A 114,086-nucleotide genomic window follows, 5' to 3' on the forward strand; every position below is an offset into this window, starting at 1 on the left:
CCCCGCGGAGCGGGTCCCTTCGGGCTTCGCCCGAAGCAAGCGAACCACCGCGCTGCGCGCGGTGGTTGCGCTCCCGCTCCGCGTGAGCGCCAGCCGGGGCACTGCGTGCCCCGGCATCAACTCGCCTGCTTCGCACGCGAGTTGGGCCCGCGCCGCTGCGCGCCACGAGCCACGGCCGCGATGCGGCCGGCCCCCGTCCGTGCCCGGAACGGGCCTCCGCTGCGCTCCAGCCCCAACACTCCCGGTCCCGCTGGGGAACTGGCAGGAAAAGCGGCAACGAACGGGGGCGGGAATGGGGGCTCGGGACGGATCGGGGAATCCGGAGAGGGTGACGGAGAGTCAGGGTGGCATGGAAGTGCTGGGTTGCGGGTGGACTTGAAACCACGATCGCGTGACCTCCCGTCAGGGCTGCTTCCCGGCTCGATAGGGGCAGACTAACAGGATCGCGCCACGTTCGGGGGATTTTCTCTCTTGCCTCTGCTTCATTTTGAAGCACGAGATAGACTCTGGACTCAGAGCGCACCACTATTGGAACGCTCGGAGGCTTATGGAGATCCATTCAGGACCCTTGTGGGTGCTTCGGTAAGGCAGAGTAGCCAACCAGCCGAGCCACTCCCACCGTAGCTCTTGTGGCGCTTCTACGTGCAGATTTCCTGTTTCTCATCGCTCGAATCGACCGGACGTAACTCAGGAGAAAGCAGACAGGAATGTCGACCACGAACCGCGCAGATCAGCGCGAGGCAGCCCAGCGAGAAGCCATTGACGCTGTCCTTCGCGCCCTTGAACTGCCTGCAAGATCGCTGGTGCCGGAGCGGGGTCTGCGGACACAGGTGATCATGGCGACCGGGTCCGGGAAGACCCGGGTGGCGGTCCGCAGCGCGGAAGAGCTCCACGCGGGCCGTGTGCTGGTCCTCGTGCCCTCCCTGGATCTGCTCGCCCAGACCGAGGCCTCATGGCGCGAGGGCGGCCGCAGGGGCCCGATGATCGGGGTCTCCTCCCTGCGGGGTGAGGAGGTGTCCTTCCCCAACACCACGGACGTGGACGAGCTGGTGGAGTGGACGAGGGGCTTGGAGAAGGTCACCGTGTACGCCACGTACGCCAGCCTCGGTCTGGGCACGCTGGAGCGGGCGCACGCCGCCGGCCTTTCGGCGTGGGACTTGATCGTGGTCGATGAGGCGCACAGGACTTCGGGCCGGATCGGCAAGCCGTGGGCGGTCGTTCACGACAACCTGCGGATCCCGTCCCTGCGGCGGCTGTACATGACGGCCACGCCCCGGCTGTGGCAGCTGGACGAGGACCAGGAGCAGGGTGCGCCGGGTGAGCTGGTGGCGAGCATGGAAGACGACCCGGACGGGCCGTTCGGTGCGCGCTGCTACACGCTGACGCTGTCGGAGGCGATCGACCGGGGGATCTGTGCGCCATACCAGGTGGTGTGCGTGGACATCACCGACACGCAGTTCCAGGCCGCGCTGCTGCTGGGTGCCGAGGGCCGGTCGGACGAGATGCGCGGGGCCCGGCTCGCCGCGCTCCAGACCGCCCTGGTGAAGGCCTCAGCCGAGGAAGCCTTCAAGCGCACGCTCGTGTTCCACCACGTCATCAAGGAGGCCGAAGCGTTCTCGGCCGGGGTCCCGGATGTCGCGGCGCAGCTGCACGCCGCTGATCCGGAGTTGTATCCGGCGACGGTGTGGGCGGACTGGCTGTGTGGCGATCACAAGGCGATCCACCGCCGGCGGGTGCTCGGGGAGTTCTCCTCCCAGATCGCCACGGACGGCACGGTGGTGGAGAAGGCGTTCCTCAGCTCCGTGAAGGTGTTGGGTGAGGGCGTCGACACCCGCAACTGCGACTCCGTGTACTTCGCGGACGTGCGCGGCTCGATGCCGGATCTGGTCCAGGCGGTGGGCCGGGCGCTGCGGATGCAGCCTGGCGAGGGCAAGATGGCCTCCCTGGTGGTGCCGGTGCTGCTGGCGCCCGGGGAGACGGCGGACAACATGCTCACCAGCCGGGCGTTCGGTGGGCTGGCGAAGCTGCTGGAGGCGCTCAGGGCGCACGACACCCGCATCGTCGAACAACTGGCCCAACAGCAGGCCCCGAGCCGCTACAAGCCCGTCCAGAAGGATGCCAAGGGCAAGGAGAAGGGCGGCGGGGGCGGGGACGGTGGGCCGTCCGCGTCGGCGAAGGCGTTGTTGAAGTTCTCCACGCCGCGTGACCCGGCGCAGCTGGCTGCGTTCATCAACCTGCGGGTCCTCAACCCCGAGCACGAGCACTGGCGGCGTGGCGTCGAGGCTTCCGTGCTGTATGCGCGCGAGGTCGGCGATCTGAAGGTGCCTTTCACGTACCGGGTGCCGACGGGGCCCGAGGCGGTGGAGGCGGGGTGGCCGGCCTCGCTGGCCGACTTCCCGCTGGGGCAGTGGATCGCCGATGCCCGCCGCTTCTACGCCCGCGGCGACATGGACGAGGACCGCGTCCAGCAGCTGGAGAAGCTCGGCATGATCTGGTCGCACTTCGACGTCGCATGGGAGGAGGGCCTGGCCGCCGCCCGCGGTTGGGCTGCCGAGAACGGGCACCTCCTGGCGCCGCTGGACGCCACCTACCAGGGCGCGAAGGTGGGCATCTGGCTCAAGAACGCCCGGGCCGCAGCGCGGAAGGCGATGGACATCGAACAGCGGCGTGCCGAGGGCCTCCCCGTCGGGTCGTCGGCCGGCGCGCTGTCAGACGACCGGCGCGAGCAACTGGAGGAGATCGACCCCTCATGGTGCCCCACGTGGCCGGTGGAGTGGCAGCGGGCCTTCCACCTCACTCGGCTGCACCTGGACGGCGGCGAGCTGCCGACCGAGCTGGGCGGCGTCATGCGCCAGGGCGAGGACCTCGGGCGGTGGGTGCAGGCGCAGCGGCTGGGCTGGGAGAAGCTGACGACCGTACAGCAGTGGATGCTGGAGCAGGTCCTCGGAATCACACCCGCCACCGAGGACGAGAAGCCCAAGCCGCGCCGTACGCAGGCCGACAAGTGGGCCGCCAACCTGGCCGCCGCGAAGCAGTTCTACGAGCGCGAGGGGCACCTTCGAGTACCGAGGAAGCACGTCGAACGGATCATCGGCGAGGACCAGGAGGAGCGGGAGCTCCGGCTCGGGGCGTGGGTCGGCAACCAGCGCAGCCGGGCCGCGGCGCTCTCGCCAGAGCGGCTGGAGCAGCTGTCCGCGATCGGAATGCGGTGGACGTAGTCCAACACGTCCCGAGAAGGAGCGAGGTGAGTGCAGAGACGGCTGTAGCAGGCAGACTCGCGCTCCCTCTCCCGTACTACTGGTCTACGGCACTCTGGCTCTCGCGATCGGCGTGCCGCTTCCACGGGTAGCTGTCCCAGCCCGCATCCAAGATCGTATTGCATCCGAGGTTCCTGCCGATGAGAGCAGCGTTGAGGGAGTACGTCGATGCCAGAGGATCTTGCTGGCGTTCGCGGAGGAGTTGGCTTACGGACATGTCCCTCAGCGTTACAAGGTGCTCCAGTTCTGTGGCACTGCATACGGTCACGGGTATGTTCGTGGCCTGCTGCATCTCCTTCTGGAAGGGGGCGTTGGCGGTGTGGATGGGCTCCATGGTCACGACGAGACCGTGTATGGGCCGGTCTGCGGGGATGTGCGTGAAGCTCGGACTCCTGTCGGTGATCAGTGCTGCTGTGGTTTCCAGCTGCTTGTAGGCGTGCTTGATCTGGCGCAGGGCTGCGCTGGTGCGGTCCAGCGCGCCAAGACGTAGCTGTTGGGTAGGGCGGGTGGACTTCACTTCTACGAGCAGGACCAGGTCCTCGAAGATGACAATCCAGTCGGCGCTGCGTCGCTCGTCCCGGTAGATGACCTCGGGGTACACCTCGGCATCAGCGAGTTGGCCAAGTTGGCGTCCTACGTACTGCTCGAAGAGGTGCCCGAGTTCCTTGGCGAAGTCGTTCCCGAAGTGGTCGATGCCTGTGTAGTACAGACCGAGAGGGCTTTCTTTGGGGATGACCAAGTGGGATGAGGGGGCGAGGTAGCCCGCGCCGAAGCCGGACAAGAAGGGGCGGCCTCGTAGTGGGTTGTACTCAAAGCGGCGTAGGTGGGGGTCCCGGCTCAACCGACGCTGTTCGTTCTCGGCCTTGAATGTCTTGAGATCGATGACGAAGTGACGCTCAGTTACGTCTCGTATGGTGCGCGCAGGAATGATGGAGCAGATCTGCTCCATCTGGGGCTGGCTCAGCCACGCGGGATCAAAGCGCCCTGCGTTCCGCAGCGTGGCCACCTGCAGAAGCTGGGTGACGCCAACGTAGTCGGACAGGGAGCAGCCGAGAAGCTCTTCGTCCCACCCGTCGACGAGGCATGTGGGGGTGTGGGCAGGCGGCGTCTGACCAAACAAGGCGGCTGTCCGAGCGAGATCGTTGAAGCCGGACTCCTGGTAGGTGAACTGTTCGCCCGAGGTGCGCAGTAGCCAGCTGGGCGACGGATTCGGCACTGGCGTTGTCACGGACCATCGGATCGGTCAGTGACGCGTACGCGGCAAGCATGACCAGCAGGTCGTTCCCGGTGCAGTTGCCGTCCCCGCGGTACTCGTTCCCGTAGGCGAGGCTGGTGCGCGCGACATCGGCGAGAGCCCACGGCGTGTACTTGCGGTATGGGCTGTTCCACCATGTGTCGCTGTGCCAGCGGGCTGAGGCGGCGGCGATGACGGGCAGGAGGGCGCTGGGGCGCTGCTGCCTGACTCGTTGTACGTATTCGTGATCCGTGACCAGCCGGTCGTAGAGGGATGCCGCCATGGTTCAGGCATGGCTGGCTGGGTGGAGCGATGTCGCTGGAATTTTGCTCCTCCTTGCGGCTTGTCGAGGAAGAACCGATCACGTGCTCACCTCGGTGATGGCGTCCGCGATCAGGACGGGCAGGTGGTTGATCGCGCGTTCCAGGAGCCGCTCGATCGGGACCGCGTGCCGGCTGTTGTCGACGCTGATGAGCGTGCCCCAGACCGCAGGTTGGTAGCGAGCGAGCATGGACAGCGCGTACAGCACGGCCCACCAGGCCATCAGCGGGTGCAGTTCCTGCTTCATCGAGCCCAGGACCGGCAGGAAGTACCGGCCCCCGGCGTAGCTGCGGGTCATAGCCCGCAGGTGGGCCTGCCGTTCAGCCATGGTCGCCATTCCGTCGAATCCCGTGCCCACGCCCTCGGGCATCAGCCAGTTCATCGACAGTTGGCCCCCGCCGTGGTCGTAACGGACGTAGTTCGGAAGCGCCGCTGCCCCAGTCACGTAGCTCTCGTGCTGGGCGACAACCGGGTACGCGGTCAGAAAGTCGGCCAGTGCCTCACGAGTACCGGCCTTGACGACTCGGTCGGGAATGTTGCACACGAAGACGCTGAGCAGGGAGTGGTCGCCTTCGTCGACGCTGCCCTCGCTTGTGTACAGCGGGGTGAGCCGGTCCCTGGTAGTGAGCGGGTAGCGGAGGTTCGGCGGCAGCAGGTCCCAGACATCTTCCAGGCGCAGCGGATCCATCTCCCACACGGGTGAGTCGAGGACCTCGCTGACCTTCACGAAGCTGCCCTGGGTGCCGGGCGGGTCGGTGCGGATCTCGATCTCGGAGAAGGGCAGGTGGAACCCCGTGGTCTTGATCCCGTGGGTGTCGAGGCGCCAGTCCTCACCCTTGAGGGACCAGGCGGTGGCCGTGATGGCGCGCCCGGCCTGGCTGAGGCCGTAGAAGGCCAGGACCGGGCTCGTGGCGGGGCCCACGACGGAAGCGGCGTGGAACAGCTGTTGAGCCTGTTCCAGGGCTGCCGAGTACGTCTTGCGGCGGGAGCCGGTGTCGGCTCTGGCCGGTGGATCGGAGCGGCTGGCCCGCAGCCGCTCCCACGCCTCATCGGCGTTGAGATCGCTGGGCATGACCGGGACGCTACCCGCTGCCGAGTTGACTGCGCGGTTGAATTTTCCGCTCACGTCCGGGGCGCAGATCCAGGGGAAGGAGGAGACACTGCCGTCGTTCTCCTCTGGCCACCAGTCGGTGATGCGCGGCTTCGCCGGCGTCGCGCGCGGCGCGTCGGCGCGCGCGAGGAACGCCAGCGGCGCCCGATTCCCCTCGCCCGCCGCACGTGGCCTGTCCCACCCACTTCTCTTTTCTTCCTGCTGTGGGGCGTGGACTCGGGGGCGTAGAGGGGATGTGGGCTTCCCGACCACGGCCGAACCCGTATGGTGACCTGCGGATTCACGGACGGGTGCGACAGCGCGTGCGGACGGTTATCGGCCGGGTTGTCGGCGGGGATGTGGGCCTGGTCCACGGAGGTGTTGTCGCTCCGTGGCCGTGGTCGGGCCTTCGTGGTCGGGGTTCTGGTCGGGGCCGGCTGCTGCTGTGCCCGATACGCGCGGCGCCGGGCAGGACGGCGTCGCACCGTACGGGAAGCGAGCAGATCCGTGATGATCGGCGTGGACGCGGGCAGCGGGGACCGGCTGGCGTTGGGTGTGCTGGCGCAGTACCGGATGGCGACCGCTAGGCAGATGCACCGGGTGATCGCGCCCGGAGTGCGCATCGAGCAGACCCGGCGGCGGCTGGCCCGGCTGCGCGTGGAGGGGCTGGTCGGCCGCATCACCCTGCCGCAGGCTGGTCGGACCCGGGCCGGGTTCCCGACCTCGTACGGCGTGCGGCTCGCCTCGGAGTGGCCCGAGCTGTGCGGGCGCCGGCCCTCCCGGACCATCTCCGATCCGACCGCTGTGCGGTTGAAGGCCGGCCACACGCTGACCGTGACCGAGACCGCGCTCGTCTTCCTCGAGGACGCCCGCCGCCGCGGCGATGTGTGCCAGCCGCTGGACTGGATCCCCGAGGTCCACCATGCGATCGGGGGCGGCGAGGCCGTCATCCCCGACGCCCTCCTGTACTACCGGCGCAGCCCCGCCGACGATGGCAACGGGTCGATGCTGCGGGCGTTCGTGGAAGTCGACCGGGCCACCATGGGTCCCGAACGCCTCGCCGCCAAACTGGCCGCGTACGAGCGCCTCTACCGCTACGTGCCCGTGGTTCCGGGGCGCCGGCCGACCTTCCAGGAACCGGCGGTTGATGAGGTTCCCCCGTCATGCGGGAGGTGCTGATCAGCTGGTCAGCAGGGGTTGATGGGTGTTCAGATTCGTTGGTTCGGCCGTCGCCTGCTCGGCGTAGTGCTTCTCCTCGAACTCGATCGGGCTGAGGAAGCCGAGCCGTCCCTGGGTGCGGCGGGAGTTATAGAAGCCGTCGATGTATTCGAAGAGCGCGAGGTTGGCCTCGGCCCTCGTGGTGAAGGTGCGGCCGCGGATGCATTCGGTTTTGACGAGCATCCAGAGGTTCTCCGCGAGGGCGTTGCCGTACGAGTCCCCGACGGACCCCATGGACGCCTCAACTCCCGCTCGCATCAGCCGAGTTGTGAGCTTGATGGATGTGTACTGACAGCCGTGGTCGGCGTGATGGATGAGCTGGCCGGGCTCGACCTCACGGGACGCGAGCGCGTACTCCAGCGCGGTCAGGACCAGATCGGCGTCCGCGCGGGCAGAGGTCTCCCACGCGACCACCCGGCGGGAGAAGGCGTCCCGGATCGCCGAGAGCCACAACGGTCCCTCGCCGGTGGAGACCATCGTCAGGTCGGTGACCCACAGCCGGTTCGGCGCCGGTGCGGTGAAGTCCCGGTTCACCAGGTCCGGGGCGAGGCTGGCCTTGGGATCGCGGCGCGTGAAGCCCTTCCGACGCGGGCTGATCCCCGCGATGTCGGCCTCGCGCATCAGCCGCTCGACCCGCTTGCGGCCCACGTGTGTGCCCTCGCGCTTGAGGACGGCGTGCACGCGCGGCGAGCCGTAATTGCCGCCGGACTCCGCGTGGATCTCCTTGATCCTCTCGGTCAGCTCGACGTCGCGGCGCCGTCGTTCGCACGGCTCCTTCTCCGCGCGGCGCCAGCGGTAGTAGGTGGAGGAGGCGATGTGCAGTTCCCGCAGGACGCACTCGACTCCCAGGCGGGGATGCTCGTCAACGAGCGCCGTCACCTGGGCCGGGTCGGGTCGAGCTGCGCCGCGAAAAAAGCAGACGCCGTCCGCAGCACGTCGTTGGCTCGCTTGAGCTGGGCGTTCTCCTTGCGCAGCGCCACCAGCTCGGCCCGTTCGTCGGTGGTGAGCCGGTCGTCGCGCTCGCCGGCATCGGCCTCGGCCTGCCGGATCCAGCCGCGCAGGGCCTCGGGGTGCACACCGAGGTCGACGGCCAGCTTCTTGATCTGTGGCTTCGGGTCGGCGGTCCGGTACATCCGCACCGCACGCTCACGCAACTCCAGCGAGTACTTTCTGGGGGCGGCCATGGTCGATGTTCCTCTCATGAGAACCATCTGCCCCTCTGTCAACACACTCCGCATCTCGGGGGAACCTCATGAGGAGTGGCGGCGGCGCCACCCGCTCTTCCCGCGTCTCCTGTTCGTCCTGGACGGCACCGGGCCCGCCGGTGCTGAGAACAGGATCAGTGCCCTGCGCGCCGGGGCCCGGCTGCTGGCGCCCTTCCGCTTCCCGTACGACGTCCCGGTGCTCGCCGCGCCGCTGGCCGACCTGCTTCACCATGGCCCCTCCGCATCCGTATGGGCGGGCCGTCCACGACCCCGACAAGCGAGTTCCCTGGACCTGGCGTGCGGATCGCAGGCATAAGCCGCCGATCAGCCGTGGTCGGGGTGAACGCGCCCCGGCCGCACCCGTGGTCGGGAGCGCGGACTGGGCGTGACTGATGACGCCGAATGAGCGCAGTTTCTGTCGCGACGGGGCTCAGTCAGCGGTCCACGGCGGGCTGGTGGGCCAGGCCGGTGTCGCGCATGATGCGGTCGAGGGTCTCGTGCAGTGTGCTGTCGGCGCCGATGACGGTCTCGGCGCCGCCGGGCAGGAGATCGCGTGACCGGTACCAGTCGCGCAGCTGCGTCTCGCTGACGGCGTCGGCGATCGGCTTGGTGGCGTGCCGGGTGAGGGTTTCTCCGAACGGGACGTCCAGGTAGTAGCCATGGGCCGGGCCGCGGTGGCCGGCGCGCAGCTGGTTAAGCATGTCGCCGTAGTGGTCGGTGTAGAGGATGCCTTCGACGACGACGTGGAATCCGGCGTCCAGGACGTAGCGTGCGGTCAGGTCGATCAGGCCGATGTTCGCGGCGCCGGGCCGGTCGCGTTCGCGGAGCACGATGCAGCGGAGGTTGTCCTGAGCGATCACGGCCAGGCCGCGGCCGAACCGCTCGCGCAGGCCGGCCGCGACGGACGACTTGCCCGAGGCGCTGTTGCCGCGCAGGACGGCCAGCCGGGTTTCTTCGGTGCCCACCATCACGGCGGTCACGTAATCGACGGCCTGTGACAGCGCCGGCGGTGTTCCGGGGCGGCGTCGGCGCAGACGCCCGGACGGGTGACTCTCTCCCTCGCGTACGTGGGCGCGGATCTAAGCTTAAAAGTCCAACTTGCCTAGATTTGAAGAACTCTTGACAGCTTTTCAGGTGTTCTGTCACGGTCACGCTCGCCCGCTCCGGGTGGACCACGAAAAAGGAAGATCCCCATGACCCGACGCACCGAGTGCAGCGAGAGCCAGGCGACAGGACGTCTCCGGGTGCCGATCACGGCCTTCATCGCGGATCCCCATCAGCCGCAATCCACAGTGCGTCGTCACGGGCATGGCGGTGAATAGTGCAGCGTGCCCACGTATTGCCGCCACTGCTTCCGTGTCAGACTCGGCGCGGCGGCGGTGCAGATCCGCTGGATGGCTCTGTCGGCGTCGGTCTCCCAGAAGAGGGTTGCGCTCTGACCGCCGGTGACCAAGGTGTGGCCGTCGGGACTGAACGCCAGCACATGAACGCCATTGGTAGCGACTCGCACGGGGTTGGTCAGAGGCCTGAGGCGGTGGCCGGTGATGTCCCATAGCCGCCAGGTGTCGTCATCGGCAGCTGTGGCCAGCACGTGGCTGTCAGGGCTGAACGCCGCGGTCACAGCGGTGGTCCCGAGAGCGGCTCCGACGTCCCGGGGGTGCGCGGGGTCGCGTAGGTCCCACAATCTGACGTGACTGCCGTCCTCGGCATTGCCCATGGCGAGAAGGCGGCCGTCAGGGCTGAAGACCGGGCTGTCCCCCTCGAAGGAGCGGCCGATCCGCCGCGGGTGCGCGGGGTCACCCAGGTCCCACAGGCTCGCCCTGCCGGTGTCGCTGGCCACCGCCAGCATGTGCCCGTGAGGGCTGAACGCAAGGTGGTCGATGATGCCGTCCGAAGGGGTGGAGGGAAAGCCGGGGAGGCGCCGCGGGTGCGCCAGGTCATGCAGATCCCACAGGTGCACCGGGTAACCTGCGCCGTCATCGAGGTTGCCGGTGACAGCAGCCAGTGTGTGACCGTCAGAGCTGAATGCGAGCGTGGCGATGCCTGTGGGGGCGAGCAGCGATGCGGTCAGGGGGGCGGGGGTCAGGGGGGCGGTGACGTCCCAGAGACGTAGCGTGCCGTCCTCGGTCGCCGTTGCCAGTACCGGGCCGGCTGGGCTGAAGGCCAGCGCCTCGCTGTGGCCCTGCGAGACCATGGCAGCGTTGTTGGCCCGTCGGGGATCGTGGGATCGCGCATGTCCCACAGCCGGGGGTTGTAGTCCTCACCTTGTGTGATCAGCACTTGTCCGTCGGGGCTGAAGACCACGTCGGAACTGCCGGAATAGTCAGTCAGCTTGGTGAACGGCAGAGTCCAGATCTGAAGCTTGTCGCCGTTGCCCACGACCAGATGCCGTCCGTCGGGGTCGAGTGCCATCGAGAACGCCTTTTGCCTCGAGTGGCCGAGGGGGCGAACCAACAGGACAGGGTCCGCAGGGTCGGTGATGTTCCACAGGCGGACGGCGTCCTCCTGGGCGAGAGCGAGGATCTTGCCGTCGGGGCTGAACATCGCGTCCGTGCTGGTGGCGTCGTCTGACAGGGGGGTATCGATTCGGTGGGCGTTCGACGGGTTGCGCACGTTCCAGAGGGCAACTTTGTCGGTATCGCTCACGGTGGCCAGGGTGCCTCCATCAGGACTGAACGCGATCGACACGGCGTCGCTGCTGAACCGATGGCCTACGCGCCGGGGGCGGTCCGGATGGCGGGTGTCCCACAGCCGCAGGGTGAAGTCGTCGTCCGCGGCTGCCAGGAGGTGCCCACGGGGGCTGAACGCCACGATGGTCCCCGGCAGGGGACGGCCCATCATCCGCGGGCGTGCAGGGTCGCGGATGTCCCACAATCGGACCATGTCGTCATCGGTTGCGGTGGCCAGGGCATGCCCGTCGGGGCTGAACGTCAGGGCCACGGTCCCGACACCGCGGGCGGTGTCGAAGGGGGAGCCCAGCAGCCGGGGCCGAGCGGGATCAGTGACGTCCCACAACCAAGCGGCGTTCGTATCGCCCTGGGCGGCAGTGGCTAGGAGGTGCCCGCGGAGGCTGAACGCCATGGTCGTACCCGGCAGGGCGCGGCCCACGCGTTGCAGGTGGGCGGGGTCGCGAGCATCCCATAACCGGATCCTGTCATCGGATCCCACCGAGCCCAGGACCTGGCCGTCAGGGCTGTAGCCCACCTCGTAGACGGCGGCGCCGGCACCATGAACGGTACTGGACAAGGGAGTGGTGGCGGCGCTGATCAATCGCGTGTACGTCTGCGGTGATCGGCGCAGGCGGTAGGCGGTGATGTCGAGCTGTGCGGCCAGCGACACATCCTGGCTTTCCGGGGGCACCTCCGTACCGCGTAGTTGGTCGGCTTCGACGGTGATCTGACGGGATACGGCGGTGTCGCGTTGCTTGTGGGCCGTGGTGCGCTGCTGGAACGCGGTGACGGCAGCGCCTACGGCGATCAGGGCCAGGACCGACAGGGCTGCGATGAGCGACTGCAGCCGCCGCGTAGTACGGGCGGCTGCGCGCTGGTCACGCAGGCGTGCGTCGACGCTGGCGGCCAGGAAGGCATGCTCCAGCTCGGTGAGGTAGCGGCTGTGATCGGCGGCGGGGAAAGCTTCCTCGGCTGCGGCAAGGCGGGTGCCGCGGTACAGGGCACCGGAGTCGCGGCCCACATCGTCCCAGCCGGTGGCCGCGGCCGTGAGCTGCCGGTGCAGGCGCAGGCGGTCGCGTCCGGCGTCGATCCAGCCACGCAGGCGGGGCCAGGCGGTGATGAGGGCTTCGTGGGCGAGGTCCACGACGCCGTCGTCGAGGGTGAGCAGCCTTGCGCGGGTGAGGCGCTCCAGGACGGTGATGGCATCGTTCGGGTCGCCCAGTTCGAGTTCGGCGCGCGGGGTGGGGCGTCGGGTGTCGGCAGTACCGTCGCCGGGCGTGATCAGGCGGAGCATGATGCGCCGGGCAAGGTCGGCCTGAGCAGCGGTAAGGGCAGTGTAGAGGTCTTCTGCGGTGCGGGCGATGGCGCCGTGCAAGCCGCCGGCCGCCTCGTAGGTTTCGACGGTGAGAGCGCGGCCCTTGCGGCGGCGCCAGGTCTCCCGCAGGGCGTGGGACATCATCGGCAGCGCGCCGGGTTCGCCGTCGACCTCGTCAAGAATCCGTGTTGTCAGGGCGCGCTCCACGATCGTCCCCCGGCTCTGAGCGGGTTTGACGATGGCCTCACGCAGCTCGTCGCGGCTCATCGGCCCGGCCAGCACGGTGCCGTCCTGCAACGCAGCCGTCAGTCCAGGATGTTCCGCGCAGCGGCCGAGGAAGTCAGCGCGTACGGCGATGACGACGCGCAGCCTGCTGGTGGGGTCACCGGCTGTGAGGAGGCAGTCGATGAACTCGTTGCGTTCGCCCTGGTCGGCACAGAGAGTGTAGAGCTCTTCGAACTGGTCGACGATCAGCCAGGTCTCGCCGTCGGCGTCCTTCGGTATCAGGCGTTGCTCGTGGGTGCGCAGGGGATGTTCGCCCGGGGTGAGGACGCGCAGCGCGACCGGCTGCGGACCGGTCGGGTCCGGGGTACGCAGACGGGGGATGAGGCCGGCGCGCAGCAGAGAGGATTTGCCGCTGCCCGAGGAGCCGAAGACGGCGGTGAAGCGGCGGGCGCGGGTCAGTTCGAGAAGACGGTCAGCGAGCTCGTCGCGGCCGAAGAACAGTTCGGCGTCGCCGGGTTCGAAACGGGCCAGGCCTCGGTAGGGGGGCTCATTGTTCTCGTCGTCGGTACGTGGCTCGGCCGCCACTTCCGCGGCCGCTTGACGCCACCGCGCCTCCCACTCATCCGGGTCGCCGCCGCAGGCCTGGACGTAGGCCAGCACCACCGGCAGCGTCGGCAGCCGCTCCCCTGCGGCCGCCTGCGACAGCGTGCTCGCCCCCTGACCGGTGCGTTGCGCCATCGCCCGATACGTCGGACTGCCGGCCCGCGCGCGGAGCCTGCGTAATTCGGCAGCGAACCGTGTCACCGGCCCGTCACTCGGATCCAGCGGGCTCTCCCGACGTCCAGGCATCAATCGACCTCCACCCCCAGCCCGCCTCCCCCGTGGACGCGGCGCAATGGTCCCGCACGCTACAAACGCCCGCGGCACAAGGGCAAACCAGAGGGCCCTGTTTCGCCAGCGGGCGACCGCTGCGCCTGTGACCTGCGATGCGGTCATTGATCAGAGTGGCGTCTCCGGCTGCCCATTCAATCTCCCGACGGGAAAAGTCGCAGTCGCACGGCAACGGGCCGGCCACCTGCGGCCTGCCCGGCCGAGGAGAAAGGAAGCGGAGTATGAACGTGCACAAGCGGCTCGCGCTCGCGGCAGCAACTGCAGCGCTGGGGGCCGGGCTGATGGGAACCGCGTCGGCGCAGGCGGTTCAGGCCCACAGCCCAGCGGTTCAGGCGGCGTCCGGATTCCAGAACTGGTCGTGCGGCTACAACCACGGCAAGGGCCTGGAGCCCCGTCCTCTCTCGCATGCCACCACTGACCACAAGCTCACCGTGGGACCGACGCTGGTCGAGCTGCGGAACGCCAAGTCGCATGGCATCTGGTTCGCCTGGGCCCGTGTGAACGCCGGTATCGACGCCGCAACCGAGCCCGGCACCCAGGTCTGGTTCGACTGGTCCGACGACCACGGCCGCACCTACCACGCGTGCGGCAGCCCGTACCACAAGGTGATGCTGGACGCCGGCGTGGTCCAGCGCGAGAACGGCCCCAACTTCCAGGCACACACCCAGGCGGTCAACTGGATCCGGGGACGCTGGGTGAGGGCCTGCGGCGCCTATTGGCGCATGCACTCCAACGGCGTCCCGTACGTGGCGAAGAGCGCCTGCTCCAAGTGGTACGCCAGCTAGCACGCAAGTAGGCGAGGCGGCGCAGCGGACGCAGGGATCCTCGCGCCCGCACCACCACACCAGGTGCCTCAGCCACGTCGAGTCCGGCCCCGCGGGCTTCCTGCACGGAATTCGCACGCCTCCCAGCGGAGGTCACGGTCCGCCCGCGTCACGCGGCTGGCCCATCAGCACCCACATGACGCCACACAAGTCACCTGCACCGGCACGCACCAGTAACTCATCAGAAAAGAGACTGCTCGAATGCGTATGTATCGCATCGGCAAGGCAGCGGGAATCACCGCCGCGACCGCGCTTCTGACGATCGGCACCATCAGCCAGGCTGCGGCGTCCCAGACCGCGCGGAACATCGGCGACGGATACCGCAACAACAAGCACGCAGTGTGGTGCGTGCAGCACTTGGTCAACGACGTCGCGAAGCGCTACGGACACGGCCGCCCCGTGGCCGAGGACGGCCTGTGGGGGCCGAAGACCAAGAAGCGGGTCAAGTGGTACCAGGGCTTTGACGGCTTCCGCCGGGACGGCATCGTCGGCAAGGAGACCGGCGGCTGGCTCCTGTTTGACGGCGACTCGTACTACGGCGACCGCAACTACTGCTACAAGTACGTCCCCTCCCGGTTTTGACCCTTATGGGCTCACACCCGTCCGCTGTCCCGCCGTAGTGGGGGGACGCAAAGGGCGCAGCGGTCTTCGCGGCGCGCTGGTAACGGCAACGATCGCCATGCCCTGGCGACACCACAAACTGCGCCCGCAGGTCAGCAGGTGCGGGACCGGTGCCGCGAGGGCTGGCCGGCAGTTCCCCAGCGCCGCGGCCCAGGCGGCCGGGTTGCCTCTGCGGCACCACCGCCACGCCTGCGAGACATCACCGAAACGACGACATTGATTTGGAGTTCCCCATGACATTCGCTGTACGGCCTCGCCATCGCAAAGGCACCGCGGCGCTGGGCGTCCTGACCGCCGCGGTCGCGGCGACCGGCATGCTGATCACCACGCCGAGCCCGGCCGTGGCAACGACCACCTCCGACGTGAGGCTGGCGCAGACCGACCTCAACGGCCTGGCCTACAGCGCCGGGGCGGCCGACGGCATCCCCGGCGCCCGGACCAAGGCGGCCACCGAGTCCTTCCAGAGCGACCGCTGCCTGTCCGTGGACGGCATGATCGGCCCGCAGACCCTCGGCGGCCTGAAGAGCGTGGTGAAGCAAGTCCAGGCCAAGGCCGAGGTCGCGGCGGACGGAGCGTACGGCTCCGGCACCGCAGGTGCGGTGCAGCGGTACCAACGTGCCCACCACCTCAGCGCGGACGGCATCGCCGGACCGGACACCATGAAGTCGATGGGCATCACCCGCGTGGTGCCCGGATGCCACACAACCAGCGCGCTCCGCACCAAGGTTGTACGGATCGCCAAGAGCCAGATCGGGGTGACCGAGAGCGGGGGCAAGTGTGTCCCGGGCAAGCCGTACAGCATCTGCGCCGACTGGTGCGCGGCCTTCGCCACCTGGGTGTGGCGCGACGCCGGCATACGTATTCCATTCATGAAGTCCGTGCCCAGCGTCTACGACTGGGCGGTCGCCCACGGCAAGTGGGTGGGCACCAGCCGACTGTCCACCGCACGGCCGGGTGACCTGATCATCTTCGGCCGTGCCGGCTACCGCTACCACATCGGCGTTGTCGACCATGTCAGCGGCCACACCGTCCGGGTGATCTCCGGCAACACCGCCAACCCCAACGGCTCCGGCCGGATCGGTGTCTACGACAAGACCTACACACTGTCCAGCTCGGTCTTCTACGGCCTGGTCCGTCCCTAGTCCAGGGCCCCGTGGTGACGGGCGGCCCTCACGGCCGCCCGCCACCTCCGATCCCGCAGTGACTGAGGTCTTTCAGCGGGGCCACTGATCGGGTGACGGAACAGCCTTTCAGATGTTCCGTCACGGTCTTGTCCGCCCGGTCCGGGCGGGCCGCCAGAGAGGAAGATCCTCATGACACGACGCACCGAGTGCAGCGAGAGCCAGGCCGCCGGACGTCTCCGGGTGCCGATCACGGCCCTCCGGTGGGCGCGGCACACCGGCCTCGTCCCGGCCCCCGATGTCTCCTCCTCCCAGTGGTCGCAGACCGCCATGGAGGCGATGGACGCGGACGCGATCCGGGCCGCGCTCCCCCGCGAGCCGATCGCGGGCAGCGTCGCCGCGGACCGGCCCGCGCCGAAGCACTGAGTACGCCGAACCCGACCGCCACCGGCGAGCGGGCGAACGTGACCACGTTCGTGGTCCGCCGGCTCATCGCTGGGAGCAGCGTCGGGAAAGGCCGGCGCTCCCCTCTCGCCGCCCTGGTGAAGGCCAAGCAGCAGGAGAAGGAGGCGGCCGCGGTGTGAGCGGGCGCCACCCGTGTGGGTAATGACAGACGGGCGGTCCGGCGAGACGCTCAGCAGAAAGTCGAGAACACCACAGCCCAGTTCAGGGCCCGGTCGCGTAGCGCGGCCGGGCTCGCGCCGTGCGGCGGCGCGGCTGTACCGCAGCAGCTGTGCCGCCCGGGCCGCCTGCTAGCTGTGCGGGAGTGCGTCAGCAGGCGGCCGAGGCCTGTCGCCCTATCGGGCGGGCACGCTGTCTGCGCAGATGCGGTCGATGAGCGCTTCCATGCCATTCAGCCCTGCGTCCAGGCCGAGTTGCTGCACCCAGTTGTCGACCTGCTCGCGGCGTTCGGATCCATCCGCAGGTCCAAGGCGGGGTTCGCGATGAAGAACCCACCATGCGATCCGCCTGAGCCTTCCGGTACTGGAACCAGTCCTTCGGGACGGAGGAGGCTGACTACGGCGTCGCCGGTGACGAGGTGCAGCTGCCGGGGCTGGGAGACGAGCACCTCTTCGACATCGGTGAGGTCGGCCAGGGCGCCAACGACGGCGGGGTCGACAATCGTGCCCAGGATGCCTTCCAGGAGGACACACAAGTCCGGCACAGGGTAGAGGCAGTCGAACTTGTGAGTCTCAAGGGCTGCGCGAACCCGCGCATGCGGGAGATCACGTCGATCTGCACCTGCGCGACGCCACGACTGGCGGCATGGGCGTCGGGAAGCATGACAGTCACCACGGCCTCCACCGGAAATCCCGCCGGTTCCTTGCTGCCGGCGTGCCAGGCAAGTCGGGCCCCGCGGGACCGGTTGAACCCGGCTCGCCGGAAGGGATGGAAGCCGTCGAACGCACCATGGCAGATGCCCGGCAGGGCGCGCGGAAGGGGGGAGTTGTTCAGTGCCTGCGTGAGCGTGGCGAGGGCGCGTTCTGACAGGGGGCGCCACGCCGCTGCCTCGCCGATCGGCACGTTGATGCCGGTGCGAAAGATGAAGTCAGCGGTCCGGGAGCCGTCGTTGTCCTGCGGGATCTGCGAGGACGTGACGTGCTGCCCCACGGGCACGGCGTCAGCCAGGCGGTCCTCGCGTGCGAGGGCCAGGAGGCAGTCGCGGTCGGCCGAGGCGTTGCGGCCGCTCAGCCGGATCGGCGCTTTCATGTCCATCAGGAGCGGGCGAGGGGCAGCGCTGGGATCGACCTTGATGACGATCACGCTCCGGCCAGAGCCGTCGTCCAGCGGAACCAGGATGAACTTAGGCTCCCATGGCGGGTCGAACTTCTCGTAGCAGCCGCTGACGATCTGATCGAGCACGCTCAGCGCGTCGACGCCGGGCCCCGACCCGGAATCTCGGACACGGGCCATGCGGCTTGGGCCAGGGTAGTTGGTGTTGTGTCGAGTGCCGTCTCGTAGGCGATGGGACTGCGTTGTCCGAGGTAGGAGTGCCGACATCGGGTGTCGTAGCGGTTGAGCCAGCCGAACGCGTCCAGGCGGGCCTCGCGTTCACCGGGCCAGGTCTCGCGGCCCTGGAGCCTCTCGCGTTTGAAGGTTGCGTTGAAGGACTCGGCGAGTGCGCTGTCCGCGCTGGAACCGATCGCGCTCATGGACTGGCGGATACCGGCCTTGCGGCAGGCATCGGCGAAGGCCCGGCTGGTGTACTGGGCTCCGTGGTCGGTGTGCATGATCACTCCAGTGAGGCTGCCACGGATCCGTTCGGCGGCGGCCAGGACGTCGGTGACGAGATCGGTGCGCAGGGGGTCCGCGATCGCCCAGCCGGCCAGGCGGCGTGAGGCGAGGTCGATGACAATGGCCAAATACAGGAACTTCCCGCCGTCCAGCGGGAGATAGGTGATGTCGCCAACGTACTTCGTGTTCGGCTCGCTCGCCGTGAAGTCGCGGCCGATCAGGTCCGGGGCCATCGCCGAGGCCGGGTCCGCGACAGTGGTGCGGTGCCTGCGACGCAGCCACACGCCCGCCAGGCCGATGCTCCGCATCACCCGCGCGATCCGCTTGTGGTTGACGCGCTCACCCTCGTCACGGAATTCGGCGGTGATCCGGGAGACGCCGTAGGTACCGCCTGATTCGTGGTGACACGCCCGTATCCGGGTGGCAAGGCGGACGTCGGCCGCCGCCGGGCGGCCCGGTCCGCGGCTGTCCGACGCCAGTAGTAGAAACTGCAGCGGGCGATGCCCAGAATGGTGCACAGCCGCTTCACGCCGTAGCGGCGGCGGTCGGCAACGAACTGGAAGCGGTTCACCAGCGCGTCTCCCCGGCGAAACACTACGCTGCCTTACGCAGGATCTCGCATTCCTCCTCCAGCTCCCGGACCCTCCTACGCACAGCAGCGTTCTCCGCCTCCAGTAGCGTCGCCGGCTCGGCGGATACCACTGCCCGACAACCCTGCGGCCGGCTCACGCCGGCCGCCCTGACCCAGTTCCGCAAAGTCTCGGGGTTGATTCCCAGATCGGCAGCGACCTGACAGATCGTCGCCCCGGGCCGCGACTGGTACAGCGCGACCGCGTCCGCCTTGAACTGCCGCGGATAGTTCTTCATGACCACAAGATATCCGTTCTCAGATCCTCAGGACCCAGCGTCTCGCGTGTCCAGGATCAGAGGTCAAGGCCCGCCTACGATCGGCGAGGCCGAGGCGTTTGCCCGGGTCGGCATGGATGACCTGTTCATCGCTTACCCCGTGTGGCTCGATGCCGACAAGACACAGCGGCTGCGCCGGTTGGCGGATGATGTTGCCCTGAGGGTCGGCGTTGAGTCGGTCGACGGAGCGCGGCGGCTGGGCGAGGCCCTTCGTGGCAGCGTCCGGCGGGTCGAGGTGCTCGTTGAGGTCGACAGCGGGAGCCACCGGACGGGAGTGCGGCCTCACGCTGCCGGTGAGGTCGGGAAGGTTGCCGCCGACGCGGGACTGGATGTTGTGGGCGTGTTCACGTTCCCGGGACACGGCTATGGGCACGACGCGCAGGCGCGCGAGCGCGCCGCACGCGATGAGGAGCGCACGCTGGGCGAGGCTGCGCAGGTGCTGCGGGACCTGGGTCTCGACGTCCGTGTGGTCAGCGGCGGATCGACTCCGACGGTGGGACAGTGGCAGCCGGGCGCGGTGAACGAGTTGCGGCCCGGCGTCTATGTCTTCAACGACGCCACTCAGTTAGCCATCGGCACCTGTGGTGTGGAGGATCTGGCACTGGTCGCCGCGGCGACGGTGATCAGCGTTCCCGCCCCTGACCGCTTTGTACTGGACGTCGAGGGCAAGGTCCTCGGTTCCGATCGGTTGTCCTGGGTGACAGGCCACGGCTATCTGCCCCGGTTCCCGCAGGGGACCATCACCGGGTTGTGGGAGCACCATGCGGTGGTCCGGCTTCAGGACGGGGTGCGGGGACCGCGACTTGGGTCGGTGGTCGCCGTCGTCCCCAACCACGTCTGCACGCCGGTGAATCTCGCCGATGAGCTGCTGGTCGACCAAGACCGTGAGGTGGTCGACCGCTGGCCAGTAACGGCACGAGGCGCCAATACGTGAGGATCGCTTCAGGCCGAGAGCCGGCGATAGCAGATCAGCGTTGCGGCTATCCCGGCGAAGGCGAGGAAGTGTTCGGCAAGATGATCCTGCTCCAGTGACACTCTGAGACGCCCCAAGATCTCTGGCGTGTGGACAGGTGCCCAGCCGTGGCAGGATGGCCTCATGTTGATCCGAAAGGGCGATGCCGCGTAGGCGTCCCAAGGCCGTCCGCACAGAGCGGTGGCGGCCACGATGGCAGTATCCGGTCCTGAGAGTCCACGGTGTCTCCGCGCGGACTCGTGCAGCGATCCGCCAGGTCGAAGACCAGGAGATGTGGCCCAACGCGGTCGCGCATGCGCTCTCTCGCTTCGAGCGGGCTTTCAAGCAGCCTGGACGATACCTGAACGCCTCCGAGGCCTATTCGCCCGGGATAGAGGTGGAAGACGCCCGTGATGACCTGGAACGGGCGATGCTGCACCTTCCTCCCGGAGCCAGACGGGACTTGGGGCGACTGATCATGCGCATCGATGAGGAGTTCGAGCGTCGTACCTTGCCAGAACCCAACAACATCGAGTTGGCGATGTTCGGCTGGTGGTGGACCAGAATGCGGGAACGCTGACGGGCCCGGGCTCGTACCCCCTGCAATCGAACGACACCGTCACCCTCCGCGACCGCTCCCCAAGATCTGTGCCAGAGCCCCGTTCTCGTGAACAAAGCCAGACGACCCGATCGGGGCAGCGGGGCCGCCGTAAAAGCACTGCTTCTGCGCCGTCGGCTCCGCGTACCGCGGTGGAACCCCTGCGGGCCCTGCAGGACCTGCCTGCCGCCGTACGAGGGTTCAGGCTCGGGCGGCGTCGACGTCACCGGAGTTGACCAGCGCCTCCCTCAACGCCCGGAGTGCTGCGGAGTGTTCGTCTGCGGGCCGGAGTGCGGCGGCGTTCAGGAGGGCGCGGGCGGACCGTCGTACGGCGGCGTCCCGCCATGTCCCGGCGGGGTGGGTGACCAGCTGCGCTGCCAGCAGGAGCGCGTCCTCGCTGCCGGGGTGGCGGGCGGCGCGGTCGGCGACGAGGTCCGCGTCGGTCAGGGCCGGGGTGTGCTCGGCGCTCGCCCGCGTCAGCGACAGCCACAGGTCCTCGTCGAGGCCGGCGTCCGCGAAGCCGCCCGCGCCGGCGAGCGCCCCGGGCGGCAGGCCGGCGGTGAGCGCGGCGCGCCACAGCCCGGCCGCCGCGGCCAGCCGTGCGCCGATGTCGGGTGGGACGGGACCGTTGGCGCGCGGGGTGAGCGAGGCGATCGCGGCCAGCAGCCGGCCCACCGCGTCAGCTCCCCCGGCGCTGGCGGCCAACTCGGCCCAGAAGACGGCTGGATCGCCCAGGACGGCGGGGTCGGCCAGGAGCGCGGCCGCCGTGTGGCGAGCGGCATCGGGCGCGAGCCTGGCAGTGTCTCCTAGGGCGCCGAGGAGCTCGGCGCGGTCCAGGGCTGCGAGGATCTCGCGGTCGTACGGTCCCCACCGTAGCCAGGCGGCGGCCGGCGACGGCCGGCCGGGGACGAGACCGTACAGCGCGGCCCGGTGCTCGGCGGCGAAGGCGGAGGCGTAGCGGTGCAGGACGGGCAGGCGTACCCCGATCGCGGTGGCCACCGCGTCCTGGTCTCCGCGCGCGGCGAGTACGCCGGACACCGCCTTCAGTACGCCGTCGGGCATCTCCCCTCGTGTGCGGGCCTGGTGTCCGGCGTACTCGAGCAGGCACCCCAGCGCCCGCACGGACGGATCCGAGCCGAGCCACAGCGCGGGTGCTCCCGGCCCGCCGTCCGTCGGGCCGGAAGCACCGGCGGGGGTGTCCTGGGCGGCAGCGGGGCGGGCCAGAGAGGCGGCCAGGGTGCGCAGGTGGGCCAGGACGGCCGTCTCCTGGTCGGCGGGAAGGGCGGTGTCGGTGCGCCACACGAGGGTGAGCAGGTCGAACAGCGCCTGGTCGGCGAAGGACACCGCGTCGGACCGACCGCCGGCGTCGTCGGTGCCGGGTGCGGGGTCGGTTTCGTCGAGGCGGCGGCGCAGGCCGAGCGCCGCGGTGACGGCGGCCGTGAGCGCGCTGGAGGGGAGGGCGCCGGGGCGGTCGGCGAGGACGGCGGCCGCGGCGAGGTAGAACGCGCCGAGGTCCGGCCGCTGGAGGGCGGCCAGGATCGCGGGTACGTCGGGGTCCAGGCGGCCGGGTCGGCGGCGACGAGACGGTGCAGGACCATCGCGTAGCCGCCGTCGCCGGCATGCGGCGCCGCGGCCAGCGCGGCGGCAGCCGCCGCCGGCCCCTCCTCGGCAAGGTCCTCGGCGTCCAGCACCGTGGTGGTCCTGACCGGTGCCAGGGCCGGGGCAGTGCGCGGGTCGGGCGGGCCGTCAGGGCGCAGGCGCCTGACCGCCTCCAGTACCGGTTCCCAGCCGGCCAGCAGTTGTGCGGGCAGGACCGGCGACCAGTCCCACACCCGCAGCCAGGAGGCGAGCGGCTCGACGGTCCCGTCGACCCGCTCCGTGCCGGCGGGCAGGACCTCGGCCAGCAGGGCGGCCGACGGCGGAGTGCCCAGCGCGGTACGGACGTCCGCGTCCAGCTGCGCGACGCGCTCGCGCGGGCAGGCGTCGAACACGAAGGCGGCGAGGCGGGCGGGTTCCGGGGCGGGCTCGGCGGTCGGGCCGGACCGCGTGCGGTGTTACGGTTCCGACCTGACGGAGGCGGAGTGGCAGGTCATCCGGCCGCTGCTGCCGGTCCCCGCGTGGTTGCAGGGGCGGGGCGGGCGGCCGGAGGGTTATTGCCACCGCATGAGCAGCGCAACGTCGAGCTGACCGCGGACCTTGAGGAGTGCCAGGCGGACCTACGGGCAGCCCGGGAGGCCAACCGGGAGTTGACCCGAGCGCTCAACCAGCGGGGACATCCCACCGCCGGAGCGTCAGCCCCGCCTTCGCCCCCGCTACGACGTCGAGGAGCACATCTGCATCAAAATGCCGCGCCGTCAGGATCGCAGACCGTACCCTCGTGAGCGGGGGGCGGGAACATGGACAAATCACTCCTGGACCGGCTGTGGGCCCGGATTCGCACATTCCAAGAAGAGGGCCGCACCCGGTCGGTGCTGAGCCGGTCGGCAACACGCGATCTCGGCCAGGCGATTCGCCTACTTGAAGGCAACAACGACCCCGGATGGGCGGCCGTCGCCTGGCTCTACTGGGTTCGCTACCTCGCGGCCTGGCCGGACGGCGACTCTGCTGAACTGGACAACGCGGTCAGCCGCTTTCTGGCGATCCGGGACCGACCCGGCACCGAGCTCCCCGAGCTGCTCGTCGAGATTCTGGACCAGATCGACGCCCCGGTGGAGGGCTGTTTCGATGACAACGGGTCGGCCGAAATCCTCTTCACGCTGTCCGGCGTGGCTTATGGACGCTTTCTCGATGAAGGAAAGCAGGCCGACCTGGAGTGGGCGGTGGCGACGGCCAGGGCCACTGCCATCTCCCTGTCCCCCGGACAGCCTCGCCGCTTGGCCGCCCTCAACACCTGGGGAGGGTGGCTGCTGGAGCTCGCTGCCCTTCCCGACGGCGCCATGGGCCAGTGTCGCGAAGCGCGTGATGCCCTGGCCGCCGGGCTAGCCGAGTGTCCGCTCGGCCTCGCTGAACGGCCGCTGCTCCTGCGACCGTACATTGGCGCGCTGCTACGCATTGCGGAGGCCGACAACGACGATGCCGACGTCATCGCGCTCGCGCACGCCCTGCGCGACGCCGCCGCTGAGCTTGCCGTAGCCGTATCCGATGAATCGCCGCCGGACGCTTTCGGCCAGGCACAGGCTGAGGCGTTGTGGTACGACCTGGTGGAACTGTCCATCGCGGTTCACGACCGGTTCGCGCCCGCCGAGCCCATATGGCCCGCGAACCCGGCGAACGGCTCCTTTGAATCCGTCGGAGCCACCGGAGCGGAACCCGCCGAGCGCTCGCTCGTCCTCGATTCGATGCTGGCCTGTGTCCTACCGCCTGGCGACCCCCGCAGACCCCTTGCCCTCCTGCAGCTGGCCGGTGCACAGGCGCTGCGCGCCGACCTCGACGGCGACACTGACGGCCTCGACCAGGCCGCCGCGCTGTTCCGCGAGGTGGCGGACGCCGCTGCCGAACCGGATGCCCTCGCCGGACAGCGGATACGCCCACTCGCGCTGTCCCAACTCGGCACGCTCCATCTGCGCCGCTGGGGCGTGCACCGGCAGCGCGCCGACCTCGACCAGGCAGTGGCGTTGAGCCGGCAGGCACTGGAGCTCGCCGCCTCGGACGATGCGTCCATCCCGCTGTACCGGACCAGTCTCGCCGCCGCCCTCCTCGACCGCCACGACGCCCACGGCGATGCCGACGACCTCGCGGCCGCGGCGGCCGTACTCCGGTCAGGCTTCGAGCTCGGACAGTTCCCCGATCCCGCCGTGGCCCAAGGCGGCACATCCGTTCCTGACCACGATGCCCCCACCGTCAACAGCCCCCGCGCGCACAGCTTGCTCGGCAACGTACACGGCAGGACCTACGACGCCACCGGTGATGTCGCCGATCTGAACCAGGCCGTCGCCTGCCACCGCCGTGCGGTCGTACTCGCGGGCAACGGACCGATGTCCCACCTGGACGGCTCCCACGCCTTCTGGTCCGGCCTCGCCACCGCGCTGCGGCTCCGATTCGAGCGGCTCGCTCGTCTTGAGGACGTCGACGAGGCAATTGACGCCGCGCGGACGGCTTTGGCTCGCACCCCGGCCGACTCATTCGACCGCGCTGCCCATCTCAGCACGTACGCGGCTGCCCTCACCCGGCGTGCGGAGTGGACCGGAAACGTCACCGAACTCGACCAGGCCATCGCCGTCGCCCGCGAGGCCGTGGCGTCCGCGCACAGTACTGATGCGAGCACCCATCTCAACGTCGTCCTCAGTACCGCGTTCGAGCTGTCCGGTGACACAGCGCTGATCGACGAGGCCGTCGCCGCCGCCCGCGAGGCCGTCGCCGCCGCCGCATCCCGGCCCATGGACACCACCGACCTGGGCAATCTGGGGGCCACGCTCACCATGCGCTACCAGCGCCTGGGGGCCAAGGCTGATCTCGACGAAGCCATCAAGGTGTTGCGGCGCGCCGCCGAATCCGAGCCGTACACCGGAAGCGACCTGACCAATCACCGGGCGAACCTCGGACACGCCCTCGTCCTGCACGCCGAGCTCACCGCGCCCAGCACTTCCTCCGAACGTGTCCGCGCGCTCGGCGAGCTCGACGAGGCCGTGGCACTGCTGCGCCTGGCCTGCGACGCGCCTGCCACCCCCCGGACGGCCCGCCCCTCCGTCCTGTCCAATCTCGCGGTCGCCCTCCATACTCGTTTCGAACTCCGCAACGCGTTCACCACCCCGGCGGACCCGGACGGCGACGAGCCCGTGCGCGCCGACCTTGACGCTGCCGTCGACGCCTGGCGCACCGCGCTCGACCTCACCGGTCCCGCCCATCTGGGCCGTCGACGCCACCAGTCGAACCTGGCGGGCGCGCTGCTACAGCGGCATGGTCTCTCCGGTGAACGCGCCGACCTCGACGAGGCCGTCGACTGGGCCCGCGCCGCGACCTCCGATGTCCCCGGCGACCAGACGGACGCCATCGCGCTTCACACCCTGGCCCAGGTCCTTGCCGAACGGCACGCGCTGGACACTGACCCTGCGGACCTGGCCGCCGCACGCACCGCCGCACGCACCGCAGCCGAGTCCGCCGCCTCGGCGGTCACCGTCCGGCTTCAGGGCTCGATACTCGCGGCCGAGCTGGCCCGGACAGCGGGCGACACCGCGGCGGCACTCGATGCCCTCGCCACCGGCGTCGAACTGCTGCCGCTGCTCGCCTGGCGCGGGCTGGAGCGTACCGACCAGGAACGTCGTCTTGCCGACCTGGCCCACCTGGCCACCGACGCAGCTGCGACGGCCGTGGACCTCGGCGATGCCGACCGCGCCCTCGCCCTACTCGAACAGGGTCGGACCGTGCTGTGGGCGCAGCTGCTGGACCTGCGAACCGATGTGACCCTGCTAGGCGAACGCCACCCGGTGCTGGCGGCCCGCCTGGACAGCGTCCGTACCGCCTTGGATCACTCCGACAGCAGTGGAACCACCCCCACCGTGGGCCGTATGGAGCTGGCCAGAGCCTGGGACCAGCTCGTCGCGGAGGTCCGCAGCCTGGACGGATTCACAGAGTTTCTACGGCCAGCATCCCCGCGCGCCGAAGAAGCCGCCGCCGCTGGGCCGATCGTCGTGATCAACGTCAGCCGATTGCGCTGTGACGCGCTCATCCTCACCACCCGCGGAACCGAGCTACTGTCGCTCTGCGCGCTGACGGCCGATGAGGTGTCCGCCCGCACGGAAGCGTTCCTGGCCGCCGTACGCGACCGTGCCCCCGGTCTGGTCGGAACCATCACCGCGAACGCAGTCCTCACCGACACCCTCGCCTGGCTCTGGCACACCGTCGCTCGGCCGGTCCTGGACCGTCTCGGCACGGTCGACCGCATCTGGTGGTGCCCCACCGGCCCGCTCGCTCTGCTGCCCCTCCACGCTGCGGGTGAACTGGGCGGGCCCGGCGTTCCCGACCTGGCCGTCTCCTCCTACACCCCGACGATCAACGGTCTGCAGCGCGCGCGTACGGCGGGACACCCCGACGCGTCGGCGGAACCTGCCGACTCTCGAATGCTGGTCGTGGCCCCGGCCGGAATCCCGGGCGTGCCCGACCTGCAGGTCGCGGGCGAGATCGAAACGCTCACCGCCCTCCTGCCCGGTCACTGCACGGTCCGCGAGGGCCCAGCCGCCACCCGCGACCGCGTCCGGGCCGACCTGCCCCATCACCGCTGGGCGCACTTCGCCTGCCACGGCATCGCCCGCCCCACCGACCCTTCCGCTTCGGCATTGCTGCTCACCGACGAGCCACTGACCGTTGCGGACATCGCCGGCCTCCACCTCAGCGGAAACGAACTGGCCTACCTCTCCGCATGTGACACCGCAAGCGGCGGCACGGCCTTGCCGGACGAGGCGGTCCACCCGGCGGCGGCCCTCCATCTCGCCGGATATCGGCACGTGCTGGCCACGCTCTGGACAGTCAGCGACGCATTGGCGGCTCCACTCGCCGCCGCCGTTTACGGTGCCCTCGCGCCGTCCGTCTGTCGGCCGCCCGCTCCTCCCGCGCTCTCCACCGAGAATTCGGCCCGGGCGCTGCATGCCGCCGTGCGCGCCCTCCGCGAAGACGGCAACGCGCATCTGCCCATCCTGTGGGCCCCTTACCTTCATGTCGGCCCGTGACACCTATCCAGCGACCCTGCAAAGGAGCCGGTCATCATCGCGCCATCGCCATACGAACATCTGCTCGACCGAAGAGCCCGACATGAGACTGCAGGTATGACCGGCGACGACATCCTCTACCTGATGCCGGACACGACCGTGACCGACGCGGCCCAGATCTTGGAGACTGCCTACCGCGCCGAACCCACCCTGGACTGCCTGGACATCGTCCTCGGCGACACGACACTCGGGGTCACCACCCGAGACCATCTCAACCGCCTGGGACTGACACCCGTGCGTGCCCTTGGCGACGGCGACGCAGCCACGCTGCCGGGTGAGTCCACCCGGTACGTCGTCCTCCGCTTCCGGTGCACCACCTGTTCAACGACCGTACGCCGCCTCCACCTTGATCCGAGAGAGCTGCCAGCCTGCCCACGCGGACACGGCGAGCTGGAACGCCTGGGATGAGCATCAACCAGCTCGCCCAGCCACAGGTCACCGCCACTTCGGCCAGGTTCCTGCTTGTCGGATATCTGCCGACCTACGGTGCCGCGCTGTACCTGCTCACCCTTGTCTGGGCCAATACGCCCGAGGGTCGTCCGCACTGGGCAGCGGCTTGGAAGACTGCAGAGCGGCTCACTGCAGGCGAACTCGTCCTGCTCGCAGTGGCCATCACCATCGTCGCTGTGATGCTCCAGCCCCTGCAGCTCGCCCTGGTTCGGCTACTGGAAGGGCAGTGGCCGCAAACCCTGAGTGCAGTCGCCGATGCGGGCCGTGCCCGGCAGACCAGGGCACGCGCCAAGCTCCGCCTCATCGAACAGCGGGTGGAAGACACCGCAGCCGACCCCAGCCCGCAGGACATCCAAGCCGCAGGTGCCGCAGGTACCCTTCTGCGGCGCCACTTCCCGGCCTCAGGCCCGGTACGCGCCACAGCCCTCGGTAACGCCCTGGCTGCCGCCGAGGAGCGAGCAGGCGCGGCACACGGCTGGGACGCCGTAGTCGCTTGGCCCCGACTGCACCCGCTGCTCAGTGATCAGGTCCGGGCCGTCATCAATGACCGCCGTGACCTGCTCGATGCCACCGCGCGACTCTCTGTCACATCCGCCGCCACCGCGCTGGTGTCGATCGCCCTGCTGGCCCATTCAGGGCCGTGGCTGCTGCTGGTTCTGGCCCCGCTCGTGGTCTCCCGCATCGCCTACCACGGCGCAGTTCACGCCGCCCAGGCCTTCGGAGACAGCCTTGACACGGCCTTCGACCTGCACCGCTTCGATCTGCTCGAAGCACTTCACCTCCCGCTGCCTGACACCCCGGACAGCGAACGTGCTCTCGCGGCCGAACTGTCCTTGATGTGGCGGCAGGGCGTGCCGTCAAACCGACCGTACCGCCATGGCGGCGCATGAAAGGACCCGAGTTCATTGCGGATAGGCAGCGTTCACGACAACCGTTCACCCCGCGAGCGGATCCTGCACGTCTTCGCGCAGGTGGAATCACAGGCCGGCGCCCCCGAGTTCCGCGGCTGCCGCTACCTGGCCGTGCAGATCGAACTCAAGGATCAGAGTCACCCGGCGAGCCGCGTGGCCCATCAGGTCAAGGCGAATCTGACGGCCTTCTTCCGTGCCGAGCTCGAGCAAGGCGGGGCGGGCGATCCGGATCTGCTGGCCCGGCAGCTCAGCCTGGTCCTCGACGGCGCGAGCGCCCGCGCGGGGATTCAGGCCGACAACCTGACCGGGCTCGTCGCCCCCACCGTGACGACCCTGCTCGACGCGGCAGGCGTGCGCTGACGCGTCGCCCGTCCAGAAGCCTCCCTCACCTCCCGGCACCCACAGGAAGCCCGATGGCCGTAAGTGTGTTGCCGAGCATGCCGCACGCGAAGAAGCTTGCGGTCTCGTCGGCATCAGCGCCCAGCGACAGGTGCACGGTGTCCCAGATCCTCATCCAGCCGGCCCGGACTACCTCACCGATCAGGTCATCGCCCTGCGCCACGGCGGCATATCCCTGCATCTGCATCAGGAGCGTTTCGGGGCGCGTCGAGATCAGCCGCGCGTAAGCGGTCGTCATGGCCTGAAGAGCCCGCTCGCCGCCCTCCACCCCGTCGGCCGCCCTCTCGAAAGCCAGGCGGGTGTCCTCCATGCTCCGCACCAGAGCGGCGACGAAGATCGCCTTCTTGTCCGGGAAGAGCCGGAAGAGATAGGGCTGCGCCGCCTCGCACCCGCCGGGGTCTTCGACAAGCAGATCCGCAAGATGAACCAGCTGGCCGACTGACGCGCAGGCGCCGCCTGCGCACCAGGCTGCTCCCGATGGGGACCAGAGTCAGCATCACCGCCGAGGCTCTTTGTGATCTTCAGGACTCGGGCGCGGAAGGGGCCAGCCATCCATGTGCACACGCAACGGCTCCGCGCAGTCGGCCCTGGCACGGACCGACCCCGTGCAGAAAGCGGCCACTTCAGCGCGGCACCCGCCCGTCCTGGAGCGCCGTGCCCATAGCGTGCCCTTCAGAGCGGACAACCACGGTCAACAACGGGGCCATCAAGCCCCCACACCAGCGGCGGCCGAACGGATCTGTGCAGGTCAGACGGCGTAAGGCTCCCCAAGCGCCGTCGCTTCCCAAGCTGAGAGCGCGAGTTCGATTCTCGTCACCCGCCCCAATATGAACCCCCAGGTCATTGACCCGGGGGTTGTTCTGGCGGGCGGGGAGCGCACCACATGCGCACCATAAGCGCGCTGCTAGGTGACGGTGGGTTTCCGCTTGTGGTGCGCGCGGCTGTCGCTGTGGTGCTTCGCACGCTCCGCACGGACCATGCCGTCGAGCCCGGCCGCCACATCGCGCTGGCACTCCTCGTCGGAGTGCTGATAGATCAGCGGCTTTCTCGGAAGACCGGCCGGCCCGGATCATCGTTCGCGACGACGAGGACGCTCAGCACCGGAACGCCGTCCGGGGCGTCGAGAAGTGGAGCGAGGCGGACGTACTTCGGTACCTCCACTTCATACGCCATGAACGCCGCCGCCTGGCAAGATTGGCCAAGTCAACTGGTCAACCAGACCAGTGACGAATCAGCCGGTGCAGTACCGGGGGCGCCCGTACACGGCGCCTCACCGTCACTCATGACAGCGCCGTCAGACAGTCGACTCCGGCGCCGCGGGTGCGCTGATCTGCCGCTTGAGGATCTTGCCGCTCGGCCCCATCGGCAACGTGTCCATGAGCCACACGATCCGGGGGTACTTGTACGCCGCTATCCGGTCCTTGACGTACTGCCGCAGTTCCTCGGCCCTGGCCCGGGCCCCCGGACGCAGGACCACCGCGGCCGCGATCTCCTCGCCGAGCTCCGGATGCGGTACACCCACCACCGCGGCGAGGGCGACGGCCGGGTGCTCGTGCAGGATCTCCTCGACCTCGCGCGGGTAGACGTTGTAGCCGCCGCGGATGATCATGTCCTTCTTCCGGTCGACTATGTAGAGGTAGCCGTCCTCGTCTCGCCGGGCCAGGTCTCCGGTGCGCAGCCAGCCGTCCGGGACGGCGATCGCCGTCTCCTCGGGGCGGTTCCAGTAGCCCTTCATCAGGTTGGGGCCGCGTACGGCCAGCTCGCCGATCGCTCCGGGGGCGATGTCCTGGCCCTTGTCGTCCAGCAGCCGGACCTCCACGTCCTGGATCGGGGTACCGATCGAGCCAGCCTTGCGGGGCCGGCCGAGGTGGTTGAACGTCACCACCGGACTCGTCTCGGACATGCCGAAGCCCTCCAGCACCGCGCAGCCGAAGCGCTCCTCGAAGCCACGCAGCACCTCCACCGGCAGGGAGGCGCCGCCGGAGACGCACATCCGCAGCGTCGACACGTCCGCGTCCGTCGGGTGCTGCAGCAGGGCCGCGTACATGGTCGGTACGCCACCGAAGACCGTGGCCCGGTCGCGGGCGATGGCATCCAGCACGGTCTGCGGGTCGAAGCGCGGGATGAGCGTGAGCGAGGCGCCGCTGCAGACGGCCACGCTCATCGTGCAGATCTGGCCGAAGATGTGGAACAGCGGCAGACAGCCCACCACCACGTCGTCCGCCGTCATCCGCTGGACGTGGACCTCATTGGCCTCGGTGTTGTGCCGCAGTCCGCCGTGGGTGAGCGCGGCGCCCTTGGGCTTGCCGGTGGTGCCGGACGTGTACAGCAGGACAGCCACGTCGTCGTCCGCCGTCCGCGCCACCTCGCTCAGCGGCTCGTGCCCGGCCAGCAGCACAGCGAAGGACGAAGGCTCCACTGCCATACGCCGTACCCCGGCTGCAGCCGCTCCCTGCACGCCCTCTCCCGGCGCCTGGTGCCATTCGAAGAGCAGTACGGCGCCTGAGTCGCTGAGGTGGTACGCGGTCTCCCGCTCCTTCAGCAGCGGGTTCAGCGGCACCACGATCGCCCCGGCCCGGAGCGCGCCGTAGTAGAGCACGACGAACTCGGGGACGTTCGGCAGCATCAGGGCGACCCGGTCTCCGGGCCGTACGCCTTCGGCCCGCAGCAGCGCGGCCGCACGGGCGCTGCGTTCGTCCAGCTCCGTGTAGGAGGTGATGTGCGACCCCAGCCTCAGTGCGGGCCGTTCCGGCTGCCGGGCCGCCGTCCGCACCAGAAATTCCGCCAGATTCGCCATGACCGTCCTCCACGAACTCACCGTTGAAATCCGCTGTTCACGTGGGCGCCATCGTGCTTCGAACCACCGCCGACGCCAATGGACCGCGCGACACCATCACCCGCCCACAACTGTTCTCGCGAACAAGACAGGCACATTAAGCTGCGATGATGGACCTTTCAGACGCGATCGCGGCGATCCACGAGCAGCTTCCCGAGCTGGGAGAGCGGATCGCGGAACGCATTCGCGCGGACGTCCCCGCGTACGGGGATGAGTCACTCATCCCGTTCGACTCGCTGCGCCGGTCCTGCACCGCCAACGCTGACCTGGTCCTGAGGCATCTGCGCCGTTCCGGCGCCCCGGATCCCGGGCCCGCCCGGGAGACCGGCAGGATCCGCGCCGAGCAGGGCATGCCGCTGGCGGACATCCTGCACGCGTACCGGATCGGCTTCGAGTTCCTGTGGTCGGAAATCCTCACCCAGGCACGCACCCCCCACAACACGGTCCCCGACGCGCAGCTCGTGGACCGCTCAGCGGAGATCTGGCACCTGTTCGGCCTGTATGCCGAGGCGGTGGCGGCCGCACACCGGGAGACCACCGCCGAGCTGGCCGTGCAGCGCGGCGCCCGTCGCTCAGCACTGGTCGAGGCACTGTTCTCCGGTGTGATCACCGACCGCATCACACTGTGGGACGCGGCCCGCGAACTCGGTCTCCCGGAACGCGGCCCCTACTCTGTCGTCGCGGCGGCAGCAGACTCCCCCGGCGAGGAGCCTCTGCTGGGCGTGGAAGCCTCGCTGCGTCAGGCACACCTGTCCTCCGCCTGGCGACTGCTGCCGGATCAGCAGATCGGCCTCATCGCCGTCGCCACACCGGAGGCGGAGGTCACCGGCCTGCGCATCCTGCGCCGCGCCGGCGCCCGCGTGGGCGTCAGTCCCCGCTTTTCCTCGCTGCGGGACACACCCCAGGCCCTGCGCTTTGCCCGGCTGGCCCTGGCGGGACTACCGGACGACAGCCCAGGCGTCGCCCGCTTCGACGACAATCCCCTCGCCATGCTCGTCGCCGCCGCCCCCGTGGAGGCCGCTCACCTGATGAACGTGGTCCTGAAGCCCGTACTCGACCTACCGGGCCTCGAACGCACGCGTCTCCTGGGCACTTTGGAGCACTGGTTCGACGCCGGCGGCTCCGCCGCGACCACGGCGGAACGCCTCTACGTCCACCCCAACACTGTCCGCTACCGCCTGCGCCGCGTCGAGGAACTGACCGGCCGTTCCCTCTCGGATCCCCATACAGTGGCAGACCTCCGCGCCGCGCTGCTGGCCACGCGAAGCCCCGCGACGACGCGAAGCCCGGACACCGACCAGGCGACATCGACTGAATGACCTGTCCCAAACCCCGCAACAGCCCTGGTATTGCCAAGCTGTTCGAGCCATGCGTACACGCCACGCTCACCGTCCGCTGTGACGTCGTAGTCGACGTTGAGCGTCGGCCGACCCTCAACGACGGAGTGCGCGACCTTCCGGGCACGTCAGCGTCCAATACGGTGCCCGGAACGCACGTCGAGAGGGGCCGCGGGCGGGAACGAAACAGCACCTCCCGGGCGGGCAGGCATCCGTCCAGCCGACCGTTGCAGACGGCACAGAGAGATCGTGATTCTCGCGCCCAGGCACACCACGATCATGCTCGCGAGCACCCCGGCGCCCGCACCCAGCCAGCCACCCAGCCGAAGCCCGGCATACCCCCCGGCCGATCCCGCGCACATGATCAACAGCGTCAACGCCGCGAACAGACGGGTGCGGAGCGGGACTCTCATGCCCACGGGTATGCCGACCCAGGGGATACCACGGTCCGTCGGTGCCGCACAGCGGCAGACCCAAGGGACGGCCCGTCGGCATAAATCCCTGCCGGCGCCGCGCGGATGCCGTACGGTAAAGACACCGACGCGGGGTGGAGCAGCTCGGTAGCTCGCTGGGCTCATAACCCAGAGGTCGCAGGTTCAAATCCCGCCCCCGCTACGACCACCCGGCCCCTCCGCAATCCTGCGGAGGGGCCGGAGCCGTTGCGCAGCAATCACCAGCGCGCACTCCCCCATGTCCGCCTCTGACGCCCGTCCTCGCTGGTCGACGAGAAGGCCTGAGCCCTCTGGGTCGCGGCACCTGCTGGCCTTGGGCCCGGAGGACGTCATGGGCACTGTCCCCCGTGCGGTGATCGGGTCCATGTACCGCACTACGCCCCGGTGCTCAGGTATGTTCCGCTCGTGCGGTGTCTTCACCCGTCCGAGTGTTCCGGGGCTCCCTTCACACGTTCTGCCCGCGCTCTGGTTGCTCGCACTGGCTCGGTGTGCGACTGACGAGCTTCAGCCATGCCCGCGAGGTGTGAGACCAGGCGGGAGCGGCGGGGCGGCCGGGGGCTCCGTGTCGGTGGCCCTGTACCAGCCGTGCGCGTTCAGGGTCTCTTCTTCCCACGCCTCGAACAGTTCCTGCACAGCGGTGCGGTCGCGGTCGGGGTCCTGGTGCCAGCGGATGAACGCGGCGGCCGCCGGACGGCCGGCGTCGCAGACCGGGCACAGCTCCATCATCACGCCCGTCTGCAACGGTGCGTTCCAGTAGAGCGCGAGGCCGCCACCGCAACGAGAGCAGGGAGGCAGCTGACGGGATCGGTCGCGATGGTTACGGCGCGAGCAGGGGCAGAACTGGGCGAGCTCGTCATCGGTGTAGCCGTCGAAGCAGCCGTCCGAGTTGCCGAGACGGGCGAACGAGCCGTCGCGATGCACGTGATAGCGCCAGTTGAAAGACATGAGGCGCCCTTTCCGTGTGGAGCCTTGAAACGGACCATCACGATCTGCCCGCCCGGAGACCAGCGTCAAGAGTGATGCAACGGCATTGTGCAGGTCAGGGTGTGTCACCGCTGTAGTAGAGACGGCACGCGACGCCGGGCCCCGGCTTTCGGAATTCGCCGGGGCGCAGGTCGTACAGGGCACGGCCTCCGGGCCACCGCGACAGCTCGATGGCCAGAGCTGCGCCGTCGTCGACCTCGTCGGTGCGCCATCCGTCGATGTCCAGCAGCAGGCCGTCCAGCGGGCCGCCGACCAGTTCGGCGTAGGTCCGGTCCGGGAGCGGGCCGGGGTTGGGGGCGTCGTGGTCCGCGCCTTCTCTGAACTAGGGAGAGTCGAGGGGGGAGGAACCGGCAGCGGCGGCGTCTGGCGGGGCACGATGTGATCAATTTGTTGCGTGCGAACTGAGCCCGATAGCATGCGATTTGGCTTGCATCCGTGGTGCTCTCAGCACCCCTGGCGCGGCGGCCTTAAAAAAAGTCCGCCGACTGTGATGGTTGTCACTCAAACGCGCATCGGGCGGACCTGACCTCGCAGATCGCGAATTAAGGCTGGCTGTTCGTTGAGTTCCGTAGCGTTGAAGCACGTGCTGGTGGTGCTGAAGATCCTCCCCGTGCTCCTTGTCGTTGTCCTTTCCGCACCAGCATGGCTGACCTGGCCTTTCTTGTCGGGACGGCGTCAACAGGTCGTGCTCGACATGGTCAAAGCACTGGCCGACTGGACTCTGAGCACCAATTAACACCCTGGGGCCTGCTTTTGATGTCCTGCAGGCCGGCTTCGGCCCGCAGGACATCAAAACTGCAAGCCCACACGTCCCCGATCCTCGGGTGCGGCAGCGCCCGTCGGCCCGCGACGCGTATGGGGAACGGGGGCACCTTCGCTAACGTGTCCTTAGAGGCAGGGCCGTACACGACGGGGGGATGGGTGTACCAGGCCATCAGAGACATCGTCACCGCACTGATCAACCTCGCCCCGGCCTTCCAAAGCCGACGAAACGCCACCAGAATGAACAAACTGGGCGCAGCTCTTTTCGACGTTCCCGTGCGCGGTTATGCGATCGTGCAACGCGGCGAGGAGATCGTCACCATGCTGGAGGCGATTCGCGAGGTGTACGCCGAGCGCGAGGCGTGGTGGCAGCGCCACCGGGAGCTGCGGGCCCAAGGCTCCACCCAGCCCTATCCCGACTCGGGGCGCTGGCCCATCCTGTTCCAGAATCTGGAGGGCCAGCGAACCGATCTCGAACGGCTCTTAGCGGATGTGCAGGATGTTTGGCGGCACCTGACGCTGATCGACCCGACCACCTATCCTCGCGCCGTGTTCGTCGCCAGGGGGAAGTTTCAGAACCTGGCGGTTCTGGGAGAGATCATAAACAGCCTTGACTCCGGCGCTTTGGATGTGGAGCATGGGCCGCTGCCAGCCATACCTGAACAGGAGCCGGGCTGCCGTCTCCTGGAGGCGCTCGGATACCGACCCACCGGCTATCCTCGGACGCCTCTGACGCCTGTGGCGTTACCTCGTGCCTGGGACCCTGCAGCTCACACGGGCCTCTCGCGGGAGGCGGTCGAGCGGTTCTTCGGGCAAATCGACACCTATCTGTCCCATGCACAGCCGCGGCAAGTGCTCGTTTCCCTGAGGGAGTGCCTTGATCACCTACACGCGCGGCTGGGCGAGACTTTCGATGTTAAGGACGTCCTCCTCCACTTGGAGCAGCTCAATCGCCGCCGCGGACTTGAGCTGTAGATCATCGCTGTTGCGGCCGAATGCTCAAGTCGAAATCGGCAGGTCAGGCGGCCTCTGGCCCGATCAGGACCGCGGGCCGGCAGTCGACACCAGCGGGGAGCGCGAGGTGCCCGATCATCGTGAGGCCGTTGGCCGGGTACTCGACCGTACGCATGGTAATCGTCACCATGAGACTGGACTGTAGTGACCGTCGAGTCCGGTCGGGCGGGCGTTCTGCCGCTGGCGGGACAGCCCGGGTGCGCTTCTGGAATGCGGCGATGGCTGGGGACGGAGGTGGGATCCGCAGGCGATGGTCCTTCGGATCCCAACAGGCTCCGGTCAGTGGCGATGCTCGAACCAGATGACAATCAAGCTGACCGCGCCGCTTCCGAGACTGTAGGCGGCGCCACTCAGCATTTGATCGTGGACTGTTCGTCTGTTGATGGTCAGCCAGCGCTGAATCTGCACACCGATTCGGCGTACGAGACTGTCTGAAGGATCGGGTTCCTTGTTATCTTGCTTCACGGTGTTCTTTTCATGCCTTTCTGCTGAGACTGATTGGACATCGCGCAGCGAGCCCTCCCGACACTGGGCGTAGGAACTCGCGTCGGGATGGGCTCCTGCTGCGTTTCGCACTCTACTGAGGAGTGCGTCGGTAGTGGTCAGTCGGCGTGGCACAACTTCTCTATGCAGTGGAATGGTGACGAGCCGTCATGGAACCCGGCGCCACTCGCACGCTGGACGAATGAACGGTAGGCCGGAGCAACGGTCATTGCACGTGGCGTCCGACAGGCTCAGCCAATGCGGTTGTCTCAGCAGGTCAGAGCGCATGAACTGCGGGGAAATCAGAGGATGTCGAGGTATGGATTTCTACTTTCGCCGGGGAAAGTAGAAGCTGCTCGACCCGGCGTTCCACGGTTTGGCTGATTACCGTGCCCGGCCCCCCGGTCAAGCTGGTTCCCTTTCCGGCGCGGGCGGCGTTCGACCGCTCGCTGCACCGGAACATGCCACAGGTGGAAGGCCGTCTCGGGGACACCGAGAGCGCGCAGAAGGGCGTCAAGCTGGCGCACGAGTTCGCCTCTCGCCTGCCGGGATCGCACCATCGACCACTGCCAACAGATCGACCTAGTGCTCTGACCACGTAGGTTCGCCGGGGTGGGTGTCCGAGCGGTTGGATGAGCGGTGGCGTCCGATCTGACCGCTGGGGGTGTGGTGGCTGAGCCTGTCCGTGTGCGCAGGTTGACTGACCAGGGGGGCAGAAACTGCAGCAGATCGTGCGCCGGGGCAGCGCCAGTTCGGTGCGTTACCGGCGCGCGATGATGTTGCTGGCCTCGGCTGGCGGGAACCGGGTGCCGGTGATCGCGAAGTTGGTGCAGGCCGACGAGGACACGGTCCGGGACGTGATCCACCGGTTCAACGAGATCGGTCTGGCCTGCTTGGACCCTCGGTGGGCGGGAGGCCGTCCCCGCCTTCTCAGTCCTGACGACGAGGACTTCGTCGTCCAGACGGCCACCACCCGACCGACCAAGCTCGGGCAGCCCTTCACCCGCTGGTCCATCCGCAAACTCGCCGCCTACCTGCGCCGCGTACACGGCCGTGTAATCCGGGATCGGCCGCGAAGCGTTACGGTGCCTGCTTGCCCGCCGCGGCGTCACCTTCCAGCGCACCAAGACCTGGAAGGAATCCCCCGATCCCGAGCGCGACGCCAAGCTCGACCGGATCGAGCACGTGCTGGAGCACTTCCCGGACCGCGTTTTCGCGTTCGACGAGTTCGGCCCGCTCGGCATCAGGCCCACCGCCGGGTCGTGCTGGGCCGAACAGGGTCGGCCCGAGCGGCATCCCGCGACCTATCACCGTACTCACGGGGTGCGCTACTTTCACGGTTGCTACTCGGTCGGCGATGACACGCTCTGGGGCGTCAACCGGCGCAAGAAGGGGGCCGCGAACACCCTGACTGCGCTGAGGTCAATCCGGGCGGTCCGCCCGGACGGCGCCCCGATCTACGTCATCCTGGATAATCTGTTCGCCCACAAGGGCGAGACCATCCGGCGCTGGGCAAAGAAGAACCGGGTCGAACTGTGCTTCACCCCGACCTACGCCTCCTGGGCCAACCCGATCGAGGCCCACTTCGGACCGCTGCGGCAGTTCACCATCGCCAACTCCAACCACCGCAACCACACCGCGCAGACCCGAGCCCTCCACGCCTACCTCCGCTGGCGCAACACGAATACCCGCCACCCCGACGTGCTGGCCGCCCAACGCCGCGAACGCGCCCGTATCCGCAGCGAGAAGGGCATCCGCTGGGGCGGCCGAAGCCAGGCAGCCGCTGCCTGAACTGCCCGCATTCCCCGGCGGCCACGCACTACGGTGGGATACATGTCCGAGCTCTCCGTGCGGGATTTCTACGACGATTTGGCCCACGACTACCACCTGATGTTCCGGGACTGGGACGCAAGCATGGCCTACCAGGCCGAGGTATTGGGCGGGCTCGTCCGCCAATCTCTCGGCGCGGGACCACACACCGTCCTGGACTGCTCGTGCGGGATCGGCACCCAGGCCATCGGGCTGGCCCGGGCCGGGCACCAAGTCGTCGGCAGCGACCTGAGCCCGGTCGCCGCCGCGCGCGCCGCCGCCGAAGCGGCGGCCCGTGGCAGCCGGCTTTCGGCCGCTGCGGCTGACATGCGCCAACTGCCTTTCAGAGAGACATCATTCGACGTCGTCCTCTGCGCGGACAACTCGCTCACGCACCTACTCTCCGGGCAAGATCTCCGGACGGCACTCCTCGGCATGAGACGGGTACTCCGAGACGACGGACTGCTGGTGATCACCGTCCGGTCTTATAACGAGACGCGCCAGACCAGACCCACGTCGACATCTCCCCAGGTCTCGCAAACACGCGACGGCCAAGCGATCACCTTCCAGCTGTGGCACTGGCACGAAGACGGCGAACGCTACGACCTGGAGCACTTCCAGCTCATCCCCGCAAAGAACACCTGGCAGGTCCGAGTTCGCCGGACCACCCACTGGGCGCTGACGCCCCCGCAGCTGACAGAGTTCGTGACTGAAGCTGGCTTCACCAACATCACCTGGCACAGTCCGGCCTCCAGCGGGTACTACCAGCCCGTGCTCACCGCACAGCGCGCTCCCTCAGCGCAGTAGCCCAGGCATCGGCTCCGCCCTGCCTAACTTTCGGTTCATCCATGGCAAACCGGTGAACGTTGCCGGTCACAGCACTAGACGCCTGGCACACCGAGAAGTTGGCTACCTGGCGGCCAGCCCAGACGTTCCTGCGCTGGTGCATGAAGACGGCACAGGAGCCGGTACCGAACGTCTCGGCGTTTGCAGGCTCTTCGCAGTTGAGGGTGTAGCGCCGAGAATGTAGAGCTGTTGGACGGTTGGATGTGAGTCGTCAGGGGGTGCGAGAGTCGTAGTTCTCGCGGTTTGCGAGGACCTCGGCCATGTGCGTCTGCGCCCAGTTTCTGAGCCCGCGCGTCATGTGGTGGAGCGAGAGGCCGAGGTCGGTCAGCTCGTAGGCGACGGTGACAGGGACGGTTGGCGTCACGGTACGGGTGAGCAGACCATCGTGCTCCAGCGATCGCAGCGTCTGGGTCAGCATCTTCTGACTGACCCCGGCCAGAAGACGAGAGATCTCGGAGTACCGCATCGCCTTCGGAGCGTCTGCGTGTGCTGCACCTGGCTGGCCAGCACTGTTGTCGCCGCCCAGCGCACACAGGATCAGGACCACCCACTTGTCCGAGATTCGGTCGAGCAGTTGCCGGCTGGGGCACCCTGCCAGGAACGCGTTGTACTCCACCTTGGCCTGAGCCCTCTTCTGGGCCGCCTTCATCGTCGTCACTGATCGCACCTCTCACCAATGGGTGGGTTACGCACTTCCAAGTGCCTACTTCCCGACAGGAAGTTTCTCTCCAATGCTGATGCAGGGAGGCAGCAGGCAACCACCCCCCAAGTGCACGACGAAAGGCAACAAAATGAGCACACCCTCCCTCTCTCTTCCCGGCGGCACCTGGACTCTGGGTGACCTGACCGTCACCCGGTTCGGCTACGGCGCCATGCAACTGGCCGGCCCATGGGTCATGGGACCGCCCGCCGATCGCGAGGGTGCCCTGGCCGTTCTGCGTGAAGCGGTCGACGTCGGTATCACCCACATCGACACCAGCGACGCCTACGGGCCGCGCGTCACCAACGAGTTGATCCGCGAGGCACTGCACCCCTATCCCGAGTCGCTGCACATCGTGACCAAGGTGGGCGCGACCCGCGACGAACAGGGTGGCTGGCCTACGGCCCGGCGACCCGAAGATCTGCGCCGCCAGGTCCACGACAACCTCAAGTCCCTCCAGCTCGACGTACTCGACCTGGTCAACCTCCGACTCGGCAACGCCGAAGGTCCCCAGCCCGGCTCGCTCGCCGAGGCGTTCGAGACGCTCGTCGAACTCCAGCAGCAGGGCCTCATCCGCCACCTCGGGGTCAGCAACGCCACCGAGGAGCAGGTCACCGAGGCACAGAGCATCGCGCCGATCGTGTGCGTGCAGAACATGTACAACCTCGCCCACCGCCACGACGACAAGCTCATCGACCGGCTCGCCCCCGACGGCGTCGCGTACGTGCCCTTCTTCCCCCTCGGGGGCTTTACCCCGCTTCAGTCCTCAGCGCTCTCGGCGGTCGCTGCTCGATTGGAAGCGACACAGATGTCCGTCGCACTGGCCTGGCTGCTGCAGCGATCACCGAACATCCTGCTCATCCCCGGCACGTCATCGATGGCACACCTGCGCGAGAACATCGCCGGCGCGGGACTCTCCCTCTCTCACGAGGACCTGATCGATCTGGACGACATCGGCCGCTGAATGCCCCAGAGCTGAACGGCTCACAAGCCACGAGCGTCGGGCATTGTGCCGGGCATGGGGAGAAAGCGGGATCATTGGTCCTCGGCGACGAACTCGTAGAAGTCCATGTTGGCGATCTCCAGGTTGCACGCCATCGATCCGATATCGCGGCATGGAAGGACGGCCTGCCGCCCTGGGCAGTCGTACAGGTCGACGACGGTCAGCGGTCGTCCAGGCTCGGCAAAGGTCCGGGCGTCGGCGAGCGCGACCAGCGTGGTGTGCTCCTCGGGCGGGACGAGCGCCGGGACCTGGCCCGGCTGGAGGCCTTCGAAGGCAGGGTTGCCGACGACCAGCGCTGTCAACGGGTAGTGCTCCACGTCGATCTCGTCCGGGTCCAGGTCCGCGCCGACCCAGCCGTCTGCGTCGGTCCCGCCCAGCTCGTCCAGCAGGGCTTGCCAACGCGCCTCGTCGTCGAAACGGGTGCGGACCAGCAGGGCCGCGGCGGTGGAGGGAAGTGAGGGGAAGGACAGGCGCGGCAGCGTCGGCGTGGGGAAGGCCGGGCGGCCGCCATCGCCCTGGTACATCCCGCACCGGTCCATGTCGCGCACCAGGTCGTCGAAGGCGAGTGCGCCGCCCAGCAGGTCGGCGAGGATCTCGCCGAGGCGGGCCGACGGGATCCGGACGCCACGCCCGGGTATCGCCGCCAGGTCCACCAGCAGCGGCCCGCCCCCGCCGTACACCACGGGGATGTCCGCCAGGACGACGGCCGGCGGCACGGGACTGCTGTCGGCAACGAGCGCCGGGATGTTTCCCCCGTGCAGGTAGTCCCATCCGCTGTCCTCGACCATACGCAGCCGCACCCCCCCTGTCCCCGAGGACGAGCCCGTCGTCTTCCCGGCGGGCCCCGATCTCGTCGAGGAGCCCGCCCCACAAAGCCCTGCCGTCCTCGTAGCACGTGCAGACCAACAGCACCTCACCGGGCGCCGGCTGAGGAAGCTCGGGAAGGTACATGTCTCTCCTGTGTCGGGGTCAGGTGAGGTAGTCGTCGACGAGGGCGGCGAACTCGTCAGGTGTGGCGAGTCGGATGCCGAGGTGTTCGGCCTTGGCGCGCTTGGACCCGGCGTTGTCACCCGCGACCACCAGCGTGGTCTACGGGCTGCCCCACCTCGGATGACCAATTGGGACGGACGCGAAGTCTGGGAAGTCGTTCCGCAGATACCGAGAGTCGGACGGCTTCAGCCGGATCTGCTGACGGCTGTCCGCCCACCAGATCTCGAAGTCCGCAACCGTGCCTTCCGCTGGCCAGTCATCGCGCTGTTCCGGAAGCAACAGAACGTCGACGAAGCCTCCGACGCTTAGAAGCCGTTGCTCTATCGATCTTGGTGTGTGTGAGTTCGAGGTCGTCGACTCGGTCGGGTGATCTCGCGGCCGGCGGTGCATGCAAGCGGGGCCTCCCGTACAACTCGTGGGTGTCGAATCCAGCCGAGCAACAGGAGGCCCCTGGTGCTGCAGTTTTCCGTGCCGTCGCCGATGGCGTCCAACTCGGTGCCTCTGACATGTGATTGCCTCGCTCACCGGTTCGGGAATGCCGGGGATCATCCGCACAGGCGGCCGAGGTATCCGTCCGACATGAGCGACGCGGAATGGGCGGTCGTACGCGATGCGATACCGGTGCCTGGCTGGAGGGCCGCGGCGGGCAGCCGGAGAGTTATTGCCACCGTCAGATGGTCGACGCGGTGCGCTATCTGGTCGCGGGCGGTATCACCTGGCGCGCGATGCCTGCGGACTTCCCCGCCTGGGACCGCGTCTACGCCTTCTTCCGGCGCTGGCGGGACAAGGGTCTGGCGGCCGAGTTCCACGACCGGCTGCGTGACCGGGTCCGCACGGTCGCGGGCCGGGACCCGGAGCCGACGGCAGGCATCATCGACGCGCAGTCGGTGAAGGCAGCCGCATCGGTACCGGCTGCGACCAGGGGTTTCGACGGCGGGAAGAAGGTCAACGGCCGCAAGCGGCACATCGTGGTGGACACTCTCGGACTGCTGCTGCATGTGATGGTGACCGCGGCCTCGGTCACCGACCGGGAGGCGGGACAGACGCTGCTGGCCCGGCTGCACGAGCGGAACTGGCGTGTCACTCGGGTGTGGGCCGACGGAGGCTACACCGGGCGCCTGGTCGACTTCGCCCGCGACGTCCTGAGCGTCGCGCTGACCGTGGTCAGACGCAGCGACGACACCAGCGGGTTCACCGTGCTGCCGAAGAGGTGGCTGGTGGAGCGCACGTTCCCGTGGCTGATGCACTCACGCCGGCTGGCCCGCGACTACGAGAGGCGCACCGACACCTCGGAGGCGGTGATCCGGTCGTCGATGACCATGGTCATGAGCCGCCGACTCGCCCGGCGACCGGGCTGATTCCACCGCGTTCAATTCAGGACAGGGGTTCGTAGAATGGACGGTCAGGCGCGAAGTTGCGAGAACACACCGTCACGTCCTCACCCCTGAGATAAGCCAGCAACCAGTCGCTGAATGTCATCTCATGGAGAGCCCAGGCCGGACTGTCAAGCTCCTGAACCAGGAGGCTCCAGGGCGACGAGGACCCGTCTGGAACGCGAAGGAAAACCCATTCCCCCGTCGTGGCCGACGCCACCGGCATCAACTCACCGGGCTTCAACCCAACCGGACTGGGCAGAAACTCTGCCATGTCCTCCTCCCGCCACATCTCGAGATCCCCCCTGATGGTCTCTCTCAAGCTGTGCAGAAGATGGCCGGCGGGGTGCTCCAGGTACAACTGACCATTGATCTGGATCGAACCGTAGGCGTTCACGATCTCACGGAAGTCCGCAGGGAATTCGATACCGAACTCCCGCTCTATTTCGACCCATGGCACCGCATCCGACCAATAAAATCGGGGTTCGCCCAACAGGGAGCGGATCTCTGAAAGCGTTGCCACCGCTGGGCCTCTTCCACCAGGTTTCGGACGTCCTGGCCGGTACACCCGCCCCAGCAGCCTACGGGGCGCTGACTCGCCTGGCGACCGCGCTGAACATCCCCGGACGTTCCTCGGCCAGCCAGCCCCGCGCGACCAGGCGCTTCGCCTTCGACCGCACCCCCTCGACCTTTGCCGGAACCGCCTCCAGGCCGAGCGCCATGGCGAGTTGCCGACAGTCCATCGCCTCCCCGCCCGGCTCGCTCCCGCCGGCAAGGACATCCACGAGTCGGCGGTAGTCCGGCGCCAACGCACTGTCCTCGAGGCCGTCCCTCCACGCCGGCACCACTGAACCAGGTTCAGCGATCCCGACCTGGCCGGCGCCCACCTGGGGCGTCTCCTCGACGAGCGTCCCCGCACTCTGCTCATCCTCGATGACGTGTGGGAAGAGGAACAGCTCGCGCCCTTTCTGCACGGCGGCCGGCGCTGATCCCATCGTCTGTGCTGAGAGCTGCCTTCGCCGACTGAGCGGGCAAGGGCCGGCGGCGGTGGACGATCCGGCCGCCGCGTGGAACCTCGATGATCCCCGTTTGCGCAGCCAGGCCGTCACAGCCTCGATCGAGGCCGCAACTACAGACGCAACACTGCCACCCGGTGGCGCCGACCGCTTCACCGAGCTCGGCATCTTCGCCGAAGACGAGGCCGTCCCGGTATCCGTAGTCGCCCTGCTGTGGCAGGCCACCGTTGGGCTGACCGAGGATCAGACACGCGCCCTGTGCCGAGACCTGGAACACCTGTCCCTGCTCACCATCGACCGAGGCCACGGTGGCAGGATCAGCCTGCACGACGTCATCCGTGGCTGTCTCCGCCACGTCCTCGGCCCGTCCTGCCTGGTCCGCCTCAACGGCCTCCTGGTCGACACGGTTGCCGCCACCCTGCCACTGGCCCAGCCCCTCGCCCCCGACGCCCCTGACCCCGGGCGTGCCTGGTGGCAGCTCCCGCACGGCTACCTCCTCGACCACCTCATCAGTCACCTCCTCGACGCCGACCGCGCCGCCTCCGCCGAGGCGGTAGCGGGCGACCTGCGCTGGGTCGAAGGCCGCCTTACCCAGCGCGGCCCCAGCGCACCCTGGAACGACCTCACCCGCATCGACACCCCCCACACCCGCCCCCTAGCCCGCCACATCGTCCAAGTCGCCCACCTCCTCGCCCCCACCGACCCGCCTCACTCCCTCACCGGCATCCTGCACAGCCGCCTCGATGCATACCCGCACTGGCACACCCAAGTCAGCGCCCACCAGCAGGACCCCGCCCTGCGCCCGCTTCTCGTCAATCAGTGGCCAGTGCCCGACACCCCCCACACCACACTGCACCGCACCTTCACCGCCCACGCCGGCCGGGTGAGGGCGGTGGCGATCGCTCCGGACGGCACCTGGCTTGCCACCATCGGCGACGACAGGACGGTTCGGATCTGGTCCACCGCGGGACTGCGTGCCGTGGCCGTCGCGCGAACCGATGGGGACCTATTTTCGTGTGTCTGGGGGGAGGCTCACGAGCTGGTGGTGGAAGGACGGCAAGGCGTGTACCTCTTCGCCTTCCTCACCTGATCTCGAAGCGGGGCATCGCCAAGACGCGTATCTGACGTACCGGGAACCTCGACAATCCAGGGCGGGATCTCCGCCTGGCACAAAACGTGTTTAAGCAGATCGACGTATTTCGTCGGTTCCTCAACTCACGCGGCGTGGGCGCGCGACAGCGGGATGGGCGTTTAGAGATTTTTAACGGCTGGGATTACGAAGGAGCACATCCCCTTGGAGGGGCTGTGGATGCCGCGCGGAGCCATCGCTCTGGGAAAGTCGACCGCCAAGATCGGCGGCAGGCTGCTGATCGCTGCGACCGTCGCCTTGCACGTCTACGATGTGGTGGCCGCACCGAGCGGATCTAGGCGGCCTCCACGACGGTGTCAGCACGGCGGGCGGCCTCGCGGGCGCGGGTTTCGGTTCCGTGTTCGGGGCAGACCTCCGGACTGTCGGACCCGCGGTCGGCGGGATCTTGGGAGGTGTCGTCGGTGGCGTGGTCGGTATCGGCATTGTGGACGGGATCGAGGATCTGTCGTAGATGAGGACTTGGCTGGACAGGCTGTTCAGGAAGGAGCGGCCCCGCATCGTGAATGAGGATGCGGCGGCGGTCTCGTCGCCGGGCCCGGTATGGAGCGATCCGGAGATCCCGGACGAAGAGCGCGCGGTTCTGCTCGTACGCCTCATCGAAGACCCCACGGCGCGCGAGGACGATCAAGACGACGCGGCGTCGGATCTGGAGTTCCTCTCCGGTCCGTTCGTCGAGGCGGCCCTGATCCGGGCCATCCGGGCGGGGGACTTCCGCAGCGACTTGGCCCAGCGCTGCGCCGAGTCCCTCGCCGGAATCTGGGCCAGGGAGGGCCACGTGGACCCCGCCTTCCTGGCGGAACTGCGCAGCCTGGCGAAGGATGAGGTCTTCGGCATCCTCGGCATCCGCGCCCCACACCTGCTGCCGCCTGGCTCCCTCTAGAAGATCTTTAACGGCTGAGGCTGCGGTGGTTGGAGGTCGAGTCCGGTTTTGGCGATGAGTCCCTCGATGAGGCGGGGTCGGTACTGCATCCGTTTCAACCGCGTCTTCACCAGTGTGGTGAGCTGATCGAGGCTGTGCTTGGTGAGGTTGGCCAGCGACCTCTTCAGGTGCGACCACACGGCCTCGACCGGGTTGAACTCCAGAGCGTACGGCGGCAACTGGTAGACGGTCAGCCATAACCGGGCGGCGGTCAGCCGTCGCATCATGCGGCTGACGTGCGTGTTCAAATTGTCCCAGACCAAGACAATGGGACCGCCGAGCTGCTGGTGTGCGGCATCGAGCAAGCGGGCGTAATCGATCTCGGTGAAGCCCTTGCGCCGGCCTTTGGCGGGGCCGCGGTCCAGGTGGATGCGGTAGATGAGCCGTGGCCTGCGGCCGGCCTTCGTGCAGATCAGCGCCGCCATGGAGACCCGTTTGGTGCCCGCGGCGGTGACCTTCACGACCGGGGTGCAGCCCCGGCGGCCCCAGGTGCGGCCCTTGGGCGGCCTCAGGCCCTGACCTGCCTCGTCCTCAAAGCAGAGCGATCACGGGGCTCAGTACGGGTCGAAGGCGTTCGCCGACGCCTGCCACCAGGCGGGAATCCCCCGATCCATGGGAGCGGTCGGCGCATCCGCGGACAACGCCGCCGCGGAGTCGTTCTTCGCCTCGCTCAAGCGGGAGATCCTTCCCGACCGGCGTGGCTGGCCGACCGCACGAGTTGCCCGGCTCGCGGTCTTCCGCTGGATCGGCTTCTACAACCACCGGCGCAGGCACTCCACGATCGGCTACCTCGCGCCGGTCGCCTTCGAACAGAGATCAACTACGCTGGCCATCGCTGCATGACAACCGGTGTCCACGATCAAGGTGGAAGCCCCGTCAGTAACGGCTCCCCAACCGCCGTCACCACTGGTCCAGGGCCCTTCACGTCGGAGGGCCCTGAGCCATGCCCGCAGTGGACAACGGACAGAACGAAACCCCATCCATAACTTCGGTTATGCGCTGTTGAGCTGTCCACGAGATGAAATCCAGCGTCATGTCGATCACGGATGGCGAGTGCACTTCATTCGCCGGGATCTGGCGTCACCCTCTCTTCGCTCCATGGAGCCGGCGGGGTGAATACCGGTTGGGCATCAGCCTGGAGGCCAGACGCCGAGATACTGACGAGCCTGCGCGCGGGACAAGTACAGCCTGCAGCTGGGCAGTTGGCGCCCGGGAATGCGACCTTACGGGTGGGGCCGACGTGCTGTCATTGTGCAAGCCGCTGGACTACGGTGAGGTCTGGATCGCGCGTGGGCATGAAGGGGAGCCGAGTGGATAAGCAGCTTCCCGAAGCGTGGACGCGAGGAGGCCCCCGTGATGGTGCACGATGGCTCCGTTCAGAACAGGCAGAGGACGTCTGCCCATATCCTGGCCTGGCCTCCTTCGGCCCCGATCAGGCACAGTGGTTCTTCGGCCGGGAAGAACCGCTTGCACGGCTGATTGCTTGTCTCAGCGGGCGCCTGCGCTCCGGTGGCGCGGTGGCGGTCGTCGGTCCGACAGGTGTGGGCAAGTCGTCGTTGCTCGCAGCTGGCCTACTCCCCGCGCTCGCCGCCGGCGCCATCCCCGGCACGGATCGCATGCCGCAGTTGTACTTGACCCCCACCGAACACCCGATGAAGTCCCTGGCCGCTCGCCTTGGATCCCTCGTCGGCGTGCCGCCTGACAGCATGGCCGAGGCGCTGTCGGAGAATCCGGAGGGCCAGGCGGAAGCACTCCGGGAAGCAGTCCGTGCACGGACCAGCAGCGGGGTCGCTGATGCCTGCCTGCTCCTGGTGGTCGACCAGCTCGAAGAGGTCTTCACGCTGTTCCCGGACGAGCAGGAGCGCCGCGACTTTCTCTGTTCGCTGTCCGCTCTGGCGAAACCAGGCCCCGAGGGTACACCACCCGTTGCACTGGTGGTGTACGCACTGTCATCCAACTACCTCGACAATTACCTCGCCCTCAGTGCCACGTACTCCGAGCTGGAGGTGGCATTGCGTGAACCGGTGTGGGTTGGGCCGCTATCAGTCCCCCAGCTGCGAGAAGCCATCGTGTTGCCGGCTCAGACGGCGGGCCTGCAGATCGAGTCGGGTCTGACCGAGCTGGTGCTGCGGGATCTTGAGCACGTATCCGAAACCGCACGGCTGCCGTTGCTAGCGCACGCGCTGCGTGAGGTATGGCTCCGACGACAAGGCCGCCTCCTGACGATCGCGGGTTACGAGGCCACTGGCGGCATCCGACATGCTGTGGCGACCATGGCCGAACGGGTATTTGCCGGGCTGGATCCAGAAGACCAGCCGACAGCCAGAAGGATCTTCCTTCAGCTGGTCAGAGTGGCAGAGGACATTCAGCCGACCCGCCGGCGCGTGACCTGGACCGACCTTCTCGGCAATGACCGCGACAATTCCTCTGCTGGAAAGGTCCTGGACGCCTTCGCCCGGAGCCGCGTCCTCTTTCTAGACCGGGAGACCGTGGAGATTACACAGGAGGCGCTGCTGTGGGCCTGGCCGCGCCTACGGACGTGGCTCTCCGACGAACGTGCCGGCCTCCTGGTTCGCCAGCGAATCGAGGATGCCGCAGTCGTCTGGCGGCGCCTCGGCCGCGACCCTAGTGCCCTGTATCGAGGCTACGAGCTAGCGGTGGCTCGCAGTTCGTTTGAAGGCGGTCGGGATCTCAGCGCGGTCGCAACCGAGTTCCTCGACGCGTCGGTTCGGCGCCAGCGCCGTGCCGCTCGCTTCCTGGCCTTTCCCATCCTGGTCCTGTTCGTGATTGCCCTGCCCACGGCTGGTCTGTTCCTGCTGCTGCGGGCTCTTCCTGCCGAACACGGCGGGTGGTCGCTGGGGAGCTTCCTCGTGGTGTGGGCCATGTTGGCTGGAGGAGGGCTTCTTCTCACGCGCCGCAACCGCCATCGCGGAGGCGCTCCGCAGCCGGAATCTCAAGATCGCACCTTCGCCGCCCGAGAGAACGGCTTCCTGGGTGGGCTGCGGGATCTGTGGCCCTACCGATCCGGCCCGGGAGCAGCTGCTCCCGGCCATCGAGTCCCGGTTCGCCCGGCCGTTGACAAACCCTCCCGCGAGCAGAGCCGACGCAATGTCGATGAGGCCCTGCGGGAGAAGTACGGTCAGCTCGGCGCACCGCCCGAAGCGTTGATCCAGTGGCCGGGCTCTGCTCACGGCCGTCAGCCGGGAGAAGTCGAAAGGGGCGAGCGGTGACCACGACACCGCCCGAGGAGCCAGGTGCTGCTGCCGCGATCGACGACGGCGCGCAGCCGGACCAGGTGTCGACACCGTACTCGGCTCTGCCGGCCGCCAGCCAAGCAGAGGTATGGGAGCGTGTAGTCCCAGGCGCCGGCGAACGCATCCTGCGGCTCGTGGAGCAGGACTTCGAGCGCCAAGCTGAAAAGCACCGGCAATGGTGCCTTGACCGTGCCCATGAGCGCCGCTTGGACCTGGTCAATCTGGCGCTGCGCGCAACCGGCTTGATCGTTGGCAGTGGTGGTGTAGCAGGTTACCTCTGGGTCGCCAAATACTTCGTCGACCACGGCGCCGCGGTGCCTGCGGCGGGCATGCTCGGCGGTGGTGTCGCTGCGCTCGCCGCAGCGTTTCTCGGCAGTTCAAAGCGAAACCCTCCTTCCTGAGCACACCTACGCCGAGCACCGAGCGCCGCCACCGTGCACCAATTCGCGGTCCACATCCGCGGACCAGGAACAAGACCAAAACCCTGTCCATAATTTCATCTCGTACCGCCAGCCCGTCCCGACCGGCAAGGTCGGGACCAGCTCGGCGAGCGCGACGTCGACGGGGAAGTCCACAGCCTCAGACTCCGGCCACGGCGATCCGCATGCACGTGGAGGAGCCCTATCGAAGCAGTCGCATCACCGTCTTCACGGTCAGCGTCAACGGCGTGTCCTGGGCGGCCAACGCGGTGCCGTAGGCGACGCGACGTGCTCGATCGCCTTCATCGCGGCACACAGAACGCGGGCCTGGTGCTCGGTGAGTTCGTCACCGGCGTCGACGGCGAGCGAGGTGAGGGCGATCGCCGCGAGAACGACGAGCGCCGCGAGCAGCGCGAGGTGCTGGAACGGGTGTGGCATGACTGCCTTTCCGGGCCGGACAGTCGCCGGCCTCACCCCTTCCGCGGGAACCCGGCCGCCATACAGGATCGGATCGCAAACTGAGACGCATGTCACATTGACGCGTCTCGGCCTGTGAATCAGGGCCGTCTGGCTCCTTGCGGTCTGCGTACGGTGCGGGACACCACCACGAGAGCTATTCGCACGCTTGTGCGATTTCGAGTTATGGTGGATACCTGGAGAGGACACAGGTCAGGGAGGGGCGCGACAGGCAGGAGGTGCAGGCCGTGGATTTACTCATCTGCGCGTCGCCTCCGGCTACAGCGCCCGCTACGGTGCCTCGCTCCCTGGGGTCCTTGTGCAGCGGGCTGCCAAGCGCGGGATGACGACGCTCGCGCTGACCGATCGGGACACCGTCGCGGGCACGGTCCCCTTCGCCAAGGCCGCCGCGACCGCCGGGATCCGCCCCGTCTTCGGAGTCGACGTCGCCGTCGCTCCGCTCACCCGCCGGACCCGGCGGCTGGCCGGCCCCGTACGCCCGTGCGCGGCGGTGCGCACGTGGTGGAACCGCCGCTGCGGATCACCCTGCTTGCGCAGAGCCCGGCCGGGTGGTCGCGGCTGTGCCTGCTGGTGTCCGTCGCGCACGCCGAGGCCGGCGGTGCGGCGCCGGTCGTGTCCTGGCCTGCCCTGCGCGCCTACGCCGGCGAGGACCTGGTGGTTCTTCTCGGTCCCTCCTCGGAGCCGCTGCGTGCCTTGTCCGCCGGCCGCCCCGACGTTGCCGAGCAGCTGCTTAGCCGTGGCGGGAGCTGGCCGGGGACCGGCTGCGCCTGGACGCCGTGTATCTGGGGCGGCAGGGCACCGGGCCGGGATCGCTGCGGCTGGCCGCCCGCACGGTGGGCCTGGGCGACCAGGCCGGGGTGCGTACGGTGCTGACCAACGCGGTCCGCTACGCCGATCCCGGCCAGCACCGGGTGGCCGACGTCCTGGACGCGGCCCGCCTTCTGCGGCCCGTCGACCGCCAGCACCTGGACGGCGGCGAGCGGTGGCTGAAGGGCCCGGCCGCCATGGCCGCGGCCGCCGAGCGGATCGCCCAGGCCGTCGGCGACGATCGGGGCCGGGCTGGGCGTCTGCTGGCGGAGACCGAGACCACGGGCCAGTCCTGCACGCTCACCCCCGCCGATCTGGGGCTCGGACGGCCGCACTTCCCCGAACCCGCCGTCGTGGGCGCCGGCGAGGAGACCGGCCTCGCTCTCGGGATTCCGCCGCAGGTCGTCGGCGACATCGCCAAGAGCTTCCCGCACCTGCGGGCCCGGGACATCCGCGGCGCCCTGGCCGAACTGCCAGAGCTGCGGCAACTCGCTGCTCAGGCGGAGAAGTTCGGACCATTGTGGGAGCTCGCTGAAGGCCTGGACGCGCTGCCCCGCGGCTATGCCATGCACCCGTGTGGAGTGATCCTTTCGAACGTGTCGCTGCTGGACCGGCTTCCGGTCCAGCCGACCCCGGCCGGCTACCCGATGGTGCAGGCCGACAAGGAGGACGTCGAAGATCTTGGTCTGCTGAAGCTCGACGTACTGGGCGTGCGGTGCAGTCCGCGATGGCGTACGCGGTCGCCGAGATCCGCCGTACGACCGGGCGGGCCCTCGATCTCGACAACCCCGACCACGTCCCCCTGGACGACGAGAAGGCACTTCGAACTCATCCGGCGCAGCGCCGTCGGCCTCTTCCAGCTGGAAAGTCCTGGTCAGCAGGACCTGGTGGGCCGTCTGCAGCCGCGGCCCATGCAGGACGTCGTCGCCGACATCAGCCTCTTCCGCCCCGGCCCCGTGTCAGGCGGGATGCCTGCCCTGTTCATCGCGGACCGGCACGGCACCGCCCCCAGGTACCCGCACCCGGACTTGGAGCCGGTACTCAACGACACCTACGGCGTGGTGTCTGGCACGAGCAGATCATCGCCATCCTGTCCCGGATGACCGGCTGCGACCGTGCCGCCGGCGACGTCGCCCGCCGCGCCCTGGCCGACCCCGATCGGCTTCCGGGAGTCGAAGCCTGGTTCCGTCGTACGGCCGGTCAGCGCGGTTACGCCAAGGACGTCCTCGACGAGGTGTGGGAGACCGTCGCCTCGTTCGGCGCGTACGGCATCTGCCGCGCGCGGTCGCCTTCGCCGTCCCCGCTCTGCAGTCCGCGTATCTGGAGGCGCACCTCCCCGCGTACCTGTACGAGGGGCTGCTGGAGCACGATCCGGGGATGTGGCCGCGCCGGGTCCTGGTCGCCGACGCCCGCCGCCACGGCGTACCGGTGCTGCCCGTCGACGTCAACTGCTCCCGCGGGCAGAACAGCGTGGAGCCGGCCGGCCAGGGCTGGGGGGTGCGCCTGGCGTTCTCCACGGTCAAGGGCATCAGCGAAGCGGAGACCGAGCGCCTGGAGGCCGGCCAGCCCTACACCGGCCTTCAGGATCTGTGGCTGCGCGCCCGCCCGTCCCTGCCGCTCGCCCAGCGACTGATCCGCATCGGCGCCCTCGATGTCCTCTCCCCCGGCCTGACCCGCCGCGACCTCCTCCTGCAGGCCACCGAACTGCACCGGCAGTCCCGCGACCTCACCACAACCGACGGACAGCTGCCACTGAACGGCGAACTGGTGACCGCCGAACCGAGCGGGCTGCCGGAGATGACCAGCCGGGAGACGCTCGGCGCCGAACTGCTGGATTCCCTGTGGACGCCGACCGCTCTTGGCGGCATACCTCTGCCGCACCGCCTGGTCATGGCCCCCATGACCCGTGACCGCTCCACACCTGAAGGCGTACCGACCGAGCTGAACGCCGAGTACTACGCCCAGCGGGCCTCGCACGCGCTGATCATCACCGAGGGAACCCAGCCCTCCGCCGACGGCCAGGGCTACCTCCTGACCCCCGGCATCCACAACGACGAGCAGATCGCCGGGTGGCGCAAGGTCACCGACGCCGTGCATGCGGCCGACGGCCGGATCGTCATCCAGCTGATGCACACCGGACGTATCGCCCACCCCGACAACACCCACCACGGGCGCGAGCCGGTCGCCCCTTCGGCGGTCCGGCCGGAGGGCGTGATGTTCACCGCGTCCGGGCCCCAGGAGATGCCGACCCCCCGCGCTCTGTCGACGCAGGAGGTCGCAGCGACCGTCGACGACTTCCGCCGCGCCGCAGCGGCCGCCGTCGCGGCAGGCGCCGACGGCGTGGAGATCCACGGCGCCAACGGCTACCTGGTGCACCAGTTCCTGTCCGACAACACCAATCAGCGCACCGATGGCTACGGCGGCTCGGTCAAGGGCCGCATCCGCTTCGCCGTCGAGGTCGCCGCCGCGGTGGCCGACGAGATCGGTGCCGAGCGCACCGGTATCCGTATCTCCCCCGCAAACCCCTACAACGACATCGCCGAGTCCGACACCGCCGAGCTGTATCCGGCGCTCCTGGACGCCCTGCGTCCCCTGGACCTGGCCTACCTCCACGTGATGCACGGCGGCGACGAGGAGCTGCTGGGCACCCTGCGCGCGCTGTGGCCGACCACCCTGATTCTCAACCGGGTCGGCACTGACCTGCCCGCCCGGGCCAAGGACATCGACAACGGCACCGCAGACCTCGTCTCCGTCGGCGCCCTCGCGCTCGCCAACCCGGACCTGGTCGAGAGGCTCCGCGCCGGCGCGCCATTGAACACCCCCGACCCGGCGACCTTCTACGGCGGCGGAGTGGCCGGCTACACCGACTACCCCACCCACACCGGCTGAGGAACCGAACCATGCCCACCCCCGAACCCCGCATCCCCACGACGGCCGGCGCAGGGTCGATGAGCTATGCGATCTTCCAACTCGCCCGCACCCACCGCGCCTACGCCGCCGCCCTGCTGCGCGAGATGGACCTGCATCCCGGGCAGGAACTGCTGCTGATGCACCTTCTTGACCGGGACGGCCAGTCCCAGTCCGAACTGCTCGAATGCCTTGGCGTGGACCACTCCACCATCTCCAAGGCACTACGCCGCATGCAGGACGCCGGCCTGGTCATCCGCGAGCCGGCCGCCCATGACCGGCGCGTCATGATGGTCCACCTCACCGACAAGGGCCGCGCGATGCGCGAGCCCATCGCGGCCCTGTGGCAGGCCCTGGAAGAGACCTCCGCCCGGAATCTGTCGCAGCAGCAGGCGGAGGCCTTCGTGGAAACCGCGTACGCCATCACCGAGGCGATCAGCAGCCGCGCGCTGCCGGAAGAAAAGTCCGCCTGACTCCCCGGTGTGCCCCTGGCCCCCGTACCCCGCAGGCCACGCCACCACCTCTAGGCCGGCCATTCGCCCATCCCGTTCCGGCTGCTTTCGGACGCGGCACGTGGCGGCGGCGAGGCGCACTGCGGATCCTCCCCCACGGCCCGCCTCCACTCGCCCGCCCACAGACGCCCACGTCTGCAGCCACCCCCGCCCCCCGGCCACCAAACCCCCCGCTGACGATCTGACGGAAAGGAAACCCCCATGCCTGCCACCGACTCAACCACCCTCCCGGTCCTCGTCGTCGGGGCGACCGGCTCCCTGGGGAGCAAGGTCGTCGACGAGCTATTGGCACGCGGCAAGAACGTCCGCGCCCTGGTGCGGCCAACCAGCAACGCCAGCCGACTCGAAAGCCGGGGCGTTCAGATCGCCCGCGGCGACATGCTCGACGTCGACTCGCTCGTGGCCGCCATGAACGGCACCGACGCCGTCATCACCACCGCCGCCGGCTACACCCGCGGCGGCAAGAACGCCCACGACATCGACACCATCGGCAACGCCAACCTCGCCGAAGCCGCCCACCGCACCGGCATCCGGCGCTTCGTCCTGACCAGCATCCTCACCAGCGACCAGACGCCCCACGTCCCGCACTTCTGGCACAAGAAGCTCGCCGAGGACAAACTCGAACAGCTCGGCGTCCCGTTCGTCGCCCTGCGTCCGGGGGCCTTCCTCGACCAGGTCGCGACATGACGGGCAACCCGCTCGACAAGGGCCGCCTGATCTGGATGTCCAAGGCCACCGTTCCGCTGACCTTCGTCCGCACCTCCGATCTCGCGGCATATCTGGCGGCCTCGGTCGACGCCCCGGCCGCCAACAGTGAACGCATCGACATCGGCTGGGACCGTCCGGTCAGCATGCTCGAGGTGGCCGATGCGATGGGCCACCGGGCCGGCAAGAAGATCAAGGTGTGGGCCGTCCCCTCCGTCGTCGTCCGCGCCGCAGGAGCCGTCGCCGGCCGCTTCAATCCGGTGGTCAAGGACATGGCCACGATGTTCGGCTGGTTCGACACCGGACGCTACGTCGCCGACCCCCGCCGCCAGGAGCAGCTGTTCGGCCCCGTCCCCACGGCCGAGGACGCCCTCGCCCGGTTCACCGACGAGCTGCGCACCGCACAGCACCGGTGACAGGCCCGCGTCCCGCCCCTCGCCGCCCGGCGGCCTGACCAGGACGCCTCGGGCCTACCGCTCCTGCACCCGAGGAAGGAAACCCTCATGAACGGATCGACCCTGCAGACGTTCGCCGCCGAGTGCGCAGAGGAACTTCCCGGAGCCCAGCTGGAGCATCCCTTCGGCCCGGACTGGGAGGTCTTCAAGGTACGCGGCAAGGTGTTCATGCTGATGACCGAGGTCCCCGGGAGCCCCGTCGTGATCCTCAAGGCGGACCCCGGCGAGGCCCAGGCTCTCCGGGAACACAACAGCCACATCACCCCCGGCTACCACATGAACAAGAAGCACTGGATCACGCTGGAGGGCGGGACAGGCGTCGACAACAAGCTCGTCACGGAGCTCGTCACCGGCTCCTACCTGCTCGTCGTCTCCCACCTGCCCAAGGCCGAGCAGCCCGTCGACCCGCACACCTACGGCACCGGCACGCGGGCAGGCTGCAGAGCGCGGCCTGGAACCGCCTTCAGGTCACCGCCCGCAAGGCGGCCCTCGCTCTCCCCGACGTCAGCCACGGCTACCCCTTCCCTCCGGGACTCGACGTGTACAACGTCGCGGACAAGGTGATCCGGGTCGTCACCGACGACCTGGACGAACAGATCATCACGGTCAAGTGCGAGCCCAAGCACGCGCGGGCACTGGAGCGCGGCTGCGCCTCGATCACCACGGGCCGCTATCTCGACAAGAGGCACTGGATAAAGCTTTCCCCCCGAAGCGTGAGTGAGGCCCGACGTGTCATCTCCCGCGACGGAGCGGTCAGACGCGGCCCGAAACCGGATCCGGCTTCTGCACGCGGCCACTCGACTGATTGCTGAACGAGGGGCCCAGCATGTGACCATGCAGGCCATCGCACAAGGGGCCGGTGTCGGGAAGGCCACCCTCTTCAGGCGGTTCGGCGACCGCAACGGTCTGCTCCTGGTCCTCCTGGGGGAGGCAGAGGCCCAGTTCAGACAGTCCTACACCACGGGCCCGCCTCCGTTGGGACCAGGCGCTCCCGCCGCTTCCAGGCTGACAGCCTTCGGCTGCGCCCTGATCGACCGTACAGCAGCCGACTCCGACCTGGGCATCGCCTTGGGGCGCGAACTCACGCTCGAGTGCCGCTATGCATCCGGTACTTGGCAGGCGTTCCACCGCCATGTCGCCTCACTGCTGCACCAGGCAGGAGTAGACGGGGACTGCGACATGCTCGCTCACGCCCTGCTCGGCTTCCTGAACATCGAGCTGTCGGATTACCTGCGTCGCGCTTGTTCCGTATCGGCTGCCCGCCTGCAGAGCGCCTGGGTGGACCTTGTGCAGCGCGTAGTCGGGGGTGAGTCACAGTGAACGCGCCACGGCCCGGACGCGCAGACCGGGTGATACGTACGGGCTGGCCGGTGAACAGCACCGGTGCTGACGCGGTCCTGAGCTGCACACGAAACGGGACGGGTGCGGAAAACCTCTGGAGGAGCCGCCTCGATGCCGCTGTTCCGGGCTCTGCGCGCCCAGCTGCACGGGCACAGAGGAGGCCGACGTTCTGACGTGACCCGCCTTTCCCGTCTCTCGAATCCGCTCACCCTGGCGGGCGAGAGGCAGTGGGACGACGACGCCGGAGCGGTTGGTGACTTGTCCGCGGAGGGCGGCGTTCTCGGCTAGTACTCCAGTCCAATTTCGTGATGTAGATCGTTTGTCGGTGGTGCAGCGCGACTCCGCCGCTGGCGGCGGGGATGGCACGCTGGAAGAAGGTCAGTCCCCCGGCGATTCCCCGTAAGGTGCCGTACCAGTGATCGGGTCCAGGGGTTCAAACGGCGGCGTCCGGGCCACGAGCACCGCTCCAGAAGCCCGGGTCTGCGGCCCGATCTGCCGGGGATCTAGGCTCGACTCTGCGGCGACCGTCGGTGCGTCGCAGTCGCCCCAAGTAGCCGCCCAACTGCTGGCTCGGTCGTCTTCTGGATCAAGATCTTCGGGCTTGCCGGGGATGCCGAAGGCGTCCAGGAGGTGCCGTTCGACGCCGAATGGCTCGCCGAGGGCCAGCTCGGGATATTCGGCGACCCACCGCCTGATGACGTCTCCGTCTTCGGCGATCAGCCAGGCTTCGCCGTCGTTCTGCTCGCTGTGGAAGTAGGCCTGGGCTCTTCCGTACTTCGAGCTGAGCTGCTGGCACAGGTTCGTAACGAGAGCGGTGCGCGTCAGGTAGGGCAGTCCGCACCACGCTCCGATGACCAACGTCCATCCGTCGATCGCCGGGGTGATCACGACTGTTGAGAACCGCTCTTCGCCTGCATGTGCAACCTCGTCGATGAGGTCCACACCGCGCGCCCAGGTGGTCTTCCGCACGTTGGTGAAGCCAAGTTGTGCGACAAGTTCCGCTTGGTCGGCGCTGTGTACCGCGATCCATGAGAGCCAGCATGCGCGTATCGCCAACGGCGAATCGGAGGTCTGCACGACCGCCACCATAGCCGCGGGCGAATCGTGGCCCGGGACGGTGAACACTGCGACGGCTGACCTGTGCGGCCAACGCGAGATCATCAAGGGTTGTGTGGACTCCTGAAGAGCGTGCGGTGGCCGCGGGCCATAGCGTAGACCCCGCCCGTTGGCGGGCGATGTCCAACCAGGTCATGGCCCGGATTGCGGGTCGCTTCCAAAGGGTTGAGCCCCGGGCTGCGGCCCGCGCCTCTCTCCTCGGACTGCTCTCCAGCGTCGAGCGCAAGAACTGCTGGCGCCTTGCCGAACACGTCGGCCACGCCCGCCCCGGACCGATGCAACGACTGCTGCGAAGCGCCCGCTGGGACAGCGACGCACTCCGCGACGACGTTCGCGCCTACGTCATGGAACACCTCGGCGCCGACGATGGCGTCTTGATTGTCGACGAGACGGGGTTCCTGAAGAAGGGCCGATCCTCTGCCGGGGTGCAGCGGCAGTACACCGGCACGGCGGGCAGGATAGAAAACAGCCAGGTCGGGGTCTTCCTCGCCTATGCCTCCAGGCGCGGACGTGCCCTGATCGACCGTCGTCTCTACCTGCCTGAGCACACCTGGTGCCACGACCAAGAGCGCCGGGCCCGGGACGGAGTCCCCCACGAGCTGGAGTTCGCCACGAAGCCCCGCCTGGCCGAGCGCATGATCGCCGCGGCACTGGACGCCGGGGTCGTCGCGTCCTGGGTCACCGGCGACGAAGCCTGCGGCCAGGACCCGCATCTGCGCACCGGCCTGGAGGCGCGCCGGATCGGGTACGTTCTCGCGGTCGCCTGCACCACGAGGGTGCGGATCAACCACGGCCGCACCCCGGTCCCGGCGCAGGTCGTTGCGGACCAGTTGCCCGCCTCGGCCTGGCACCGGCAAAGCGCCGGAGCAGGCGCGAAGGGCCCGCGCTACTACGACTGGGCCTGGGTTTACATCGGTGATGACGATCACCGCCACCTGCTCGTCCGCCGCAATCCCAGCACCCGTGAGCTGGCCTTCTACCTGTGCTGGTCACCCGCACCGGTGGCCCTGTCCGAGCTGGTTCGTATCGCCGGCGTCCGCTGGAGCATCGAGGAGTGCTTCCAGGCCGCCAAAGGCCAGACCGGCCTGGACCACTACCAGGTCAGGCAATGGACCTCCTGGCACCAGCACATCACCCTGGCCATGCTCGCTCTCGCGTTCCTGGCCGTCGTCGCGGCCAGCGCGACTCCTGACCGCCCAGCCGAGACCAATAACCATGCCCGCAGCGGCGATCCGATCGCACTGACAGTCCCGGAGATCCGCCACCTGCTCGGAACGATCTTCAAGCCCTCGACCGTGTCGCCAGCGAGGCTGCTGCACTGGTCAGCCTGGCGCAGACAGCATCAAGCAACCGCCCGCCGCAGCCACTACCGACGACGCCTCGCCACAACACCCTTCAGCACATAGATCACGAAGTCGCACTGGAGTACTAGGGCGGCGTCATTTGGGACCACGGAGGCGGCCCGAATCGGCCCCACTTTGTGAAGATCGCTACTCGTGAAGGTGGCCTGCAAGTCTACCGGTCTCACGTGCCTTGGTAACAAGATCAGCTCATCATGCCGTAGCACTTCTCTTGGCAAGAATGTTCCCATTGACGCAGGTAGTGCGGGTGGGATGGGGACGCGCTCGGTGCAGTAGTTCGCCACCAGCGGATGGAGCTGGAAGTTTCAGATCAGCACACGGGAGGTGGCAGCCCTCGTGGTTGGCGGCCCTGAGCTGTGGTGATGAGATGAGTCCAGCAGCACCGCTGCCTGTTTCAGGTGTGCCAGCAGTGCTTTGCGACTTGGATGAAGCCGCGTACCAGTGGGCTGCATGCTGCCCTTGGCCAGGCCACGGCGAGATCACTGGACGGGCGGTCACTGAGCGGGACGACGACCAGACCGGCGGGCAACGGCTGATCGATGGGAGCGAGAGCCGATGTGCCGTTCCACAGGACCGCTTGCAGGCACTCCTGGATCGTTCGCATGACCGGCGACGCGTCGTTGTCGTTGTCTCCGCTGCCGGTCCAGTACGCCGTCCACACCGGATCGGCGCCCTCCGGCAGCCGGACCCACCGGCGGCCGGCGAGGTCGGTCGACGAGACCGAGGCGTGACCGGCGAACGGGTCATCGTTACGCATGACTACGCCGACGGGTACCGAGCGCAGGACGTGCATGCTGATGCCGGTGTCGTCGAACGGAGTTCGGGTGATTGCCACGTCGACCAGCCCGGCGCGGAGTCCGGCTGTCGGGTCGCCGAGGTCGGATTCGTGGATGATGACGTGGACGTGCGGATAGCGGGCCCGGAAGAGCGAGACCAGTCGGCCGCCGACCTGTTCGGCCGCGTCCGCCAAAGTCCCGACGGCGAGGGGTGCCGTACCCGCCGCGGCGGCCACTCGCCTGCGGATCCGGTCGGCTCGCCCCAGCAACGCCCCCGTTTCGTCGTACAGAACCTTTCCAGCGGGCGTGAGGGTGACGCCCCTGGGAGTGCGTTGGAACAGCAGAACGCCGAGTTCGTCCTCGAGCTGCCGGATCGCGCGGCTCAGTGGTGGCTGCGTCATGTGAAGGCGGTTCGCCGCCCGGCCGATGTGGCACTCCTCGGCGACGGCGATGAAATACCGGAGCGAGCGAAGGTCCACCTCAAGCACCATACCCGTGCGGTATCGGACGTTCCCAACGGGTCTTGGACTGCGGACAGAGCGACGGCCAACGATGGAAGCAGCAGATCCGACGAAGAGGAGTTTTCATGGCCGGCCCTGCCCTCACGGTCGGGTGTTTCCCGTACGACACGACGCGGGCACTGTTCGATGGGACCGTAAGCACCGACGGTATCGACGTCACGATGAAAACCGGAGCGACCCTGCCGGAGCTCTTCGAACGGCTGATCCACGGAAACGAGTTCGACGTAGCCGAGCTCGGTCTCACGTTCTACCTTCGGCTGCTGGAGACCGGACTGCCGTACGTAGCGTTGCCGGTCTTCCCGAACCGCGTGTTCCGCCACTCGTGCATCTTCGTCAACGTCCACAGCGGGATCACGGAACCGGGCGATCTTGCGGGCAGGACCATCGGCGAGTTCGGCGTCTACGGGCAGGACTCCGGTGTGTGGGCCAAGGGGATCCTGATGGACGAGTACGGATTCAAACCCGAGGAAAGCCGCTGGGTGATCGGCGGCCTCGAACACCCCGCGCCCCCCTTCGACTTCATCCCCCATCCGCACCCGGCCGAAGTCGACGTGCGCGTCGCACCCGGGGGAAAGACGCTGAGCACGATGCTCGACGCCGGTGAGATCGACGCACTGTTCTCGGCGAACGTCCCCCAGTGCGTACTCGACGGATCCCCGAACGTCACCCGGCTGTTCCCCGACTTCGAGCCGCTCGAACGCGACTACTACCGGCGAACCGGCATCTTCCCGATCATGCACACCATCGTCATCCGGCGAGAACTGCTGCGGGACCATCCCGGACTCGCGCAGAACGTCTACCGCACCTTCGCCCGGGCGAAGGACGCCGCTGCCGAACGCTATCGCCAAAACCGCAGGCTCTACCAGGTCCAGACCATGATTCCGTGGATGAACGCCCTGGTGGATCGCAACGGTGAAGAGTTCCTCGAGGACTGGTGGCCCTACGGCATCGCAGCCAACCGCGCCGCCCTCGACACCTGCCTGCGCTATCACCACCAGCAGGGCCTGACCAGCCGGCTATGGAAGACCGAAGACGTCTTCGCTGCGGAATCGCTCGACACATAACCGCCCTCCTTCACGAGCAGCGATCTTCACAAAGCGGGGCCGATTTGAGCCGCCTCGGTGGTCCCAAATGACGCCGCCATAGCCAACCAGGGCGTGGCCTTCCCCTACGGGACACCTCCGCGGGCGCCGAGCGGACGTCTGGGCGATCTACCGGACCCAGAACCCCGGCGGGACACCTTCGCGGGCACGGAGCGGACTCGGCGACGGCCACGACGCTGTACACGGACTCCGGGACACCTCCGCGGGCGCGGAGCGGACCGCCAGACCTGATACGTGCGGTAACCCTGGGGCGGGGCGCCTCCGCGGGAGCGGAGGTGCCCCGACGGCTCATATCCGGTGACCGTTGACGGCACCGTCGGCTCCGCGCGAGCGGAGGTTTCCCAGCGGAATGCAGGGTCAGGAAGGCGCCGTGATCGACCCGGGCGGGGACTCACCGGGAACCGGGGTTCGGAAAGGTACTTCCACCGGGCTACGAGCCCGACGGCGAGACCCTGGTGCGGGAGATCGACGAGGAACTGCAGGCGGCGATCGATCCCGGTTCCATGGTGCACTTCGTCACCTTCGAGTCGGCGAGGGCCATCTGGATCACGGCCCCTTCAGGATGCTCTGTCACACCGCCGGTCACCGCGGTGAACTGACCCCGTCGAGGGAGACCGCCGAGCAGGCGTGGTTCCGCTACGCCGATCGGGACCGAGTCTCGGCCGTCGACGAGAGGGCCTTCGACGCGTTTCACGAGGCCGGGCGGCTTCCTTGATTGCGTGACCGCGGCCTTCACGGTCGCTTCTACGGTCCTCTTCTCCGCCGCCTACGGCCCACCGTCGAAGAAGCCGGACTTCAGGTCCCGGATGATGGCGTCGAGTGGGTGCCCGCTGACGACGAACGGTCCGTTCCAGGGCGCGCTGAGTGCGAAGAGCAACGCCAGGCTCAGCCCGACCACGCTCGCAACCCCGACGATGAGCAGCGAGGTTCGCAGACTGCTGCGGAAGACCAGTGCGCCGGAGTTCACGATCAAGGCCACCCCGCTGACCACGAGCGTGACGACGTAGAGCGCGGGAACGTCGCGCGAGGCGGCCGCGACGCGGGCGCGACGGCTACTGGTGACACCGTCCAGGGAAACCACCAGCTCCGTACCCGTCGCCGTTCCCACACCGGGCCTGGCCGCCTCGGCGCGGACCCTGCGCTCCAGCCGTGCGATCGATCGAGCGGTGGCCGGGTCGTCACCGGACGCCGCTGCCGTGCCCTCCCACTCCCTGGCACGCGTGGTCCGCAAGTAGTCCAGCAGTGCCGCGTGGATCGGCTCCGACTGGACCTGCGGACTGGTCGCCGCCCATGCCAGGCGGGAGGCCGCGGCCGCCTCATCGCTCACCAACCCCTCGGCCGCGCGCAGGTAGCCGGCCTCGCTGGCCAGTGAGAGTGCCGCAAAGATCGCGAAGGCAGCGCCGAGCGTCGGCATCAGGGGTGTGGCGATCTGCGGCACCCGGTCCCGTTCACCGACCGGTACGAGCGCCCGGACGCCGACCCGCGCCACCGCCGCAACCAGGAGGGCGAGCAGGAGTCCGCCCGCAACCAGCACCACCGCCGGCAGCGAGGTCAACCAGTCCACCACATCACCTCCAGCGCGTTCCCGCGAGCGCTCCACGGCGACGCGACATCGGGCCTCGCGACCTGGAGCTCCTGGTCGATCACTTTCAATGAGCGATCACATGATCACAGGTCGAGGACCCCAGAAGCTCGCGACGCCCGGCAGGGCATCTCTTTCGGCCCAAGGCACCACTCACACCATGGGTGTGGATCCGGTGGGCCTTGCGGCCAGCGGGCGGCAGACCGATACGTTCACGGTCGCCGCGTACGGCGAACTTCACGATGACGGCCTGGTCCCGGCGCGCGAGGATCTCGACGAGCAGGAGGCAGGGCCGGACGGCGGCCGGGGCGGTGGATGCAGTGAGGTGGTACGCGCCGGCGCCGATCTGGCGGGGGTCGATGGCCGAGACGGGGAGCGTGCCGAGCAGCCCGATCGCGTGCACGGTGGCGAGCGGCAGGTGGTCGAGGTCCTCGTCGGTGACCGGGATGATGCTGCCCGTCGGGGTCTCCCGGCCGCGGCCGGTCTCTTGCCCGTCGACCCGGCGGTCCTCGACCTCGCAGTACCGGCGGTACCGGACGCGGCCGTTGCAGCCGTCGGCGGTGTGGATCAGGTGCAGGTGGTGCCGCCGTCCTCGGCGGCGCTGCTCAGCGTGAGGGGGATGATGAGCATCCGGAACACGATGTGTCCGCTCCAGATAGGCGTCGTCCTGTCGCCCTTCGCCACCCTCACCCTTCGTGACCTGCGCATTCATGCTAGATCTGTCGTTGGAGGGCGTCTGGCTGGGAGCCGGCGGCGGTCCGCGGTCCGGCTGGGCGGGGCGTCGCGGCCGGGCCGGCTCAAGTCGGCGATGCCCAACGCGGTGTCCGGGCGGCAGATCGGGCAGGCCGGCCGCGCTCTTCCTCGGCCTGCCGCTGCCGCAGGCCGGCCGCGTGGCGATCGATGCGGTCCACCCCGCATGGCATGCCAGACACGGATTCTGTGGAATCAAGATTGTCAAGGTTGCCTGGTGTCGGTCGGCTGAAGGCGCTACGGCAGCGGACGCCGTGTTCGTGGTGGCCTTCGGCGGGGACGCGGCACCACGGGCGGCCTGAGCTCCGGTCTCGTCGTCGCCGCGGCCCGGCTCCCGGCGCCGTCCTGGCCCTCGCGGTCCTGCCGGTGGCAGCCCTCACCGCGTACCACCGGTGGGCCTATAGCACATCCAGGTGTGAGGTGGTTGTGTGCGTGTTCGGTGGTTCCTTAATTCTCTGAGAAATTTTCTACAACCATCCGGCTCAGATGTCCGTCTGGTTAACACAAGGGTGTGTAGAGGTTGATGTAGAGGAGCTCAGAACGTGACCGTGCGTTCCTTTGCCCGGCGGATGCGACCGCGAGTCGAGCGGAAGGCCGCCGAGAAGGTCTGGCAACTGCGCACCATGCGGCGGCGCCGCATGGCGGCGGTCACGGACCCGGTGCTCCGCCCGGTGGCGGTGCGCGGCCAGCAGCTCTACGGACGGGTCGTGACCCGGTTCAGCGCCGCCGAGGCGGCCGCCGCCAACCTCGGACTGGTCCTCGCCGCGCTGGAGCAGGACGGCATCCCCTACTTCCTGGTGCCGGCCTCGCGCACGCGCCACACGGTCGGTGTGAATGCCGTGGACCGGGAGCGTCTCCTCACCGCCCTGGAGGCGCAGAACGCGGGGAAGGCGGTGTTCATCGGCAGACCGCTGCCCGGCGGAAAGCTCAGGCACCCCGCCCTGTTCATGGACGGTGTCCTGCCGGCCGCGCTGCGTACGGCCCCGGTCCTGCGGATCGGGGAGAACCACCTGGGCCCCGCGGGCCAGCTGCTCGCCGGCCCGGAACTCGCCTGCGACGTCGAGTTCTGGGAGGACGGGGCACAGCTCCTCGCCTCCGCCGCAGGGCCCCGGCGCCTGGCCTCGGTCCAGCCGCAGGCCTGCGAGGACGTCTTCGCCGAGTCCCTCGTCGCACCCCGGAACAACGGCATCACGGACGTACTGCCGGCGTCCGAGCAGACGCCGGCCGTGGTCCGGATCGGCGACCGGGAGCTGCCGACCTTCGCCGCGCTCACCCTGCCGACCGTGAACGACGTGACCTTCCCCGTCGACGTCGTCTACACCTGGGTGGACGGCGAGGAGCCGGAGATGCGGGCCAAGCGCGCCCGCTACCAGGAGCACGGCACCGCCGAGATCCTGGACAAGGAGACCAACGCCTCCCGCTACACCAGCCACGACGAGCTGAAGTACTCACTGCGCTCGCTCGCCATGTACGCCGACTTCGTCCGCCACATCTACCTCGTGACCGACGGCCAGAAGCCGCACTGGCTCGACGACACGGCCCCGGGGATCACGGTCGTCGACCACCGCGACATCTTCCCGGCGGACGTCCTGCCGGTGTTCAACTCGCACGCGATCGAGACCCGGCTGCACCACATCCCCGGCCTGTCGGACCACTACCTCTACTTCAACGACGACGTGTTCGTCGGCCGCCGGGTCACCGCGGAGCACTTCTTCCACGGCAGCGGTCTGATGAAGATCCCGGTGTCCCCGCTCAAGATCGGGATCGGCAAGCCGCACGCCGAGGAGACCGCCACCAACTCCGCGAGCAAGAACGTCCGCCGGCTGCTGCTGGAGAAGTTCGGGCGGATGACCACGAACAACTTCATGCACACCCCGCTGCCGCAGCAGCGCGAGACACTGCGGGACCTGGAGGACCTCTTCCCGCAGGACATCGGCCGCACCACGGCGTCCCGCTTCCGCTCGCCGCAGGACATCGCTGTGACGGCCCCGCTGCTCTACCAGTACGCGCTGATGACCGGCCGCGGTGTGCCGGGCCGGTTCGGCTTCCGGTACGTCAACATCAGCCGTCCGGACGCCGAGGCCCGCCTGGCCGACCTGCGCCGCACCCGCCGCTTCGACTTCTTCTGCCTCAACGACGTCGACGTGCCGCCGGAGGAGCGGGAGCGGGTCGGCCTGCGGATGCACGAGTTCCTGGAGGACTACTTCCCCTTCGCGAGCCCCTTCGAGAAGCAGAACTGACGGGGGCTGGGGGGCATGGACATCCGTCACCGCTTCACGTTCACGGCGCCCGCCGGCCTGCGCGCCGCCCGGGACCTGCTGGCGCACCTGTGCGCCTGGCTGTCGGCCAGGCTCTGGGCGCTGCGCGCGACCCGGGCCCGACGACGCCTGCGCGCCGCCGTCCCCGGGCGTGGGATCACCTTCGGACCGACGCGGCTGTACGGCCGTACGGTCGACGCCTACACGGCCGCGGACGCCGCCGAAGCCGATCTCGAACGGGTCTGCACCCTCCTGGAAGGGCTGCACGTCCCGTACTTCCTGGTCCCCTCCGACCACGGACACGGCGCGCCGCGGCAGGCCGTCGGCGTCGAGGAGACCTACCGCGACGCGATCCTCGCCCGGGCCGCCCAGCGCTTCGCCGGCACCGCCGGGTACGTCGGCGCCGTCGGACCGGGCAGCGCCGTGACGAGCGCGGTGCTGTGGGCCGACGGCAGGCTGCCCCGGGCGCTGCGGCGGGCCGCCGTACTCCGCACCGGCGTGGTGCGCCTCGGCCCGGCAGGGCAGGTGCTCAGCGGCCTGGAGACGGGGTGCGACATCGAGTTCTGGCGGCACGGCCGGGACCTCGGCGCCCCCTCGGATTCAGCCGGGGGCAGCGCCGGCGGCACCGATCCCGCCTGGCTCACCGTGCCCGGCAGCCGGCTGCCGGACGTCTTCGGGCCGGCGCTCGTCGCCCCGCGCCGCAACCCCGTGGCGGAAGTGCTCCCGGTGACGGCGCGGCAACCGGCGGCAGTGGCGGTTCGCCGCCGCACCGTCCCGACGTTCGCCCCGTTCGCCGAGCCCGGCATCGACGAGGTGCTGTTCCCCGTCGACGCCGTGTACACCTGGGTGGACGGGGACGACCCGGCGATGGCCGCGAAGCGCCGGGCCCACCAGGAACTCTCCGACAACGTCATCGCTCCGCGCGAGACCGGCGCCTCCCGCTACACCAGCCATGACGAACTGAAGTACGCGCTGCGCTCGCTGGAGATGTACGCCGGGTTCGTCCGGCACGTCTACCTGGTCACCGACTCCCAGATCCCGTCCTGGCTGGACCCGCAGGCGGAAGGCCTGACGGTGATCGACCACCGGGAGATCCTCCCGCCCGACGCGCTCCCGGTCTTCAACTCGCACGCGATTGAGAGCCGCCTGCACCACATCCCGGGCCTGCCGGAGCACTACCTCTACTTCAACGACGACGTCTTGATCAACCGCCCGGTACACCCCGAGCACTTCTTCCACGGCAACGGCATCGCCCGCATCCCCCTGTCTCCCCTGAAACTCGGCGTAGGCGCCCCGCACCCACTCGAACCCGCCCCGAACTCCGCCGGCAAGAACGCCCGCGAGGTGATCAGGCGCTTCCACGGCAGACACATCACGCACAAGTCGCTGCACACCCCGCACCCCCAACTGCTGTCCGTGATGCGCGAGATGGAGAGCCTGGGAATCGAGGAACTCGAACGGACCCCCTATTCCCGTTTCCGCTCCACCTCCGACGTCGCTCCGGCATCCACGCTCCACCACCACTGGGCGATGGCAACGGGCCGGGCCGTCCCCGCCGACTACCGCTTCCGCTACGTCCAGCTGGGCACACCGGACATGCACCGCCGTCTGGCCCGCCTCGCGGCCGGCGAGGACATCGACTTCTTCTGCCTCAACGACGTGGACACGCCCCCGGAAGCCAGACCGGCAGCCCAGGCCGCCATCCGCAGGTTCCTGGACCGCAAATACCCCTTCCCGAGCCGCTACGAAAAAGCCCCCCGCACCAGCACCCGCCCCATCACACCGCTCACGACGAGAATCCCGTCCCAGCCCACACGGGAGGAAGCACAGCGCCGCGAGACGTAGACGGCCCAAGCCGGACCGGGCAGCGAAACAGCACCGTGAGTGCGTGCGTACACCCCGGTGGCCGGTGCCGGCCCGGCTCGTCTACGGCGTCGACGGCCCGCAATCCATCACCGCGTCCACTGCGGCCGGCCGCCGACGCCGCGCATGGGTGCCGGCCGCCGTCGCCGCCGGCCGGTACCAGGTCCTTGCCGGGCAGGCCCGCAGCCTCGACCTGCCCCGGCCCACCGGTCACTTCGCCCACGTCAGCAAAGCCGACGGCACGCGCGGGCCGTGGCGGTCGCAGCTGACGGACCGGGAACTGGCCGGAGAACTACGCACCCTGCAAGGCGCCGTGTACTGCTTCGTCGCCGCGCTGAGCATGATGCGCGACTCCGAGATCCAGGAGATCGGCCCCGGCGCGGTGACCGTGCACTACGGCTCGCCCGCGGTGCGCTCCCACAAGCGCAAGAACGAGCCGGCCCCGATCGAGGAGAAGTGGCGGATCACCGACCCCGTCGCCCGCGCCCTGACCGTCCTGGAACGCCTCTCCCCACACCCCACCCACCTGTTCACCACCCCCGCCCACCCCGGCATGGCCGATGGCAGCGTTCCCGGCCGACGCGGTGTCCGGGCAGCGGCCCTCATCGACACCTTCATCGCCCACGTCAACGCCCACCACACCCACACCGGACGCCAGCCGATCCCCGAAGCCCGGGTGCGCCCCCACCAGATCCGCAAGACCATGCCGGTGGTCTGCGCCCAGGAACCCGACGGCGAGATCGCCCTGGGCATCCAGCTCAAACACGCCGCCCGTCGCATCCTGGCCAACCCCACACACCCCAAACCACCCACTCCTACGCCGCTCCCGACGGCGCCTGGATGCGGGAGTTCGACGACCGGCTCGCCACCGCCGCAGCCGCCCGGCTCACCCGCCTGCTCGCCGTCCGCGGCAACGGCCAGCGGCCCGTGGCCGTCGGACCCGCGGCAGGGCGCCTGCACGACGGACTCGGCCGCGCCGCCGCCCAACTCCCCTACACCGGCCCCGAACAGCCCGGCCTGCTCCAGGCACTCGTCGCCGATGCCCGCAGCGCAGCCGACCTGCTCCGCACCCACTTGCCGGAGCTGCACCTCAGCACCCTCAACCACTGCCTCTTCCAGCCCGACCCCGCCGAATGCACCCGCCACCTGCCCGAAACCGACCGCGACCAGCCGCTGATCGGCGCCTGCCAGCCCGCCCGCTGCCGCAACTCCGCCGTCACCCCCGACCACGCACCGATCTGGCTGGCCGCCAGCACCAGCACGACCGAGGAGTCCGCATGAGAATCTCCGCAGCCCAGCGAACCGAGAACGAGAACCGCATCCGGGCCGCCATAGACCGCCTCCTGCGCGGTGAGCCCCCGCCAGGCGGAAAGTGCGACATCAAGACCCTCGCCAGCGAGGCGGCGGTCGACCGCACCGCCTTCTACGGCACCCGCCCCTCCTCTCACCTCCGCGTCGAGTTCGAGCGACGCTTTCAAGCCCTGCAGCAGGCCGCCGCCACCCCACTCAGCTCACTGCGCAGCACGAACAGCAAGCTCAGCCCACGTATCCACCGGCACCGGACACTCGGCTTCGCGTAGACCTCACCCACGGAACAGAGCCGCCGCTCAATACAGCTGAGCAACAGCAGGTCACAATCAAGATCAATAAGCAGGCGCGTCAGCTACGCCACACCTGATGCCCCGTCAGCGGCGTTGGCCCGAGGCCCTCCACATCGCCCTCAGCCTGTGCGCACTGGGAACCTCGTACTGGTACATGTCCATCTCCCGCGCCACCCTCCCTGTGGTGGCACCGTGGATCGCACTGGCCGCCCGCAGCCTGCGCACCCCACGGTGCCACTCCCTCTATCTCGCCCTCGACACCCCGCCGACCACGGTCTTCGCCCTGACCTTCCTCACCGGACGCTGGGCGGGCTGAGGACGGCCCGGCTCCCGTCGGCAGGTGCCCCCAGTTCCTCGCCCTCACCAGGCGAGACCACCGCAGGTCAGTCGTGACGGAACCCGCCGAATCCGCCACCGTGGTCACCCGGCCCACCGTGATCGTGGTCACCCGGCCCACCGTGATCGTGACCGTCGCCGTGGTCGTGGTCGTGGTCGCCGCCCGGGCCGCCCGGCCTCGGCGGGAGTTCGACGGTGTCGCAGTAGATCACCGGCCCCGGCGTCGTGAGCGAAATGGGGACGTCGGGGCGGATTCCCTCGGTTTCGAGGACCAGCACCCGCAGCGGCCCACGCCGTCCGGGCGGTAGCGGGATCTGGCCCGTGTAGAAGGGCGTGTGAGAGGACTCTGCGTCCACCGAGGTGAGTTGGATGGTGGTGTCGTCGAGGGTCACCCAGCCAAGGTCGTCGTCGTCGACCAGACGGTTGCGGCGTTGCAGCGTGGCGGTGATGCGTGGCGACAGGGAGCCGGTGGGGTCCCAGGAAGGTCCGCTGACGCTGACCGTCAACGGATCGCCGAGCGTGACCCGCAACTCGCGGTCGGGCAGGGTGCGCACCAGGTCGGCGAGGACGGTCTTGGAGATCTCGGCGCCGGGAACGGATTCCGGCTGGTAGCGGACGAGGGCGAGCCGCACGAAGGGAAGACACGTGTCCCCGGTGTCCAGATCCAGGTCACAGAACCAGCGGCCGGCCTTGTCCGGGTCATCGCCGGGCTTCGGAACGGCCTTCTCGAACCGTGGGGCGAAGCCGACGACCAGTACGGGGAGTTCGATCGAGGGAGGATCGAGAGGGAGCGGCTTCGGGGTCTGCTGCACCGCGTTGGTGAACATCTCCGGGGTCGGGGACACGACCGGTGCGGAACGGTGAATGGGGTCGCGACCCATCAGGGTGACCCAGGCATCCCGTACGGACGTGGGGTCGCCTCCCGGCGGTTCGCCGAGAACCACGCCGAGCAGTTCGCCGTCTCCGGAGGAGTACCAGGGGCGGTCCAGGTAGACCCGGATCCCGCGACCGTGCCGACGGTGGACGATGACGCCGGGCGGTCCTTGGACCTCCTCCAGGGTGAGGGTGGGCACGCAGTACTGCAGTCGCGGCGCCGTGGGGCGTGCACTGCTCGGTACGGAGTGTTCCTGCGGCCGCCCCGCCACGGTCAGCACGTTCTTGCCCGGCGCGGCGAACTCCGCCGGAAAGTAGTCGGCGAACTTGCTGCTGGCCATCGGGTGGTAGCGCACCGCCCGGTGTTTGGTGTCGCCGAACTCGTGCTTACCGGGGTTGGGTGGGCCGGGGTGCTTGTCCGGGTCCGCCACCGCATCCGCGGCGTCAGCCTTCGCCTTCTTCTCCGCCGCCTCGGTATTGAAGGTCAGGACGTCGGCCCGGAGGAGGGCGGGTTCGGCGCCCGGGTCGCCCGTCTGGCTCGCCGCCCACGCCGTCAACAGGTCAAAGACCGGGGCGGTCATCTCGCGGGTGTCGCGGCCCTCGCGGCCGGCGTCCCGCACCTCGGTCCACTCGGCTATCAGGTCGACCCGGTCCGTACTGGCCTCGTCCAGTGCGATGGCCCCGGAGAGGTGTTCCGCGGTCGCTCCGAGGGGACGCAGGGTCGTCGGCGGCACCGGCTGCACGAGGCTCAGCACCGGTGTCTTCAAGGGCAGTTGGACCGCGTGGACCAGTGTCAGTTCCTGCCAGGGGGTGAACATCCAGTGCCGACTGGCGGCGGCCAGTGCCAGCACGTCGTCGGTGCGCCGCGCTGCCGCCGCCCTCCTCGCCGCACCTTCCCCCTCACCCTCCCTCGCGAGCCTCGGTGCCGATTCCTGCCGCTTCCGGCACCAGCCGGCCACGCCCATGATGTGCTCGTCGAAGTCGATCCTGGAACACACCCGGACGGTCGCCACGGCGCCCTTCGGCAGCGAGACGGTCAGCACCCGGGACGCCTCGTCGAAGCGCGGCGGCGCGGTGCCCTCGGCCAGTCGCAGCCTGAGGGAGCGCGGGCGGTGCCAGACGTCGCCGTCCCAGGGGACCGGGAAGGGCTGCCCCTCGGGCATGCCCGGCAGGTCCAGGAAGACCGCGCCCGTGGACAACGGATCGGGGAGGTAGGGGAGTTCGACCTGCTGGCCCGTGTGCAGCACGGTGTTCGCCGGATTCTCGGGGTCCGCCGCCGGCGACTTGATCGTCTTCACTTCGACGTCCGGCTGGGACGGGTCGCTCAGCGAGCCGCTCTCCCGAACGGCCAGGTCGTAGACCGCGTTCTGTACGTTCGCGTCCGTGGATCCGATGGCCTCGTCCAGCAGCCCGTGCCACTCGATGCAGCGCAGCGACGCCTTCGGTGCCACCACATGGCGTTCGTCGGTTCCCCGGTAGGGGTCGTGGGCTCCCGACGTGACCGGCGACGACCGGTTGAAGTCCGCGGCGTACTGCTCCGCCGTCATACCCGCTCCGGTGCCGGCCGCAGTACCGGTTCCCGTGCCGGTGCTGGTGCCGGTGCTGGTGCCGTCGCTGCCGCAGTCGACGACGGCGAAGCCGCTCTTGCGGCCGAGTGCGATGAGAGTCGTACAGCCGGGTTTGCCGTCGGCGCCGCTGCCCGTGAAGCCCTGGGCACGTTGCTCGGCGGCATAGGCGGCCCTGGTCTGGTCGCCGAAGAATCCGGTCGGGCCGGCCGGGAGGGGATGTCCCTGGTCGATGAGGGCCCGCTGGACGATGCGTACCTCGTCATTGGTCATGCCGGGCTGGACATTGGCCCGGTGGACGGTGACAACCGGCGTCGTCCCCGAAGTGGCCGGCGGCGGGCCGGATCCCGGGCTGCTGCGGATCACCAGCCGGAAGTCCGAGGCGCCTTCCCCGAACCGGAACCTGGCCACCACGGTGGGCGCCAGAACGGGCTCGAACCTCTGGAAGGTCAGCAGCCCCGCGTCGTCGGGGAGCAACAGGGCCTTCCGGTCCTCCAGCCTTTCGACGGCCGCCCCGTCCCCGTCCGTTCCGTTGTCCGCCAGGTCGACCAGAGCGTCGGCCTCCGACTTGTCGAGCCCGTTGCCCGCCAGGTCGACGGTGCGTATGCGTACCCGGTACTCGTTGCCGAACCGCAGCCTGGGCAGCGTGCCGGCTCGCACATTCGGCGTGATTTCCAACGGCAGTTTCGTCTGCGCCTCGTTGTCGAGTGGCACCGGCTCGTTGGGGTGGCGGTCCTCGTCGAGCGAGCCCGCATCGGTGTCCAGCACCAGGCCCGGCCGGGGCGCGGACAGTGACCAGCCGTCCCAGGTGACCAGTTGCTCGGGCACATAGAGGTGGTCGGGGTGCATCGCCTCAGGGGGCGGTCTCAGCAGGTGGGCCTGGAAGAAGCCCTCGTCGGAGGCCGTGAGCAGGAGCGGGCCGCCGCGCGGCTTCCGGTATTCCACCTCGCGCTCGTGCAGCGAGAACCACTGACCCCGGGTCTTGTCCCAGATGTCCAGCCGGTGGCCGCGCACCAGGTTCTCGGCGAAGAGTTCGGGGGCGGGCACTTGGTCGGCTGAGGTGTGGGGGACAGCCCCCGGATTCTGCGGGTCGGGTGTCGCACCTTGCGCCTTCTGCTGCTCGACCACCCGGGTGAACGCCGCGTCGTGCTCGGCTGCCCGGGCGAACTCCTGTCGGAGGCTTTCCATGCGCTCGTCCCTGACCAGCGCGATCCCATGGGTCCGCACCGTGGCGAGCCCGGTGGCGCCCTCGGCGGGCCCGATCATTTTGCCTGCGGCGGCGTCGATGTCGGCCGGTTCGAGAGTGAAGTTCCCCTTCAGTTCCACCAGGCCGCGGGCGGGTGGCGTCAGCGGGCCGTCGGTCGGTACCCCGGCCCGGGGGGCGAAGGCGCGGTGGTCCGGAAGGAAGACATATCGCGTGCGAGGCGACACGTCGTGCGACGCCTCCTCTCCCAGTTCGGACTTCCAGTGGGGGATGACCTTCAGGAACAACTGCCCTGACGAGACGGGGAGCAGGTCGGCCGGAAGGCGGAAGTCCAGAACGAGTCCGAGGTGCCGCAGCAGGGTGGGGTGATCGCCGAGCCAGGTGAGCATCTGGTGGAAGTCGGGGTCGTGCTTCGCGGGTCGCGGTGGTGGCGGCGGTTCTTCGCCGCCGAGGGTGGGTGGCTGCGGCGGCATGGCGATCGTGTGGAAGCTGTGCAGGCGCTGGAGCTCCGCAGGCATCGGTGGATCCTCGTCCGCGGTGATGTCGCCGACCGCCGTGGGCACGTCTGTGGGGCCCACGTCGCCGGGACCCGCGGCGCCCCCGGACCCGTCGCTCGGGGAACCGCCATCCGTTGAACCGCCGTCGATGGAGCTGCCGTTGGTTGCCCCGCCGTCCGTAGGGCCGTCGCTCGGTGGCATCACCAGGTCTCTGGTGGGAGGTGGCACCTCGGGCGAGGTCATGGCCGCTTCGGCGTATTTGTCCTTGGTGAAGGTGCTGACCTCCTTGGTGGAGTAGGTCTGGCAGATCTGGTCCGTATGCCTATCGAAGGTGTAGGGATCGAGCGGCGTGCCGGCACCGAAGAGGGCCTGCCACAAGTGCACGTCGGGCAGCGGGCTCTGCGGCTTCAGCCCGGTGACGAAGGGCGTCGAGGGAGCGGGCGTGGTGTCGGGTTCCTCGTCCGCCTCGGTGGATGTGGAGGGCTCGACGGTGCCCTCGCCGGCGGCAAAATCAAAAGTGGCGAGTGCGATCTTTTCCGGCCAGCGGAGGAAATCGGGGAAGTGCGAGTCCAGCGTGAGGCGTTTCGTCGGGTCGGGCGGCTCGGGCGGGGCAGGCCCCAGCAGCCGCGGCGCGATGAATACCGACACCTTGACCTGCGTACCGTCGGCCGTCAGTCCGGCGGGCAGAACGGTCCAGTTGATCTGCTGTTCGAAGTCCATGGTGGTCTCCACGCGGCTCGCTCACGCGGCGAACGCCGCGCAGTACTTCGGCCAGTCATGCTCCTTCGAGAAGCACTGCGCGAAGGTCGGGTCGACCGGCGCGCCGGCGAAGGTCCGCTCCAGTTCGAGCGAAACGGACTTGCTGAAGAAGGCGATCCGTACGCTGACCGTGAGAGTGCCCCTGCCACGGACCATCGACTGCTTGCCCTTCTTCTCGTACGTGAGCTCCAGATAGAATTCGACGGACACCGTGACGATGCCCAGCACCGTCAGGAAGCCGTTGCACCGCAGGTAGCCGGTCAGTTTGACGTCGTCCTTGCCGTCGACCTTGGCGAGCATGAAGCGGATGCCCGCCATGATGGAGACCCCGCCGCTCGCGACCCCGAGGTCCAGCGCCGCGGCGCCGCCGAACTCGATGGCACCCTCGACCTCCTGCACGCCACTGGCGTCGACCAGCAAGGAGAAGTAGCCCCCTCCGCCGAACAGGGAGACCGTGAGGTTGAAGGGATGCTTCTGCTCGCAGACCGAGAAGCGGAAAGAGACCGGCTTGCCATCGAAGGGGATCGCCAGTTCGGCCGACAGGGCGAGATTGGCCAGGTTGAAGACGCCGAGGGGGAGGGTGGGAAGGGCGAGTGTGTATCCGGCACGAATGCCGGTGGTCTGGACGTCGATGAACGCGCCGGCGCCGAAGACATCGGCGGGCAGGGCGCTGCGGAGGGTGTTGACGAACTCCATGGCACCCCGGAATTTCAGCTCCACACCGGAGGCCGTCACGTCGGGCTTCTGCCCCGGGCCGGTCTTGAACTTCAGCTCCTCGAACTCCACTCGGGCCATGCCCAGGAAGTCCAGCGCGAAGTGGCTCAGGCTGCCCTGCACCGTTGACTTGTCGACGGCGTCCACCGAACGGACGGTCCGGGCGTCCAGGATCAGCGACGCCTTGGACACGTCGATCAGGGCGGCCGGGGGCGGGGCCAACGGCGGCTTCCACACGTACCGCAGTTCCTTGCCCTGTCCGTCGGCCAACTCGCGCATACGCAGCACGGGCGCGGGCAGCAGACCGTTCGCGTCCGCGAGTATGTTCTCGATCTGCTTGTCGCTCAGCTGCCGCAGTGCGCCGAGTTGCTCCTTGGCAAGGCCCTTCAGGTACTTACTGAGGTCGATGCCGAGCAGCTGTGCCCCGCCGAAAGCTTTCCTGATGGCCTCGATGTCGTTCGCGTCAGCCACCGCTCCGGTGGTGGGGTCCGTCTTGAAGATGTCGGGGATGACGCCCGCCTGGCTGGTGATCGTCTTCACCGCGGCATTGGGGCTGGAGAGTCCGCCCGCCTGCTCCGCGCCGAAGACGAGCTTGAGCGAGTCCGTCAGATCCAGGTACGCCCCTGCCGGATGCCCGTCCATGGTCTGCCGCAGATACGTGTCGTTGAACTCGACCTTGAGGTTGCCGGCGTTCGGGGTGAACTGCTCCACGGCGGGGACGCGGACCTCAGCGGCCGCAACACAGGGTTGGCCCACTACCGGTGCGCCGTTCGGCCCGAGCCGGAAGGTCAGGGAGCCGACCGCGTGACTGGTGCTGCCGGGAGCGCCGGGCGGGGGCTGCGCCATCGCCATTACCTGGCCATGCAGCTCCCGCTTCTGGCGCTGCTCCATCTTGCCGGGCTCGGCCGGTGTGTTTTCCTTCTCCGGATCGTAGAGGTCCTTCAACTGCTGCTGTTCATTGGTCAGTCCGTCGGGAACGAACACCATCGGCATGGTGAAGCTCACCTTGCGGGCCTCGGAATCCGTGCCGATCAGGGTGAATTCATGGTCCTTGCCGGATTCTTTGAGACGCACCCAGAAGGCCGTGAGGTCCGGCTCGTCCTGTTCGGGGGGCAGTGGGGGGTCATGAGGAGGCTTGGGCGGAATGATCAGCGGAGTGACGCGGTCGGTGATGCGCAGCACCTGGAACGGCATCTCGCGTCCCTGGTGCTGGAAGCCCTTGTCTGCTCCGTACGTCATCTCCGGCTGCTTGACGATGATGCGGTCCTCCCGCTGTAGGTAGGCGACGATTCCGTCGTCCGGACGCGCGATGAAGAGTCGCTTGTACTCCTGCATGTGCAGGGCCTCATGGCCCGTGGACAAGTGGCCGTGGTGGACGATGCGGACGTACTGGTCACGCCCCAGCCCTGTGATGTGGTCGTAGGCCACCAGAGCCGGGGCACGCCGATCGACCTCCTTGTAGCGGTCGAGGGCAGGATCTGACAACGGCTGCCAGGCACCGTGCAGATGGGCCGAGGTGCCCATGGGCGTGATGAGGAACTGCTCCGCGCGCAGGGGATCACTGTGGACTTCGAGCGGCCCACCTATTCCTGGCAACGGGATGCGACTGGTGAGGGTCACGAGGTCCTGCAGGACAGGCGCTACGTACGGAGCACCGGGTGGCAGCGTCCCGCCGTTCGTGACCATCGCGAAGGCCCGCAACTTCACGCTGCCGTCAGATGAACCGAGCCCGGCGCCGTCCGGTGCAGGGTGCAGCCGGACATGCCACAACGCGGTGCGGCCGTCGGCTTGTTGGGGTTGCGGTCCGCCCAACCAGTCCACGGGCTCGTCGTAGCTGATCAACAGCCGGGTGGGGAACTCGATGACGCTTCTGGGGATGCCCTGGAAGACCGTCGTCCCCGGCGTGTCCGGGATTTGTTGGCCATCGGGCACCCTGAGCGGCACCAGGCGCTCCCAGTCGAGCAACCCGTCCAGCGACAGCTCCAGCTCCTTGATGTCGGACGGCACCGAGAAGGCCAGCCGGGTGGAGCCGGCGGTGACTGCCTGCATGGGAGCAGTGACCTTGCTCAGATCGTCGGGGACCTCTTCCACCACATGCTGCGGCGGCAGACCGACGAGGATGAAGGCGTTCAGTGCGTCGGGGGCTCGCACGAGACGGTGGCGGGCGCCGTCGAAGTGCAGGCCCATCAGTGCGATGTCGACGACAAGCATGTCCGCCGGCCGCACCACCCGGAACGGCCCCTCCGCGACGTCCACCTCGTGCGGCGGCGGGGGTTCCGGGGGCCCACCCCCAGGATGCGGACCAGGACCGGGGCCGGGATGCGGACCAGGACCAGGGTGCGGGCCAGGACCAGGGTGCGGGCCGGGACCGTGCGGGGGGCCAGGGTGCGGGCCGTGCGGCGGACCGAACCCGCCGCCTGGGCCACCACCACCCCCACCGAACCCGCCGCCCCCGAAGCCACCCCCGAACCCTCCGCCGCCGGCGCGGTCGCCGCGCTCGCCGCCGTGGTCGTCGTGCTGTTTTCTCTCCTCATCGGGATGGTTGCGCAGCTCCTCCCCGAGCCTGAGGGACACAGGACGGCGGGTACGGAATGACATGAGGAACGCCTCACCCGGGCTCATGTGAAGAAGAAGAAGTCGTGCGTGCGGTGAGGCGCGACGAAGGCACCTTCACCTCTCTTCCACGCTCTCTTCCATGCTCACTCCGGTGGCGGACGCCCGCCACCGGGGAGCGACAGCCGCCGCCGCATCGGCGAGGGCGGCCGGGTACACGTCCCCGATCAGCGGCGAGGTCTCGCCCGGGACCTCGTCGGCCGCCAGGATGGGGTGCGACAGGCGCCGTTGAGACCGTAGGGCAGGTGCCGGCTTCCGGACGACCGTGAAGAGCCCGAAGAGGTGCCCCGCGACCACGGTGGGACCTTCTCGCGAGGTGGCATCGGCTCCCTTGGTGCCCGTGGGTTCCCGGTACCGGCGGACGCCCGACGGCGTCCGGGCCCGACTGCGGCCTCTCCAACCACGGTGACGCCCCGTCGAGTTGCCGGCGAGCGCGGCCGGCGGCGATCGGGTGCGGGCCCGCACCCAGGGGTCTAGCGTGGAAAGGGAGCCGCCGTGCCGCCCCTGACCCGCACGACGTCCCGGCCCCCACCCTGCCCCTCTCCCCCAGGCGGATCGCTATGTCCTCCACCGTTCGCATCGCCGGCGCGCTGCCCACGCCGGACGCCGACCCGAGCCTGAGCATCGTCTTCGCCGGCGGCTGGTCGGTGGGTTACGACTGGGCGGCGGACCACGTGGTCACCGCGGGTGCGCCGACCCATCCGCTCTTCCCCGCGCCGTTCGACCGTGATCTGGACGGCGCGCTGCTCGGCCAACAGGCCTTCAGTGACTTCGAGTACGTCTTCCAGGGCGGCAACTACCAGCGGATCAAGCTGGTCGGGCTGCAGCCGGACGGCGACCCCGCCTCGACGGCGGACAACTGGTTCCTGCCGTCCGACTGGACCACGCTCGACGCCGTCTTCCCCGGCGGTGGCGTGAAGAGCGGCTTCGCCTACTTCTTCCACGGCCCGGACTACATGCGCTTCGACTGGCCGGCCAACGCCGCCTCGGCCGGCTACCCGAAGCCGATCGGCCCGAACTGGCACACCAGCGGCGACTTCACGCACGACCTGGACGGCGAGATCACCGGCCTGCGGGCCTTCGGCACCAAGGCGTACCTGTTCCGGACCGTCACCACCATGGTGAACCAGGACGGCCGACGGACCTCGAGCGGTGGCTTCGTCGTGAATGCGCCGGTCTACTGCCGTTACGACTTCAACCGCGAGGTCGTCGACAACACCGTCACCGATCCGGCCGACGTCGTCGGGCAGTGGAACGGCCTCTTTCCGCTGCTCGACGCCGGACCCGCCATCGAGCTCGCGCTGGACTGGATCGGCCGGGCCGAAACGGCGGCCGCCGCGACACCGCTCGCTCCCGCCACCCTGACGGCGTTCGCGCATCACTTCATGACCAGGTCCCCGGACGCGACCGTGGTCAACACGGTCCGCGATCGGCTCCGGCAAATCCGCGAACGGCTCACCGCACTTCCGGACCAGTTCAAGTGGACGGCGGACCTGGGGTTCCCGGCAACGACCACGCCGGGCACACTGACCGAGATCGGGAACGAGTTCTCGACCTTCCACGGGCCCAACGGCCGGGCGGCGGCGCTGATCCACGAGGCGAGCCACTTCCGCTTCGACGCCGGCGTCGACGTACCGGAGTGGTCGGGCGAGGTGGTCGCCGGAGTGCAGCAGAGCCCGGCCGTGATCAACGGCGTCACCATGCCCCGCTACAGCACCATCCCGACCGCAGACGCCCTGGTCAACCCGAGTTCGTACGCCGCGTTCGCCCAGGAGACCGCGCTGGGCGAGGACACCCGGTTCGGTGCCGCCCGGCCCCAGCTCTGAACGTGGCGCTCATGGAGCACCCATGCGGTACTCATCCAGCGCCCGCCGCCTCACCTGCTGCCTCCCCCGGCGCCGGAGCCGTCCGCATGGCCACCCGGTACTCGCTCGGCGACATCCCCACGGCCGTCCGGAAGGCGCGGGAGAACCGGTCGGGCTGGGGGTAGCCCCAGCGGGTCGCGACGGCGTGGATGGTCAGGTGGGACAGGGCGGCGTTGGCCAGGTCACGACGGCAGCGGTCGAGGCGCTGCTGCCGGATGAAGGCCATGGGGGTGGTGGCCTGCTGTTGGCAGACGCGGTGCAGGTAGCGCAGGGAGATCTGATGGCGGCGGCGATGGTCTCCGGGCCCAGATCGGGATCCGAAGCGGCTCCAGGAACTCCTCGCCGAGTGCCCTGAGGAAGAAGACTTCGATGACATGGAAGACTTCGATGACGCCATGGAGGCGTGGGACGAGCGGTGGGGAGCGACCATGTTCGCCCCGGAACGCACCGCCGGCGCGATCGTGATCTCCCACCTGGGTTGCGCCCAGAGGGAGTGGCTGATCATCAGCGGCAGCCACCGCGGCACGATCTGGTCCGACTGCCGGGTGGACGACGTCGACCTCGCCCCGCTCCTCGGCGAGGACGGTACGCCCGTAAGGCTCGCCCGCTGGTACACCGACTGGCTGCAGAAAGCCGAACACACAGCCCTCTCGGCACCGTAAGGCCCGGCGCCCCGTGGTGCTGAACACCGTGGTTGGCCAGACGGGCCAAGTAGGGCGCTCAATCACAGCAGCGCCGTGACGGCATACCCCAGCTCACCCGCATGCCGTCTATGAGAACAAGTCGGACCGCGAAGCACTCCAGAGACGGAGACCGGGGAGGCGGAGACACGAGCTGTGCGACTTGGCCCCGGGCGGGCCGTCTACACCCCACTCAGCTGCGATACCTGCGCAGCAGAGGACGGGACGTCGCGTCACCTCACCCGCACTGCGTACCAAGGCTGGCGCGTTCTCCCCCGCTCGGAGTTCTGGTGAGACGATGCCGGTCCAGCGCCACAGAGCTCTTGGCGGATCTGGCCTTGCCGCAAGCAGCGCGGGAGCAGGCCGTCCAGCCAGGTCAGCCGTCTTCGGCGGCATCCCGTCGAATCTCGATGATCGGCAGCAGTTGGCGTGGGCCAGCTGATGTTCTGGGCCTTCGTTCAACGCCCCTGTCCCTGCCCGCGGCGCTGGGCGGGGCGTGACGTGCGGCGCGGACGGCGGGACTGCCGCGCCTGGCCCTCGAAGGGCTGGGCGGTGGGTGAAGAGAAGCCGCCGGGGATGCCCGGCCGTGCGGGAAGCGGCACCTGGGTTCCTGGCCCTTGACCGTCCCGGCGCTGGTCCGCGCGCGGGGGCCGGGCGGCGCGGGCCAGGATGCGGGCGTTGGGGATCAGCGGTGCGCACGCCTCACAGACCTCTGAAAGTGTCCACACGCGTCCGACGACGGGATCGTGCTGCAGGACCAGTGTGACGCCGCCAGCGCAGTGGGCGGGCGTGTCCGGGTGGGTGGCGCACTGCGTGGAGCCGCAGTGGCACCACGCGTGTGCGTGAACGGTGGCCACCCGTGCGTGGGCGGCGGCGTGCTGAGCGGCGAACGTCCGAAGCCCGGCCAGGTCCTTGGAGCGGGGCGGCATCCGGCAGGCCGCGGTGCTGCAGGTGACCGTAGCGGTCCGGTCGGAGTGCCCGGTCAGGCGGACCGTCCAGACCCGGCCGGGGACGCGGTCGGTGGAAGGCTCACTGGCAGCAGTCGTCACAGGCGTCCGTTCCTGAAGGGATCAATGGGGGTGGAGCAGTCCACTATGAGCTACCCGGCGCCGGTACGGCATCACCTTTGCGTCGGCACTCCGGTGTGCATTCAGCATCGTGGGGTTGCCGAGCACTACTACGGAAGCCGAGGCCGACCGGGATCCCGCAGCGTGGAAGCACCCCTGGCCCCGGCCGGAGGGCCGGGGCCACAGGACGTGCTCGTGGTGGTGAAGGGGTGGTCGCCTACGCGGCGGCGAAAGGCTCCATGAGGCTTCAGCCGAACGATCGCCCTTACGGGCAATGAGTGAGGCCCAGGGACACCGTCTCTTCCTGCGCGGCGATCTCCGGTTTGCGCTCCACCAGTCACAACCGGCTGATCCAAGCGAAACTGCCTAGGCCGCTCCTGCGGTCCGGTCATGGCCTGCGGCCGAGGCCCGGGGCGATGGTGGGGCCGGGGCCTGCAGTTCGTCCGAGTCGGGCGTTGCGGCGAGCAAGGGTCCCAGATCGTCGGCCGGTGCCTCTGCGGAGGGACGCCGTGGTGGGCTGCCATGTGGTGACCTTCGTCATCGGCATGATGCTCGCACCGGCTGCTGCGCCCCGATGCAGGCTGTCTTAGAAGCTGTTGTCTTTCTTGACGTGATCGGCGCGTTTCCGCTGGTCGGGGATAGCAGTGGTGGTTCCGTGGGAGTGGTGGCCTGTCGGGTCGTCGTTCCCCGGGAGGTCGCGGATGCCGTCAGTTGTTGGGTTGCTGGAACAGCACGAACTCGCCGCTCGGCGTCGAGTCGACGGGCTGCGGGAAGAGGCCGACCGCATCCAGGCCGAGCTTGCCGCGGCCGAGCTGGAATGGCAGGAGTGGGCGATTGCCCGCAGGCGGGTCGATACGGTGCTGGCTCCGGACGACGGTGCCGCCGCCGAGGCGGAGGTCACCGCGGATCCGTGGAATGCTGAGGTGCAGTCGACGCTGCGGGACGCGGCGAAGCCGAAGTCGCAGGTGCCGGTGTGGCGCCAGGGGCTGGCCTGGTCGGTGCTGTCGGTGGACTACCAGCGCATCCTCACGGCGCTCGCGGACCGGGCCCGGCTCCATCAAGGGCCGCTGACCTGCCAGGAGATGGCCGCCGTGTTCAGCATGGATGTGGTGCCGGCACGGGTGGAGGCACTGCGGTCGAAAGCGAAACGCCTGGTGGCCCGCGGCTGGCTGGCCGAGCAGCAGCCGGGCCGGTTCACCCTCGCGGCAGGCGTGAGCGGGCCAGGCGGCGGGTCATGAGCAAGGTCATCGACCAGTAGACCATCGCCTCCGCGCTGGTGGTGCGCCGCTCGAAGTCGCGCACCAGGCGGCGGCTTCGCATCAGGTGGGCGAAGAGGCGCTCGACGATCCACCGCTTGGGCAGCACCACGAAGCCGCGCATGTCGTCGCTGCGTTTGACGATCGCCAGGACCAGGGCGAACGTGGCCAGGCAGTACTCGACGAGGCTGCCGGTGTAGCCGCCGTCGGCCCAGACCAGTTCCAGCCGGTGCTGGACGTCGGCGACCTGCCTGAGCAGGACCTGGGCAGCGGTGCGGTCGCCGACATCCGCGGCGGTGACCATCACGCCCAGCAGCAGGCCGAGGGTGTCGACCACGACGTGCCGCTTGCGGCCGTTGATCAGCTTGCCGCCGTCGAAGCCACGGCTGTCCGCGCCGACGACGGCGTCCGCCTTGACGGACTGCGAGTCGATCACTGCGGCGGTCGGCTGCGCGTCCCGCCCCAACTCCTCGCGGACCCTCGCGCGCAACCGGTCGTGGAACTCCTTGACCAGGGAGTTGTCGCGCCAGCGGCGGAAGAATGCGTAGATGCGGTCCCACGGCGGGAAGTCGCCGGGCATCGCCCGCCACTTGATCCCGTTGTCCACGAGATACCGGATCGCATCGAGCATCGCCCGGTGGCAATACGCCTCCGGCCGGCCGCCCCGGCCGCGCATCCAGCCCGGCACTGGCAGCAGCGGCAGGACCCGGGCCCACACTCCGCATCCGTCATGTCCGTCGGGTAGCGCGGCCGCCGCGTCCCGTTGTCGGCGGCGTTTCCGAACCGGTGAGCCAGGCAGTCACACTCCCAGGTGACCGCGCTGGACTGCCCGGCCATCGGCACGCAAGACTGCTGCACCAGGGCCTCCTGCCGCTCGGTGATTCGACACCAACGAGCTGTTCAGGAGGCCCTGTTCGTATGCCCCCAGCGCCCCGCGACCACCCGATCGGGACGCCCGTTCGACGCTCGCCTTCCCAGACCGTCCCGGACCGTGGAAGGGCGCCCGACGATGACCAAAGCCTGCAGCGCGGCGGCTGGTCACAGCGGTGATCGATGTGGCGGCCGCGAGTCACGGCCCCGGACATCAGTAGTGACAGAGCAGGTCGACGACGACGGCTTCGGCATGGAGGCCATCGAGATAATTGTTGGCCTGCTCCCAGTAGCCGTCGCGGTCCGCATCCATCCACACACCGTCGAGGGTGACCAGGGCAAAACCGGGCACCGCGCACTGGACCGACGACTGCCGGGCTTCCTTGTGCTCCTGCGCGAAGTACGCGACAGGGTCATTGAATAGGAACGATGTGTCGAAGTGCGGGTCGCCCGAGACGGCCCGCTGCGCCACGTCCTGCACCAGCGGCTGGGCCAGGTGCTCTCTCTTGGCATCCGCCAAGGAGTAGCCGCCGGGATCAGACTCGTGGCGGGCGACGAAGTCGGACAGCGGGCGGGCCGGCGGATACAGCATGGTTAGTTCCTCCCAGGCGGCGAGCCTGGCATCATGCCTTACCGCCGCTCGCCGCCGCATAGCGCCGAAATCGAGCAGGTCCCGAGGTCCGCCGTAGCACTCCAGCGGCCCGAGGGCATCGAGCTTGGCCTTCCTGCGAGGGACGGTGGAGGTCGTGACGAGCCTGCGGTCGCCGTCATGCTCGGGCCGGGTGAGGTAGGGGCTCTCCGCATCGGAGTGGATGACCCACCAGTCCCACTGGCCGACCGGGTTCCAGTCGTCGGTGAGGTTCGCGTCATACGGCGCCATGACGGCCGCTATCGCTTCCGGAAGCTTCCGTGGCTTGGTCGGCGGCAGGCACACCGTGACGAAAAACTTGCTCATACGCGGGATCGTAGAACCGAGGTGCTGTTCGAGGCATCACGTCCTCAACCCACTGGACGCCCGTTCGGCCAACAAGCCACAAGATCGGTACCACAACAGCTACTTACTGCGGCATGTCGGGCTCGGGGCCGTCGGCGGCGTTCGGCTCGCCGGTCGTACTCCGGGAAACCATCTGGGACGAGATGGTGTGCCTGCGCAGGGTGCGTGAACCGGTGCGCCAGTTACTGTGCGCCGTGATCAGGCGTTGCCTTTCACCCGGTTCGGAGTCCTGCAGGACCATCCGCAGGGTGAGCACGTCGCGGATGATGCGGGCCAATTCTGCGACGATGGACTCACCGCGCCGAGACCGTCGCACGAGCAGTGTCAGGATTGCTGGTGCGCAGATCAGCAGCGGATGCAGATGCGTCATACCAGGGCCCTCCATGGTCTTTCAGTCGCGTTTGGGGCGAGACATGCCGGCCGGCACTGCACTATGGAAGCCTTCAACAGCGTTCAGAGGGTTGATGTGAACGCAGATGAACGACCTGGTGGGGGGCGGGGCGTGGATCCGGTTGGAGACTCGGGGGCGAACGCTGAGCTGAGCCACAGACTTCGGCGAGCCCTCACGAACAGGGGAATGCGGCAGTCGGATCTTGCTGCAAAGGCAGAGGTATCGAAGGGGACTGTCAGCAATGCCCTCAACCCGGACAGGGGCACCCCTTCCCAGTTCACGCTCGAGCAGCTGACCCGCGCGCTAGGCATCGAAGGAGATGCGCTGAGGGAGCTCTATCGTCTGCGGGCCGAAGCGGCAACCAATCTGCCGGCGCAACTGCGCGCCTATCTGACAGCGGCCCAACGCGCGGCACGGGAGCACCCCTACCCCGGTGTCCTACCCGGCATCGCTCCGCCCCTGGCCGCAATCTACTTGCACCAACGAGTCCGGCACCAGGCCCGCGAGGGCGACAGCCGCTGGGATACCGCTGACCGCTGGAAGGACCCATCGACCGGCATACTGCCCGCCCCTGAGCCCGCGTCAGCGTTCTCCCGTGCGCTGTTGGGATCGCCCGCAGGGCCGGAGGTCCCGGCCTATTCACGCAGGGTGTCCGCGGACGAGCGCCTGAGCGCCGACGAACTCCTGGCCCGGCAGAGCACCTGCCTGGTGACCGCGGGACCGGGAGGAGGCAAGTCCAGCCTGCTGCGTACCCTGTTGGAAGCTGGAGTGGGCGACTTTTTGCAGGGGCTGGCTCTCAGAGCGGCCCCAGTCTTGGTACCTGCTGCGGCCCTGCCGGGGCGCCCCCTGGCCGGTGCGCTGGCCGCGGCCGTGAATGCCGACCTGTCCTCGCATGGGCTGCTGGAGGAAATCCGACCGGAGTTCTTCCTGGCTCCGCCCAGCCCCGGGGTGTCCTGGCTGATTCTGGTCGATGGCCTTGACGAGATCACCTCGGCGTCGACTCGCCACGAGGTCCTGCGGGCGGTCTCGGCCGTCATCAACGGCAAGGACGCCGGACAGTACCGTTTCATCATCGCTAGCCGTCCGCTACCGGATGCCGAGATCGACTCAACTCTCGGTCCCAAGGCAAGCCGCTTTGACCTTCAGCCGTTCAGCTTCCCTGACCTGCAGCAGGTGGCCCGGAACTGGTTCTGCCATTTCGATCTGCCCGACCCGGACAGTGTTGCGGAGCGGTTCATGAGGGCGCTGACAGCAGCCTCGCTGGCCGACCTGGGGCGGATCCCGCTGATGGCCTCCATCCTCTGCCAGTTGCACGCGGTCGCTCCGGACAAGCCCCTGCCCGCCAGCCGCGGCCAGATCTACTCCGACTTCATCAGCCTGCTGTACAAGCGGCAGCACGCCGTCGGCGCCTCCGGGGTCCGCGAACAGGCACGCGTGATGCTGCAGCGCTACGGGGGCAATGCCCTGGCCTACACCGAAGGAGCCCTGGATCGTCTTCCTGAGGTGATCGCCCGTCTGGCAGCCGGACGCTACGCCGGCGATACCCGTCCCACCATGGCCGTCGTCATGGCCCAGGCCGAGACTTCCTGCCCGCCCGGTGTTCCTCATGACGAGTGGCAGGCTGTGCTGAAGAGCGCGTTGCAACGCAGCGGTCTGATGACCATGCACGCGGGTGAACTCGTCTTTCTGCACCAGACCTTGCTTGAGTATCTCGCCGCCCGCCATGCCTGTCGCAGCCCGGCATCGCGGGCCCGCACGCTGGAGAAGGCGTTCACCCACGTCAGGTGGCAATGGCCATGGTCCGCCGACGTCCTGGGGTCGGCCAAACACCTGACACCGCGGCGTCTGTTGATCCCGCCCCATGGCGACGACAGCTCCTACATCGGCTTCCTGATCGACGTGGCGCAGGAACAGGATCCGGAGGCGATGGGGCCATACCTGCAGCGCCTGGCAGCTGACGGGAACATCGAAGGTTGCCGGTTCCTTGCCGAACAAGCCCAGTTGGGAACGACGATCCCTGGCTCAGCAGCCCGTGCCGCTGCCGAGTCCTGCGCTCTGCTTGCCTCACGGCCGGCCCTGCGCGGCTACTGGCGGCTGGAAGCCGCCAAGATCCTGACCCGCATTGACCACCACACCGCCATCGACCTGTGCACCGGGTTGGCGGAGGATCAGAACATACGCAGTGACTGGCGGCTGCAAGCCGCGGAGATGGCCGCGGACATCGACGTCGCCTGCGGCGCCTCGGTGTTCTCGGCCCTGGCCGCGGACCCGACCGTGCACGCCAGCGCGCGCGTCCACGCGGCCCGCCGTGTCATCCGCTACGACAAAGAACACGCGGCCGACCTGCTGGTCTCGCTGGCATCCAACCGCGACCTGAACCGCGAGAGCCGCGTGAATGCAGCAGGAAGACTCGTCGATCTCGACCCGATCCGTGCGGAGGACGTATGCACTGCGCTCCTCGAGAACACTGCGCTTCCCCCGTACCTGCGCACAGCGCTACTCGACCTGTTGATACAGCTCGGCGATCGACCACCCGAAGAACCGTACGAACCATTGCCTGAACACCCCGACCTCCACGGCCAGCTTCCGCAACAGACGAACGAAGCCCAACTCGACGACGATTAAGACCGCGTCCTACGTGGTCAGGCGGACGAGTCGCTTGTAGCAGCACAGGGCAGCGGCCAGGCCGAGAAAGGCCAGGTAGTTGCGGGGATTTCGCTCGTAGCGGGGGCTGAGTCTGCGGTAGCCCGATAGCCACGACATCGTGCGTTCGACCACCCAGCGACGGCGGCCCAATCGCTCGCTGGACTCGATGCCTTTGCGTGCGATCCGGACCCCGATGTGCTTGCCACGTAACCATTTCCGCGGGTCGGTGCGGTCGTAGGCTTTGTCCGCGTGTAGGCGCTGGGGCTTGAAGTAGCGGCCCCGGTGAGGGTCGTGTCTCGTTTGGTGGCCCTCGACCATGGGCTTCAGCCCTTCGCTGTCGTGGGTGTTGCCGGCCGAGACACCGACGAGAAGGGGCAGTCCGTTCGCGTCCGACAAGATGTGCATTTTGGAACCCGGCTTGCCGCGGTCCACGGGACTCGGACCTGTGTGTTCGCCCCCTTTTTCGCCCTGACGTGGGCGGTGTCCAGGACGACGCGGGTGACGTCGACAAGACCGGCGTCGTCGAGCCGGTGCACCACGGCTTCGTGGAGGCGGCCCCAGACGCCGGCCCGGGACCAGATCAGGAACCGGCGGTGCGCAGTCGACTTCGATATCCCGAAGCACGGTGGCAGTGACCGCCAGGCGCAGCCACTGACCAGGACGTAGACGATGGCCGCGAACAACGTCTCATCAGGCGTGTCCTGCGTCCCTCCGCCCTGAGGCCGCACCTTGGACGGCGGGATCAGGGGCTTCGTGATCTCCCAAAGCCCGTCCGGAACAATCCAACTCCATGTACCCCGCCCCATGCCGGGACCAACGACGCCTCACCACGTAGGACACGGTCTTAAACGTCGTTGCATTTGGCGATGCGACTGCTCTCAGTTGGCGGGTAGTCGGGTGCCGACGATCACGCTGAGGTCTGCCGCGAGGCGTAGCTCTGTGGCGCGAAGTTCGGGGTGTTCGAGCCAGTGCAGCCGAGACTGGTCGGGGGCGCCGTTGAAGCGAGGTGGCCATGTGGTGGCCGGGGTGAAGTCGTCGATCACTACCGTGCCGCCGGCGGCGAGCAGGCGAGCGGGGTCCGCGGCGCCGTTGCCTTTGGCCTGGCCTCCGCCGTCGAGTACGAGCAGGTCGTACGGGCCGCGCTCTTCGACGCGCTGCCAGTCGCCGTGGAGGATCACCACGTCGGGGCAGTCCCGGAAGACTTCCGCAGCGATGTGGGCTCGGTTCGGGTCCCGTTCTATGCTGGTCAGCCGGGTTCCTGGGGTCGCGCCGGAGGCCAGCCAGGCCAACCCGACGCCGCAGCCTGTTCCGGTCTCGGCGATGCTGTGGAGTGCCCCTGCGGCCAGCACCTGGAGCAGACGTCCCTGTTCGGGCCTGCAGGAGAAGGCGAAACCGTGCGTGCGCGCCGCCTCGACGGCCCGCTGGACCAGCGGAGGCAGGGTGTGGTCGTCTCGGTAGGCGTCTGTTCCCTGAAGCGACATGCCGCGCATTATGGCCGTGCAACCGTGCCGTTGAGTCGGCGGTAGCAGATGAGAGCGGCGGCAATTCCGGCGAAGGCAAGGAAGTGGTCTGGCTTGCGCTCGTAGCGCCAATGCAGGCGGCGTATGCCGCTCAGTCAGCTCACGGTGCGCTCGACGGTCCATCGGTGTCGCCCCAAGCGGGCCGAGGACTCGACGCCCTTGCGGGCAATGCGCGGCAGATGTTGCGATTGCGTAGCCATCGGCGCAGATGGTGGCGGGACCGGATGGGCGGTATCCCGCGCACCAAGGGTTCAAGGCCCAGGCTGTCGTGGGTGTTTGCGGCCGAGATGCCGATGGACAGGGGCAGACCGGCTCTCTCTGTGATCAAGTGAATCTTCGATCTCTTCTTTCCCCGATCGACAGGATTCGGGCCTGTCAGATCACCCCTTTCGTCGCCCTCATGTTCACCGAGTCGACCGCGCACCGTGACCAGTCCAGTTCACCGTTCCGACCGAGTTCGTCCAGCACCAGTCGGTGCAACTTGGCCCGGACCCGGGCCTTGCTCCACTCGGCAAACCGCCGGTACACAGTCGACCAGGACGGCCCGAACGATTCCGGAGTCTGCCGCCAGGCGCAGCCGGAAGTGGCCACGAACATAATCGCTGCCAGCACCTCCCGGTCGCCGTAGCGTGGACGGCCACCACCTTGCGGTCGAACCGGTGCGACCGGCACCACCCGCTGGAACAACTCCCACAACCCGTCCGGGACCAATCGCTCCATGATCGTCACAGTCAGGCAGGCTACCGATCACGCCAAATACAACGACGTCTAAAGCAGTAGGGCGACCAACACCAGCAGTACTACGCGCTCAAGATGGAGTCGGACGAACGGCATCTGCGGCACGAGCTGTTCGCCGACGTGGACACCGAGGTTGGCGTGCCGGGTGAGGGTTTCGCCGAACGAGACGTCCAGGTGGTAGCCGTGGGTCGGGCCGCGGTGGTCGGCACGCAGGCGGGCGTCGACCTCCGCGTTCCACTTCGCGGCTGCCGGCCAAGAAGCCACCATGGCCGGGGCCCGCCGTATCGCTGCCCTCACGCACGGGGACCGCGTGGCCTGGGAAGGCACCGCGATCTTCCACGAACTCATCCGCGTCACGTTCGAGGACGCCGACCCCCTCACCGCGATCCCGGACACCCTGGCTCTTGTCCACCCCGACCACCGCGACCGCTACGCCACCGTCCTCGCGCCCGACTGGCACCCCGATCAGGCGACCGAGTTCAACGGTGCCGTCTGGCCCTGCCTGGGCTCCGCCGTCTGGGCCCTACGCACTACCACCAGCTTCGAAGACGCGATTCGCGCGGCGATCGACCTGGGCGGTGACACGGACACCGTCGCCGCAGTGACCGGAGGCCTTGCGGGGGCGTATTACGGGCTGGATGCAATCCCCGACCACTGGACCCGGCCGCTCCATGTCCCGCTTCCAGGATTCGACGGACGAGTGCTGCGCCTGGCAGATCTGCTTCACCTTGCGCACCGCCTCCAAAAGGACCGTTGGTGAGACAGGTCTGATAGTTCACATGAACGGAGAGCTAGTGGTGTCGGAGGCCGGGCGCCTGGCGTTTGAGCGTCTGCAGGACCGGCTGCAGGGGCGCGGCGCTGGAGCGGCCCGGCTCGCCCAGGAGTGGCCTGCCCACTTCGTGGCCTTCGACGTGCTGCGGCTTCGGGACTGCGCACCTACGATCTCGACCGGCCCCGCCAGTGCATGGGCCTCTACCGGACGGTCCCCGCCGAGGGGCAGCGCGATGACATCACCGGCTTCCCGAACCGCGATCTCCTCCTCGCCCAGTGGCCCCTGATGAGGACCATGGTCAGCAGGCATGTCCGCGAGGTATGGGGGGCCGCGTTCCCCGAGCTTGCGCACCGGGCGTCCGCCGCCGCGTGAACATCAGCGGTCTGCACCGCCGGCTCCTTGCCGACGTCCTCGCGATCGGCACCCCGTACCCGCTGGTGATCACCGGCGGCTACGCCGCCCAGGCACAGGGCGTGGTCGACCGGCTCAGCCAGGACATCGACGTGGCCACCGAGAACCCGGCCCCCATGTCCGCCATCGCCGACGACCTGGTACGCGGCCTGGCCGAGCGCGGCTGGCACGTCGGCATCATCAGCGTGGACCCGCTGGCCCCCGCCAGATGGCGACCAGCGCCGACGGGGAGCAATGCAGGGTCGGCGTCCTCAAGGAGAACCTGTGGGCGCGGCCCGTCCTCACACCGTATGGCCCCGTCCTGGGTCTCGACGACGTGATCGGCACCAAAGTCCGGGCACTGGCAGACCGCGCGGCACCCCGCGACTTCGTCGACGTCCGGGCAGCAGTCCGCGACCACACGATCACGGATCTGGAGATGCTGGGACAACAGGGCCTCCTGAGACTCGTTTGGTGTTGTCACCTCGAGCCACCAAGGGGCCCTGTCCTCATGCGTCCACCCGGCCGAAATCACCCGACCAGGGACCGTGTTCGATCAGAACCGTCCTCATGATCGATAGAGATACGGCTTCTTGACACCACTCACCTGGGTTCCGTTGGGCTCTAGTCGTCCCAGGGCATGCCGTTGCGGGAAGTGGGACGCGCCCGAGCAGTCGATGTTCGCGGGGCACACCTGGCTGGCAGCCGGCAGTGGGGCAGGTCGGCGGGAATGGCTCCAGAACTCTCGGTACGCGTCCGGAGCGATGCGTCACGTGCTGTCGAAAATTTCGAAGGTGCCGACGACTCAGTGGCGGCCGGCGGTCGGGGGCTGGGCTGTGCTGCTGCGCTCGACCAGGCTGGTGGCCAGGTCGACGCGCAGCGCGGACGGTGGGTTGCCGCGGGCGAGGTCGATCACCATGCGCGCGGCGACCTCGGCCATCTCGGTCAGCGGCTGGCGGACGGTGGTCAGGGGTGGGCCGACCCAGCGGGCGATGGGCAGGTCGTCGAAGCCGACGACGCTGAGATCCTCCGGGATGCGTAGGCCCAACTCCCGTGCGGCCTCGTAGACGCCGAGCGCCTGCAGGTCGTTGCCGGTGAAGATCGCGGTGGGCCGGTCCTTGAGGCGCAGCAGCTCCAGGCCCGCCCAGTAGCCGGTTTCGTGGTAGAAGTTGCCCTCGCGGATCAGCGCGGGATCGAAGGCGACACCGCCCGTCTCCAGCGCGGCCCGATAGCCGTCGATCCGGGCGCGGCTGCACATCATCCGCCGTGGTCCGGCGATCATGCCGATGCGCCGGTGGCCCAGGTCGAGCAGGTGGCGGGTGGCGGCGAGGCCGCCGTTCCAGTTGGTCGTACCGACCGCCGGCATGTCCTGACCGGGGTCCCCGGCCGGGTCCATCACCACGAACGGGATATCACGACTGGTCAGCTGCGCCTGCTGGGCCTCGTCGAGCCCCGACAGCACCAGGACCACGCCGGTGGGGCGGCGGGCGAGCACCCCGTCGATCCAGGACTGCCCGACGCTGAGCCGGCCCGAGGATTCCGACAGGACGACGCTCATCCCCTCTTCGCGGACGACGTTCTCGACCCCGCGGATGACCTCCATCGCCCAGGCGCTCTCGAGCTCGTGGAACACCAGCTCCAGCAAGGGGCTGGACGGGGCGCTGTTGCTGCGTCGCCGCTGGTAGCCGTACTGATGCAGCAGCTCCTCCACCCGCTCGCGGGTGGCGGGGGCAACGTCCGCGCGGCCGTTGACGACTTTCGAAACAGTCGGTGTGGACACCCCCGCCTCGCGCGCGATTTCGGCGAGTGTCGCCGCTCTGGTCACGAGCCCCTCCTGTGCTGCCCTGGTGTGCGAAGTACGTAGGCCTCGCGGCTGTACAAGACGGATATTAGCTGGTCAGGGCCCCAGCCGGTACGACCGAATCGAGATCTTCCAAACCCTTGACGGAGATCGACGTTACGCCTAGGTTTCCCGCAGCATTCGGAACTTTCTTCGAAATTATCGACGGAGTGGCAATCCAATGGGTTCTCTTCGCGTGACCGTTCGCAACGGTGCGACCCGGAACAGACTCGCCGCAGTAGCGGCAACGACCGCGCTGCTGCTCGGTCTGACCACCGCATGCGGGTCGAGCGGCGGCTCCAGCTCCGGGGCGATCCACGTCCTCGTCTACGGGGACTCCGCGAACAAGGTCGAAAAGCAGATCGTCGACACGTTCAACAAGACCTCGAAGGTCAAGGTGGTGCTGGACACCATCCCCGGCGCCGACTACCAGGCCAAGCTCAACACGATCATCAACACCCCGCAGGCCCCGGACGTCTTCTTCAACTGGGGCGGCGGCAGCATCGCGCCCTACGTCAAGAAGAACCTCCTGCTCCCCCTGGACGACATGATCGCCAAGGACCCGGGGCTCAAGGCCAACTTCCTCCCCTCGGTGTTCAACACCGCGGTGGTCGACGGCAAGTCCTACGGTGTCCCGATGCGCGGCACGCAGCCCGTGCTGCTCTTCAACAACAAGAAGGTCCTGGCGAGCGCCGGCCTGAGCGTCCCGCAGACCTGGGACGACCTGGTCAACGACGTCAAGGTGCTCAAGGGCAAGGGCCTGACCCCGATCGCGCTCGGCGGCGGCGACCAGTGGCCCACCCTCATGTGGTTCGAGTACGTCTTCGACCGGGTCGCCGGGCCGGACCTGTTCCAGAAGGCGCTCGCCGGTGACAAGAGCGCGTGGGCCAGGCCGGAAAGCCACAAGGCCCTGGGCATGCTGAAGCAGCTGGTCGACGCCGGCGCATTCGGCAGCAACTTCGACTCGGTGAAGTTCACCGACGGCGGGTCCCCGGCGCTGCTGGCCAAGGGCAAGGCCGCCTTCGAGCTGATGGGCTCCTGGGAGTACTCCACCCAGCAGTCCAACAACCCCGACTTCGCCAAGAACGACCTCGGCTACAGCTCCTTCCCGACCGTCAGCGGCGGCAAGGGCGACCCGAAGGACCTCGTCGGCAACACCAACAACTTCTACTCCGTCCTGAAGAAGACCAAGCACCCCGACGCCGTGGCGGCCTTCCTCAAGCTCATGTACTCCGACGAGTTCGTGAAGGCCCAGCTCGGCATCGGCAACCTGCCGACCACCACCAACACCGACAAGTTCCTGTCCACCTCGGCCAGCCCGGACTACTCGAAGTTCCAGTTCAACCTGGTCAAGGCGGCCCCGTCGTTCCAGCTGTCCTGGGACCAGGCCTACCCGCCGGCCGCGGCCACGCCACTCCACACGGCCATTCAGAAGTTCTTCGACGGCAAGACCGACGCCAACGGCTTCATCCAGGCGATGCAGTCGCTGTCCAACTCCTGAGTAGGACCGATGAGCTCACTTTCTCTCGCAGCCGTGTCCGGCCGCCGCCTCAAGGCGCGCCGGGCCGGCGTCGGGGTGACCCGCCCGGGCTTCGTCTGGGCGGTACCCGCGACCGTCTTCTTCCTCCTGTTCGCGATCCTCCCGCTGGTGCTGGTCGCGGTGCTGTCCTTCACCAGCTGGGACGGCATCACCTCGCCGCACTTCAACGGCCTGGCGAACTGGACCAAGCTGATCCACGACCCGGTGATGACCCAGAGCATCTGGCTCACCCTCGTGCTCACCGTGCTCGGGGTCGTGACGCAGACGCCCATCAGCATCCTGCTGGGCGTCTGGGCGGCCGGCCACCAGCGCAACCGGGCCGTGCTGTCCGCGATCTTCTTCGTCCCCCTGCTGCTCTCGGCGACCGCGGTCTCGGTGGTATGGCGCGCCCTGCTCGACCCCAACTTCGGCATGCCGGGCCAGCTTCCCTGGCTTTTCGGTGACGGCAACCTGCTCGGCAGCCAGACCGGTTCGATCGGGGTGCTGACCTTCGTCGGAATGTGGCAGTTCACACCCCTGCACACGCTCCTCTACCAGGGCGGCGCCCGCGCGATTCCGCAGGTGCTCTACCAGGCCGCGGCGATCGACGGAGCCGGCACCGTGCGGCAGTTCTTCCACATCACCCTGCCGCAACTGCGCAACACCGCGATCACCTCGATGATCCTCATGGTCGTCGGCGGGCTGACCACGTTCGACACGGTGCTGATCCTCACCCAGGGCGGCCCCGGCACGGACACCACGGTCAGCGCGTACTACATGTACCAGCAGAGCTTCAAGAACTTCGACTTCGGCGCCGGCTCGGCCATCGCGCTGGTCCTGGTCGTGGTGGCCACGCTCATCTCCCTGGCCGTGGTCCGGCTCTCCGGCTACGACAAGATGCGCAGCACGGCGGAGGGGATCTGATGCGACAGCGCCCCAACTACCTTGCCGGTCTGGGCTCCCTGATATGGCTCGCTCTGGTCGGTCTGCCGCTCTACGTGCTGCTGGTCGCGACCCTGCGCACCACCTCCAACTACTCCACCCAGGGCCCGCTGAGCTTTCCGTCGCAGCTGACCCTGAGCAACTACCTCAACGCGTTCTCCAACGGCTTCGGCCAGGACTTCCTCAACACCCTGATCGTCACCGTCAGCGTGGTCGGCATCGTGCTGGTGGTGGTGCCGCCGCTCGCCTACGCCATCGTGCGTGCCCAGGGCCGGACCATCACCGTCGTGTTCCGGGTCTTCCTGCTGGGACTCGCGATCCCCGCGCAGGCGGTGATCGTGCCGATGTTCTACGTGATCAGCCAGGCCGGGCTCTATGACCACCTGATCGGCGTCATCCTGCCCACCGCCGCGTTCTCGCTGCCGGTGTGCACCCTGGTGCTCACCGGGACGATGCGCGACATCACCCCTGAGCTGTACGAAGCCATGGCCATGGACGGAGCCTCCCCGCGGCGGGTCTTCATGCAACTGGTCCTGCCGCTGTCGAAGAGCGGACTCTCCTCCATCGTCGTCTTCTCGGCCCTCCAGGCCTGGAACGGCTTCCTCTTCCCGCTGATCCTCACCCAGTCGGAGTCGACCAAGGTGATCACCCTCGGTCTGTACAACTTCCAGACCGAACACGGCGTCGACGTCCCCGGACTGCTCAGCGCCGTGGTGCTGTCCATGCTCCCCATCTTCATCGTCTACCTGTTCGCCCGCCGCGCCCTGGTCCAGGGGCTCATGGGGGTCGGAGGAAAGTGACCGGCAACATGAACCCCACCGTCGAGCTCGCCACCCCTGTGTGGCGGGACGTCTCGCTCGACCCCGCGACCAGGGCCGACGCCCTGATCGCGGCGATGACCCTGCGGGAGAAGACAGCGCAGCTGGTCGGCGTCTGGGTGGGCGCCTCCGACGAGGGCGGCGAGGTCGCCCCGCACCAGCACGAGATGGAGGAGCCGCCGGACCTGGACGAGTTGCTGCCGAACGGTCTGGGCCAGCTGACCCGGCCCTTCGGCACCGTTCCCGTGGACGCCGCCGTCGGTGCGCTCTCCCTCGCCCGCTCCCAGCAGCGCATCGTCGCCGCCAACCGTTTCGGCATACCCGCGATCGCCCACGAGGAGTGCCTGGCCGGGTTCGCGGCCTGGGGGGCGACCGCCTACCCGGTCCCGCTGTCCTGGGGAGCGACCTTCAACCCTGAGCTGGTGCGCACCATGGCCACCGCCATCGGGACCGACATGCGCGCCGTCGGCGTCCACCAGGGTCTCGCCCCCGTGCTCGACGTGGTGCGCGACGCCCGCTGGGGCCGCGTCGAGGAGGCCATCGGCGAGGATCCGTACCTGGTCGGCACCATCGCCACCGCTTACGTGCAGGGCCTGGAGTCCGCCGGGATCGTCGCCACGCTCAAGCACTTCGCCGGCTACTCCGCCTCGCGGGCCGGCCGCAACCTCGCACCGGTCTCCATGGGCGTCCGTGAGCGCGCCGACGTCATCCTTCCCCCGTTCGAGATGGCGCTGCGCGAGGGCCGACCGCGCTCGGTCATGCACGCCTACACCGACACCGACGGCATCCCCTCGGCCGCCGACCAGGAACTGCTCACCGGTCTGCTCCGGGACACCTGGGGCTTCGACGGGACGGTGGTGGCGGACTACTTCGGCATCGCCTTCCTCAAGCTCCTGCACGGCGTCGCCGGAAGCTGGGACGAGGCCGCCGGGCTTGCCCTCGCCAGTGGCGTCGACGTCGAGCTGCCGACCGTCAAGACATTCGGACAGCCGCTGCTCGACGCGGTCGAGGCCGGCACCGTCCCTGAGGAGCTGATCGATCGCGCCCTGCGCCGGATCCTCGTCCAGAAGGCACAGCTCGGCCTGCTCGACCCCGACTGGAACCCGGTTCCGCAGGCGCTCTCCGGAGCGGAACTGGCCGTTCCCGAGGCGCTGCGCGGCAGCGTCGACCTGGACCCCCCGGCCAACCGGGAGTTGGCGCGCGAGCTGGCGGAGCAGGCCGTCGTGCTGCTGCGCAATGACGGCACGCTGCCGCTCGGCCGCCCCCGCCGGATCGCGCTGATCGGCCCCAACGCCGACACCCCGACGGCCGTGCTGGGCTGCTACTCCTTCCCCGTGCACGTCGGCTCGCAACACCCCGAGGTCCCGACCGGCATCGCGCTGCCCACGCTGCGCGAGACCTTGGCGGCCGAGTTCCCCGACGCCGAGATCTTCTCCGCGCCCGGTGCGACGGTCGACGGCGACAGCACGGCCGGCTTCGCCGAGGCGGTCGCGGCGGCCCGCGTCACCGACGTCGTGGTGCTCGCTCTCGGGGACCGCGCCGGCCTGTTCGGCCGCGGCACCAGCGGCGAGGGATGTGACGCCGAATCGATGCAACTGCCCGGCGTGCAACAGCAGTTGCTCGACGCCCTGCTGGATGCCGGCACGCCCGTGGTGCTCGTCATGCTGGCGGGCCGCCCTTACACACTGGGTCGCGCCGACACGGAGGCGGCGGCGGTCGTGCAGTCCTTCTTCCCTGGGGAGGCGGGCACCGAAGCGATCGCCGGCGTGCTGAGCGGGCGGGTGAACCCCTCCGGACGGCTGCCCGTGAGTGTGCCGCGGCACAAGGGTGTTCAGCCCTCCACCTACCTGGCCGCCCGGCTGGCCCAGGACAGCGACGTGTCCAGCACCAGTACCAGCGCGGCCTACGGGTTCGGGCACGGGCTCGGCTACACGGAATTCGAGTGGTCCGCGCTCGACGTCAGCGTCGCGGAGACGGGCACCGACGGCAGCTTCCGGATCGCCTTCGAGGTCCGCAACACCGGCGATCGCTCCGGCTGCGAGGTGGTGCAGTTCTACCTGCACGACCCGGTGGCCTCCGTGGTCCAGCCGATGCAGCGCCTCGTCGGCTACCGGCGCCTCCCGCTCGAAACCGGGGAAGTCTGCCGGGTCCTCCTGGAACTTCCCGCGGACCTGGCCTCCTTCACCGGCCGCGCGGGCCGTCGCATCGTCGAACCCGGCGAGCTGGAACTACGGATCTCCGCCAGCAGCACCGACCACCGCATCACGGTCCCGCTGCGCCTGACCGGCCAGGTCCGGGAGGTCGACCACACCCGCAGGCTGCACCCCGTCGTCACCGTCGAGTGCCGCTGACGCAACGAGAGCCGCTCGTGTACACCGACCTGCCCGAGGAGGCCCGCTCGTACGGCGGCGAGGCCGGCCTGACGCCGGTCAGCACCGGACTGAGCACCGTGGACACCTTCGACGGCACCTTCCCGGGCTTCGGCGGGGAGCCGGTCAAGGCGTGGCTGTGCCTGCCGGGCACGGCGACCGGCCCCCTTCCGGCCGTCGTGCAGTACGTCGGTCATGGCGGCGGACGAGGGCATGTGCTGGAGAACCTGCGCCGGGCGTCCGCCGGGTACGCCCACCTCCAGGTGGACACGCGCGGGCCGGACTCGGGCTGGAGCCGGGGCGCGACCCCCGACTCCGGCCCGACCGGGCCGGAGGTCTCCGGCGTGATGACCCGAGGCAGCAGCTCTCCGCGCACGTACTACTACCGCCGACTGCTCACCGAGGCTGTCCGGGCCGTGGACGCCGTCCGCCGACTGGACCGCGTCGCCCCCCACCGGGTCGCCGTGATCGGACAAGGCCAGGGCGGCGGCACCGCACTCGCTGTCCCCGACCCGGCGCCACGACTCCTACGCCGAACTGCCGGACGGGCGACGAGTGAGTCGCTGCGCACCGGATCCGCTTCCTCCTGCCGCACGCGGAGATCAGCTTTCCGAACTGACGCGGACGAAACCCGGTGAACAGGGCTGTCCAGGAGCGGTTCGACGCCGTGATCCAACCAGCCACGACACGATCATCTCACCCGTGACAAGCGGTTACGGCACCCGTTGGACTCGCTCCACGGCACCCGGCTGCCCGAAAGGAACACATTCTGTGCGTACGTACGACAACCCTGTGATCAGCGGGTTCCACCCCGATCCGAGCGTGTGCCGGGTCGGTGACGACTACTACCTGGTGTGCTCCAGCTTCGAATACTTCCCCGGGCTGCCGATCTTCCACAGCAAGGACCTCGTGCACTGGGAGCAGATCGGCAACGTGCTCGACCGGTCCGGACAACTGCCGCTGCCTCTCCCCGGCGCCAAGGCGTCCGGCGGCCTCTACGCCCCCACGATCCGCCACCACGACGGCCGTTACTGGGTCATCAACACCAATATCGACGGCGGCGGCAACTTCGTCGTCTCGGCCGAGCGGCCCGAGGGGCCGTGGAGCGACCCGGTGTGGATCGACCTGCACGGGATCGACCCCGATCTGGCGTGGGAGGAGGACGGCACCTGCTGGTGCGCGTTCTCCGGGCCCGAAGGCGGCATCAACGTGGCCAGGATCGACCCGGTCAAGGGGGAGGTGCTGGAGGGGCCCTTTGCCACGTGGTCGGGCAGCGGCCTCAAGTATCCCGAGGCGCCGCACCTCTACCGCATCGGCGACTGGTGGTACCTGCTGATCGCGGAAGGCGGCACCGAACGCGGCCACAGCGTGTCCATCGCCCGCGGCCGCTCGCCGCGCGGCCCCTGGGAAGGCGCACCCGCCAACCCCCTGCTGTCCCACAGCGGTACCGCCCGCTCCATCCAGAACACCGGCCACGCCGACCTGGTGGAGGCTCCCGACGGCAGTTGGTGGATGGTGCTGCTCGGCGTCCGGCCTCGCGGCTTCACGCCCGACGTGCACGTGCTCGGCCGCGAGACGTTCCTGACCCCCGTGGAGTGGGACGAGGACGGCTGGCCCGTCGTCGCGCCCGTTCCTGAGAGCCACGCGGCCCCGGGCGGTGCCTGGCACCCCGTTCCGGCCCTGCCCGCCCGCGACGACTTCGACGAGTCCGCTCTCACGCCGCAGTGGGTCTCGCCGTTCACCCGCCCGGAGGGCTCCTGGTCGCTCACCGAGCGCCCCGGCTGGCTGGCCCTCAACGCCACCGGCGCCACCCTCGACCGCCCCGGGTACACCTTCGTCGGCCGCCGCCAGCAACACCACGACTGCCGCGTCGCCGCGGCGATCGACCCGGGTACGGGACGCGGCGGCCTCTGCGTGCGCCTGGACGAAGCCCACCACTACGAACTGGAGGTCGGGAACGGCGAGGTCGGCGTCGTCGCCCGGATCGGTCCACTGCGCCAGACCGTGGCCAGCCGACCGGTCCCGTCCGGGCCGCTGACCCTCACCGTCGCGATCCGGACGAACGACCTTGTGCCCGCGTCGCCCGAACTCACCGATGGCGGGACCACCGGCCCTGACACCGTCGCCTTCTGGGTTGGCGGCCCCGACGCCTCGGACGCCCAGCCACTCGTCGAACTGGACGGGCGCTACCTGTCCACCGAGGTCGCCTGCGGCTTCACCGGCCGCGTTATCGGCATGTACGCCACCGAGGGCACGGTCGCCTTCGACTGGTTCGAGTACGCCCCGGCCTCGGCGCCCTCCGCTTGACGCCTGGCGTTCGGCCGCGTGCGGCACCTGCGTCCGTGCGGGCGCCGCACGCGGCATGCCACGAGACCGCCCCGTCAAAGGGAGCGGCCGACGATGTCGACCCGGGACGCACCGGTGGCGGCGAGCACCTGGTCGACGAAGAACGAGAGCTGCTGGGCGCCCTCAGGTTACCGGGACTCGTGCAGAAGGCCTCGGCGTTCACGACTCCGTTGGGAAAGTGCGGCTGCCCCGGACTGGCCGGCCCCGTTGATCGGCTCCGGCTGGGTGGAGCGATAGGGGGCCAAGGTCGACAACTACCGCTTCCCGAAGGGGGACAACGTCGCCGGGAATGGGCCGAGCAGGTCGGGCGGGACGGGTTCGCTCTCCTGGACGCCATCGATGGCCCGACCGCGCCGGCCTTGCTGCGCGAGATCCCTGCGGTGGGCATCGTGCGCCGGGCCTGGGCAGAGCAGTGTCACCGGGAGGCAGAGGGGGCGCGCCGGCGGGAGGGCAAGGACCTTCCGCCGGCCAGAGACAGGCCTTCCTCCCCTTAGCTTGATCATTGACCTTGCTGCTGTTTCAGGCGGACGTGTTCGGTGAGGGATTCGATTCGTTTCACGATCTTCCCGGGCCCGTGACGTGGGGCTGGCCTGTGGTTCTTCGAGCCGGGTGGGCGTCCGGGTCCGGGCTTGGAGGGTCTGGGGCACGTCGGCGGGACGGGCGGGCGGTGGCATCGTCGGACGGCCCCAGCCGCATCGCGTCCAGCACGGCGCCCACTTGAGCGATCACGTCTCCGCCGCGAAAAGCGCTTTCCTCTCCGTCATCCGGGCGGCGGAGGGCCTTGCCGGGAACACGGTAGGCCAGCCGAGACTGTCCTTGACCCGTACCCTGGTCAAGACTTCCCTGACAGGTGTCGCGGACGCCGCAGCCGCCTTCGCTGTCGGCGGTGCCGCCGATCTCACAGCCGCCAATACAGTGCTGCAGGACGCCGAGCGGGCCGCGCCGCCGAGTAATAGTCAAGATCTGTGAATCGTTGAAGCTATCGCCCGATACGCCGGTGCCATCGGATCTCGCCTTCGTGCCATTCGTCGGTGGGCGTGAGCCCCGCGGCAGTGGCGACGGCAGCGGAAGCCCGATGTTCGGGGTGGATGTGGGCGACAACGGTCTGCACCGGCTGCCGGCTGAGCCAGCCGACGAGTCCTCGGGCCGCTTCGCTGGCGATGCCTCTTCCCTGCCACGGGGTTCCCACCACCCAGGCGATCTCAGCGATGAGTCTGTGGCCGGAGAGGCCGACCGTCGCCTGGACGGTGCCCGTCAGGCTGGACGTCTCACGGAGCCGGATCACCCAGTTCAGCCAGGAGACGGCCGGATCGGGAGAGCCTGCGGTCATGCGCTGGTAGCGCGAGCGCAGGGCTTGCGGGGTGTCGGGAGTGCCGCCGATGAAGGTGTGCAGGACCGGGTCGGACAGCACGGCGGCCATCTCCTCGGCGGCTCGACGTGCAGCGGCACCAGGTCCAGCCGCCTGGTACTGATGGCCTGGGCCGTGAGGGTGCTCACGCCGCGACCGCCTCGGGGCGTTCGACGAGCTGGCCGCGTTCGAAGCGGGCTCCGGCACGGACGAGAGCGACAAGGTGGGGCGCGTTCACAGCCCACCACCGACGCTGGGCCGACTCGACGAGTTTGAAGACCATGGCCAGGGCGGCGGTGCGGGAGCCGGCGCCGCGGGTGACCTTGGTCCGCAGCCGGACGGTGGAGAACGTGGACTCGATGGGATTCGTGGTGCGCAGGTGGATCCAGTGCTCGGCCGGGAAGTCGTAGAACGCCGGCAGCTCCTCCTGGTCATCGGTGATCTTCTTGACCACCTTGGGGAACTTCGCGCCGTAGAGCTGGGCGAACGTTTTGACCGCCTGTGCCGCGTGGTCGCGGTCCTCGGCGTTGCAGATGTCCTGGATGGCCTTCTTCGCCCCCGGCTGCGCGGACTTCGGCATGGCGTCGAGGACGTTTGCGGTTTTGTGAACCCAGCATCTTTGCTCGCGGGTGTCGGGAAACACCTCCACGAGGGCCTTCCAGAACCCGAGGGCGCCGTCGCCGACCGCGAGGACGGGGGCACGCATGCCCCGGCGGGTGCAGTCCCGCATCAGGTCGGCCCACGACTCACCGGATTCACGGTAGCCGTCCTTGAGGGCGAACAGTTCCTTGGAGCCGTCGGCGCGCACCCCGATGAGCACCAGCACGCAGGCTTTGGCCTCCTCCAGGCGGACGTTGAGGTGGATGCCGTCGGCCCACACGTACACGTAGTCGACCCCCGCGAGATCGCGTTCCATGAAGGCTGCGTGGTCGGCCTGCCACTGCGTCGTCAGCCGGGTGACAGTTGCCGCCGAGAGCCCGGCAGAGGAGCCGAGGAACTGCTCCAGGGCGGGCACGAAGTCGCCGGAGGACAGGCCGTGGAGGTAGAGCAGGGGCAGTACCTCGCTGATCTTCGGTGACTTGCGGCACCAGGGCGGCAGGATCGCGGAGGAGAACCGCTTGCGCTCGCCCGTGGCCTCGTCGACGCGCTTGTCGTTCACCCGCGGCGCCTTCACCTCGACCACGCCGGCCGCTGTAGTGACCTTCCGGGGCTGGTGATAGCCGTTGCGGACCACCAGGCGGTGCCCCTGTTCATCGCGCTCCTCGGCCAACTCGGCTATGTAGGCGTTGGCTTCTGCCTCCAGCGCGGCGGCCAGCATCCGCCGTGCGCCTTCCCGAACGATCTCATCCAGCAGCGAACTGCCGCTTGGCGTGGTGCCGTCCTCGTTGACTACCGTAAGCACGGGCGTGCCTTCCCGACCGACGCGGCAACGTCGGCCTTGCTCGATGACCTATCGATCCATCGGGAAGGTACGCCTCGTTCCGCCAGGAGTGATCCACAGGTAGTGAGCATTGCTCGCGGGTGGAGGCCGCCCAGGTCGAGGTGACACTGACCGATTTCGGTCCCGATGTGCAGCGGTTTGTCATCACCGAGGGGTCAGGCAGGCGTGACGTTCTCCGCCTGCGGGCCCTTCTGCCCCTGGGTGATGTCGAAGGTGACCGCCTGGCCTTCCTGCAGCTCACGGAAGCCGGAGACGTTGATGTTGGAGTAGTGCGCGAAGACGTCCGGCCCGCCGCCGTCCTGCTGGATGGAGCCGTCCGCGGCGCATTGCGCGCGCAGCAGCCGCAGGGCGTCCGCGGGCGGGTACTCGCGCCGCTCGAGCCCGGCTCCGACGAGTTCCACCAGCCAGCCCGGGACCAGCGGGTCGGGAAGGCCATCGATCCAGCCCGCCAGCTCTGCCCGGGGGAGATCCAGCCTTGCGCAGGTTATGGCGGTCGGGTGATCAGCCGGTTGGCTGGGGCGGGGCTAGTCCGTATGGTCGCTGGTAGCGGTTCAGTCTGCCGCACTCGCCGACTCCGGTCGTCCGTCCGACGGAGCCCGTCGACTGGACCGAGGCCCGCGCCCTGTGAAGTGACGTAAAGGTCACAAGGCGCATCCTGGCCTGTGATGTTGGGCAGATAACTCGGCCGCATCAACACTGACATGAGGAGCGTCAAGGCCGTGACCGCCTCACCCGTCAAACCTGCCCCTGTCCCGACCGCCCCTGGCGGGCTCCCGCTGATCGGGCACGCCCACCTCCTGGCGCGGACCCCGCTGCCGTTCATCACCTCGCTTCGCGACCACGGCAGCGTCGTCCGCATTCGTCTGGGCCCGACCCCCGCATACGTGGTCACCGATCCTGTGCTCACCCGTACCGTACTGGTCACCGAGGCGGCGCACTTCGCCAAGGGCGGCAAGATTTTCGACGTCCTGAGGGGTGTCTTCGGCGACGGTCTGGCCACAGTCGCGGACGGCGACACCCATCTGCGCAACCGCCGCCTGATGCAGCCCATGTTCAACAAGGCCCATATCGCCACCCGTGGCAACGCCATGATCGACCAAGTCAGGTCCATGGTCGGTGCGTGGCAAGAGGATCAACTCCGCGACGTGTTCGCGGACATGAACGACGTCACCCTCGCCGCGTTCCTCGTCGCTCTCTTCGGCATGGATCTACCCGCGAACCTGCAAAGGGAGTTCACCGTCCTCATGCCCGTCATCACGAAGGGGGCGATCCGGCAGACCCTCCTGCCCCCCTGGGTGACCCGGCTCCCGCTGCCCGCGAACCGCAGCCACACCCTTCGGGTCGCCCGCCTGCGCGCCCTCATCGACCAGGCCATCGACCACCACTCCGCTCGGTCGGCGGGCACACCCCCCGCCACCGCCCACGATCCGGCCGAAGCTGCAGGATGCCCCCACAAGGCCGCCGACAACGACGAGGCCGGGTTGTTCGAAACCCTGTTGGCAGCCGGGGATCAGTTCACCCGCAGGCAGCTCCAGGATGAAGCCATCACCCTGATGAACGCGGCGATTGAGACCACGGCCACCACCCTCGCCTGGACCTTGTACGAGCTCACCCAACACCCCGAGATCGAACAGCGTCTGCGCGCCGAACTCGCCGCCGTCTGTTCCGGCCGGTCCTTGCGCCAGGAAGACCTCGACCGGCTCCCCTACGTTCGGCAGGTCCTACAGGAAGCCGTCCGCAAATACGGGCCGGCCTGGATGGTGACCCGAACCGTCACCCGGAACATCGATCTCGGCGGACACCACATCCCCCAGGGCGCCGACATCGTGTGGAGCCCCTACCTCCACCAGAACGACCCCGCCCACTTCCCCGAACCGGCCACCTTCGACCCCGACCGCTGGCCCCCCGATCGCGTACCCACAACCCGCGATTCACTCTTCGCCTTCGGAGACGGCCGCCGCAAATGCATCGGAGAGAACTTCGCCTGGACCGAAATGCAGATCATCCTGGCAACCGTCCTGCAGACCTGGCCCCGTCTTCGCCTCGTCTCCCGCCCTCCCCGCCCTCAGACGGCCATCACCGTCAAGCCGGACAAACTGACTATTTCCCTCGGAACCTCCTGATCGCCAGGCGCTCACCCGACCCACTCCCGAAAACCCAAAGATCCGGTCTCAGCAGCCGCCCGGGACGCTCCTCGGAGATCGCCACCGCCCGCTACAACTGTGAGGATGTGGCGGTGCCGCCTCGGGCGGTGGTCTGGCCCGCGCCATGACTGGCCCTGGTGCCTTGCGTTTGATCGTGACGTACAGTGACGGGCGTCCATGCGGTTGGCCGGCGGGGACGCCTTCCCCGCGGCCCCTCAGCCGAATCACTGGTCGTCACCAAGACAGGCTTGCTGTCACCGAGCCCGATGGCGCAGTGTTCAACTTGCGTTGAACGAGGGGGCGCGAAAGGGAGGCGGGCGCGCCTCTGGACTGCGGGTTGACGCAGAACATTCACTGGGGGGTGTTGTGGCCGGACGAATACTGACGCGGGGCCGCCCGATGGGTTTGGCCACTCTGCTCCTGGTGCGTTTGACGGTGGTGTTCCTGGGCGTTGAGGTCGGCGCCGGCATCCTTCTGCACGTCACGCAGAACATCTGGCTGACGTTGCTCGTCTATCCGGCGCTCTATGTCCTGGCCTTCTTTCTCCTCGCGCTGATGGTGCCGGGCATGGAAGAGCCCAAGGGCTGGGCCGTCGTGGTGATGACCGTGGCCCCCATCGCTGCTCTGGTCGTGATGCACCTGACCATTTCGGGCCTGGACCAGCGGGCGCTGCACGCCGACGGCCGGGTGGAGCGGGCCACGGTGACCAAGGTGTACTGGGTCGACCAGGGTGCCGATCCGCCGACTCACGTCGCGCAGCTGGCCGATCCGTCAGGACAGCCGCTACCGGGCGTAGTGTCCGGGGACGGGCTGAAGGCTGGCCAGACCATCAACGTCACCGTGGATCCCCATGGGAAGATCCCGGTGCTGCTGGGCACCCCTTCGACGGGTTCGGGGAAGTTTTGGCTGGCGGGCATCACCGCGGGCGTCGAAATCCTGTTCCTGGCGTTGGCGGCCTACCAGGGCGTCGCCTACCGGCTGGCCGCGAAGACGATGGACAAACCCAAGCGAACGCAGAAACCCAAAGACGTTCCGGCATGACACACCCGCAGCATCGGCCTCGACGTTCCTCGACTCCTGGATCTACGTCAGACGGAGACTCCACGTCCACCACGCAGCCGGGACGGTAGTGGCCAACCGTCTCTGAGCAAGCCGGCCAACCGTCAATGACACCGTGCTCACCAGCGGTCTCGCTCAGATGGGCCCGGTCGCGCTCGCCCGCCACCTCGGCGGCCTCGTCTTCCACGCCGCCGCCAAGGACGCCCGGGTCAACCCCGAGCACGCCGTCCTCAACAGCGTCCTCGACAACAGCTCCCGCCGCCTCGCGCCCGACGAGCCGCGCACCGACCTCCGCGGCGACGGGTGGGCCAACGAGTGGCCCAAGAACTCCGCCTGGGACTTCGTCGCCCTCGGCAAGGGCCACAACGTCGCCTACTCGACCGAGTTCCTGCGCGCGCCCTCCACGAAGTCGACCCGGACATGCTGGTCATTATCGAGCACGAGAAACCGAACTCGGCCGCGTCGAGGGCACAGTCGGTCGCGATGTGCCGCTTGCGCCCGGGTACCTTCTTCCCACCGTCGTAGCCGCGTGGCGGCCGGCACCGCCGCGGCGGCCCGCACCGACTGCGCGTCGATGATCCCCGCCGTGGGCTCGGCATTCACCGCGGCTTGGGCCGGGCCCCTCATCCAGCTTCTCGTCAGCCGGCCAGACGGCGCCGCCACCAAAGGTCAGGCCACTGCCGATCAGCGGCGAGCGGATCGGGCAGCGTCCGCTCGACGTATCTGGCATCCAGGGCGTGCACTTGGCGTTCCAGCTGGGCGCGGGCCCGGGAGACAACTGCTGCAAGACCTCCTCAAGCACGTCGCGAGCGTGCCGCACATCGCCGAAGGAGCAGCCGCGGCACGAACATTCCGCATCCTGCGGATACAGAGATCGTCGTCCGGGGGCTGCAGAAACGCTCGATACCGCCGCAGCGCACGGTCGGTGGCACCGGGATAGACGAAGTAGTCGCCCGAGAACTTCTCTACTCGATCTATGGCGACGCTGGTTCGGGCAGAGAGCCCGTGGATCCGCTCTGGAGGCAAGCCCCACGCGACACGGAGAGACTGTTCAGCGCGCAACGCCCCGGGCCGCTTACGCGGCATCGACCTTTCGGTACATGGACATGAGCAACATCATGCCAGCGTCTACGGTCCGACGACGGCCAGAAAGCCGCACCCGGCATCGGCCCATCTCCCCAGGGCTCAACCCCGCATGTCGTCCGAGACGGAGTAGCAGGACAGTCCTTAGTACTCCAGCTGTAGATCGTGATCTTCATGTCTGGGATGCGGCCTGTCGCTGGTAATGGCTGGAGCGGGACCGGGCTTGGTGGCGGCGTCGCCAGTCGGACCAGCCGAGCCGGTGAGCTGCGTCGTGGACCGGCTGGACGACGAGCGTGATGAACAGGCGCTGGATCTCGTTGCAGGACAGCGGGACCAGGTCGGCAGGTCCGGGACGGCGGGTGTGTTCGTCGGCACGGACGACGGCGAGGAAGGCGTGGGCGAGCATGGCGAGGGTGACCCAGCGGGCCCAGGAGGGGTGCGGCGGAGCTGGTGCTCGTCCAGTCCGGCCAGGCCCTTCTCACTCTGGAACGTCTCCTCCACCCGCCACCTGGAGCCCGCGACCCGCACGAGGGTCGTCAGGGGCACGGGCCGGGGCGAGTGGCAGCGGTAGTAGGCGAGTTCGCCGGTGGCGCGGTTGCGGCGGATCAGCAACTGGTGGTGGCCCGGGCCGGGGTCGGCCAGGTCGATGACCGCCCAGTCGTGGAAGCGGTGCCCCTTCGCGCGATGTCCGGCCGAGAGCTTCTGCCAGGCCCGCTTCGGCAGCCTCGCTGTCAGGGCATCCGCGCGGAACTTCCCCGCGCCGGTGGGGACTTCGGCCGAGCAGGCAACCGCGAGGACGTAGCCGATGCCGCGTTCCTGCAGAGCCGTGCGGAGTTTCGGGTTGCCGCCGTAGACCTCGTCCCCGGCGACCCAGCCGACGTGGTGTCCGGCGTCCAGGAACCGCTCGATCATCGTGCCGGCCAGTTCCGGCTTGGTCGCGAAGACGGTGTCCTCGCCGAGTCCCGCGGCCTGGCACCGGTCCGGGTCGCACGTCCACGAGCGCGGGATGTACAGCTCCCGGTCCACCGCCGCGTGTCCGCGCGCGCCCGCGTAGACGAGGTAGACCGCGACCTGGGAGTTCTCGATCCTGCCGGCCGTGCCGGTGTACTGGCGCTGGACAGCGACGGTGTGAGTCCCCTTCTTCACGTCGCCGGTCTCGTCGACGACCAGCACCGCGGCCTCGTCATGGAGGTCCTCGACGACGTATTCACGCACGTCATCGCGGACGGCATCGGCATCCCAGACGGCGCGGCACAGCAGATGCTGCATGCCGTGCGGGCTGGTCTCCCCGGCCAACTCCGCGATCGTCCAGCAATTCTTGCGAGGTAGGTCCGACAGCAGACCCAAGACCAACCGCCCGGCCCGCAGGCGGGGTTCATACCGGGCGAAGCGGCCCGCGATCCGGCCCATGGCCACCTCGAACGCCTCTCGCCAACCGGCGGGATCTATGCTGTGACCTGCGGCCACCGTCTCGTCGTTGTCCACACAACTCACGATGATCAACGGTGGCCGTACCCGTCTCCGCACCCGCCCCTACACAGCACCTGATGATCACGCGGTGGCCGTGCCATGCCCGGTCGCGACACGCCGCCCGATCGCCGCCCGTCAACGGTTTCGTCGAAGAGCCCGTTCCGACCTGGTGGGTGGGGTGGGTTCAGTCTCGAGCGCCAATCGTATGGCCGGTGGCGTGGAACAGACCTATCGGCAGCGCACCGACGGCCATGCCGAGCAGCGCCCAGCCGGGATGCCGCACTGGATGCGCGCCCCAAAGACATAGCCCGGCAAGCGCCAGGCCCGACCAGCCAGCGAGCACGTTGACCACCGGGGAGGAACCGAACACGGTCGGGAACCGTTCCGCCACGATGCCCTTGGCGAAGTGAGGGTACGCGTTGGCAGCCAGTATGCCGGCCAGGAACGCGAGCAGTACCGTCTGCCACATGCCAGTCTCCATCCCGTTTCCGTGGAATCTGTTGACCCTAGAATCGGACTTGTGGCTCCGATTAGAAGATACGGACTGATCACTCCGGTTGCAAGGAGTGGCCGATGACCACCGCCCGGCCCCTGCGCGCCGACGCGCAGCGCAACCGCGCACGGGTGCTGGCTGCGGCAGAGCGGGTCTTCGCGGATCGAGGTACGGCCGCCTCGACCGAGGAGGTCGCCCGCGCGGCCGGCGTCGGTGTCGGTACCGTCTTCCGGCATTTCCCGAGCAAGGAGGCGTTGCTGCAGGCACTTGTCGTGGAGCGCCTTGCCCGGGTCGCCGCCGACGCCCGCGAACACGCTGCATCGTCGGATGCAGGGGCGGCCTTCTTCGACTTCTTCACCGCCGTCGTCCGTGGCTCGGCCACCAAACTCGAACTCGTGGACGCACTGGCCGAATTGGGCATTCACCCGAACGAGGCCGTCGCGTCGGTCGCCGAGGAGCTGACCGAAGCCGTGGCCGCTCTACTGCAGCAGGCGCAACGGGCAGCGGCGGTACGCATGGACATCGGAGTCAGGGAGGTCATCGCGCTGCTCGCCGGCGCCTCTCAAGCCTGCCGGTACGCTCCCGACGACCGGCCGCTAGTCGTCATTCTCGATGGCCTGCGCGTTCCGAGCGCCCAGTAGCGCCCCCGCAGATCTGCTGCTGGGCTGTCAGGCACGGGAAGTCACAGAGCCGAAGATCTCAAAGTACGGCCGTCCTACCACCAGCAAGATCACGATCTACAGCTGGAGTACTAACAGGGCCACGCTGAGTCATGCAACCGCAGGGGAGGAGACAGCGATGCCGCTCCGCACACGCCGAAGGCAACAGATGCGGGACCTGTTGTATCTGTCCGAGGCGAAGATGGAGGTCCTGACACCGCAGCTTCCAGGCCGGATCCGCCAGCGACTTGGTCTGGAAGCAGGGTTAGACATCGGCCTGGTTTCCGTGAAAGCCACATTGCCCGGCAACGACCAGACGCCGTCGGTCAGAGCGCTGAACGCCGTGGCGAAGATGATCGGGAAGAAGCATGGCAACCGTTACCGCACTGACCAAGGGGTGACGGTTGGTGACTGGATCCAGTTCGAAGAGGAATTCAGGTTCGGCAACGCATGGCCCGGCACTGGCCATGGCTGTGACCGGCCAACCGTGGAGGGACTGGTCTACTTCGCAGCCGAAGAGCGCCAACACTTCCCAGCATTCGCGTTGGTCGGATCCGCAGTGCACATTCTGGACCGTCGGCGGTCACAGGTTGAAACGAATCAGGAGAGCTCACAAGTCGGTCATCTCTACGTTGAGGCCATCCGAGCCTACGCCCACTCGCTGCATGGGCTCCCTGGCCACGCAGCAACAGGGAACGTCCCGAATCTCGGGGCCGTGGACCGTGCGCTAGTCGCCGTAGCAACTCTGTGTTCGATTGCGCCGGGAGAGGAAGGGTGGACACCTCCCGCACGGCTTGCCGGACTCGCCCGGGTGCTCGCGGTCGACGACGCCGGCACCATCCTGGCTACCCCGCTCTACATCGAGTACGCACCGCGCCGACGACTTCAGGTAGCAGGCCGATAGGCCGTCTGGACATCGGACGGCCCCGCCCATGCGATGGCGGTCCGCAGGTCAGCGCCGGTCTGCCTGGGGAATCAAGCCGAGCAACTCTGAGGCAGCCCCAAGCGCCTGGTGAGGAGATTCAGGGTTCTGTCAGCGATCTCGTGAAAGCCCAGGTCAAGGGGCTGTACCGACGGGCATGCCCTGGTCGTGGGGGGATGTCCGCTTATCGGCCGAAGGCGTGTTCTTGTTCTCCACCCTGCGAGGTGGCTGGTGTCGGGGAAGTTGCTCCGCCTCTCCCCTCGGTGGTCCGTGGCGTGGAACACGCCGTTACGGAGGGGGTGTTACGGGCGCCGGACGGAAGCTGTTGCGCCGGGAGTGAGTCCGAGGGCTGCCTTGGCCTGTCGGGTGCGTTCGTCGGCGAGGACTTCCGTCTCGCCCGCTTCGACGGCGGCGAAAGTCTGCTCGGCGATCGCTTCCGGGGTGTTCTTGGGGCCGGTGACAGGGGCGGCCATGTCGGTGTCGATGTAGCCGCAGTGCACGCCGACGACGAGGACGCCGGTGTCGTGAAGTTCACCGCGGATCCCGTTGGTCAGGGCCCAGGCGGCGGCCTTGGAGGCGCTGTAGGAGCCCATCGCGGGGTTGGTGAACCAGCTGGCGATGGACAGCGCGTTGACGATAGCGCCGGGTGGGTTGCCTATGAGCAGCGGGGCGAAGGCACGGCACTTGGCGAGCGTGCCGAAGTAGTTGACCTCCATCTCCGCACGGGCCGCGGCCGGGTCGGGCGCGGCCAGCAGGGGGGTGTCGGTAAGGACGCCGGCGTTGTTGACCAGCAAGGTCACCTCGGAGCACGTCTCGGCTGCCGCGGCCACCTGGGCGGGATCGGTGATGTCGAGGCGGACCGGGATCACGCCGGGCTCGACGACCGACCGCGGGTCGCGGGCCCCGCCGTAGACGTGCTGTGCGCCGCGCTGCAGGAGCAGCCGGGCCATCACCTGTCCGAGCCCCCGGTTCGCGCCGGTCACCAGTGCCGTTGCCCCCTGGATCTGCATGGCTTCAACGCCCGTCTCTCCCGGCCGATTCTCGATCATGTTGTGGACCATTTGAGATGAACGGCGGTCTCGTGGAACCCCAGAGTGCGGTAGAAGTCGGCCGCTCTGCGGGTCGGCACGGTCACCTCGACATCCTTCGCCTCCCGGGACTTCGCCAGTGCGGCCCGGATCAGGGCGGAACCCGCACCGCGGCCCCGCATGGGCTCGGCCACGGTGAGTTCGAGCAGTTCGAGGATCGTTCCGCCCGC

89 protein-coding genes, 1 tRNA gene and 20 pseudogenes (1 of these 110 running past the window's edge) are annotated in these 114,086 nt (G+C 68.6%); 60 read left to right on the top strand and 50 right to left on the bottom strand.

Annotation, left to right across the window (positions count from 1 at the left end):
• The first annotated feature begins 707 nt into the window (after nucleotides 1–707).
• On the top strand, nucleotides 708–3,218 hold the full coding sequence (locus ACZ4UV_RS48380) for a helicase associated domain-containing protein (protein WP_467848380.1): 2,511 nt from the start codon (nucleotides 708–710) through the stop codon (nucleotides 3,216–3,218).
• 76 nt (nucleotides 3,219–3,294) lie between these two features.
• Here the strand turns inward: ACZ4UV_RS48380 and ACZ4UV_RS48385 are convergent, their stop codons facing one another.
• Both ACZ4UV_RS48385 and ACZ4UV_RS48390 read right to left on the bottom strand, forming a co-directional pair.
• Entirely contained in the window at nucleotides 3,295–4,485 is a 1,191-nt protein-coding gene (locus tag ACZ4UV_RS48385) for a hypothetical protein (protein WP_467848383.1), read from the bottom strand.
• Between the two features lie 367 nt (nucleotides 4,486–4,852).
• Entirely contained in the window at nucleotides 4,853–5,884 is a 1,032-nt protein-coding gene (locus tag ACZ4UV_RS48390; protein ID WP_467848386.1) for a YaaC family protein, read from the bottom strand.
• Nucleotides 5,885–6,412: 528 nt separating this feature from the next.
• Between ACZ4UV_RS48390 and ACZ4UV_RS48395 the strand changes: the two genes are divergently transcribed.
• Nucleotides 6,413–7,081 (top strand): replication-relaxation family protein, encoded by a 669-nt coding sequence (locus ACZ4UV_RS48395; RefSeq protein WP_467848388.1) that lies wholly within the window; start codon nucleotides 6,413–6,415, stop codon nucleotides 7,079–7,081.
• On the opposite strand, the gene ACZ4UV_RS48400 is transcribed toward ACZ4UV_RS48395, so the two are convergent.
• The 5 genes from ACZ4UV_RS48400 to ACZ4UV_RS48420 form a co-directional block, all read right to left on the bottom strand.
• Nucleotides 7,082–7,999: an IS3 family transposase gene (locus ACZ4UV_RS48400; RefSeq protein ID WP_451022862.1), complete on the bottom strand. Its 918-nt coding sequence runs from the start codon at nucleotides 7,997–7,999 to the stop codon at nucleotides 7,082–7,084.
• Nucleotides 7,996–8,304: a transposase gene (locus tag ACZ4UV_RS48405; protein WP_467848392.1), complete on the bottom strand. Its 309-nt coding sequence runs from the start codon at nucleotides 8,302–8,304 to the stop codon at nucleotides 7,996–7,998. The genes ACZ4UV_RS48400 and ACZ4UV_RS48405 overlap by 4 nt, the downstream gene beginning before the upstream one ends.
• Nucleotides 8,305–8,759: 455 nt before the next feature.
• Nucleotides 8,760–9,305 carry a P-loop NTPase family protein gene (locus tag ACZ4UV_RS48410; RefSeq protein ID WP_467848395.1) on the bottom strand — a complete coding sequence of 182 codons (546 nt, stop codon included), beginning with the start codon at nucleotides 9,303–9,305 and terminating at the stop codon, nucleotides 8,760–8,762.
• A gap of 320 nt (nucleotides 9,306–9,625) precedes the next feature.
• Nucleotides 9,626–10,519, bottom strand: coding sequence for a WD40 repeat domain-containing protein (locus ACZ4UV_RS48415; protein ID WP_467848398.1), 894 nt, complete (start codon nucleotides 10,517–10,519; stop codon nucleotides 9,626–9,628).
• A complete protein-coding gene (locus ACZ4UV_RS48420; protein WP_467848402.1) occupies nucleotides 10,408–13,530 on the bottom strand; it encodes an nSTAND1 domain-containing NTPase in 3,123 nt (1,040 codons plus the stop codon). The genes ACZ4UV_RS48415 and ACZ4UV_RS48420 overlap by 112 nt, the downstream gene beginning before the upstream one ends.
• A 116-nt stretch (nucleotides 13,531–13,646) precedes the next feature.
• On the opposite strand from ACZ4UV_RS48420, the gene ACZ4UV_RS48425 reads away from it, so the two are divergent.
• From ACZ4UV_RS48425 to ACZ4UV_RS48440, 4 genes are all read left to right on the top strand, one after another.
• Nucleotides 13,647–14,210: a hypothetical protein gene (locus ACZ4UV_RS48425; RefSeq protein WP_451016481.1), complete on the top strand. Its 564-nt coding sequence runs from the start codon at nucleotides 13,647–13,649 to the stop codon at nucleotides 14,208–14,210.
• 240 nt (nucleotides 14,211–14,450) lie between these two features.
• Complete coding sequence (locus tag ACZ4UV_RS48430; protein ID WP_467848408.1) at nucleotides 14,451–14,831, top strand: peptidoglycan-binding domain-containing protein; 381 nt, start codon at nucleotides 14,451–14,453, stop codon at nucleotides 14,829–14,831.
• A gap of 272 nt (nucleotides 14,832–15,103) precedes the next feature.
• Nucleotides 15,104–16,012: a peptidoglycan-binding protein gene (locus ACZ4UV_RS48435; RefSeq protein WP_467848413.1), complete on the top strand. Its 909-nt coding sequence runs from the start codon at nucleotides 15,104–15,106 to the stop codon at nucleotides 16,010–16,012.
• Nucleotides 16,013–16,183: 171 nt separating this feature from the next.
• A complete protein-coding gene (locus ACZ4UV_RS48440; protein WP_451016478.1) occupies nucleotides 16,184–16,417 on the top strand; it encodes a hypothetical protein in 234 nt (77 codons plus the stop codon).
• 591 nt (nucleotides 16,418–17,008) lie between these two features.
• Here the strand turns inward: ACZ4UV_RS48440 and ACZ4UV_RS48445 are convergent.
• Nucleotides 17,009–17,854: a hypothetical protein gene (locus ACZ4UV_RS48445; protein ID WP_451016476.1), complete on the bottom strand. Its 846-nt coding sequence runs from the start codon at nucleotides 17,852–17,854 to the stop codon at nucleotides 17,009–17,011.
• A gap of 2 nt (nucleotides 17,855–17,856) precedes the next feature.
• A pseudogene (locus ACZ4UV_RS48450) lies at nucleotides 17,857–19,099 on the bottom strand (IS3 family transposase).
• Between the two features lie 40 nt (nucleotides 19,100–19,139).
• Between ACZ4UV_RS48450 and ACZ4UV_RS48455 the strand changes: the two are divergent.
• Entirely contained in the window at nucleotides 19,140–20,066 is a 927-nt protein-coding gene (locus ACZ4UV_RS48455) for an alanine racemase (protein WP_467848420.1), read from the top strand.
• 310 nt (nucleotides 20,067–20,376) lie between these two features.
• On the top strand, nucleotides 20,377–20,664 hold the full coding sequence (locus tag ACZ4UV_RS48460; RefSeq protein WP_451016473.1) for a hypothetical protein: 288 nt from the start codon (nucleotides 20,377–20,379) through the stop codon (nucleotides 20,662–20,664).
• Nucleotides 20,665–20,883: 219 nt separating this feature from the next.
• Here ACZ4UV_RS48460 and ACZ4UV_RS48465 read toward each other — a convergent pair whose 3' ends face one another.
• Entirely contained in the window at nucleotides 20,884–22,026 is a 1,143-nt protein-coding gene (locus tag ACZ4UV_RS48465) for a hypothetical protein (protein ID WP_451016472.1), read from the bottom strand.
• A 1,052-nt stretch (nucleotides 22,027–23,078) separates the two neighbouring features.
• On the opposite strand from ACZ4UV_RS48465, the gene ACZ4UV_RS48470 reads away from it, so the two are divergent.
• The 4 genes and pseudogenes from ACZ4UV_RS48470 to ACZ4UV_RS48485 form a co-directional block, all read left to right on the top strand.
• Entirely contained in the window at nucleotides 23,079–27,344 is a 4,266-nt protein-coding gene (locus ACZ4UV_RS48470; protein WP_467848426.1) for a CHAT domain-containing protein, read from the top strand.
• A gap of 96 nt (nucleotides 27,345–27,440) precedes the next feature.
• Nucleotides 27,441–27,791, top strand: a complete 351-nt coding sequence (locus tag ACZ4UV_RS48475) for a hypothetical protein (RefSeq protein ID WP_451016470.1) — start codon at nucleotides 27,441–27,443, stop codon at nucleotides 27,789–27,791.
• On the top strand, nucleotides 27,788–28,723 hold the full coding sequence (locus ACZ4UV_RS48480; protein WP_451016469.1) for a hypothetical protein: 936 nt from the start codon (nucleotides 27,788–27,790) through the stop codon (nucleotides 28,721–28,723). Before ACZ4UV_RS48475 ends, ACZ4UV_RS48480 begins: the two co-directional genes overlap by 4 nt.
• A gap of 36 nt (nucleotides 28,724–28,759) precedes the next feature.
• Nucleotides 28,760–29,104: pseudogene (locus tag ACZ4UV_RS48485) on the top strand (TetR/AcrR family transcriptional regulator); the annotation flags it as partial.
• 25 nt (nucleotides 29,105–29,129) lie between these two features.
• Here ACZ4UV_RS48485 and ACZ4UV_RS48490 read toward each other — a convergent pair.
• The 3 genes and pseudogenes from ACZ4UV_RS48490 to ACZ4UV_RS48500 all read right to left on the bottom strand — a co-directional run.
• Nucleotides 29,130–29,522: pseudogene (locus ACZ4UV_RS48490) on the bottom strand (TetR family transcriptional regulator); the annotation flags it as partial.
• Between the two features lie 525 nt (nucleotides 29,523–30,047).
• A pseudogene (locus ACZ4UV_RS48495) lies at nucleotides 30,048–30,219 on the bottom strand (integrase); the annotation flags it as partial.
• Nucleotides 30,220–30,437: 218 nt separating this feature from the next.
• A complete protein-coding gene (locus ACZ4UV_RS48500; RefSeq protein ID WP_451016467.1) occupies nucleotides 30,438–31,940 on the bottom strand; it encodes a long-chain-fatty-acid--CoA ligase in 1,503 nt (500 codons plus the stop codon).
• Between the two features lie 149 nt (nucleotides 31,941–32,089).
• Between ACZ4UV_RS48500 and ACZ4UV_RS48505 the strand changes: the two genes are divergently transcribed.
• Nucleotides 32,090–33,298, top strand: coding sequence for a PucR family transcriptional regulator (locus ACZ4UV_RS48505; RefSeq protein WP_467848615.1), 1,209 nt, complete (start codon nucleotides 32,090–32,092; stop codon nucleotides 33,296–33,298).
• 559 nt (nucleotides 33,299–33,857) lie between these two features.
• Nucleotides 33,858–33,931 (top strand) — tRNA-Met (locus tag ACZ4UV_RS48510).
• Nucleotides 33,932–34,272: 341 nt separating this feature from the next.
• On the opposite strand, the gene ACZ4UV_RS48515 is transcribed toward ACZ4UV_RS48510, so the two are convergent.
• Nucleotides 34,273–34,713: a DUF6300 family protein gene (locus tag ACZ4UV_RS48515; protein WP_467848435.1), complete on the bottom strand. Its 441-nt coding sequence runs from the start codon at nucleotides 34,711–34,713 to the stop codon at nucleotides 34,273–34,275.
• 94 nt (nucleotides 34,714–34,807) lie between these two features.
• Nucleotides 34,808–35,065 (bottom strand): annotated as a pseudogene (locus ACZ4UV_RS48520) (hypothetical protein); the annotation flags it as partial.
• A 270-nt stretch (nucleotides 35,066–35,335) separates the two neighbouring features.
• On the opposite strand from ACZ4UV_RS48520, the gene ACZ4UV_RS48525 reads away from it, so the two are divergent.
• Together ACZ4UV_RS48525 and ACZ4UV_RS48530 are read left to right on the top strand one after the other, a co-directional pair.
• The gene (locus ACZ4UV_RS48525; RefSeq protein WP_451016906.1) at nucleotides 35,336–35,488 is read left to right on the top strand and encodes a hypothetical protein; all 153 of its coding nucleotides are present in this window, start codon (nucleotides 35,336–35,338) and stop codon (nucleotides 35,486–35,488) included.
• 185 nt (nucleotides 35,489–35,673) lie between these two features.
• On the top strand, nucleotides 35,674–36,489 hold the full coding sequence (locus tag ACZ4UV_RS48530; protein WP_467848438.1) for a hypothetical protein: 816 nt from the start codon (nucleotides 35,674–35,676) through the stop codon (nucleotides 36,487–36,489).
• A 52-nt stretch (nucleotides 36,490–36,541) separates the two neighbouring features.
• Here ACZ4UV_RS48530 and ACZ4UV_RS48535 read toward each other — a convergent pair.
• Together ACZ4UV_RS48535 and ACZ4UV_RS48540 are read right to left on the bottom strand one after the other, a co-directional pair.
• Nucleotides 36,542–36,658 (bottom strand): annotated as a pseudogene (locus ACZ4UV_RS48535) (dienelactone hydrolase family protein); the annotation flags it as partial.
• 149 nt (nucleotides 36,659–36,807) lie between these two features.
• On the bottom strand, nucleotides 36,808–36,993 hold the full coding sequence (locus ACZ4UV_RS48540) for a hypothetical protein (protein WP_451016908.1): 186 nt from the start codon (nucleotides 36,991–36,993) through the stop codon (nucleotides 36,808–36,810).
• A 687-nt stretch (nucleotides 36,994–37,680) separates the two neighbouring features.
• Here ACZ4UV_RS48540 and ACZ4UV_RS48545 point away from each other — a divergent pair.
• Nucleotides 37,681–38,802 (top strand): annotated as a pseudogene (locus tag ACZ4UV_RS48545) (IS630 family transposase).
• 42 nt (nucleotides 38,803–38,844) lie between these two features.
• Nucleotides 38,845–39,627 carry a class I SAM-dependent methyltransferase gene (locus tag ACZ4UV_RS48550; protein WP_451016909.1) on the top strand — a complete coding sequence of 261 codons (783 nt, stop codon included), beginning with the start codon at nucleotides 38,845–38,847 and terminating at the stop codon, nucleotides 39,625–39,627.
• Nucleotides 39,628–39,877: 250 nt separating this feature from the next.
• On the opposite strand, the gene ACZ4UV_RS48555 is transcribed toward ACZ4UV_RS48550, so the two are convergent.
• Complete coding sequence (locus ACZ4UV_RS48555; RefSeq protein WP_451016937.1) at nucleotides 39,878–40,315, bottom strand: winged helix-turn-helix transcriptional regulator; 438 nt, start codon at nucleotides 40,313–40,315, stop codon at nucleotides 39,878–39,880.
• Nucleotides 40,316–40,457: 142 nt separating this feature from the next.
• Here ACZ4UV_RS48555 and ACZ4UV_RS48560 point away from each other — a divergent pair, with 142 nt between their 5' ends.
• On the top strand, nucleotides 40,458–41,330 hold the full coding sequence (locus ACZ4UV_RS48560) for an aldo/keto reductase family oxidoreductase (RefSeq protein ID WP_467848445.1): 873 nt from the start codon (nucleotides 40,458–40,460) through the stop codon (nucleotides 41,328–41,330).
• A gap of 71 nt (nucleotides 41,331–41,401) precedes the next feature.
• On the opposite strand, the gene ACZ4UV_RS48565 is transcribed toward ACZ4UV_RS48560, so the two are convergent.
• On the bottom strand, nucleotides 41,402–42,157 hold the full coding sequence (locus ACZ4UV_RS48565) for a DUF6924 domain-containing protein (RefSeq protein WP_451016911.1): 756 nt from the start codon (nucleotides 42,155–42,157) through the stop codon (nucleotides 41,402–41,404).
• Nucleotides 42,158–43,033: 876 nt separating this feature from the next.
• On the opposite strand from ACZ4UV_RS48565, the gene ACZ4UV_RS48570 reads away from it, so the two are divergent.
• On the top strand, nucleotides 43,034–43,717 hold the full coding sequence (locus tag ACZ4UV_RS48570) for an IS5 family transposase (protein WP_467848450.1): 684 nt from the start codon (nucleotides 43,034–43,036) through the stop codon (nucleotides 43,715–43,717).
• A gap of 16 nt (nucleotides 43,718–43,733) precedes the next feature.
• On the opposite strand, the gene ACZ4UV_RS48575 is transcribed toward ACZ4UV_RS48570, so the two are convergent.
• Both ACZ4UV_RS48575 and ACZ4UV_RS48580 read right to left on the bottom strand, forming a co-directional pair.
• On the bottom strand, nucleotides 43,734–44,255 hold the full coding sequence (locus ACZ4UV_RS48575) for an SMI1/KNR4 family protein (RefSeq protein ID WP_467848453.1): 522 nt from the start codon (nucleotides 44,253–44,255) through the stop codon (nucleotides 43,734–43,736).
• Nucleotides 44,256–44,313: 58 nt separating this feature from the next.
• A complete protein-coding gene (locus ACZ4UV_RS48580) occupies nucleotides 44,314–44,517 on the bottom strand; it encodes a hypothetical protein (protein WP_467848456.1) in 204 nt (67 codons plus the stop codon).
• A gap of 304 nt (nucleotides 44,518–44,821) precedes the next feature.
• Here ACZ4UV_RS48580 and ACZ4UV_RS48585 point away from each other — a divergent pair, with 304 nt between their 5' ends.
• Together ACZ4UV_RS48585 and ACZ4UV_RS48590 are read left to right on the top strand one after the other, a co-directional pair.
• Entirely contained in the window at nucleotides 44,822–45,838 is a 1,017-nt protein-coding gene (locus ACZ4UV_RS48585; protein ID WP_467848460.1) for a WD40 repeat domain-containing protein, read from the top strand.
• A gap of 559 nt (nucleotides 45,839–46,397) precedes the next feature.
• Entirely contained in the window at nucleotides 46,398–46,778 is a 381-nt protein-coding gene (locus ACZ4UV_RS48590) for a hypothetical protein (RefSeq protein WP_350786533.1), read from the top strand.
• Here ACZ4UV_RS48590 and ACZ4UV_RS48595 read toward each other — a convergent pair.
• Nucleotides 46,775–47,359: pseudogene (locus tag ACZ4UV_RS48595) on the bottom strand (transposase); the annotation flags it as partial. The gene ACZ4UV_RS48590 and the pseudogene ACZ4UV_RS48595 sit on opposite strands and share 4 nt — an antisense overlap.
• Here ACZ4UV_RS48595 and ACZ4UV_RS48600 point away from each other — a divergent pair.
• The 3 genes and pseudogenes from ACZ4UV_RS48600 to ACZ4UV_RS48610 form a co-directional block, all read left to right on the top strand.
• A pseudogene (locus ACZ4UV_RS48600) lies at nucleotides 47,358–47,660 on the top strand (integrase core domain-containing protein); the annotation flags it as partial. The pseudogenes ACZ4UV_RS48595 and ACZ4UV_RS48600 sit on opposite strands and share 2 nt — an antisense overlap.
• Before the next feature lie 452 nt (nucleotides 47,661–48,112).
• Nucleotides 48,113–50,047, top strand: coding sequence for an nSTAND1 domain-containing NTPase (locus ACZ4UV_RS48605; protein WP_467848465.1), 1,935 nt, complete (start codon nucleotides 48,113–48,115; stop codon nucleotides 50,045–50,047).
• Nucleotides 50,044–50,472, top strand: a complete 429-nt coding sequence (locus ACZ4UV_RS48610; RefSeq protein WP_451016917.1) for a hypothetical protein — start codon at nucleotides 50,044–50,046, stop codon at nucleotides 50,470–50,472. The genes ACZ4UV_RS48605 and ACZ4UV_RS48610 overlap by 4 nt, the downstream gene beginning before the upstream one ends.
• A gap of 258 nt (nucleotides 50,473–50,730) precedes the next feature.
• Here the strand turns inward: ACZ4UV_RS48610 and ACZ4UV_RS48615 are convergent, their stop codons facing one another.
• Complete coding sequence (locus tag ACZ4UV_RS48615) at nucleotides 50,731–50,928, bottom strand: hypothetical protein (protein ID WP_451016918.1); 198 nt, start codon at nucleotides 50,926–50,928, stop codon at nucleotides 50,731–50,733.
• A gap of 280 nt (nucleotides 50,929–51,208) precedes the next feature.
• Between ACZ4UV_RS48615 and ACZ4UV_RS48620 the strand changes: the two are divergent.
• The 8 genes and pseudogenes from ACZ4UV_RS48620 to ACZ4UV_RS48655 form a co-directional block, all read left to right on the top strand.
• A pseudogene (locus tag ACZ4UV_RS48620) lies at nucleotides 51,209–53,604 on the top strand (PHP domain-containing protein); the annotation flags it as partial.
• Nucleotides 53,602–54,663, top strand: a complete 1,062-nt coding sequence (locus ACZ4UV_RS48625) for an alkene reductase (protein WP_467848619.1) — start codon at nucleotides 53,602–53,604, stop codon at nucleotides 54,661–54,663. The pseudogene ACZ4UV_RS48620 and the gene ACZ4UV_RS48625, both read left to right, overlap by 3 nt.
• An 11-nt stretch (nucleotides 54,664–54,674) precedes the next feature.
• A complete protein-coding gene (locus tag ACZ4UV_RS48630; protein ID WP_451016919.1) occupies nucleotides 54,675–55,154 on the top strand; it encodes a MarR family winged helix-turn-helix transcriptional regulator in 480 nt (159 codons plus the stop codon).
• Between the two features lie 240 nt (nucleotides 55,155–55,394).
• Nucleotides 55,395–55,880: an SDR family oxidoreductase gene (locus tag ACZ4UV_RS48635; RefSeq protein WP_451016920.1), complete on the top strand. Its 486-nt coding sequence runs from the start codon at nucleotides 55,395–55,397 to the stop codon at nucleotides 55,878–55,880.
• On the top strand, nucleotides 55,877–56,314 hold the full coding sequence (locus tag ACZ4UV_RS48640; protein ID WP_451016921.1) for a hypothetical protein: 438 nt from the start codon (nucleotides 55,877–55,879) through the stop codon (nucleotides 56,312–56,314). Before ACZ4UV_RS48635 ends, ACZ4UV_RS48640 begins: the two co-directional genes overlap by 4 nt.
• An 87-nt stretch (nucleotides 56,315–56,401) precedes the next feature.
• A pseudogene (locus tag ACZ4UV_RS48645) lies at nucleotides 56,402–56,788 on the top strand (MmcQ/YjbR family DNA-binding protein); the annotation flags it as partial.
• A gap of 104 nt (nucleotides 56,789–56,892) precedes the next feature.
• Entirely contained in the window at nucleotides 56,893–57,165 is a 273-nt protein-coding gene (locus ACZ4UV_RS48650) for an MmcQ/YjbR family DNA-binding protein (protein WP_451016922.1), read from the top strand.
• A gap of 22 nt (nucleotides 57,166–57,187) precedes the next feature.
• Nucleotides 57,188–57,673, top strand: a complete 486-nt coding sequence (locus tag ACZ4UV_RS48655) for a TetR/AcrR family transcriptional regulator (RefSeq protein ID WP_451016923.1) — start codon at nucleotides 57,188–57,190, stop codon at nucleotides 57,671–57,673.
• Nucleotides 57,674–58,072: 399 nt separating this feature from the next.
• Here the strand turns inward: ACZ4UV_RS48655 and ACZ4UV_RS48660 are convergent, their stop codons facing one another.
• Complete coding sequence (locus ACZ4UV_RS48660; protein WP_451016924.1) at nucleotides 58,073–58,771, bottom strand: hypothetical protein; 699 nt, start codon at nucleotides 58,769–58,771, stop codon at nucleotides 58,073–58,075.
• A 158-nt stretch (nucleotides 58,772–58,929) separates the two neighbouring features.
• Between ACZ4UV_RS48660 and ACZ4UV_RS48665 the strand changes: the two genes are divergently transcribed.
• Nucleotides 58,930–60,216: an IS701 family transposase gene (locus tag ACZ4UV_RS48665; protein ID WP_467848484.1), complete on the top strand. Its 1,287-nt coding sequence runs from the start codon at nucleotides 58,930–58,932 to the stop codon at nucleotides 60,214–60,216.
• 349 nt (nucleotides 60,217–60,565) lie between these two features.
• On the opposite strand, the gene ACZ4UV_RS48670 is transcribed toward ACZ4UV_RS48665, so the two are convergent.
• A complete protein-coding gene (locus ACZ4UV_RS48670) occupies nucleotides 60,566–61,426 on the bottom strand; it encodes a LysR family transcriptional regulator (RefSeq protein ID WP_451016926.1) in 861 nt (286 codons plus the stop codon).
• 107 nt (nucleotides 61,427–61,533) lie between these two features.
• Here ACZ4UV_RS48670 and ACZ4UV_RS48675 point away from each other — a divergent pair, with 107 nt between their 5' ends.
• Nucleotides 61,534–62,532, top strand: coding sequence for a substrate-binding domain-containing protein (locus ACZ4UV_RS48675; RefSeq protein ID WP_467848489.1), 999 nt, complete (start codon nucleotides 61,534–61,536; stop codon nucleotides 62,530–62,532).
• A gap of 805 nt (nucleotides 62,533–63,337) precedes the next feature.
• Here the strand turns inward: ACZ4UV_RS48675 and ACZ4UV_RS48680 are convergent.
• Nucleotides 63,338–64,135, bottom strand: coding sequence for a bestrophin-like domain (locus tag ACZ4UV_RS48680; protein ID WP_451016929.1), 798 nt, complete (start codon nucleotides 64,133–64,135; stop codon nucleotides 63,338–63,340).
• Nucleotides 64,136–64,220: 85 nt separating this feature from the next.
• Nucleotides 64,221–64,865 carry a Ku protein gene (locus ACZ4UV_RS48685; protein WP_451016930.1) on the bottom strand — a complete coding sequence of 215 codons (645 nt, stop codon included), beginning with the start codon at nucleotides 64,863–64,865 and terminating at the stop codon, nucleotides 64,221–64,223.
• A gap of 580 nt (nucleotides 64,866–65,445) precedes the next feature.
• On the opposite strand from ACZ4UV_RS48685, the gene ACZ4UV_RS48690 reads away from it, so the two are divergent.
• Together ACZ4UV_RS48690 and ACZ4UV_RS48695 are read left to right on the top strand one after the other, a co-directional pair.
• A complete protein-coding gene (locus tag ACZ4UV_RS48690; RefSeq protein ID WP_467848498.1) occupies nucleotides 65,446–67,143 on the top strand; it encodes a stealth family protein in 1,698 nt (565 codons plus the stop codon).
• 15 nt (nucleotides 67,144–67,158) lie between these two features.
• Nucleotides 67,159–69,006 carry a stealth family protein gene (locus tag ACZ4UV_RS48695; RefSeq protein WP_451016932.1) on the top strand — a complete coding sequence of 616 codons (1,848 nt, stop codon included), beginning with the start codon at nucleotides 67,159–67,161 and terminating at the stop codon, nucleotides 69,004–69,006.
• Nucleotides 69,007–69,316: 310 nt separating this feature from the next.
• On the opposite strand, the gene ACZ4UV_RS48700 is transcribed toward ACZ4UV_RS48695, so the two are convergent.
• Nucleotides 69,317–69,790 (bottom strand): hypothetical protein, encoded by a 474-nt coding sequence (locus ACZ4UV_RS48700; RefSeq protein ID WP_467848503.1) that lies wholly within the window; start codon nucleotides 69,788–69,790, stop codon nucleotides 69,317–69,319.
• Nucleotides 69,791–69,864: 74 nt separating this feature from the next.
• Between ACZ4UV_RS48700 and ACZ4UV_RS48705 the strand changes: the two genes are divergently transcribed.
• From ACZ4UV_RS48705 to ACZ4UV_RS48715, 3 genes are all read left to right on the top strand, one after another.
• On the top strand, nucleotides 69,865–70,305 hold the full coding sequence (locus tag ACZ4UV_RS48705) for a hypothetical protein (protein ID WP_467848507.1): 441 nt from the start codon (nucleotides 69,865–69,867) through the stop codon (nucleotides 70,303–70,305).
• Nucleotides 70,302–70,604, top strand: a complete 303-nt coding sequence (locus ACZ4UV_RS48710; RefSeq protein WP_467848511.1) for a hypothetical protein — start codon at nucleotides 70,302–70,304, stop codon at nucleotides 70,602–70,604. Before ACZ4UV_RS48705 ends, ACZ4UV_RS48710 begins: the two co-directional genes overlap by 4 nt.
• Nucleotides 70,605–70,701: 97 nt before the next feature.
• Entirely contained in the window at nucleotides 70,702–70,941 is a 240-nt protein-coding gene (locus ACZ4UV_RS48715; protein ID WP_451016935.1) for a hypothetical protein, read from the top strand.
• A gap of 67 nt (nucleotides 70,942–71,008) precedes the next feature.
• Here the strand turns inward: ACZ4UV_RS48715 and ACZ4UV_RS48720 are convergent, their stop codons facing one another.
• On the bottom strand, nucleotides 71,009–75,820 hold the full coding sequence (locus tag ACZ4UV_RS48720; protein ID WP_467848517.1) for a hypothetical protein: 4,812 nt from the start codon (nucleotides 75,818–75,820) through the stop codon (nucleotides 71,009–71,011).
• Nucleotides 75,821–75,841: 21 nt separating this feature from the next.
• A complete protein-coding gene (locus ACZ4UV_RS48725) occupies nucleotides 75,842–78,784 on the bottom strand; it encodes a hypothetical protein (RefSeq protein ID WP_467848521.1) in 2,943 nt (980 codons plus the stop codon).
• A 108-nt stretch (nucleotides 78,785–78,892) separates the two neighbouring features.
• Between ACZ4UV_RS48725 and ACZ4UV_RS48730 the strand changes: the two genes are divergently transcribed.
• Entirely contained in the window at nucleotides 78,893–79,168 is a 276-nt protein-coding gene (locus ACZ4UV_RS48730) for a hypothetical protein (RefSeq protein WP_451022196.1), read from the top strand.
• A gap of 75 nt (nucleotides 79,169–79,243) precedes the next feature.
• Here ACZ4UV_RS48730 and ACZ4UV_RS48735 read toward each other — a convergent pair whose 3' ends face one another.
• A complete protein-coding gene (locus tag ACZ4UV_RS48735) occupies nucleotides 79,244–79,483 on the bottom strand; it encodes a hypothetical protein (RefSeq protein ID WP_451022195.1) in 240 nt (79 codons plus the stop codon).
• A 263-nt stretch (nucleotides 79,484–79,746) separates the two neighbouring features.
• Here ACZ4UV_RS48735 and ACZ4UV_RS48740 point away from each other — a divergent pair, with 263 nt between their 5' ends.
• Nucleotides 79,747–81,012 (top strand): hypothetical protein, encoded by a 1,266-nt coding sequence (locus tag ACZ4UV_RS48740; RefSeq protein ID WP_467848530.1) that lies wholly within the window; start codon nucleotides 79,747–79,749, stop codon nucleotides 81,010–81,012.
• 31 nt (nucleotides 81,013–81,043) lie between these two features.
• On the opposite strand, the gene ACZ4UV_RS48745 is transcribed toward ACZ4UV_RS48740, so the two are convergent.
• The gene (locus tag ACZ4UV_RS48745) at nucleotides 81,044–81,448 is read right to left on the bottom strand and encodes a helix-turn-helix transcriptional regulator (RefSeq protein ID WP_467848534.1); all 405 of its coding nucleotides are present in this window, start codon (nucleotides 81,446–81,448) and stop codon (nucleotides 81,044–81,046) included.
• Here ACZ4UV_RS48745 and ACZ4UV_RS48750 point away from each other — a divergent pair.
• A pseudogene (locus ACZ4UV_RS48750) lies at nucleotides 81,351–81,713 on the top strand (SMI1/KNR4 family protein); the annotation flags it as partial. The gene ACZ4UV_RS48745 and the pseudogene ACZ4UV_RS48750 overlap by 98 nt on opposite strands.
• Before the next feature lie 476 nt (nucleotides 81,714–82,189).
• Here ACZ4UV_RS48750 and ACZ4UV_RS48755 read toward each other — a convergent pair.
• Nucleotides 82,190–82,780 (bottom strand): hypothetical protein, encoded by a 591-nt coding sequence (locus ACZ4UV_RS48755; protein ID WP_451022372.1) that lies wholly within the window; start codon nucleotides 82,778–82,780, stop codon nucleotides 82,190–82,192.
• A gap of 719 nt (nucleotides 82,781–83,499) precedes the next feature.
• On the opposite strand from ACZ4UV_RS48755, the gene ACZ4UV_RS48760 reads away from it, so the two are divergent.
• Nucleotides 83,500–84,036, top strand: a complete 537-nt coding sequence (locus ACZ4UV_RS48760; protein ID WP_467848539.1) for a hypothetical protein — start codon at nucleotides 83,500–83,502, stop codon at nucleotides 84,034–84,036.
• Here the strand turns inward: ACZ4UV_RS48760 and ACZ4UV_RS48765 are convergent.
• From ACZ4UV_RS48765 to ACZ4UV_RS48775, 3 genes are all read right to left on the bottom strand, one after another.
• A complete protein-coding gene (locus ACZ4UV_RS48765) occupies nucleotides 83,993–84,730 on the bottom strand; it encodes an IS5 family transposase (RefSeq protein WP_467848622.1) in 738 nt (245 codons plus the stop codon). The two genes, ACZ4UV_RS48760 and ACZ4UV_RS48765, sit on opposite strands and share 44 nt — an antisense overlap.
• A 408-nt stretch (nucleotides 84,731–85,138) precedes the next feature.
• Entirely contained in the window at nucleotides 85,139–85,879 is a 741-nt protein-coding gene (locus ACZ4UV_RS48770) for a hypothetical protein (RefSeq protein ID WP_467848543.1), read from the bottom strand.
• Between the two features lie 103 nt (nucleotides 85,880–85,982).
• Nucleotides 85,983–86,288, bottom strand: a complete 306-nt coding sequence (locus tag ACZ4UV_RS48775) for a hypothetical protein (RefSeq protein WP_451022375.1) — start codon at nucleotides 86,286–86,288, stop codon at nucleotides 85,983–85,985.
• Nucleotides 86,289–86,351: 63 nt separating this feature from the next.
• Between ACZ4UV_RS48775 and ACZ4UV_RS48780 the strand changes: the two genes are divergently transcribed.
• Nucleotides 86,352–88,934, top strand: coding sequence for a helix-turn-helix domain-containing protein (locus tag ACZ4UV_RS48780; RefSeq protein ID WP_467848547.1), 2,583 nt, complete (start codon nucleotides 86,352–86,354; stop codon nucleotides 88,932–88,934).
• 9 nt (nucleotides 88,935–88,943) lie between these two features.
• Here the strand turns inward: ACZ4UV_RS48780 and ACZ4UV_RS48785 are convergent.
• From ACZ4UV_RS48785 to ACZ4UV_RS48800, 4 genes and pseudogenes are all read right to left on the bottom strand, one after another.
• Nucleotides 88,944–89,761, bottom strand: a protein-coding gene (locus ACZ4UV_RS48785) for an IS5 family transposase (protein ID WP_467848551.1) whose coding sequence is annotated in 2 segments (ribosomal slippage) — nucleotides 88,944–89,419 and nucleotides 89,419–89,761 — 819 coding nt in all. Because the reading frame shifts where the segments join, the coding sequence is not laid out codon by codon here.
• Nucleotides 89,762–89,833: 72 nt separating this feature from the next.
• Nucleotides 89,834–90,436 (bottom strand): O-methyltransferase, encoded by a 603-nt coding sequence (locus tag ACZ4UV_RS48790; RefSeq protein ID WP_451020768.1) that lies wholly within the window; start codon nucleotides 90,434–90,436, stop codon nucleotides 89,834–89,836.
• 8 nt (nucleotides 90,437–90,444) lie between these two features.
• A pseudogene (locus ACZ4UV_RS48795) lies at nucleotides 90,445–91,195 on the bottom strand (IS5 family transposase).
• A 153-nt stretch (nucleotides 91,196–91,348) separates the two neighbouring features.
• Nucleotides 91,349–91,432: pseudogene (locus tag ACZ4UV_RS48800) on the bottom strand (kinase); the annotation flags it as partial.
• On the opposite strand from ACZ4UV_RS48800, the pseudogene ACZ4UV_RS48805 reads away from it, so the two are divergent.
• From ACZ4UV_RS48805 to ACZ4UV_RS48820, 4 genes and pseudogenes are all read left to right on the top strand, one after another.
• Nucleotides 91,428–91,973, top strand: a pseudogene (locus tag ACZ4UV_RS48805) (ADP-ribosylglycohydrolase family protein); the annotation flags it as partial. The pseudogenes ACZ4UV_RS48800 and ACZ4UV_RS48805 overlap by 5 nt on opposite strands.
• A 204-nt stretch (nucleotides 91,974–92,177) precedes the next feature.
• The gene (locus ACZ4UV_RS48810) at nucleotides 92,178–92,357 is read left to right on the top strand and encodes a hypothetical protein (RefSeq protein ID WP_451020767.1); all 180 of its coding nucleotides are present in this window, start codon (nucleotides 92,178–92,180) and stop codon (nucleotides 92,355–92,357) included.
• The gene (locus ACZ4UV_RS48815; protein ID WP_467848628.1) at nucleotides 92,354–92,716 is read left to right on the top strand and encodes a hypothetical protein; all 363 of its coding nucleotides are present in this window, start codon (nucleotides 92,354–92,356) and stop codon (nucleotides 92,714–92,716) included. Before ACZ4UV_RS48810 ends, ACZ4UV_RS48815 begins: the two co-directional genes overlap by 4 nt.
• On the top strand, nucleotides 92,605–92,949 hold the full coding sequence (locus ACZ4UV_RS48820; RefSeq protein ID WP_451020766.1) for a nucleotidyl transferase AbiEii/AbiGii toxin family protein: 345 nt from the start codon (nucleotides 92,605–92,607) through the stop codon (nucleotides 92,947–92,949). The genes ACZ4UV_RS48815 and ACZ4UV_RS48820 overlap by 112 nt, the downstream gene beginning before the upstream one ends.
• Nucleotides 92,950–93,180: 231 nt before the next feature.
• Here the strand turns inward: ACZ4UV_RS48820 and ACZ4UV_RS48825 are convergent, their stop codons facing one another.
• Nucleotides 93,181–94,200: a LacI family DNA-binding transcriptional regulator gene (locus ACZ4UV_RS48825; RefSeq protein WP_451020765.1), complete on the bottom strand. Its 1,020-nt coding sequence runs from the start codon at nucleotides 94,198–94,200 to the stop codon at nucleotides 93,181–93,183.
• A 211-nt stretch (nucleotides 94,201–94,411) separates the two neighbouring features.
• Between ACZ4UV_RS48825 and ACZ4UV_RS48830 the strand changes: the two genes are divergently transcribed.
• The 5 genes and pseudogenes from ACZ4UV_RS48830 to ACZ4UV_RS48850 all read left to right on the top strand — a co-directional run.
• Nucleotides 94,412–95,716, top strand: coding sequence for an extracellular solute-binding protein (locus tag ACZ4UV_RS48830; RefSeq protein WP_451020764.1), 1,305 nt, complete (start codon nucleotides 94,412–94,414; stop codon nucleotides 95,714–95,716).
• 9 nt (nucleotides 95,717–95,725) lie between these two features.
• A complete protein-coding gene (locus tag ACZ4UV_RS48835) occupies nucleotides 95,726–96,658 on the top strand; it encodes a carbohydrate ABC transporter permease (protein WP_451020763.1) in 933 nt (310 codons plus the stop codon).
• Nucleotides 96,658–97,476 carry a carbohydrate ABC transporter permease gene (locus tag ACZ4UV_RS48840; protein WP_451020762.1) on the top strand — a complete coding sequence of 273 codons (819 nt, stop codon included), beginning with the start codon at nucleotides 96,658–96,660 and terminating at the stop codon, nucleotides 97,474–97,476. Before ACZ4UV_RS48835 ends, ACZ4UV_RS48840 begins: the two co-directional genes overlap by 1 nt.
• An 8-nt stretch (nucleotides 97,477–97,484) precedes the next feature.
• The gene (locus ACZ4UV_RS48845) at nucleotides 97,485–99,845 is read left to right on the top strand and encodes a beta-xylosidase/alpha-l-arabinosidase (RefSeq protein ID WP_467848570.1); all 2,361 of its coding nucleotides are present in this window, start codon (nucleotides 97,485–97,487) and stop codon (nucleotides 99,843–99,845) included.
• A gap of 98 nt (nucleotides 99,846–99,943) precedes the next feature.
• Nucleotides 99,944–100,309: pseudogene (locus ACZ4UV_RS48850) on the top strand (acetylxylan esterase); the annotation flags it as partial.
• 119 nt (nucleotides 100,310–100,428) lie between these two features.
• Here the strand turns inward: ACZ4UV_RS48850 and ACZ4UV_RS48855 are convergent.
• Nucleotides 100,429–100,547 (bottom strand): annotated as a pseudogene (locus ACZ4UV_RS48855) (IS5/IS1182 family transposase); the annotation flags it as partial.
• A gap of 87 nt (nucleotides 100,548–100,634) precedes the next feature.
• Between ACZ4UV_RS48855 and ACZ4UV_RS48860 the strand changes: the two are divergent.
• Nucleotides 100,635–102,170 (top strand): glycoside hydrolase family 43 protein, encoded by a 1,536-nt coding sequence (locus ACZ4UV_RS48860; protein WP_467848573.1) that lies wholly within the window; start codon nucleotides 100,635–100,637, stop codon nucleotides 102,168–102,170.
• 756 nt (nucleotides 102,171–102,926) lie between these two features.
• Nucleotides 102,927–103,178: a hypothetical protein gene (locus tag ACZ4UV_RS48865; RefSeq protein WP_467848576.1), complete on the top strand. Its 252-nt coding sequence runs from the start codon at nucleotides 102,927–102,929 to the stop codon at nucleotides 103,176–103,178.
• A 10-nt stretch (nucleotides 103,179–103,188) separates the two neighbouring features.
• Here the strand turns inward: ACZ4UV_RS48865 and ACZ4UV_RS48870 are convergent.
• From ACZ4UV_RS48870 to ACZ4UV_RS48880, 3 genes and pseudogenes are all read right to left on the bottom strand, one after another.
• A pseudogene (locus ACZ4UV_RS48870) lies at nucleotides 103,189–103,706 on the bottom strand (GNAT family N-acetyltransferase).
• A complete protein-coding gene (locus ACZ4UV_RS48875) occupies nucleotides 103,703–104,959 on the bottom strand; it encodes an IS256 family transposase (protein ID WP_467848579.1) in 1,257 nt (418 codons plus the stop codon). Before ACZ4UV_RS48875 ends, ACZ4UV_RS48870 begins: the two are co-directional and overlap by 4 nt.
• Before the next feature lie 194 nt (nucleotides 104,960–105,153).
• Nucleotides 105,154–105,345, bottom strand: a complete 192-nt coding sequence (locus ACZ4UV_RS48880; RefSeq protein WP_451022868.1) for a cold shock domain-containing protein — start codon at nucleotides 105,343–105,345, stop codon at nucleotides 105,154–105,156.
• Between the two features lie 372 nt (nucleotides 105,346–105,717).
• On the opposite strand from ACZ4UV_RS48880, the gene ACZ4UV_RS48885 reads away from it, so the two are divergent.
• On the top strand, nucleotides 105,718–107,121 hold the full coding sequence (locus tag ACZ4UV_RS48885) for a cytochrome P450 (RefSeq protein ID WP_467848582.1): 1,404 nt from the start codon (nucleotides 105,718–105,720) through the stop codon (nucleotides 107,119–107,121).
• Between the two features lie 444 nt (nucleotides 107,122–107,565).
• Complete coding sequence (locus tag ACZ4UV_RS48890) at nucleotides 107,566–108,183, top strand: hypothetical protein (RefSeq protein ID WP_451022867.1); 618 nt, start codon at nucleotides 107,566–107,568, stop codon at nucleotides 108,181–108,183.
• Nucleotides 108,184–108,674: 491 nt separating this feature from the next.
• Here the strand turns inward: ACZ4UV_RS48890 and ACZ4UV_RS48895 are convergent.
• The 3 genes and pseudogenes from ACZ4UV_RS48895 to ACZ4UV_RS48905 all read right to left on the bottom strand — a co-directional run.
• Nucleotides 108,675–108,798, bottom strand: a pseudogene (locus ACZ4UV_RS48895) (transposase); the annotation flags it as partial.
• A gap of 658 nt (nucleotides 108,799–109,456) precedes the next feature.
• Nucleotides 109,457–110,694: pseudogene (locus ACZ4UV_RS48900) on the bottom strand (IS701 family transposase).
• Between the two features lie 244 nt (nucleotides 110,695–110,938).
• Complete coding sequence (locus tag ACZ4UV_RS48905) at nucleotides 110,939–111,223, bottom strand: hypothetical protein (RefSeq protein WP_451022101.1); 285 nt, start codon at nucleotides 111,221–111,223, stop codon at nucleotides 110,939–110,941.
• A 104-nt stretch (nucleotides 111,224–111,327) separates the two neighbouring features.
• On the opposite strand from ACZ4UV_RS48905, the gene ACZ4UV_RS48910 reads away from it, so the two are divergent.
• Entirely contained in the window at nucleotides 111,328–111,888 is a 561-nt protein-coding gene (locus ACZ4UV_RS48910) for a TetR/AcrR family transcriptional regulator (RefSeq protein WP_451022100.1), read from the top strand.
• A 157-nt stretch (nucleotides 111,889–112,045) separates the two neighbouring features.
• On the top strand, nucleotides 112,046–112,810 hold the full coding sequence (locus ACZ4UV_RS48915; RefSeq protein WP_451022099.1) for an SAVMC3_10250 family protein: 765 nt from the start codon (nucleotides 112,046–112,048) through the stop codon (nucleotides 112,808–112,810).
• Between the two features lie 320 nt (nucleotides 112,811–113,130).
• On the opposite strand, the gene ACZ4UV_RS48920 is transcribed toward ACZ4UV_RS48915, so the two are convergent.
• Entirely contained in the window at nucleotides 113,131–113,877 is a 747-nt protein-coding gene (locus ACZ4UV_RS48920; protein ID WP_467848594.1) for an SDR family oxidoreductase, read from the bottom strand.
• On the bottom strand, nucleotides 113,874–114,086 hold the end of the coding sequence (locus tag ACZ4UV_RS48925) for a GNAT family N-acetyltransferase (RefSeq protein ID WP_451022097.1). Its footprint extends 222 nt past the window's final position; 213 of the gene's 435 nt are visible here — the last part of the coding sequence; its start codon lies beyond the right edge, outside the window — the gene reads right to left on this strand; the stop codon is at nucleotides 113,874–113,876. The genes ACZ4UV_RS48920 and ACZ4UV_RS48925 overlap by 4 nt, the downstream gene beginning before the upstream one ends.

The organism is Streptomyces sp. NPDC028289 (genome assembly GCF_055565975.1).

What these genes read in the sequence shown, in the direction of transcription:
- ACZ4UV_RS48920 (WP_467848594.1), bottom strand. Translation starts at nt 113,877, where the DNA reads ATGATCGAGAATCGGCCGGGAGAGACGGGCGTTGAAGCCATGCAGATC.
- ACZ4UV_RS48780 (WP_467848547.1), top strand. Translation starts at nt 86,352, where the DNA reads ATGGAAGCCTTCAACAGCGTTCAGAGGGTTGATGTGAACGCAGATGAA.
- ACZ4UV_RS48420 (WP_467848402.1), bottom strand. Translation starts at nt 13,530, where the DNA reads ATGACCGCATCGCAGGTCACAGGCGCAGCGGTCGCCCGCTGGCGAAAC.
- ACZ4UV_RS48430 (WP_467848408.1), top strand. Translation starts at nt 14,451, where the DNA reads ATGCGTATGTATCGCATCGGCAAGGCAGCGGGAATCACCGCCGCGACC.
- ACZ4UV_RS48730 (WP_451022196.1), top strand. Translation starts at nt 78,893, where the DNA reads ATGCGGACCAGGACCAGGGTGCGGGCCAGGACCAGGGTGCGGGCCGGG.
- ACZ4UV_RS48435 (WP_467848413.1), top strand. Translation starts at nt 15,104, where the DNA reads ATGACATTCGCTGTACGGCCTCGCCATCGCAAAGGCACCGCGGCGCTG.
- ACZ4UV_RS48845 (WP_467848570.1), top strand. Translation starts at nt 97,485, where the DNA reads ATGAACCCCACCGTCGAGCTCGCCACCCCTGTGTGGCGGGACGTCTCG.
- ACZ4UV_RS48565 (WP_451016911.1), bottom strand. Translation starts at nt 42,157, where the DNA reads ATGGTCGAGGACAGCGGATGGGACTACCTGCACGGGGGAAACATCCCG.
- ACZ4UV_RS48440 (WP_451016478.1), top strand. Translation starts at nt 16,184, where the DNA reads ATGACACGACGCACCGAGTGCAGCGAGAGCCAGGCCGCCGGACGTCTC.
- ACZ4UV_RS48740 (WP_467848530.1), top strand. Translation starts at nt 79,747, where the DNA reads ATGTCCTCCACCGTTCGCATCGCCGGCGCGCTGCCCACGCCGGACGCC.
- ACZ4UV_RS48760 (WP_467848539.1), top strand. Translation starts at nt 83,500, where the DNA reads ATGCCGTCAGTTGTTGGGTTGCTGGAACAGCACGAACTCGCCGCTCGG.
- ACZ4UV_RS48390 (WP_467848386.1), bottom strand. Translation starts at nt 5,884, where the DNA reads ATGCCCAGCGATCTCAACGCCGATGAGGCGTGGGAGCGGCTGCGGGCC.
- ACZ4UV_RS48555 (WP_451016937.1), bottom strand. Translation starts at nt 40,315, where the DNA reads ATGAAGGCGGCCCAGAAGAGGGCTCAGGCCAAGGTGGAGTACAACGCG.
- ACZ4UV_RS48630 (WP_451016919.1), top strand. Translation starts at nt 54,675, where the DNA reads ATGCCCACCCCCGAACCCCGCATCCCCACGACGGCCGGCGCAGGGTCG.
- ACZ4UV_RS48765 (WP_467848622.1), bottom strand. Translation starts at nt 84,730, where the DNA reads ATGCGCGGCCGGGGCGGCCGGCCGGAGGCGTATTGCCACCGGGCGATG.
- ACZ4UV_RS48840 (WP_451020762.1), top strand. Translation starts at nt 96,658, where the DNA reads ATGCGACAGCGCCCCAACTACCTTGCCGGTCTGGGCTCCCTGATATGG.
- ACZ4UV_RS48915 (WP_451022099.1), top strand. Translation starts at nt 112,046, where the DNA reads ATGCCGCTCCGCACACGCCGAAGGCAACAGATGCGGGACCTGTTGTAT.
- ACZ4UV_RS48770 (WP_467848543.1), bottom strand. Translation starts at nt 85,879, where the DNA reads ATGAGCAAGTTTTTCGTCACGGTGTGCCTGCCGCCGACCAAGCCACGG.
- ACZ4UV_RS48810 (WP_451020767.1), top strand. Translation starts at nt 92,178, where the DNA reads ATGGGCCTCTACCGGACGGTCCCCGCCGAGGGGCAGCGCGATGACATC.
- ACZ4UV_RS48425 (WP_451016481.1), top strand. Translation starts at nt 13,647, where the DNA reads ATGAACGTGCACAAGCGGCTCGCGCTCGCGGCAGCAACTGCAGCGCTG.
- ACZ4UV_RS48395 (WP_467848388.1), top strand. Translation starts at nt 6,413, where the DNA reads ATGATCGGCGTGGACGCGGGCAGCGGGGACCGGCTGGCGTTGGGTGTG.
- ACZ4UV_RS48470 (WP_467848426.1), top strand. Translation starts at nt 23,079, where the DNA reads ATGGACAAATCACTCCTGGACCGGCTGTGGGCCCGGATTCGCACATTC.
- ACZ4UV_RS48685 (WP_451016930.1), bottom strand. Translation starts at nt 64,865, where the DNA reads ATGAATGCGCAGGTCACGAAGGGTGAGGGTGGCGAAGGGCGACAGGAC.
- ACZ4UV_RS48550 (WP_451016909.1), top strand. Translation starts at nt 38,845, where the DNA reads ATGTCCGAGCTCTCCGTGCGGGATTTCTACGACGATTTGGCCCACGAC.
- ACZ4UV_RS48905 (WP_451022101.1), bottom strand. Translation starts at nt 111,223, where the DNA reads ATGTGGCAGACGGTACTGCTCGCGTTCCTGGCCGGCATACTGGCTGCC.
- ACZ4UV_RS48745 (WP_467848534.1), bottom strand. Translation starts at nt 81,448, where the DNA reads ATGGCGTCATCGAAGTCTTCCATGTCATCGAAGTCTTCTTCCTCAGGG.
- ACZ4UV_RS48775 (WP_451022375.1), bottom strand. Translation starts at nt 86,288, where the DNA reads ATGACGCATCTGCATCCGCTGCTGATCTGCGCACCAGCAATCCTGACA.
- ACZ4UV_RS48515 (WP_467848435.1), bottom strand. Translation starts at nt 34,713, where the DNA reads ATGTCTTTCAACTGGCGCTATCACGTGCATCGCGACGGCTCGTTCGCC.
- ACZ4UV_RS48665 (WP_467848484.1), top strand. Translation starts at nt 58,930, where the DNA reads ATGTCCAACCAGGTCATGGCCCGGATTGCGGGTCGCTTCCAAAGGGTT.
- ACZ4UV_RS48705 (WP_467848507.1), top strand. Translation starts at nt 69,865, where the DNA reads ATGCGGGAGTTCGACGACCGGCTCGCCACCGCCGCAGCCGCCCGGCTC.
- ACZ4UV_RS48640 (WP_451016921.1), top strand. Translation starts at nt 55,877, where the DNA reads ATGACGGGCAACCCGCTCGACAAGGGCCGCCTGATCTGGATGTCCAAG.
- ACZ4UV_RS48635 (WP_451016920.1), top strand. Translation starts at nt 55,395, where the DNA reads ATGCCTGCCACCGACTCAACCACCCTCCCGGTCCTCGTCGTCGGGGCG.
- ACZ4UV_RS48675 (WP_467848489.1), top strand. Translation starts at nt 61,534, where the DNA reads ATGGCCGGCCCTGCCCTCACGGTCGGGTGTTTCCCGTACGACACGACG.
- ACZ4UV_RS48405 (WP_467848392.1), bottom strand. Translation starts at nt 8,304, where the DNA reads ATGGCCGCCCCCAGAAAGTACTCGCTGGAGTTGCGTGAGCGTGCGGTG.
- ACZ4UV_RS48505 (WP_467848615.1), top strand. Translation starts at nt 32,090, where the DNA reads ATGGACCTTTCAGACGCGATCGCGGCGATCCACGAGCAGCTTCCCGAG.
- ACZ4UV_RS48560 (WP_467848445.1), top strand. Translation starts at nt 40,458, where the DNA reads ATGAGCACACCCTCCCTCTCTCTTCCCGGCGGCACCTGGACTCTGGGT.
- ACZ4UV_RS48655 (WP_451016923.1), top strand. Translation starts at nt 57,188, where the DNA reads ATGCAGGCCATCGCACAAGGGGCCGGTGTCGGGAAGGCCACCCTCTTC.
- ACZ4UV_RS48415 (WP_467848398.1), bottom strand. Translation starts at nt 10,519, where the DNA reads ATGGTCTCGCAGGGCCACAGCGAGGCGCTGGCCTTCAGCCCAGCCGGC.
- ACZ4UV_RS48910 (WP_451022100.1), top strand. Translation starts at nt 111,328, where the DNA reads ATGACCACCGCCCGGCCCCTGCGCGCCGACGCGCAGCGCAACCGCGCA.
- ACZ4UV_RS48835 (WP_451020763.1), top strand. Translation starts at nt 95,726, where the DNA reads ATGAGCTCACTTTCTCTCGCAGCCGTGTCCGGCCGCCGCCTCAAGGCG.
- ACZ4UV_RS48715 (WP_451016935.1), top strand. Translation starts at nt 70,702, where the DNA reads ATGCCCCGTCAGCGGCGTTGGCCCGAGGCCCTCCACATCGCCCTCAGC.
- ACZ4UV_RS48615 (WP_451016918.1), bottom strand. Translation starts at nt 50,928, where the DNA reads ATGCCACACCCGTTCCAGCACCTCGCGCTGCTCGCGGCGCTCGTCGTT.
- ACZ4UV_RS48570 (WP_467848450.1), top strand. Translation starts at nt 43,034, where the DNA reads ATGGTCGACGCGGTGCGCTATCTGGTCGCGGGCGGTATCACCTGGCGC.
- ACZ4UV_RS48460 (WP_451016473.1), top strand. Translation starts at nt 20,377, where the DNA reads ATGTGGCCCAACGCGGTCGCGCATGCGCTCTCTCGCTTCGAGCGGGCT.
- ACZ4UV_RS48500 (WP_451016467.1), bottom strand. Translation starts at nt 31,940, where the DNA reads ATGGCGAATCTGGCGGAATTTCTGGTGCGGACGGCGGCCCGGCAGCCG.
- ACZ4UV_RS48790 (WP_451020768.1), bottom strand. Translation starts at nt 90,436, where the DNA reads ATGTCGCTTCAGGGAACAGACGCCTACCGAGACGACCACACCCTGCCT.
- ACZ4UV_RS48480 (WP_451016469.1), top strand. Translation starts at nt 27,788, where the DNA reads ATGAGCATCAACCAGCTCGCCCAGCCACAGGTCACCGCCACTTCGGCC.
- ACZ4UV_RS48820 (WP_451020766.1), top strand. Translation starts at nt 92,605, where the DNA reads ATGGCGACCAGCGCCGACGGGGAGCAATGCAGGGTCGGCGTCCTCAAG.
- ACZ4UV_RS48380 (WP_467848380.1), top strand. Translation starts at nt 708, where the DNA reads ATGTCGACCACGAACCGCGCAGATCAGCGCGAGGCAGCCCAGCGAGAA.
- ACZ4UV_RS48695 (WP_451016932.1), top strand. Translation starts at nt 67,159, where the DNA reads ATGGACATCCGTCACCGCTTCACGTTCACGGCGCCCGCCGGCCTGCGC.
- ACZ4UV_RS48710 (WP_467848511.1), top strand. Translation starts at nt 70,302, where the DNA reads ATGAGAATCTCCGCAGCCCAGCGAACCGAGAACGAGAACCGCATCCGG.
- ACZ4UV_RS48605 (WP_467848465.1), top strand. Translation starts at nt 48,113, where the DNA reads ATGAAGGGGAGCCGAGTGGATAAGCAGCTTCCCGAAGCGTGGACGCGA.
- ACZ4UV_RS48475 (WP_451016470.1), top strand. Translation starts at nt 27,441, where the DNA reads ATGACCGGCGACGACATCCTCTACCTGATGCCGGACACGACCGTGACC.
- ACZ4UV_RS48720 (WP_467848517.1), bottom strand. Translation starts at nt 75,820, where the DNA reads ATGGACTTCGAACAGCAGATCAACTGGACCGTTCTGCCCGCCGGACTG.
- ACZ4UV_RS48725 (WP_467848521.1), bottom strand. Translation starts at nt 78,784, where the DNA reads ATGCTTGTCGTCGACATCGCACTGATGGGCCTGCACTTCGACGGCGCC.